Annotated in this window: 104 protein-coding genes and 3 pseudogenes; 47 read left to right on the top strand and 60 right to left on the bottom strand. The window is 66.6% G+C overall.

Translation table 11 applies throughout. From position 1 onward, the window contains the following. Positions 1-72 precede the first annotated feature (72 nt). Positions 73-1,308 (bottom strand): sugar ABC transporter substrate-binding protein, encoded by a 1,236-nt coding sequence (locus ACQVDU_RS10700; protein ID WP_363495376.1) that lies wholly within the window; start codon positions 1,306-1,308, stop codon positions 73-75. Between the two features lie 206 nt (positions 1,309-1,514). On the opposite strand from ACQVDU_RS10700, the gene ACQVDU_RS10695 reads away from it, so the two are divergent. Next, entirely contained in the window at positions 1,515-2,003 is a 489-nt protein-coding gene (locus ACQVDU_RS10695; RefSeq protein ID WP_300595006.1) for a YajQ family cyclic di-GMP-binding protein, read from the top strand. A 27-nt stretch (positions 2,004-2,030) separates the two neighbouring features. Here the strand turns inward: ACQVDU_RS10695 and ACQVDU_RS10690 are convergent, their stop codons facing one another. Both ACQVDU_RS10690 and ACQVDU_RS10685 read right to left on the bottom strand, forming a co-directional pair. Beyond that, complete coding sequence (locus ACQVDU_RS10690; RefSeq protein ID WP_443477088.1) at positions 2,031-5,420, bottom strand: DEAD/DEAH box helicase family protein; 3,390 nt, start codon at positions 5,418-5,420, stop codon at positions 2,031-2,033. A gap of 60 nt (positions 5,421-5,480) precedes the next feature. Continuing rightward, the gene (locus tag ACQVDU_RS10685) at positions 5,481-6,833 is read right to left on the bottom strand and encodes a DUF222 domain-containing protein (RefSeq protein ID WP_443477087.1); all 1,353 of its coding nucleotides are present in this window, start codon (positions 6,831-6,833) and stop codon (positions 5,481-5,483) included. A 148-nt stretch (positions 6,834-6,981) separates the two neighbouring features. Between ACQVDU_RS10685 and ACQVDU_RS10680 the strand changes: the two genes are divergently transcribed. Together ACQVDU_RS10680 and ACQVDU_RS10675 are read left to right on the top strand one after the other, a co-directional pair. Beyond that, positions 6,982-7,860 carry an Ltp family lipoprotein gene (locus ACQVDU_RS10680; RefSeq protein ID WP_443477086.1) on the top strand — a complete coding sequence of 293 codons (879 nt, stop codon included), beginning with the start codon at positions 6,982-6,984 and terminating at the stop codon, positions 7,858-7,860. A gap of 41 nt (positions 7,861-7,901) precedes the next feature. After that, positions 7,902-8,711 (top strand): NYN domain-containing protein, encoded by an 810-nt coding sequence (locus ACQVDU_RS10675; RefSeq protein ID WP_228177898.1) that lies wholly within the window; start codon positions 7,902-7,904, stop codon positions 8,709-8,711. Between the two features lie 147 nt (positions 8,712-8,858). On the opposite strand, the gene ACQVDU_RS10670 is transcribed toward ACQVDU_RS10675, so the two are convergent. The 3 genes from ACQVDU_RS10670 to ACQVDU_RS10660 all read right to left on the bottom strand — a co-directional run bounded on the left by ACQVDU_RS10670 (position 8,859) and on the right by ACQVDU_RS10660 (position 11,154). After that, positions 8,859-9,008 (bottom strand): hypothetical protein, encoded by a 150-nt coding sequence (locus ACQVDU_RS10670; RefSeq protein WP_443477085.1) that lies wholly within the window; start codon positions 9,006-9,008, stop codon positions 8,859-8,861. Between the two features lie 92 nt (positions 9,009-9,100). Next, complete coding sequence (locus tag ACQVDU_RS10665) at positions 9,101-10,240, bottom strand: restriction endonuclease subunit S (RefSeq protein WP_443477158.1); 1,140 nt, start codon at positions 10,238-10,240, stop codon at positions 9,101-9,103. A gap of 11 nt (positions 10,241-10,251) precedes the next feature. Beyond that, positions 10,252-11,154, bottom strand: a complete 903-nt coding sequence (locus ACQVDU_RS10660) for an HsdM family class I SAM-dependent methyltransferase (RefSeq protein WP_443477157.1) — start codon at positions 11,152-11,154, stop codon at positions 10,252-10,254. A gap of 51 nt (positions 11,155-11,205) precedes the next feature. Between ACQVDU_RS10660 and ACQVDU_RS10655 the strand changes: the two genes are divergently transcribed. The 4 genes from ACQVDU_RS10655 to ACQVDU_RS10640 are packed head-to-tail and all read left to right on the top strand — an operon-like array spanning position 11,206 to position 16,943. Beyond that, positions 11,206-12,621 (top strand): tyrosine-type recombinase/integrase, encoded by a 1,416-nt coding sequence (locus ACQVDU_RS10655; protein WP_195692253.1) that lies wholly within the window; start codon positions 11,206-11,208, stop codon positions 12,619-12,621. Further along, complete coding sequence (locus ACQVDU_RS10650) at positions 12,618-14,432, top strand: hypothetical protein (protein ID WP_195692254.1); 1,815 nt, start codon at positions 12,618-12,620, stop codon at positions 14,430-14,432. The genes ACQVDU_RS10655 and ACQVDU_RS10650 overlap by 4 nt, the downstream gene beginning before the upstream one ends. Next, positions 14,429-16,534, top strand: a complete 2,106-nt coding sequence (locus ACQVDU_RS10645) for a hypothetical protein (RefSeq protein ID WP_195692255.1) — start codon at positions 14,429-14,431, stop codon at positions 16,532-16,534. The genes ACQVDU_RS10650 and ACQVDU_RS10645 overlap by 4 nt, the downstream gene beginning before the upstream one ends. Continuing rightward, a complete protein-coding gene (locus ACQVDU_RS10640) occupies positions 16,527-16,943 on the top strand; it encodes a hypothetical protein (protein WP_195692256.1) in 417 nt (138 codons plus the stop codon). The genes ACQVDU_RS10645 and ACQVDU_RS10640 overlap by 8 nt, the downstream gene beginning before the upstream one ends. A gap of 21 nt (positions 16,944-16,964) precedes the next feature. Here the strand turns inward: ACQVDU_RS10640 and ACQVDU_RS10635 are convergent, their stop codons facing one another. Continuing rightward, entirely contained in the window at positions 16,965-17,606 is a 642-nt protein-coding gene (locus tag ACQVDU_RS10635) for an NYN domain-containing protein (RefSeq protein ID WP_036295197.1), read from the bottom strand. A gap of 213 nt (positions 17,607-17,819) precedes the next feature. Between ACQVDU_RS10635 and ACQVDU_RS10630 the strand changes: the two genes are divergently transcribed. The 6 genes and pseudogenes from ACQVDU_RS10630 to ACQVDU_RS10605 form a co-directional block, all read left to right on the top strand. Next, positions 17,820-18,101: a helix-turn-helix domain-containing protein gene (locus ACQVDU_RS10630; RefSeq protein WP_036295200.1), complete on the top strand. Its 282-nt coding sequence runs from the start codon at positions 17,820-17,822 to the stop codon at positions 18,099-18,101. A gap of 72 nt (positions 18,102-18,173) precedes the next feature. Next, a complete protein-coding gene (locus tag ACQVDU_RS10625; protein WP_195692257.1) occupies positions 18,174-18,554 on the top strand; it encodes a hypothetical protein in 381 nt (126 codons plus the stop codon). A gap of 47 nt (positions 18,555-18,601) precedes the next feature. Then, a complete protein-coding gene (locus tag ACQVDU_RS10620; protein WP_195692258.1) occupies positions 18,602-19,009 on the top strand; it encodes a hypothetical protein in 408 nt (135 codons plus the stop codon). Beyond that, a complete protein-coding gene (locus tag ACQVDU_RS10615; protein WP_195692259.1) occupies positions 19,002-19,811 on the top strand; it encodes a hypothetical protein in 810 nt (269 codons plus the stop codon). Before ACQVDU_RS10620 ends, ACQVDU_RS10615 begins: the two co-directional genes overlap by 8 nt. Before the next feature lie 48 nt (positions 19,812-19,859). After that, positions 19,860-20,042, top strand: coding sequence for a helix-turn-helix domain-containing protein (locus tag ACQVDU_RS10610; protein ID WP_036294314.1), 183 nt, complete (start codon positions 19,860-19,862; stop codon positions 20,040-20,042). Positions 20,043-20,409: 367 nt separating this feature from the next. After that, positions 20,410-20,997, top strand: a pseudogene (locus ACQVDU_RS10605) (DEAD/DEAH box helicase); the annotation flags it as partial. 767 nt (positions 20,998-21,764) lie between these two features. On the opposite strand, the gene ACQVDU_RS10600 reads toward ACQVDU_RS10605, so the two are convergent. Further along, positions 21,765-22,772: a zinc-binding alcohol dehydrogenase family protein gene (locus ACQVDU_RS10600; RefSeq protein WP_024476678.1), complete on the bottom strand. Its 1,008-nt coding sequence runs from the start codon at positions 22,770-22,772 to the stop codon at positions 21,765-21,767. 71 nt (positions 22,773-22,843) lie between these two features. Here ACQVDU_RS10600 and ACQVDU_RS10595 point away from each other — a divergent pair, with 71 nt between their 5' ends. Further along, positions 22,844-23,194, top strand: coding sequence for a winged helix-turn-helix transcriptional regulator (locus ACQVDU_RS10595; RefSeq protein ID WP_024476679.1), 351 nt, complete (start codon positions 22,844-22,846; stop codon positions 23,192-23,194). Between the two features lie 14 nt (positions 23,195-23,208). On the opposite strand, the gene ACQVDU_RS10590 is transcribed toward ACQVDU_RS10595, so the two are convergent. The 3 genes from ACQVDU_RS10590 to ACQVDU_RS10580 form a co-directional block, all read right to left on the bottom strand. Next, positions 23,209-23,331, bottom strand: coding sequence for a hypothetical protein (locus ACQVDU_RS10590; protein WP_267189609.1), 123 nt, complete (start codon positions 23,329-23,331; stop codon positions 23,209-23,211). Between the two features lie 900 nt (positions 23,332-24,231). Then, positions 24,232-25,146, bottom strand: coding sequence for an alpha/beta fold hydrolase (locus ACQVDU_RS10585; protein ID WP_443477084.1), 915 nt, complete (start codon positions 25,144-25,146; stop codon positions 24,232-24,234). Between the two features lie 258 nt (positions 25,147-25,404). Beyond that, on the bottom strand, positions 25,405-25,758 hold the full coding sequence (locus ACQVDU_RS10580; RefSeq protein ID WP_229382131.1) for an IclR family transcriptional regulator: 354 nt from the start codon (positions 25,756-25,758) through the stop codon (positions 25,405-25,407). On the opposite strand from ACQVDU_RS10580, the gene ACQVDU_RS10575 reads away from it, so the two are divergent. Both ACQVDU_RS10575 and ACQVDU_RS10570 read left to right on the top strand, forming a co-directional pair. Next, positions 25,736-26,185, top strand: a complete 450-nt coding sequence (locus ACQVDU_RS10575) for an aldo/keto reductase (RefSeq protein ID WP_024476682.1) — start codon at positions 25,736-25,738, stop codon at positions 26,183-26,185. The genes ACQVDU_RS10580 and ACQVDU_RS10575 overlap by 23 nt on opposite strands. 37 nt (positions 26,186-26,222) lie before the next feature. Then, positions 26,223-26,417, top strand: coding sequence for a hypothetical protein (locus tag ACQVDU_RS10570; RefSeq protein ID WP_120298671.1), 195 nt, complete (start codon positions 26,223-26,225; stop codon positions 26,415-26,417). 154 nt (positions 26,418-26,571) lie between these two features. Here ACQVDU_RS10570 and ACQVDU_RS10565 read toward each other — a convergent pair whose 3' ends face one another. From ACQVDU_RS10565 to ACQVDU_RS10545, 5 genes are all read right to left on the bottom strand, one after another. Next, complete coding sequence (locus tag ACQVDU_RS10565; RefSeq protein ID WP_231734932.1) at positions 26,572-26,997, bottom strand: hypothetical protein; 426 nt, start codon at positions 26,995-26,997, stop codon at positions 26,572-26,574. A 44-nt stretch (positions 26,998-27,041) separates the two neighbouring features. After that, on the bottom strand, positions 27,042-27,359 hold the full coding sequence (locus ACQVDU_RS10560) for a type II toxin-antitoxin system RelE/ParE family toxin (protein ID WP_024476684.1): 318 nt from the start codon (positions 27,357-27,359) through the stop codon (positions 27,042-27,044). After that, positions 27,356-27,592, bottom strand: coding sequence for an addiction module protein (locus ACQVDU_RS10555; protein ID WP_024476685.1), 237 nt, complete (start codon positions 27,590-27,592; stop codon positions 27,356-27,358). Before ACQVDU_RS10555 ends, ACQVDU_RS10560 begins: the two co-directional genes overlap by 4 nt. A 103-nt stretch (positions 27,593-27,695) precedes the next feature. After that, complete coding sequence (gene mobF, locus ACQVDU_RS10550; RefSeq protein WP_024476686.1) at positions 27,696-31,151, bottom strand: MobF family relaxase; 3,456 nt, start codon at positions 31,149-31,151, stop codon at positions 27,696-27,698. 227 nt (positions 31,152-31,378) lie between these two features. Beyond that, positions 31,379-31,963: a TetR family transcriptional regulator gene (locus tag ACQVDU_RS10545; protein WP_024476687.1), complete on the bottom strand. Its 585-nt coding sequence runs from the start codon at positions 31,961-31,963 to the stop codon at positions 31,379-31,381. Positions 31,964-32,068: 105 nt separating this feature from the next. Here ACQVDU_RS10545 and ACQVDU_RS10540 point away from each other — a divergent pair, with 105 nt between their 5' ends. The 6 genes from ACQVDU_RS10540 (at position 32,069) to ACQVDU_RS10515 (ending at position 37,762) form a co-directional block, all read left to right on the top strand. After that, entirely contained in the window at positions 32,069-33,028 is a 960-nt protein-coding gene (locus ACQVDU_RS10540) for an MFS transporter (protein ID WP_199732620.1), read from the top strand. Between the two features lie 30 nt (positions 33,029-33,058). Beyond that, complete coding sequence (locus tag ACQVDU_RS10535) at positions 33,059-33,286, top strand: hypothetical protein (RefSeq protein ID WP_197425747.1); 228 nt, start codon at positions 33,059-33,061, stop codon at positions 33,284-33,286. Beyond that, complete coding sequence (locus ACQVDU_RS10530; RefSeq protein ID WP_024476688.1) at positions 33,283-33,972, top strand: NAD(P)-dependent oxidoreductase; 690 nt, start codon at positions 33,283-33,285, stop codon at positions 33,970-33,972. Before ACQVDU_RS10535 ends, ACQVDU_RS10530 begins: the two co-directional genes overlap by 4 nt. A gap of 49 nt (positions 33,973-34,021) precedes the next feature. Continuing rightward, positions 34,022-34,876 (top strand): helix-turn-helix transcriptional regulator, encoded by an 855-nt coding sequence (locus ACQVDU_RS10525; protein ID WP_024476689.1) that lies wholly within the window; start codon positions 34,022-34,024, stop codon positions 34,874-34,876. Positions 34,877-35,400: 524 nt separating this feature from the next. Beyond that, on the top strand, positions 35,401-36,111 hold the full coding sequence (locus ACQVDU_RS10520; RefSeq protein WP_157553712.1) for a helix-turn-helix transcriptional regulator: 711 nt from the start codon (positions 35,401-35,403) through the stop codon (positions 36,109-36,111). A gap of 682 nt (positions 36,112-36,793) precedes the next feature. Next, positions 36,794-37,762, top strand: a complete 969-nt coding sequence (locus tag ACQVDU_RS10515; protein ID WP_101852925.1) for an IS481 family transposase — start codon at positions 36,794-36,796, stop codon at positions 37,760-37,762. Positions 37,763-37,992: 230 nt separating this feature from the next. Here ACQVDU_RS10515 and ACQVDU_RS10510 read toward each other — a convergent pair whose 3' ends face one another. Then, positions 37,993-39,600: a recombinase family protein gene (locus tag ACQVDU_RS10510; protein ID WP_024476692.1), complete on the bottom strand. Its 1,608-nt coding sequence runs from the start codon at positions 39,598-39,600 to the stop codon at positions 37,993-37,995. Between the two features lie 63 nt (positions 39,601-39,663). Here ACQVDU_RS10510 and ACQVDU_RS10505 point away from each other — a divergent pair, with 63 nt between their 5' ends. The 6 genes and pseudogenes from ACQVDU_RS10505 to ACQVDU_RS10480 all read left to right on the top strand — a co-directional run bounded on the left by ACQVDU_RS10505 (position 39,664) and on the right by ACQVDU_RS10480 (position 49,762). Beyond that, positions 39,664-40,845, top strand: coding sequence for a helicase-related protein (locus ACQVDU_RS10505; protein WP_443477083.1), 1,182 nt, complete (start codon positions 39,664-39,666; stop codon positions 40,843-40,845). Positions 40,846-40,945: 100 nt separating this feature from the next. Continuing rightward, positions 40,946-41,665 (top strand): DUF3883 domain-containing protein, encoded by a 720-nt coding sequence (locus tag ACQVDU_RS10500; RefSeq protein ID WP_443477082.1) that lies wholly within the window; start codon positions 40,946-40,948, stop codon positions 41,663-41,665. Then, positions 41,626-41,949, top strand: a pseudogene (locus ACQVDU_RS10495) (DUF1156 domain-containing protein); the annotation flags it as partial. The gene ACQVDU_RS10500 and the pseudogene ACQVDU_RS10495, both read left to right, overlap by 40 nt. Positions 41,950-42,297: 348 nt before the next feature. Further along, on the top strand, positions 42,298-44,496 hold the full coding sequence (locus tag ACQVDU_RS10490) for a DUF1156 domain-containing protein (protein WP_443477159.1): 2,199 nt from the start codon (positions 42,298-42,300) through the stop codon (positions 44,494-44,496). Between the two features lie 5 nt (positions 44,497-44,501). After that, entirely contained in the window at positions 44,502-47,891 is a 3,390-nt protein-coding gene (locus ACQVDU_RS10485) for a DUF499 domain-containing protein (RefSeq protein ID WP_195692263.1), read from the top strand. 20 nt (positions 47,892-47,911) lie between these two features. Continuing rightward, positions 47,912-49,762: an ATP-dependent nuclease gene (locus tag ACQVDU_RS10480; protein ID WP_443477081.1), complete on the top strand. Its 1,851-nt coding sequence runs from the start codon at positions 47,912-47,914 to the stop codon at positions 49,760-49,762. Between the two features lie 52 nt (positions 49,763-49,814). Here ACQVDU_RS10480 and ACQVDU_RS10475 read toward each other — a convergent pair. Next, positions 49,815-50,396 (bottom strand): annotated as a pseudogene (locus tag ACQVDU_RS10475) (type I restriction-modification system subunit M N-terminal domain-containing protein); the annotation flags it as partial. Positions 50,397-50,592: 196 nt separating this feature from the next. On the opposite strand from ACQVDU_RS10475, the gene ACQVDU_RS10470 reads away from it, so the two are divergent. Together ACQVDU_RS10470 and ACQVDU_RS10465 are read left to right on the top strand one after the other, a co-directional pair. Further along, positions 50,593-50,832 carry a helix-turn-helix domain-containing protein gene (locus ACQVDU_RS10470; protein ID WP_443477080.1) on the top strand — a complete coding sequence of 80 codons (240 nt, stop codon included), beginning with the start codon at positions 50,593-50,595 and terminating at the stop codon, positions 50,830-50,832. After that, positions 50,829-52,073: a type II toxin-antitoxin system HipA family toxin gene (locus ACQVDU_RS10465; RefSeq protein WP_443477079.1), complete on the top strand. Its 1,245-nt coding sequence runs from the start codon at positions 50,829-50,831 to the stop codon at positions 52,071-52,073. The genes ACQVDU_RS10470 and ACQVDU_RS10465 overlap by 4 nt, the downstream gene beginning before the upstream one ends. Here the strand turns inward: ACQVDU_RS10465 and ACQVDU_RS10460 are convergent. The 7 genes from ACQVDU_RS10460 to ACQVDU_RS10430 all read right to left on the bottom strand — a co-directional run bounded on the left by ACQVDU_RS10460 (position 52,070) and on the right by ACQVDU_RS10430 (position 58,822). Beyond that, positions 52,070-53,044: an alpha/beta hydrolase gene (locus tag ACQVDU_RS10460; RefSeq protein ID WP_443477078.1), complete on the bottom strand. Its 975-nt coding sequence runs from the start codon at positions 53,042-53,044 to the stop codon at positions 52,070-52,072. The genes ACQVDU_RS10465 and ACQVDU_RS10460 overlap by 4 nt on opposite strands. Positions 53,045-53,073: 29 nt before the next feature. Further along, positions 53,074-53,655 (bottom strand): hypothetical protein, encoded by a 582-nt coding sequence (locus ACQVDU_RS10455; RefSeq protein ID WP_443477077.1) that lies wholly within the window; start codon positions 53,653-53,655, stop codon positions 53,074-53,076. A 96-nt stretch (positions 53,656-53,751) separates the two neighbouring features. Further along, positions 53,752-54,954 carry a multidrug effflux MFS transporter gene (locus ACQVDU_RS10450; RefSeq protein ID WP_331792261.1) on the bottom strand — a complete coding sequence of 401 codons (1,203 nt, stop codon included), beginning with the start codon at positions 54,952-54,954 and terminating at the stop codon, positions 53,752-53,754. Then, positions 54,951-56,324: an FAD-dependent oxidoreductase gene (locus ACQVDU_RS10445; protein WP_292710698.1), complete on the bottom strand. Its 1,374-nt coding sequence runs from the start codon at positions 56,322-56,324 to the stop codon at positions 54,951-54,953. Before ACQVDU_RS10445 ends, ACQVDU_RS10450 begins: the two co-directional genes overlap by 4 nt. Positions 56,325-56,381: 57 nt before the next feature. Then, entirely contained in the window at positions 56,382-57,437 is a 1,056-nt protein-coding gene (locus ACQVDU_RS10440; RefSeq protein ID WP_300593685.1) for a polyprenyl synthetase family protein, read from the bottom strand. A 9-nt stretch (positions 57,438-57,446) separates the two neighbouring features. After that, positions 57,447-58,184 (bottom strand): demethylmenaquinone methyltransferase, encoded by a 738-nt coding sequence (locus ACQVDU_RS10435; RefSeq protein WP_443477076.1) that lies wholly within the window; start codon positions 58,182-58,184, stop codon positions 57,447-57,449. Between the two features lie 62 nt (positions 58,185-58,246). Next, positions 58,247-58,822 carry a DUF402 domain-containing protein gene (locus ACQVDU_RS10430; RefSeq protein ID WP_331792259.1) on the bottom strand — a complete coding sequence of 192 codons (576 nt, stop codon included), beginning with the start codon at positions 58,820-58,822 and terminating at the stop codon, positions 58,247-58,249. Positions 58,823-58,844: 22 nt separating this feature from the next. On the opposite strand from ACQVDU_RS10430, the gene ACQVDU_RS10425 reads away from it, so the two are divergent. Continuing rightward, positions 58,845-60,125 carry an isochorismate synthase gene (locus ACQVDU_RS10425; protein ID WP_443477075.1) on the top strand — a complete coding sequence of 427 codons (1,281 nt, stop codon included), beginning with the start codon at positions 58,845-58,847 and terminating at the stop codon, positions 60,123-60,125. Positions 60,126-60,141: 16 nt separating this feature from the next. On the opposite strand, the gene mgtE is transcribed toward ACQVDU_RS10425, so the two are convergent. From mgtE to ACQVDU_RS10405, 4 genes are read right to left on the bottom strand one after another with little or no spacing between them, the layout of a single operon-like run. Beyond that, positions 60,142-61,491, bottom strand: coding sequence for a magnesium transporter (gene mgtE, locus ACQVDU_RS10420; RefSeq protein ID WP_292710710.1), 1,350 nt, complete (start codon positions 61,489-61,491; stop codon positions 60,142-60,144). A gap of 42 nt (positions 61,492-61,533) precedes the next feature. Next, the gene (locus ACQVDU_RS10415) at positions 61,534-62,397 is read right to left on the bottom strand and encodes a PPK2 family polyphosphate kinase (protein ID WP_443477074.1); all 864 of its coding nucleotides are present in this window, start codon (positions 62,395-62,397) and stop codon (positions 61,534-61,536) included. 27 nt (positions 62,398-62,424) lie between these two features. After that, positions 62,425-64,287: a 2-succinyl-5-enolpyruvyl-6-hydroxy-3-cyclohexene-1-carboxylic-acid synthase gene (gene menD / locus ACQVDU_RS10410; protein ID WP_443477073.1), complete on the bottom strand. Its 1,863-nt coding sequence runs from the start codon at positions 64,285-64,287 to the stop codon at positions 62,425-62,427. Continuing rightward, positions 64,247-64,666, bottom strand: a complete 420-nt coding sequence (locus ACQVDU_RS10405; protein WP_331792254.1) for a PLD nuclease N-terminal domain-containing protein — start codon at positions 64,664-64,666, stop codon at positions 64,247-64,249. Before ACQVDU_RS10405 ends, menD begins: the two co-directional genes overlap by 41 nt. Before the next feature lie 93 nt (positions 64,667-64,759). On the opposite strand from ACQVDU_RS10405, the gene ACQVDU_RS10400 reads away from it, so the two are divergent. Then, complete coding sequence (locus ACQVDU_RS10400; RefSeq protein WP_292710720.1) at positions 64,760-65,101, top strand: DUF4229 domain-containing protein; 342 nt, start codon at positions 64,760-64,762, stop codon at positions 65,099-65,101. Here the strand turns inward: ACQVDU_RS10400 and ACQVDU_RS10395 are convergent. The 3 genes from ACQVDU_RS10395 to ACQVDU_RS10385 form a co-directional block, all read right to left on the bottom strand. Next, positions 65,048-66,028 (bottom strand): 1,4-dihydroxy-2-naphthoate polyprenyltransferase, encoded by a 981-nt coding sequence (locus ACQVDU_RS10395; protein ID WP_443477072.1) that lies wholly within the window; start codon positions 66,026-66,028, stop codon positions 65,048-65,050. The two genes, ACQVDU_RS10400 and ACQVDU_RS10395, sit on opposite strands and share 54 nt — an antisense overlap. A gap of 11 nt (positions 66,029-66,039) precedes the next feature. Continuing rightward, a complete protein-coding gene (locus ACQVDU_RS10390; protein ID WP_443477071.1) occupies positions 66,040-67,083 on the bottom strand; it encodes an AMP-binding protein in 1,044 nt (347 codons plus the stop codon). 114 nt (positions 67,084-67,197) lie between these two features. Further along, positions 67,198-68,100, bottom strand: a complete 903-nt coding sequence (locus ACQVDU_RS10385; RefSeq protein ID WP_363493714.1) for a 1,4-dihydroxy-2-naphthoyl-CoA synthase — start codon at positions 68,098-68,100, stop codon at positions 67,198-67,200. A gap of 125 nt (positions 68,101-68,225) precedes the next feature. Between ACQVDU_RS10385 and ACQVDU_RS10380 the strand changes: the two genes are divergently transcribed. Continuing rightward, the gene (locus tag ACQVDU_RS10380; protein ID WP_292710729.1) at positions 68,226-68,630 is read left to right on the top strand and encodes a glucose-6-phosphate dehydrogenase; all 405 of its coding nucleotides are present in this window, start codon (positions 68,226-68,228) and stop codon (positions 68,628-68,630) included. A gap of 12 nt (positions 68,631-68,642) precedes the next feature. On the opposite strand, the gene ACQVDU_RS10375 is transcribed toward ACQVDU_RS10380, so the two are convergent. Next, positions 68,643-69,446 (bottom strand): LLM class F420-dependent oxidoreductase, encoded by an 804-nt coding sequence (locus ACQVDU_RS10375; RefSeq protein WP_292710732.1) that lies wholly within the window; start codon positions 69,444-69,446, stop codon positions 68,643-68,645. Positions 69,447-69,527: 81 nt separating this feature from the next. Between ACQVDU_RS10375 and ACQVDU_RS10370 the strand changes: the two genes are divergently transcribed. Then, positions 69,528-70,541: an o-succinylbenzoate synthase gene (locus tag ACQVDU_RS10370; RefSeq protein ID WP_443477070.1), complete on the top strand. Its 1,014-nt coding sequence runs from the start codon at positions 69,528-69,530 to the stop codon at positions 70,539-70,541. 27 nt (positions 70,542-70,568) lie between these two features. On the opposite strand, the gene ACQVDU_RS10365 is transcribed toward ACQVDU_RS10370, so the two are convergent. Then, complete coding sequence (locus ACQVDU_RS10365) at positions 70,569-71,243, bottom strand: TetR/AcrR family transcriptional regulator (protein ID WP_292710739.1); 675 nt, start codon at positions 71,241-71,243, stop codon at positions 70,569-70,571. A gap of 131 nt (positions 71,244-71,374) precedes the next feature. On the opposite strand from ACQVDU_RS10365, the gene ACQVDU_RS10360 reads away from it, so the two are divergent. Both ACQVDU_RS10360 and ACQVDU_RS10355 read left to right on the top strand, forming a co-directional pair. Beyond that, on the top strand, positions 71,375-74,296 hold the full coding sequence (locus ACQVDU_RS10360; protein WP_443477069.1) for an MMPL family transporter: 2,922 nt from the start codon (positions 71,375-71,377) through the stop codon (positions 74,294-74,296). Continuing rightward, positions 74,293-76,233: a YhgE/Pip domain-containing protein gene (locus tag ACQVDU_RS10355; protein ID WP_443477068.1), complete on the top strand. Its 1,941-nt coding sequence runs from the start codon at positions 74,293-74,295 to the stop codon at positions 76,231-76,233. The genes ACQVDU_RS10360 and ACQVDU_RS10355 overlap by 4 nt, the downstream gene beginning before the upstream one ends. A 446-nt stretch (positions 76,234-76,679) precedes the next feature. On the opposite strand, the gene ccsB is transcribed toward ACQVDU_RS10355, so the two are convergent. The 7 genes from ccsB to ACQVDU_RS10320 form a co-directional block, all read right to left on the bottom strand. Beyond that, the gene (gene ccsB / locus ACQVDU_RS10350) at positions 76,680-77,744 is read right to left on the bottom strand and encodes a c-type cytochrome biogenesis protein CcsB (protein WP_300591556.1); all 1,065 of its coding nucleotides are present in this window, start codon (positions 77,742-77,744) and stop codon (positions 76,680-76,682) included. A gap of 9 nt (positions 77,745-77,753) precedes the next feature. Beyond that, positions 77,754-79,463, bottom strand: a complete 1,710-nt coding sequence (gene resB, locus ACQVDU_RS10345) for a cytochrome c biogenesis protein ResB (RefSeq protein ID WP_443477067.1) — start codon at positions 79,461-79,463, stop codon at positions 77,754-77,756. Positions 79,464-79,467: 4 nt separating this feature from the next. Next, the gene (locus ACQVDU_RS10340; RefSeq protein WP_331792247.1) at positions 79,468-80,223 is read right to left on the bottom strand and encodes a cytochrome c biogenesis CcdA family protein; all 756 of its coding nucleotides are present in this window, start codon (positions 80,221-80,223) and stop codon (positions 79,468-79,470) included. Further along, the gene (locus ACQVDU_RS10335; RefSeq protein WP_300591319.1) at positions 80,220-80,840 is read right to left on the bottom strand and encodes a TlpA family protein disulfide reductase; all 621 of its coding nucleotides are present in this window, start codon (positions 80,838-80,840) and stop codon (positions 80,220-80,222) included. Before ACQVDU_RS10335 ends, ACQVDU_RS10340 begins: the two co-directional genes overlap by 4 nt. Position 80,841: 1 nt before the next feature. After that, positions 80,842-81,471 (bottom strand): histidine phosphatase family protein, encoded by a 630-nt coding sequence (locus ACQVDU_RS10330; protein WP_228177865.1) that lies wholly within the window; start codon positions 81,469-81,471, stop codon positions 80,842-80,844. A gap of 67 nt (positions 81,472-81,538) precedes the next feature. Beyond that, entirely contained in the window at positions 81,539-82,180 is a 642-nt protein-coding gene (locus tag ACQVDU_RS10325; RefSeq protein ID WP_300591330.1) for a DedA family protein, read from the bottom strand. A 93-nt stretch (positions 82,181-82,273) separates the two neighbouring features. After that, positions 82,274-82,774 carry a DUF6264 family protein gene (locus ACQVDU_RS10320; protein ID WP_300591320.1) on the bottom strand — a complete coding sequence of 167 codons (501 nt, stop codon included), beginning with the start codon at positions 82,772-82,774 and terminating at the stop codon, positions 82,274-82,276. A gap of 57 nt (positions 82,775-82,831) precedes the next feature. Between ACQVDU_RS10320 and aspS the strand changes: the two genes are divergently transcribed. Together aspS and ACQVDU_RS10310 are read left to right on the top strand one after the other, a co-directional pair. Next, on the top strand, positions 82,832-84,175 hold the full coding sequence (gene aspS / locus ACQVDU_RS10315) for an aspartate--tRNA(Asn) ligase (protein WP_300591321.1): 1,344 nt from the start codon (positions 82,832-82,834) through the stop codon (positions 84,173-84,175). A 31-nt stretch (positions 84,176-84,206) separates the two neighbouring features. After that, entirely contained in the window at positions 84,207-85,025 is an 819-nt protein-coding gene (locus ACQVDU_RS10310) for a tyrosine-protein phosphatase (protein ID WP_363493735.1), read from the top strand. On the opposite strand, the gene ACQVDU_RS10305 is transcribed toward ACQVDU_RS10310, so the two are convergent. Together ACQVDU_RS10305 and ACQVDU_RS10300 are read right to left on the bottom strand one after the other, a co-directional pair. Then, a complete protein-coding gene (locus ACQVDU_RS10305) occupies positions 85,022-85,345 on the bottom strand; it encodes a Dabb family protein (RefSeq protein WP_363493737.1) in 324 nt (107 codons plus the stop codon). The genes ACQVDU_RS10310 and ACQVDU_RS10305 overlap by 4 nt on opposite strands. Further along, positions 85,342-85,632, bottom strand: a complete 291-nt coding sequence (locus ACQVDU_RS10300; RefSeq protein ID WP_363493739.1) for a glutaredoxin family protein — start codon at positions 85,630-85,632, stop codon at positions 85,342-85,344. The genes ACQVDU_RS10305 and ACQVDU_RS10300 overlap by 4 nt, the downstream gene beginning before the upstream one ends. A 115-nt stretch (positions 85,633-85,747) precedes the next feature. On the opposite strand from ACQVDU_RS10300, the gene ACQVDU_RS10295 reads away from it, so the two are divergent. After that, entirely contained in the window at positions 85,748-87,043 is a 1,296-nt protein-coding gene (locus ACQVDU_RS10295; RefSeq protein WP_443477066.1) for a mechanosensitive ion channel family protein, read from the top strand. A 164-nt stretch (positions 87,044-87,207) separates the two neighbouring features. Here the strand turns inward: ACQVDU_RS10295 and ACQVDU_RS10290 are convergent, their stop codons facing one another. The 3 genes from ACQVDU_RS10290 to ACQVDU_RS10280 form a co-directional block, all read right to left on the bottom strand. After that, positions 87,208-87,306 (bottom strand): 30S ribosomal protein bS22, encoded by a 99-nt coding sequence (locus tag ACQVDU_RS10290; protein WP_003792170.1) that lies wholly within the window; start codon positions 87,304-87,306, stop codon positions 87,208-87,210. Positions 87,307-87,398: 92 nt separating this feature from the next. Continuing rightward, positions 87,399-87,590, bottom strand: a complete 192-nt coding sequence (locus tag ACQVDU_RS10285) for a helix-turn-helix domain-containing protein (protein ID WP_195692293.1) — start codon at positions 87,588-87,590, stop codon at positions 87,399-87,401. A gap of 111 nt (positions 87,591-87,701) precedes the next feature. Then, complete coding sequence (locus ACQVDU_RS10280; RefSeq protein ID WP_443477065.1) at positions 87,702-88,109, bottom strand: ArsR/SmtB family transcription factor; 408 nt, start codon at positions 88,107-88,109, stop codon at positions 87,702-87,704. A 104-nt stretch (positions 88,110-88,213) separates the two neighbouring features. Between ACQVDU_RS10280 and ACQVDU_RS10275 the strand changes: the two genes are divergently transcribed. Together ACQVDU_RS10275 and ACQVDU_RS10270 are read left to right on the top strand one after the other, a co-directional pair. Continuing rightward, positions 88,214-89,650 carry a TrkH family potassium uptake protein gene (locus ACQVDU_RS10275; protein ID WP_443477064.1) on the top strand — a complete coding sequence of 479 codons (1,437 nt, stop codon included), beginning with the start codon at positions 88,214-88,216 and terminating at the stop codon, positions 89,648-89,650. Continuing rightward, entirely contained in the window at positions 89,643-90,314 is a 672-nt protein-coding gene (locus ACQVDU_RS10270; protein WP_292710799.1) for a potassium channel family protein, read from the top strand. The genes ACQVDU_RS10275 and ACQVDU_RS10270 overlap by 8 nt, the downstream gene beginning before the upstream one ends. 36 nt (positions 90,315-90,350) lie before the next feature. Here the strand turns inward: ACQVDU_RS10270 and ACQVDU_RS10265 are convergent, their stop codons facing one another. The 3 genes from ACQVDU_RS10265 to proC form a co-directional block, all read right to left on the bottom strand. Then, positions 90,351-91,046 (bottom strand): potassium channel family protein, encoded by a 696-nt coding sequence (locus tag ACQVDU_RS10265; RefSeq protein ID WP_331792242.1) that lies wholly within the window; start codon positions 91,044-91,046, stop codon positions 90,351-90,353. After that, entirely contained in the window at positions 91,039-92,406 is a 1,368-nt protein-coding gene (locus tag ACQVDU_RS10260) for a TrkH family potassium uptake protein (protein WP_443477063.1), read from the bottom strand. The genes ACQVDU_RS10265 and ACQVDU_RS10260 overlap by 8 nt, the downstream gene beginning before the upstream one ends. Positions 92,407-92,467: 61 nt before the next feature. Further along, the gene (proC, locus tag ACQVDU_RS10255; RefSeq protein WP_443477062.1) at positions 92,468-93,304 is read right to left on the bottom strand and encodes a pyrroline-5-carboxylate reductase; all 837 of its coding nucleotides are present in this window, start codon (positions 93,302-93,304) and stop codon (positions 92,468-92,470) included. Positions 93,305-93,454: 150 nt separating this feature from the next. On the opposite strand from proC, the gene ACQVDU_RS10250 reads away from it, so the two are divergent. The 3 genes from ACQVDU_RS10250 to ACQVDU_RS10240 are packed head-to-tail and all read left to right on the top strand — an operon-like array spanning position 93,455 to position 96,532. Next, positions 93,455-94,567 carry an alpha/beta fold hydrolase gene (locus ACQVDU_RS10250; RefSeq protein WP_443477061.1) on the top strand — a complete coding sequence of 371 codons (1,113 nt, stop codon included), beginning with the start codon at positions 93,455-93,457 and terminating at the stop codon, positions 94,565-94,567. Positions 94,568-94,608: 41 nt separating this feature from the next. Then, entirely contained in the window at positions 94,609-95,592 is a 984-nt protein-coding gene (locus tag ACQVDU_RS10245) for a cation diffusion facilitator family transporter (protein ID WP_443477060.1), read from the top strand. A 10-nt stretch (positions 95,593-95,602) separates the two neighbouring features. Next, positions 95,603-96,532 (top strand): LLM class F420-dependent oxidoreductase, encoded by a 930-nt coding sequence (locus ACQVDU_RS10240; RefSeq protein WP_443477059.1) that lies wholly within the window; start codon positions 95,603-95,605, stop codon positions 96,530-96,532. A gap of 12 nt (positions 96,533-96,544) precedes the next feature. Here ACQVDU_RS10240 and ACQVDU_RS10235 read toward each other — a convergent pair whose 3' ends face one another. Beyond that, the gene (locus tag ACQVDU_RS10235; protein ID WP_443477058.1) at positions 96,545-97,012 is read right to left on the bottom strand and encodes a nucleoside deaminase; all 468 of its coding nucleotides are present in this window, start codon (positions 97,010-97,012) and stop codon (positions 96,545-96,547) included. 29 nt (positions 97,013-97,041) lie between these two features. Here ACQVDU_RS10235 and upp point away from each other — a divergent pair, with 29 nt between their 5' ends. Beyond that, positions 97,042-97,674, top strand: coding sequence for a uracil phosphoribosyltransferase (gene upp, locus ACQVDU_RS10230; RefSeq protein WP_292710820.1), 633 nt, complete (start codon positions 97,042-97,044; stop codon positions 97,672-97,674). Positions 97,675-97,717: 43 nt separating this feature from the next. On the opposite strand, the gene ACQVDU_RS10225 is transcribed toward upp, so the two are convergent. Both ACQVDU_RS10225 and ACQVDU_RS10220 read right to left on the bottom strand, forming a co-directional pair. Continuing rightward, positions 97,718-98,719, bottom strand: a complete 1,002-nt coding sequence (locus tag ACQVDU_RS10225; RefSeq protein ID WP_443477057.1) for a magnesium and cobalt transport protein CorA — start codon at positions 98,717-98,719, stop codon at positions 97,718-97,720. Between the two features lie 45 nt (positions 98,720-98,764). Continuing rightward, the gene (locus ACQVDU_RS10220; RefSeq protein WP_443477056.1) at positions 98,765-102,409 is read right to left on the bottom strand and encodes a TM0106 family RecB-like putative nuclease; all 3,645 of its coding nucleotides are present in this window, start codon (positions 102,407-102,409) and stop codon (positions 98,765-98,767) included. Between the two features lie 118 nt (positions 102,410-102,527). Between ACQVDU_RS10220 and ACQVDU_RS10215 the strand changes: the two genes are divergently transcribed. Beyond that, positions 102,528-104,606, top strand: coding sequence for an NAD(+) synthase (locus ACQVDU_RS10215; RefSeq protein WP_443477055.1), 2,079 nt, complete (start codon positions 102,528-102,530; stop codon positions 104,604-104,606). Between the two features lie 17 nt (positions 104,607-104,623). Here ACQVDU_RS10215 and ACQVDU_RS10210 read toward each other — a convergent pair whose 3' ends face one another. After that, positions 104,624-105,217 (bottom strand): hypothetical protein, encoded by a 594-nt coding sequence (locus tag ACQVDU_RS10210; RefSeq protein ID WP_443477054.1) that lies wholly within the window; start codon positions 105,215-105,217, stop codon positions 104,624-104,626. 81 nt (positions 105,218-105,298) lie between these two features. Between ACQVDU_RS10210 and ACQVDU_RS10205 the strand changes: the two genes are divergently transcribed. Further along, positions 105,299-105,856 (top strand): phosphorylase family protein, encoded by a 558-nt coding sequence (locus tag ACQVDU_RS10205; protein ID WP_443477053.1) that lies wholly within the window; start codon positions 105,299-105,301, stop codon positions 105,854-105,856. A gap of 17 nt (positions 105,857-105,873) precedes the next feature. Here the strand turns inward: ACQVDU_RS10205 and ACQVDU_RS10200 are convergent, their stop codons facing one another. The 7 genes from ACQVDU_RS10200 to ACQVDU_RS10170 form a co-directional block, all read right to left on the bottom strand. Continuing rightward, the gene (locus ACQVDU_RS10200) at positions 105,874-107,400 is read right to left on the bottom strand and encodes an MFS transporter (protein WP_443477052.1); all 1,527 of its coding nucleotides are present in this window, start codon (positions 107,398-107,400) and stop codon (positions 105,874-105,876) included. Between the two features lie 56 nt (positions 107,401-107,456). Beyond that, on the bottom strand, positions 107,457-110,420 hold the full coding sequence (locus ACQVDU_RS10195; RefSeq protein ID WP_443477051.1) for an AAA family ATPase: 2,964 nt from the start codon (positions 110,418-110,420) through the stop codon (positions 107,457-107,459). Positions 110,421-110,431: 11 nt separating this feature from the next. Beyond that, a complete protein-coding gene (locus tag ACQVDU_RS10190; RefSeq protein WP_228177842.1) occupies positions 110,432-111,586 on the bottom strand; it encodes an exonuclease SbcCD subunit D in 1,155 nt (384 codons plus the stop codon). Between the two features lie 41 nt (positions 111,587-111,627). Further along, complete coding sequence (locus tag ACQVDU_RS10185; RefSeq protein WP_363493761.1) at positions 111,628-112,737, bottom strand: LacI family DNA-binding transcriptional regulator; 1,110 nt, start codon at positions 112,735-112,737, stop codon at positions 111,628-111,630. A gap of 187 nt (positions 112,738-112,924) precedes the next feature. Further along, a complete protein-coding gene (locus tag ACQVDU_RS10180; protein WP_300590504.1) occupies positions 112,925-113,218 on the bottom strand; it encodes a GNAT family N-acetyltransferase in 294 nt (97 codons plus the stop codon). A gap of 65 nt (positions 113,219-113,283) precedes the next feature. Next, positions 113,284-114,711, bottom strand: a complete 1,428-nt coding sequence (locus tag ACQVDU_RS10175; protein WP_443477050.1) for a GH1 family beta-glucosidase — start codon at positions 114,709-114,711, stop codon at positions 113,284-113,286. 93 nt (positions 114,712-114,804) lie between these two features. Continuing rightward, positions 114,805-115,131 carry a TIM-barrel domain-containing protein gene (locus ACQVDU_RS10170; protein WP_300590502.1) on the bottom strand — a complete coding sequence of 109 codons (327 nt, stop codon included), beginning with the start codon at positions 115,129-115,131 and terminating at the stop codon, positions 114,805-114,807. Positions 115,132-115,343 lie beyond the last annotated feature (212 nt).

Here is a 115,343-nt window from a genome sequence, read left to right as displayed (position 1 = left end):
CCTCATCCCTCTTCCTGGGCAGGGTATGAGGTGGGGTGGCGCCTGGGCACCACCCCACCTGCGCGGATCGGATTACTCGATCGCTGCCTGAACGTCGGCCGCCATCTGCGTCCACAGCGCCGGCGCGTCGCCGCCGTTGATGATCGCAGCTTCGGTCACGCCCCAGTACTGCCAGACCGAGCCCATCTCGGGGATGCTCGGCATCGGCACGGCGTTGGCGCCAACCTGACCGAATCCGGCGACGACGGGGTCGCTCGCTTCGACCTGGTCGAAGGCGGCGCTCAGCGCGGGTGCACGGCCACCGACCTCGTAGAGGGCCAGCTGAACGTCTTCGCTACCGATGTAGTTGACGAGGAACTCGTTCGCGGCGAGGGTGTTCTCGCTCTCCGAGCTCAGGAAGAAGCCCTGCACACCGGCGAACGGCTGTGCGTCCTGGCCACCTGCCGAGGGGATCATGTCGACCGAGAAGTTGATGCCGGCCTCTTCGATCGCCGGGACGTTCCACGGGCCCGTCAGGAAGAACGGCGACTTGCCCGAGGTGAAGTTCTCGAGAGCCAGGTCGCCGGTGATGTTGGTGTTCAGGATTCCAGCAGCACCCTGCTCGCCCAGCCAATTCGCGAACTCGACGCCGCCCTCGTTGCCGATCTGCAGGTCGTCGGCGTTGTAGCTGCCGTCGGCGTTCTGACCGAACACCGGCGCACCGAACGAGGTCTGGAAGGGGTACAGGTGGTACGGGTCCGCGGCTTCGGGGTCAAGGCCCACGAGGAAGGGGTACTCGGTACCGGCGGCCTGACCCTTGGCGATCATGTCGTTGTAGTCAGTTGCAGCCTCGGACACGAGATCCGTGTTGCGGATGAGCGCAATGTTCTCGATCGCGTAGGGCACGGCGTAGGTCTGGCCGTCGTAGGCCCAAGCGTCGATGGCGACATCCTCGAAATCGCCTGCCTTGTCGCCGAGCTCGACCGGTGCCACGACACCGTTGGTCACGAGGGTGCCCAACCAGTCGTGCGCGCCCACCGCGATGTCGGGGCCTTCACCGGTCGGAACCTGCTGGACGAACTGGTCGCGGATCTCGCCGAACTCCTTCTGGACGAGCGTGACCTCGACGCCGGTCTGCTCGGTGAAGTCGGCAGCCGCCGCTTCGAGCACGCCTGCACGGTCGGCGTCGACCCACACGGTGATGGAGCCGGACATGTCCGGTGCCGTGGTCTCGCCACTGTCTGAGCTGCCCGCGCAACCGGCGAGGGTCAGAGATGAAATCGCAGCGATCGCGCCCAGGGCGACGATGCTCCTCATGTTCACCTTCATTGGTGTGTGCCTCTCTTGAGTGCTGATGGGATCGGCCGTCGCGAGTGTTCCGCGTCGAACCAGTGTGCTCGCGGGTTCTGCAAGCGCTTACATTTGTAACATCCCGGAGCGGATGACGCGAGACTTGTCCCCAGTATCGAGACCAGTTTGTGATCGTCATCCGTATGGAAACGCTTCCATAGAGGAGGCGTCGTTAGAATTCCCCCATGGCTGATTCATCGTTCGACATCGTGAGCAAGGTCGACCACCAGGAGGCCGACAACGCCCTCAACCAGGCGCGCAAAGAGGTCGAGCAGCGCTACGACTTCAAGGGCACTGACGCCTCGATCGAGTGGAGCGGTGAGCAGATCCTCATCAAGGCCAACTCCGAAGAGCGCGCGAAGGCTGTGCTGGATGTGTTCCAGTCGAAGCTCATCAAGCGCGGGATCTCCCTGAAGAGCCTCGACTCGGGCGAGCCGACAGCCAGCGGCAAGGAGTACCGCATCGTCTCGAGCCTCAAGGACGGGATCTCGCAGGAGAACGCGAAGAAGATCGGCAAGATCATCCGCGACGAGGGCCCCAAGTCGGTCAAGTCTCAGATCCAGGGCGATGAGCTGCGCGTGCAGTCCAAGAGCCGGGACGACCTGCAGGAAGTCATCCGGATCCTGAAGGCCGCCGACCTCGACGTCGACCTGCAGTTCGTCAACTACCGCTGACCGGCCCAAACGCCTCCGTGGTGGCGGCTAGGCGGATGCCGAGTCTTGGGGCTCGGCCGACTCGTCGAGCTGACGCAGGCGTTCGATGAGGTCGGTGACCTGCGCCTCGGAGAACAGGGCTTCCGGCCCTTCGGGAGCCACTCCCGTGAACGGGTCCGCGTAGAGCCGACGCGGGTCGAGGTATCCCGCGATCGTGAGCTGTTCGACGATGAGATCGACGAAGACATGCTGGCGGTGTGTGAAACCGGATGCCGCCACGAAGTCACCGAGCGCGGCTTCGGCCGCTGAACGATCGAGCCCCACGATCGAACGGATGAGTCGCCCGAGGCCGCGTGCTTCGTCGGCCTGAGCGCGCAGCTGCTCGGCATCCACTCCCCCGACACTGACGAGGATCGCCTCGAGTTCGGCGAGATCGACGGCGGTCAGTTCGCGGCCGGTCCGAAGCTTGCGCAGCGCGAGGTTGTCGCGATGACCCTCGAGGAATCCGAGGACCTTCTCGCGAAAAGCGCGACGGTCCAGTCCCGGCATGACCCGCACGATGTCGATGTCGCGGCGCTCGGCGATCGTGTCGACGAAGTCCGTGTAGATCGGATGCTGACCGCGCGCATCGATGAGTCGCACGAGCCCGCGCAGGCCGACGCGTACAGACTCCAGATGGGTGAGGCTCGCGGCATCCCACCACTCCGGGTCGCTGATGGCGCCAAGCAGCGCAGCCTGCTGATCGACGGCCGGGATGCCGCGGCGCTGAAGCAACGCGGCAGCAACGTCGGCGACACGTGCGACGATCAGCTGCGGCACCGGGTCGCCGCCGGCAACAGCGACCTGCGCCTCGAGCAGCAGCAGGTCGAACCTCTTCGCCGCTTCGTCAGCGTCGGTTTCGGATGCCGTGGGTAGTCCCGCGAGGGCGGCTGCGTCATCCACGTCGGCGGGAGTGAAGTGCTGCCATGCCCGGGCAGGGGTGAACCGGTCGACGGCGCGCAGGTGCTTGCGGACGAGGAAGTTCTGGCGGTTCATACCACCCACCGCGGCGTGAAGGCGCGTCGCGAGCTGGTCACGCAGCGGCGCAGCATCCGTGTCGTCGCGACCTGCGAGCAGTCCGAGCAGTCGCAGGCGCGCGAGGAAGGCGCGCTCCGAGACGGATGCCATTCGATGACCGGATGCCTCGGGAATGTCGGCGTTGAAGTACTCGATGTTGCCGCATACATCGAAGATGATGAAGTCGGTCTTCGGCTTGCCGGGGCCGTACAGGTCGGGACGCAGGCGGGTGCCGCGTCCGACCATCTGCCAGTACTTCGTCTGCGAATGCACCGGCTTGAAGAACACGAGGTTGACGACATCCGGGATGTCGATGCCGGTGTCGAGCATGTCGACGGAGATGGCGATGTGGGGCTTCGCGCCCGGGGTCGCGAACCTGTCGATGAGGTCCTGAACGTAGGGCCCCGAGGCGTGCGTGATGATCGCCGCCGTCTGGCCGCGTTGCTCGGGGAAGTTCGCGTCGAAGCGTTCCTGGATGAACTCGGCGTGCTTCTGGTTCTTCGCGAAGATGATCGTCTTGCCGAGCACGTCGCCGCCCTGGACGTAGTGTCCCTCATCGACGAGGATCTCGAGGACCTTGTCGACGGTGTCTTCGTTGAACAGCCATCGGTTCAGAACCGCGGCATCCACTTCGTCGGGGATGTCGCCGTCCTGCCATTCGAGGGCGTCCCACTGCTCGCGTTCCTCGTCGCTGAGGTCGGCGTAGCGGATGCCGCGACTCATGAACCCGAGGTCGATGACGCGAGCTCTCGGCGGCACGAGGAAACCCCCGGCTATCGCGTCGTCGAGTTCGAAAGCGTCAGTGGGCACTCCGTCGTCGAGCTCGAAGAGTCGATACGTGTTGTGGTCGATGTCGGCACGGGGCGTGGCGGTGAGACCGACGACGAGCGCGTCGAAGTAGTCGAAAATCTCGCCGTACCGGTTGTAGATCGATCGGTGCGCCTCGTCGACCACGATGAGATCGAAGTAGCCGGGGCCGAAGCGGCGTAGGTTGTCGTCTGCGGCGTCGATGAGGTTCATCACCGTCGCGTAGGTGGAGACGAAGACACGACCCTCGCTATCGCGGTCGGTAAGCAGATTCACCGGTGCACTGTCGGGCAGGTGCGTCTTGAACGCGGCGACTGCCTGATTCACGAGCGCGGTGCGATCGGCGAGGAACAGTACGCGCTTGACCCAGTTCGCGCGCTGCAACACGTCGACCAGCGCGATCACGGTGCGGGTCTTGCCGGTACCGGTGGCCATGACCAGCAGCGCTCGGCGCCGCTTGTGCTCGAATGCATCGCTCACTGCCCGAATGGTACGCAGCTGGTACGACCGCTCGACGATTTCCCGGTCGACCGCGACGGTCTCGAGTGGTCTGAGCGTCGTGCGGCGTTGCACGGCCAGCAACAGTTCGTCTTTCGTGAGGAATCCTGCGACCTTGCGCGGCGGGTAGCGCCGGTCATCCCAATACCAGGTGTCGTACCCGTTTGTGTAGAAGATGAGCGGGCGCTGGCCAGTATCGCGTTCGAGGGCATCCGCGTAGATCGCGGCTTGCTCACGCCCCTCTTTCGCGCTCTTCGAGGTGCGCTTCGCTTCGACGACGGCGAGCGGCTTTCCGTCATCACCCCACAGCACGTAGTCGACCTTGCCGGTGCCCGACGGGCTCGGGATGCCGGTGACCGGCCACTCGCGGTCGCGGGCATCATCGAGCGGCCAGCCCGCTTCGTGGAGCAGCAGGTCGATGAGCTGTTCGCGGGTCTGGGCCTCGGTCGCGTCGGTCGGATCCGCGATCTTGTGCGTGGTGTTGCGTTGGGCGTTCTCGGCCTTGAGCCGCGCGATGTCTGCGCGTAACTCCTCAATTTCGGCCTGCGCTTTGGCGCCGAGCGCCGCCGCTTCGCTCAATTGCGCGCGGGCGTTGTCGAACTCGGCTTGGATTGTGAGGAGTTCGCTACGTGCTTGGCGCACGACTGACTCGGGTGCCGGCGGCACGCGGTCGAACGCGAATGGCGCCGGGTGCGGTGCTGCCGGGTCGCCGTAGCAGTGCTGAAGCCAGAGGCATACGCGGTGAAGCTGCTCGAGGGAGCTGCGCGCCCGCGCAAGCGGCATCTCGTCATCCTTGTGGACGGCGTCATTGCCGACGAGACGGATGATCCTGAGGCTGCCGCAGATCGATTCGCCGACGGTGTCGCGGAACGACCTCTGCGCGGTCAGGTTGGCGAAGGTGTCGTCGTAGGGGCGGTCGAGGTTCTCAGCAGAGTAGATCCAGGCGGTGAAGAGTTCGGCAGCACGTCGAGCGTACGTGGCGGATGCCCGCGGGTCGGCGCGCAGATACGCTTCGGCACGCGCAGCGGCGTCACCGACCTGCGGCCACGCCTGCGCGACGAAGTCGAAGTTCCCCACCGAACGGCTCCTCTGTCAGGAGTCGCCGACCGACCCCTTGAGCCGATGCTACTGGGGCCGTCAAGCGGCGTTGGGGTAGAAGGTGGGGAGGTGTCGTTCGGGTTTCACGACATACCGGCGGCCGTGCGGGGATACCCACTCCAACGACCCGTCCCCGAGGTGGGTGATCACCCACCCGCCGTGGTGTCTGACGGTGTGGTGCCCTTGGCATAGCGGTGCCGTGTTCGTCACACTCGTTTCGCCGCCGTCGGCCCACGCGACCGAGTGATCGATCTGGCACTGCGAGGCGGGTTTCCCGCATCCGGGGCCCATGCACCGGTCAGCCCGCCATTTCACGAGCTTCGCCAGCTCCGGCGGTGGCCGATACTTCGTGCGCCCGACGCTGATAACGGCGCCGGTTTCGGGGTGGGTGAGCACCCGCATCCACCCCGAGGCGTTACCGGCCAGCTCCCGAGCCCGTTCGATGGGGATCGGACCGACCCCCTCCACCTCCGCAGGATCCGTCACCCCCGCAACACCGAGCAGCGCGAGGGCGGGGACGGTGACCACCACGGTCGCGCGGATCCCCCGCGCCTGCTCCGGGTGCTGTTTCACAGTTCCGTCGATGAGGAGGTCGCAGAACACGTCAGCCCGAATCTCATCCAGACTCCGCTCCGACCCATCCCCCGGTTCCCCACCGCGGATGGTCCCGCGGTGGTGGTCACGGATCACCACCGCCTGCTGGGTCACCCGCCCGTAGATCGCGTGGGCCTCGACCGACGGAACCAACGCGTGAACCCACGACATCGAATCCCCCGCCGGCTCCACCACGACCCGACGACCCCGCACCGCCACCTGGTGACGTTCCGTCAGGCTCGGCGCGGTTTCCCGGTCAATCAACCGGCGTAGCGCCCGCCGGAATGACCCCACCGGCAGAGACTGCGCGAGCTCCAACGCCCGCCCCACCAACCGTCCCGCGACCACCGGGTCGAGGACGTCGAGGTCATCGACGAGGATCTCCGCATGCCGGACCGTCACCCCCGCATGGGACAGGGACTCCAACACCGCCGGGTAGGAGTGGACCAGGGATTCGGCGCGGGCAAGCATCATCCCCGCCGCGTTCTCCGTGATCCGCAACGCCGACGCAAGCTCCAGCCGGAGGGACCGCATCACCAACTCCCGCGACCCACCCCCATACCGGGTGACATCATCGAGGGCTTCCAGGCGGAGGTCATCGACTCTGGCGAACCGTTGCGCGGCGAACACCGCCTCCAGGTCGGCAGCCTCCAGCACCAGAGCCACAGCGTCCGGACGCGGCGGAACCCACCCCGCCACCTCGGCATCCCACTCACGCACATCGCTCTCATACAGGAACGCGTCAGCATCCGGAACCCCGGGCCACTGACCCGAATCACCCGCACCGACCGCTTCCATACCCCGACACTACGAGGGGGTTCCGACATTGATCCGGCCGGTGTCGCTGCGCGTAATGTCGGAGGGGTGGTATGTCCTGTTCCACTGGCCAACGGCTGGTGACGTGCGCCGGGGGGTGCGCGCCTAATCCGACCCGAAGGGCGTTCTCATGGATGAGAACAGCAACACCACACCATCGTCCACTCCGGCAGGCTGGTACCCGCATCCGGGCGCCGAGGCCGCGCCCGGCTCCGAAATGTACTGGGATGGAACCGCCTGGCGCACCGACCTCGTTCGCCAGCCCAGCGCAACGGATGCCGCCGTCCCCGTGGATGCCACGGTCCCCGCTCCCTCGAAGCGGCCGTGGTACACGCGCAAGGCGGTCATCATCCCGGCCGCAGTCGTCGTCGGCCTGATCGTCATCGGCGGGATCGGCAGCGCGCTGGGAGGCGGGCGGTCGACCTCGGATGCCGCACCCGCCGCACAGGTGCGCACGACCGAGCAGGCGGCCGCCACCGCCGAGGCCGAGGCCGAGCCAGTGCTGATCATCGTGCCGAACGTCGTCGGCATGGATGGCGCGACAGCCCGCACGGTTCTCGAGACCCTCGGCATCCGTGTCTCTGCCGACGGCGACGAGTCGATGCCGGTGATCGCGCAGGATGTCGCCGAGGGCGCCGAGATCGAGGAGGGCGCGACCGTCATCCTGACCCTGGAGGAAAAGCCGCAGCTGACGCTCGGTCAGCAGAATGCGATCAGGTCTGCGCAGTCGTATCTGGACTTCACCGCCTTCTCACGCGCGGGCCTGTTCGAGCAGCTCACGAGTGAATACGGTGAGGGATTCGAGGCCGCGGATGCCGAGTTCGCCATCGCCCATCTCGAGCAGAACGGACTCGTGGACTGGAACGCCGAGGCTGCCGAGTCCGCGCAGTCATACCTGGACTTCACCTCGTTCTCGCGGCAGGGCCTGTACGACCAGCTGACGAGTGAGTACGGCGAGCAATTCACTCCCGAGCAGGCCGAGTACGCCCTGACGGCCGTCGGCTACTGAGCAGGAGCTGACCAGGCGACGAACGGGGCTGTGGATGCTTGGTGACGGTATCCACAGCCCCCGAGGTCTGCGACCATGGCGCAATGGCGTTCTGGTTCAAGAGGAAGACCCGCGTCGGTGTGTATGTCGATGCCTTCAACGTGTACTACGGCGCGCGCGACCATTGCGGTCGCGGGAAACCAGGATGGCGGTGGCTAGACCTCGTCGGCCTCGGCGAAAGCATCGCGCGCGACCGGATGGGGCAGCGCACTCGGGTGGTGTCTCTCGACTACTGCACAGCCCTCAGAGTCAAAGAGGGCGACAGTTCGTCTGCGCGCGACCAGACGCTCTACATGAATGCGTTGCAGATCGATCCGAGGGTGAGAGTCGAACTCGGACAGTACAACGTCAAGAACGGCAAGGGTGTCCTCATCGGTCCCCCGGATCGGAAGCGCGCGCCCAAGCGCGTGGTCTCTCCCGGTGTCGATCACATCCCCAGCTGGCTTCCTGCCGATGAAGTCGTTGGGCCCGAGGGAGACATGAACCTTCTGGTGCGCTTCTCATCTTTCGAGGAGAAGGGGTCGGATGTGAATGTCGCGACCCGATTGCTCGTCGACGTTCTCTCTCGGCGTGTCGACTGCGCGCTCGTACTCTCCAATGACGGCGATCTGAGCCTGCCGCTAAGGATTGCTCGACAGCATGTTCCCGTCGGGCTCATCAACCCCACAAAGCGGCCGCTGTCTCAGATGCTCAAGGGCGAGGCGACGGAAGGTGTAGGCAGGCACTGGTGGCAACGGCTCACGGCCGATGACTACCGTCGGCACCAGCTGCCGCCTGTGACAGGTGGCTTCGCAAAACCTGAGGACTGGTGACCCACAGGGGGTGCTCCGTGTGTCATTATTGCTACACACCACCCAGTTCTCTCCCTCCGGGGAGGGGCTGGGTCTTTTCGTGCAGGACACCGTAACCGCTCCGACCTGGGTGTCGGTCAGCTGAGCACCTCGCGCCGAGGAGCGCCGTCACTGCGGGTCCGCGAGGGGCTCAGCGTCACGCTCAGCCGCGAGTTCATGACGCTCCTCATCGGTGCCTACCTGATCGACGATCGCATTGAGTGCGCGCAGCCGCTCGATGATGGGTGCTCGCGGCTCGTTCAGTTCGGAATGCAGCATCTCAGTACACCTTCTGCAGGAGAGAGCAGTTTTGCAAGCCTCGCTCACAGGGGTCAAGAGCCCAGGCGACCCTGATCGTCCCGGGGAGCAGATCAGAGCTCACCGCGGAACGCGCGGTGCTGGAGGGATGCGAAGAGTTCGTCGAGTTGAGCAGAGCTACGCTCAGCAGCGCGGATCGAATTGCTCACGCCGTCGACTTCCCGCACGACCTCGTCCTGGATGGCGGGTGGCGCGAGGCGCATTCTCAGCGAGCGGACGCTCGTGGCGTTGAGGGTGTTCAGACCTGACGTCGTGTTGGCGACGCGACGAAAGTACTCGCGGGAATCAGATGAGTTGAGGACCAGTTCCAGAAAACGACCGAGAACTCGCTCTGCGTTTGGCCGCAGGCGGAACAGGTGATTCTGATGCGTGAGATCCGCCGAGGGGAGCTCGGTGACCAACGCGGCTCTGCCGACTTCATCGAGGTTTCCGTGACCTTCAACCACTAACAAGTCACCGAGCCGGATGCGCGTGCGTTCGAGTTCGGCTTGCGTCACGCCGAGATCCTTGATTTCGGTCAGATCGATAGCGCCTCGGAACACGTTTGCAACTCGCAGGTATCCTGCCCTCCGCGGAAGCGTCGCTCGGCGGGCGCTCACTGTCAGACCGCCCTGAAGCGAGGCAACGTCTCCCAGCGAAACCGACTTCCACCCGCGTGAATCGCGTGCGGCGAGGACCTCGCCGGGAACGGCGCGTAGCAGCCGAAGCGACGCATGTCTCGCCGAGCGGCGGGCATCGGCCTCGTCGAGGATTGCGGCGATGCGGCGCTGCTCGGGGAGAGGCGGCAGGTGCACCCCAAGCCGACCCAACGCTTCGAGCGAAATCGACTTGCGTCGCTCGGCCGTACCTCGCCCGAGTCGCGAATACTGAGCCACCGCTGTGGGGGACTTCATCAGTCGAATCAGATAACCGGCATCCACTCGGCTCTGATCCACAGAGAAGACGGTGTACATCGGGCTGATGACACAAGCTTCCGGCGCAACGCCAATCGACCCCTCGTCGAGGTGAATCGTGGCGTACGCGAACTGTCCCTTCTCTACGACTTTGTAGGTCGATAGGTCCTGCGAGAACACCTGCTTCTTGAAGTAGTCAGTTGACGGTACGAACCCGCTGTGCTTTGTCACTGAGTAGACGGGTAGCTCCCGCGCCCCGGCTCGGCCGGACACAGGTGAGACAACTTCCCCCAGCGGCACGGTCTCCCACCTCACGCGAGCATCTCCCGCAGGCGCTTGAGGCCGTCCTGAATCTCGACTTCGAGGGCATCCAGCTCGTCGAGAATCTCCACCGGGGAGCGGTGCTGGACCTCCTCGATCTCGATCTCCTTGTAGCGGTTGAGGCTCAGGTCGTAGCCGTTGTCGACGATCTCTTGCTTCGGCACGAAGAAGCTCTGGTCGGTGCGGAGCCGGGCAGTCTCGGCATCCAGGTTCTGCCACCGGGCAAGCACGTCGGGAAGGTCGTTCGCCTCGATGGGGGTGCGCTTGTCGTCGAGGGTCATGCCGTCGGCGCGCACGTCGTAGAACCACACGCGGTCGGTGCCGCCCGACGAGGTCTTCGTGAAGAGCAGGATCGCGGTCGAGACCCCGGTGTAGGGCTTGAACGTTCCCGAGGGGAGCTTGATGACGGCATCCAGTTTGTGGTCATCGATCAGCAGCTTGCGCACCGCCTTGTGCGCGTTGCTCGACCCAAACAGCACGCCCTCGGGCACGATGACCGCGGCACGTCCGCCGTTGCGCAGCATCCGGATCATGAGCACGAGGAAGAGCAGCTCGGTTTTGCGGGTCTTGACGAGCTTCTGCAGATCCTTCGAGACGGTCTCTTGGTCGAGCGATCCGGCAAACGGCGGATTGGCGAGCACGAGCGTGTAGCGGTCATCGCCCGGATGCCCCTCAGAGAGCGCATCGGCACGCTCGATCGTCGGGTTCTCGACGCCGTGCAGCAGCATGTTCATGCTGGCGATGCGGGCCATGGCGGCATCGGAGTCGTACCCCGTGAACATAGGTCCGTTGAAGTGGGCGCGACTGGCGGCATCCGCCCACAGCTCGGGGTGATGTTCGCGCAGGTACTCCTCGGCGGCCACGAGGAACCCGGCGGTGCCGACGGCCGTTATGTGTACGTTCGGTCAGTGTCTCAACGACCCACCCGACTGCACCCCCGGAGCATGATGTATCTGCGTTTCGTCGACCACCAACTCGCCCCCTCAACCGACTTCGACGCGCGCGCCAGCGACATCTACTCGCGCACCCGTTCGCTCCCCGAGGGGATGCCGATCCTTCTTGACGATCGGTGGCGGCCGGTTGAGCCGTGGTTGACGTACTTCCGGATCGTCGCAGCGTCGACAGACCCGGCGACGCTGCGCGCGTACGCATACGACGCCAGGCGGTTTGCGTCGTTCCTCGCCACGCGACAGACCGACGTGATCCATGCGTCGAGCGACGACATCGTCGCGTTCCGCGAATGGCGGCTGAGCGGCTCCGAGCGCCCGGTGTCGCCGGCGACGTGGCGACGCGACGTGGTCGTGATACGCGGGATCTATCAGCTGCTCACTCAGACCGGGCAGATCCAGCGCGAACCGTGGATCACCATCGGAAGGTCGTCGCCGCTCCGGATGCGTTGGAGGAGCGAGCCCGACATTCGGCCGCTGACGCAGGCGCAGTGGCGCACGTTCCTCGACGTCGGTCTCGGCGGACGAACCGCCGCGGGCGATCTGGACGAGAGTTGGCGGGGCACAACGAGCCTGCGTTCAAAGGCGGGCGCGCAGCTGGCCGTGACGACGGGGATGCGCCTCGGTGAGTTCTCCACACTGCTCGACGCTGAAGTCCCGCCGCCGACGGGCACCGGCATCTCCGTCTTGCTCGAGGCGTGCGCGAAGTACCAGAAGCGTCGACGCGTCCACGTCCCCCTCACGACGCTTCGGGCGGTCGATCTCTACCGGCAGACGGAGCGCCGAGCGGTCGTCCGCGCGTCAGCTGCCTCCCTCTGGCGACGCCGCTCCGAGCTGTTCGTCGTCGACGAGATCGACGTGTCGGCAGGCATCCTGCGAGGCCGGGTGAATGGGCGGCGATCGAGATGGCGGCTGCACCAGCTGCCTCCGCACCTGCGACGAATTGCCGTCATCGAGCGGGACCACGGGATGGAGGCGCTGGGGCTGTTCGTCGGTCGAGGCGGTTTGCCGATCAGCCGCAGGCAATGGCACGCGACGTTCGAGGCTGCAAGCGGGCGTGCTCTGAGGCTCGCTCAGGACGAGATGGGCGGTCGCCGTGCACGGATCACTCCGCACGATCTGCGCCACACTTTCGCTGTCGTGCTCCTGAAATCGCTGACCGATGTGGCGCTGGCCCGCGAGGCGGAGCGACGGGCAGGCAACGTGGGACCAGCCACGATCTCCGAGCACATCGCCATCAACCCGCGACTTACAGTGCAGCGGCTGCTGGGGCACTCGAACCCGGCGACGACCATGGTCTACCTGCGCTACATCGAGGACACCGATGCGCTCATCCAGGACGTATTCGAGAGCTGGAGCGACGAGGGCATGACATACGCGGACGCAGTCCTCGCTGATCGGAACGTCGCGTGACGAACATCGACCTCACCCCGCGGCAGATGCTGTTCGTTCTTCCGACCGCGAACGTCGATGGAACACTCGCCCCGCTCGACTTCGCACACCCCGTCCTTGCGGCTGAGCTCGCGGACGCGCTGATCGACATGCGTCGAGCCATGGGTCACACCGACGGCACCGCGTATCAGTACCGCCGGGCGCTGATGAGCCTTCTGCGCGGTCTACCTGACGCTTGCCCGCGAACTGTGAGTCTCGCAACGCCGGGACTCGCCCTCATCGACGCGTTGCACGCGTGGGAATCCGCGTTGGCCGGCAACTACCCGCCAGAGAGCGCGATCCCGTACAAGTACGGCAGACAGATCCGCGCTCTCGTCCGCGTCCACGCAGCGAACGGTCGTGACGTCAGCGACGCCACGCTCCGTTGGGCGCAGGCGCACGTGCTGCACCAGGGCGGCGACTCCACGCCGCTCGATGAGTTCTCGAACGCGGAGCGACTCGCGATTCGCAACGCCTGCCGCGCCCGAATCCGCGAATTGGAGGCTCGTCTGGCAGTCGGACGTCGGCTGCTCGCCAGCGCAGACGATCCCCGAAGCACAGGGTGGGAACGAAGCGCCGATGTCCTGTGGGGCATTCGCCATCTCGGACGACGTCCCGGAGCATCGATCGAGGCTGATGTCCTCCGCGCGTGCGCATCGGGTGTGCTCGACGACCTCCACGACGACTTCGCGCTCGAACAGTCACCGGTCCGCGCCAATGCCGGCCGGATCACGCGACGACTACTGACCCACCTCTATCCGTCCAGCGAGGACCTCGTTGCGTTTCGCACACTCCTGCAGTTGGAGAGTGGTGCGGCGCCGGAAGAGTGGTCGGACGTTCGACTCACAGACATCGAGCACACGACAGACTCGGTCCGCGTACGGCTCCACAAGGCGCGAGCCCACCGAACTCGAACCGTGCGATGCGCGATCACCGGGTCTCGCGATGGCACCGGGTGGAGAGCAGGGGATCTCATACTTCGCCTGATCGCTGTCACCGAGGCAGCTCGGGAGGAGGCAAAGGAGGTGGGCGGCTCCGACGCGGACGCCTTGTTCATCACCGTGCAGCGCACCGCGTCCAGGCATCTCGTCGCGCGCCAGGAGTCATTCTCGCGCCGCCCCTTCACGTCGCTTCTGATGGCGATCTCGCCCGAGATATCAAAGCCATACGATTCCCGCCGGCTACGCAAGACAGTGAAGAGTGTTCGTGCAGCAGTGCTCCGCAGCGCTGACGCCGCGGCGGGAGACGACCACAGCATCGCTGTCTACCAACGCCATTACGCGCAGTCGACAACCGTGCATGTTCTGGCCGGCAACGCAGTCAACGCGGCGCAGAGTCAGGTGTTCGATCGAGTACGAGGGCCGGTCTTCGTTCGTGCTGCGGCCAGCACCGTCGACGACGCAGCAGGCGACCTGGGTGCTGCCGCAGCCGCCGAGTTGGCCTCGAGCGCCACTGACCAGGGAATCAACGTGACTCAGTGCACGTCACCGTACGAATCGCCCTTCACGCCGGCGGGGCGGCTCTGCGAGCATCGGCCATCGATGTGCTTCGCGTGCCCGAACGCGATCGTGTTCGCAGATCACCTGCCGCGAGTCCTCGCGTACCGAGAGATTCTCCGCGGTCACGAGAACGAGATGCCCCCGGCCCAGTTCGCGGCGGTACACGGTCAGCAGTTGGTCAACGTCGAACGCATCCTCCACGAGTTCTCCCCGACGGAGATCGAGAACGCGCGGACGGCGTGCGAGACCGCCTCTGTCCATGTGCCGCTCACCCAGAGAGGAGTCCACCTGTGAGCGTCGATCGCGAGTACTCTGCCGAGCCGGTGTCGCTGTTCGCGAGCGACTACTGGGCGAGCGACACGGCGGTCATCTCAGATCGACACCTCGAACATGACTTCCCCATCCCCTTCTTCGGAGATGAGGATCGCTGGGACCTCAGCGCCCTGGGGTGGAACCCTGCTGCGGGCCGCCATTCCGCGGTGCTGTTGTTCGACTCGTTCATCGGTGAGTGGAACCTTCGTGCTCGCGAACTCGCAATGGCACTTCTCAACCCTGTGCATCCCGTGCTGCGCGGGCAGATGATCTATCTGCGAGCAACGCCCGCCCATGTGAAGACGATCCGTTCCAAGCTCGAGGGCCTGAAGCGGTTCGCCGCGTGGTACGCCGACAACCTCCCTGACACTCCACTCCGTGATCTCCATCAGTCGCACCTCGACGGCTTCCTCACTGAGGTCAAGACGATGGGGATCCCCTCCAGAACGCGACAAGCAGTCGATGCTGTTCGCGAACTGCACACCTACGCGGCAGTCCTCTCTGGCGGAGGCATCCCATTCCGTCCATGGGGAGATCTCCACACGATCGCGCTCAGCGGGCAGAAGTCCAGCGCCGAGCTGAGCACGCCGGTGATTCCACCGCAGGTGTGGTGGCCGCTCCTGCGGGCGTGTTGGCAGTACATCAACGTGTTCTCGCACGACATCTTTGCGGCCGCCGCGGAATGGTCGGCGCTCGACCGCCCCAAAGCCGAGCGCGTGAAGGTACGACACCCCGAGGACACGCTCGCGCGATGGATCGTAACGCCCGGAAATCGGGTGCCCCTGCATCGGATGACGTACGGCAGATTCCGCGAGGGCGAGATCCACTGGACACTTCTTTCCTTGCTCGTCTCCGATGGGCACAGCAAGCAGATGTTCTCCGAGTTGGACCGTCCTGACGTCCTCCGCCGACGTCAGGACATCGTCGACGCGATCGGCTCCGGCACGCTCGCGACCGCGCGCGGTGGGCTCGCCACAAAAGCGACGGCGATCGAACGCGCCGATGGATCCGTCGGTCCGTGGATCGACGGATTCGACCCGGCGACGATCCGAGTCCAACTGAAGCTCCTCCGCAACGCGTGCTACGTCTTCTGCGCGGCTCTCACGATGATGCGCGACTCGGAACTGCTGAGCATCAAGAAGGGAGCGCTCACCACTTCGTACGGGGCGCCCGCCGTCACCTCCCAGCTCCGGAAGGGTCGGCGTGGGACCCAGCGACGCAACTGGTGGATCATCGAACCCGTTGCGCAAGCAATCGCCGTCGCGGAACGACTTGCTCTCGGCGACGACGTCTTCAGCTCTGTTCGACGTGAACATCGAGCGCACGACGGAGCAGGTCGGTTCGATCGTCACAGCGAGCTGAAGCAGTTCATCTCTCAGCTCAATGGTCAATCCGCGGATGCCGGTCTCGAACCGATCCCCGCGTTCCAGCTTGCACCGCACATGTTCCGGCGGACGATGGCCGTGATCACCGCGCAACAGCCAGACGGCGAGATCGCCCTCGGCATCCAGCTCAAGCACGCAGCGCGACGCGCCGTCGCGAACGGCACGACCTCCGGGTACGCGAGCGAGACGCCGGAGTGGGCCGCGGAGTTCGAGCATGAGCTTCAGGAAGCTGTCGCGTCACGGTTGGTCGGCGCCTGGTCTTCTCACCAAGACCACGAGATGAGGCTCGCAGGCGCAGGCGCACAGCGCTTCCGAGACGAGCTCGAGAAGGTCGAGGCCGTCGCAAGCAACGAGGTCAAAGTCGGCGACGAGCGCACACTGCGCGCACTCCTGCGCGATCGCTTCAGCACGCTCCGATGGGGAACCGTCAACCACTGCCTCGGCATCCCTGAGCAGGCGGCGTGCTTGAAGGGGCTGCCCGCCGAAGCGGCCGCAGGAGGCGTCATGCCTAATCGCTGCCAACCCACCGCCTGCGGCAATTCCGTCGTCACCGAGGAGCACGCGCCGATCTGGATCGCGGAGGAACGCGACCTCGTCGCGAAGCTGCGCGACCGAAAGATGGCACCACACAATCGCGAACAACTCGAGACAGAACTTGAAGACGTTCGCCGTATCACGAGGAAGTTCACGGATGCCTGAGATCTCTGCCGCGACCGAACGCCGACTGCGCGACGCGATGGAGCGCCTGCTCACCGGCGCGGCGATCCGCACCGACGGACGCCTCATCAAGGAGAACCTCTATCGCGAAGCTGGCGTCAGCCGCGCCACCATGAACCGTGCGACTGCGGTCATGGATGAGTGGGCACGTCGCGTCGACGGGTCCCAGCCGCGAGATCGTGAGATCGAGTCGTTGCGAAGCTCGCTGGCCGATCGTGCAGCCCAGATCAAACAGCTCCGCGAGCGAGTGAGCAGCCTCGAAGCACAGCTGACGATCGCCGCGACCGCCATCGCCGAGCTGCACGTCGAGAACCAGTTGCTGCGTGGCGATGACCCGAGCCACAACGTCACTCCGATGAAGCGCCCGAACGCGGACTCACGCCGGGGATGACGGGCGCTGCTGCTGCTCGTGTCATCGCCACTTCGGAGGTCGGGTGTACGTGGTCGCGCCGACGGTGAAGCTCTCGGGCAGAAGAGCCTGGCGGATCTTGTCGCGACCGATCTGCGACGACGCGGGCATCAGCTGCTTGAGTTCGCTCGAGAACCGCTTGGGTGGGAAGGCGGCGCCGATGAACATGTGCGGGCGGAATTGTTTGGCCGCCCTGACCGCGGGCGCAAGATCGCTGTCGGCGCTGATGATCAGTGCCGAGTCCATCGCGTTCGCAGCGGCGTCGCCCACAAGAGCAACGGCGATGTTGACGTCGGTCTCCTTCTCCTCGTGCACCGTACGCGTTGCGCGACAGTTGAAGCACGTCACGGTCTTCGCTTGATATCGGCCCTGCGTGACGCTGAAGACGTTGGTGTGACGCGCAGCGACGGCTGCCTGATGGTAGGCCTGACGACTGGCCGCGCCCGCATCGCCCAGCACAGGTGCGGTGAAGTACTTCACCGCGACGATGTGGCTGCGTGGGCGCAGGCTCTGCGCGAGTGCGACGAAGTCGATCCAGAGCGTCGAGCGTCCGAACTTGTCGTGCATGCCGTGATAGAAGTTGAAGCCGTCGATGTAGACGATGAGGCGCTCGTGCGGCGGTCCAGGAACGGGTGAGGCTGACAACAGACGACTCCAAATCGGTGCACGAGGTGATCACCTTCCTACCAGCGATCGTGTGTATAGTGTGGATACACCCCGCCCGGTTGTTCATCCCAACCGTGGCCCGACGCCCTCCCTCGTGGAGGGCGTCTTTGTGTCCGAGCCGGGTTGTCGAGCCATCGAGATTGCCATACAGATTAGGCCTTACTGCAGAGGCCTACTCGTGACGCTTGATGGGTGCCTTCCCCCGCGACCTCGCCTGATGCGTGGGACCACTACGCTCGCGAGCTCGGCCAGAACATCCAGCGGGAACGAGCGCGTGTCGGATACAGCCAGGACCGTGTGGCGTACGAGTCCAACCTGAGCCGCTACACGTACCAGAAGCTCGAGAAGGGTGAGTCGAAGCCCGGAACTCCCGCGAATCCGACCGTCAAGACTCTGCTGGCGGTAGCTCAGGTGCTCGACGTTCAGCTCACCGACCTCTTGCCCAGCGTGACGCCCGACCTCACGATCCGCTGAGGCACTTCGGCGTTGCGGGTGACAGCCCGCGACTACCAGGAGAGGCCTAATCTGTATGGCATTCTGCACTGTATGGGCGCTGCGGAACTCAACCAGGAGTCGTTCGTCATGGCGGTGGAAGATCCCTACCTCACCGCCCTGATCGGAACGATCGAGGAGCCCGCCGGATCCAGCACCGCAGCCCAAGCCGGCAGGCTGACGATCGCATGGTGGGACACACATGGCACTGGGCCGTCGTGCGCCGAACTCTTGAACGCGATGTTCACGAGCATCGCGTGGGACGACGTCATCGAAGACCCGGGACGGACACTCCTCGAACGCCGTGAACAGACCGAGCTCATCCAGCGCTGGCTGATCAGCTACTGGACCCGACTGGGCGCGATCGCCTTCATCCCCGGACACGACGACGTCGTACGGCCGGGACGAATCTATCCCGAGCCGGAGACTGACTGATCCATCACCGCCTGATAGGTTGGCCGGTTCTACGTCGAGGAGGAAGCATGCGCGAGATCTCAATCGCAGGCCGTACGGTCACGGTCTCGCTCGTCGCGACCACGCACGGCGAGGATGGCGATATCCAGCGCTACCTCGTCGAGGTGTCGGGCTCGGACGCCGCGACCCACCTCTCGATTCTCCGCATGACCAGCGCAGTCGATGCACGCGCAATGGCGTCGGCGATCGAGACCGAGCTCCTGCTCGACTATCCGGGCAGTCGTGACGACGGAGTCCTCCGCGATCCGAGCGTTCGCGCCTGGCGCGACGAGCATCGGACCGCAATCGAGGCCGCTCTCGGTCAGCTGCGTGACGAGATCGCTGGGATGCCGCCGGAGCCGGTCAGCGACCTCGAACGAACGCTGCTTCGCGCCTTCGAGATGGATCCCGACGCCCCGGATCCTGGCGATGCGTGAGTACCCCTGGTTCGACTTCGACCAAGTCGACTTCGTGACCTCTGACACCCACTTCAGTCATGCCCGCATCAGCGAGCTCGCCGACCGTCCCTTCTCAACCGTCGCGGAGATGGATGCCGCGCTGATTGGCCGGTGGAACGACGTTGTCGCTCCTGACTCCGTCGTGCTGCACCTGGGAGATCTCGCGCTCGGAGCGATCGCTGAATCCCTTCCGCTCACCGCACACCTGCACGGACGCCGACTCCTCGTCCCCGGCAACCACGATCGTGTCTCGCCCGCGACGCAGTCGAAACGGGCGATCGAGCGATTCCTGCCCATGTACGAAGCGGCGGGCTGGGAGATCCTCCCAGAGGTCGTCGAGGGCACCCGCCGCGGGTACCGGATCATCGCTTCGCACTACCCCTACGCCGGCGACAGCCAGGAACAGGATCGACACACTTCGCATCGCCCGCGCTGGGACGACGGCATCCCGCTCATCCACGGGCACACCCACGCACGGGACCATGGCCCGAATGGGCATCAGTTCCACGTCGGCGTCGACGCCCACGACTTCTCACCAGTCCCGTTCAGCGTGATCGACGGCTGGATCCTGAGCCTGCCGGGAATCGAGACTCGGCTGCAGACAGCGGTCCGCGAGGCTCGAGAGGTCCTCGCCGACCTGGACGATACGCCCCCACTCAACATGGACTTGATGTTCTTCATGCAGGCGTACGACGAAATTCACATGCACCTCGAAGAGCTGCTGGCGGCCGTTGACGAAGTCGGGCACCTTAATGGCGACGAGGGCAAGGGGTCCCGATAGGATCGGCCATACCCGGATAAATCCGGTTCAATCCGCATGGGGGCGTGAATGTCCGAGCCGTGGCTCTCTGCCGACGACATCGCTGAGCACTTGGGCGTGACCAAGGACACGATCTACGCCTGGATCTCCGACAAGGGGATGCCGGCGCACAAGGTCGGGCGTCTGTGGAAGTTCCAGGCGAGCGAGGTCGACGACTGGGTACGCAGAGGGGACGCAGGATCTCCGGACTGACCCAGTCGGCCGCGATGTCGGCGGCACGACGTATCCTGATCGACTTGCCATTTTCCAGGGGAGGAACCACGTGGACGCACCTGCGGTGACGCTGGCATCGCTGCGCGCCGGGCAACGCCTGCGCGGTGTCCTGCCCGGGCAGCCGGTGACACTCGTCGGCGTGACACCGCTGGACGACGCGCTCGTCGAGATCTTCTTCCGCGATGACTCGGGTCGGACCGGCGAACGCACCATCACCGAGCTCGATGCCGGCAAGCTCGAACTAGTCACGGAGCTGGGTAACGCGCCCGCGTTCGACGGCGACCCTGATGAGTTCCGCCTCGCGGCCGAGGCGCTCCGCATCAAGTACGCCGCGCTCTACGACCCGATGGCGGCGGTGAATAGCTCGGACGTCGATCCGTTGCCGCATCAGATCCGCGCAGTGTACGAGGAACTCCTCCCGCGAATCCCGCTGCGGTTCCTCCTCGCTGATGACCCCGGCGCGGGCAAGACGATCATGGCCGGCCTCTACCTCAAGGAGCTCATCCTCCGCGCCGACTGCGAACGAGCGCTCATCGTCGCGCCCGGCGGCCTCGTGGAGCAGTGGCGGGAAGAGCTGTCGCAGAAATTCGACCTCTCGTTCGAGATCTTCAACCGTCAGATGGTCGACGACGCGCAGGGCCGCAATGTGTTCGACGAGCACCCGTTCCTCATCGCACGGATGGACCAACTCTCCCGCAGCGATGACCTGATCGAGCAGCTCTCCGACGTCACCTGGGACGCTGTCGTCGTCGATGAGGCGCATCGCATGTCCGCGCACTACTCGTCATGGGCGGGTCAAGTCGACGAGACGAAGCGGTTCCGGCTGGGGCGGCTGCTCGCCGAGACCGCGCACAACTTCCTCCTCATGACCGCGACCCCGCACGCAGGCAAGGAAGAAGACTTCCAGCTGTTCATGTCCTTGCTGGACCGCGACCGGTTCGAGGGCCAGTTCCGCGCCGGCGTGCACCGCACTGACACGCGCGGCCTGATGCGGCGCATGGTGAAGGAAGAGCTCCTCACCTTCGAGGGCAAGCCTCTGTTCCCCGAGCGTCGCGCGTACACGGTCGAGTACGAGCTGAGCGACCCCGAGCGTGAGCTATATGAGCTGGTGACCGGCTACGTGCGCACCGAGATGGGTCGTGCGGAACGGCTCGCGCAGGCGGGCGACAAGAAGCGCGGCAACAACGTGGGGTTCGCGCTCACCGTGCTGCAGCGACGCCTCGCCTCAAGTCCGGAGGCGATCCTCCGATCGCTCGAGCGACGCCAAGTGCGACTCGAGACCCGTCTGCGGGAATGGCAGCGCGCGACCGACGAGGCCCGCTACAGCACCTCCATGACTGCGTCTATTGACGAGTGGTCAACCGGCCGCGTCGCACTCGACTTCGAGGACGCCTCCGCTTCGGCGCCAAGCTTCAACCCCGACGAGTTCGATGACCTCGATGAAGAAATCTCCGAAGAAGAACGAGCACAGTTCGAGGCCCGTGTCGACCAGGTGGTCGACCTTGCCACTGCGGCCGAGTCGATCGGTGAACTCCGCGCTGAGATCGCGATCCTCGAAGACCTCATCCGCGTCGCGCGCCGCGTCCGGTTGCTGGATGACGACAAGAAGTGGGTGGAGCTGCGCACGATCCTCGACGACCAGCTAGCCGAGGTTCTGCAAACGCACTCGCCTGTGAACATGCGCGTGCGCGCGGTTTCAGTCTACTCCCATCTGTGGACGGTGACCTTGCCGACTGTGCGGCCGTTCTCGACCAACTCGTGCGCCTCGCGGAGTGTGGTCGGTGAGATCGGCGCGAGTGTCGTTGTGGCCGTGGTGCGGATGCGGCCCTGATCTACAAGGTCAGCGACAGTGTTCAGGAGCTGGTGCTGTTCAATCATGTCCGGGGTCTGCCTGAGCGGGCGGGTGAACATCAGTTCCCAGTGCCAAGCGATGCTCTTGCCCTTGAGCGGGAACACGTCGCGCGGACCGTCGTCAATGGCGACAATATGCCCGAACGCTCGAACGATCCGCGCATAGGTTTCGATCTGCCCCGCGGAATGCGCGGTGAACAGCCAGTCCACGCCATCCTGCGCGACGGCGAGCACCTGCTCAGCCAGGTCGTCGCGGTGGTTCACCACATGCTCCGCGCCCAGGTTGCGCACCCAGGCGGAGCGTTCATCGTCGGAGGCGGTGGCGATCACGGTGACGTTCGGCAGGAGCGCGTCGGCCAGTGCCAGCATGATCGATCCGACTCCGCCGGTCGCGCCGATCACCAGCAGGGTGCCGGTCGAGTCCTCGGTAAGGGCGAGCCGCTCGAACAGGGTCTCCCAGGCGGTGATCGCCGTCAGCGGCAGCGCAGCAGCGTCGGCAAACGACAGCACCTGCGGCTTGCGCCCCGTAATCCGCTCATCCACAACATGCAGGCGCTGGTTCGTACCTGGCCGGTCGATGCTGCCCGCGTAGTACACCTCGTCACCCGGAGCGAACAGCGTCACCGCTGAGCCGACCTCGCGCACCGTACCGGCGGCGTCGAAGCCGAGCACCTTGAACCCGTTCGCAGGAGCGCCTTCCCGCAGTTTCACATCGACCGGGTTCACCGAGACCGCCTCGACCTCGACCAACAAGTCATGCGGTCCAAGTTCGGGCACCTCGACCTCGCGGGCGGTCAGCGCCTCGGGGTCGGTGGCGGGGAGGTTCTTCTCGTATCCGATCGCAGTCGTAGCCGTCATGCCAATTATGGTTCCCCAGACCTACTGGTTACCGTCAAGGCAACCTAGTACCCATCGGATACCATGAACGTATGAGTCAGACCGTGGATGAGTGCGACCGGAACGACGTGTACGCGGCCATGTGTCCGTGCCGCGACATGCTCGACCTGCTCGCCAACAAGTGGAGCGCCCTGGCCATCGGTGCGCTCGAAGACGGGCCGCAACGCAACGGGCAACTCAAACGACGCTTGGAAGGCGTCAGCCCCAAGGTGCTGTCCCAGACCCTCAAGCGTCTCGAAGACCACGGCCTGCTCACTCGCACCGTCTACCCCGAGGTTCCCGCTCGCGTGGAGTACGAACTTACTGACCTCGGACACAGCGCAGCCGCCCCGTTGAAGCATCTGCGCGACTGGGTTGAACACAACGTCGGAACCGACCAGTAGCGACCCCCTCGGCGCTACATCGAGCCAGGAGTCCCGGCCTCCGCGTAATACCGCGTCAACACAGACGAGGCGTCGCGGTCGCCGTCACCGGACACGACAGAGTTCAGCAGGTACCGGTACCCGTCACCGGTCGTCATCACCCTAATTGATAACGTCACACCTAGAAGGTGCGAAGTAACCGACGCGCGAGCACAGGAGCGCTTCTGTCATTTCGAAGGCGAGACTTCGCGCGATTGGGATTCGCCGGGCCATCCTTCTTCTCTTTCGTCGAACGTCACCGCAACACCGTGTCGCTGGGGTTCGTGAAATCTTCTTCCGGAAGCGAAACCCAGGTACTGCGCCATGAGGAACTCGCCGCAGCGATGCACAGGCGTTCGACAGTTCGGTCGCACGAACCGATCGTTTGTTAACGGACGGCACTGTACGTCGATCGAAAGTCGCGCCGACACCCCCTGCGAATTCGCGTCGCGGGATAGTTTGCCAGGATCCGGCGATCAGCGTGGTGCGCATCAAGGAGGTGCGCAGCGGCCTCAGCACGAGGAGCCTGCCCGCGAGGCCGACCACCCCGCCCCTAGGAACGGTAGGAGTGCGACGTCGGGGCGAGCTGGGGGCCACCCCCCGAGACCGAAAGTAGCACCGCAGCGACGATAAGCGCCACGCCAACCAGGGTGGTCGTCAGCTCCCCGACCAACGAACCGATCCATCCGCGTTCCTGGAGGTCTCGGAACATCCTTATGCTCAGCCCGAACGTTCCGTTCGAGCTGCGAACCGATCGTCTCGATGCGTCGTGGCAGACGCCTCAGCTGTCCACCGATGACCTGGAGTTGCACGCGGCCGTCGGCGAACATCTCCCTTGAGTCCATCGCCAGACGTATGAAATGAGGAGTTCGAGCAAGGGCCCGATCGACCAAGTCGTAGTCGGCAACGAGCTGGCACAGCGTTCCCTCGAGTGACACGAAGGAAACGACTGGCGTTCTCCTCCGCTGTTGGGGACGTCGGGTCGGCTGAAATAATGGCCGGGACGATACGGTGGCGAGTCAGAGCGCCGTGATCCACCGCGCGATCTCGTCAGCGAGCTCGTCGCTATTGTCTTCGACCATCAGCATGTGGCCGTTCCCAGCGAGAACAGGCAGTTCGGACGACCAGAAGGTGACGGCGGCGCCCTGATCGGTGAGCCAGGCCACGATGTCCTGATCCAGCTGCGAGGGGTGGTCGGTATCGGCTCCACCCGTGAAGACGAGAATCGGCTTGTTCGTGAACGCGTCGGTCGGCCCGATCCTCATTTGGCTCCCACCGATGTTCTGACGCTGATAAAGCATCCGGGCCGGGATCGGCCGAAGGGTGCGGCGGAACACCTCGATGCACTCGCGGGGGAACCGCCGGCTGGGTCCGATGACCTTGTCGTTCACGAAGGCGCTTGTGGGTTCCCAGAAACCCATCTTCGGGATGGTCCAGTCGATGGCCGCTCCACGGATGGAGACCTCCTGGTCGGACTCCCTCACGATCTCGGGCACCGCCTGTACATTTCCAGGCGGGCCCGGAGCGACGGCTACGAGCCCGTCGATGAGATCGCCATGCGTCTCTAGGAGGCGGAAGCCAATCGGACCTGCCATCGAGTGCACGACCAGCACGACGTTCCGGCCGAGACCAGAGAGGAACACGCCCATCCCTCGGCACACGCTCTCATAGTCCAGCCGCGCAGACGCCGCACGATCATCGACGTGTTGGGCCGCCTCATAGGACAACCCCAGCCAGTCCACCACCAGCACACCGTAGCCAAGCGATACCAATCGTGCCGCCCAGCCCTGTCGGCCGTCGGGCGTCTCGAGATAGTACTCGTTCGAGGCACCACCCCCGTGCACGAGGACGATCCACCGAGCAGGCGCACCCGACGGCGCCAGTTCGGTGTACGAGATCGGCGCGACGTCGTCTGGGCGTGAAATCGAATCCATAGCTTCCCCAGGCCTGTTAGGCAATGACGGCGTCGAGGGCCCGTGCGAGCCTCTCCGGATGCGTGAGCATCACCATATGGCTTCCGTCGATCTGCATTGATCATCCTCTTCGCATATTTATCTGCTGAGCAGAACTTGTTCCTAACTAGAAGACACAATAGCTTGCGCGGCGCCAACAGTCCAGCATGGCTCGAGCTCTCTTCAGAACGCGCCGAACGACCCCTGCACCAGGTCGCAGGGGAAAGAGACGACGAGCCTTCAGGAGGTCAGGTCGGCCAGACGTACGGCTGCCTCATCGAGGAGTGCGACGAGGGTCTTCACCTTGCGGGGAGGCAAGCGGAACACCGGGGCAGATGCGTTGATCGCCAACCGCAGCCCGCTCGCCGAGGGAACGGCCACGGCCACCGAGGCCACGCCCTCCTCGCTCTCCTCCCGGTTCGTTGCATAGCCCTGCTTCGCGACAAGATCCAGTTGTGCGAGGAGCTCGGTCTTGGTACGGATCGACTGCGGAGTCACCTGTGAGAGTTGCTCGTCGGGGTAGAGACGGTCCAATTGTTCTCGCGGGAGCTGCGCCAGGAGAACCTTTCCCGTGGAGGTGCAATGGGCCGGCATCTCCTTGCCCAACCGTGAAGCGACTCGCACCGCCGTCGTCGGTTCCGCGACCGGGGTCGTGCCCGACGTGAACCAGATCCAGCTCAGCCCCGACATCGCCCGTACCGTTCCTCGACGCGCGCACGAGGTGCTCGGTATCGTGACCGAGAGCTGGAGCCCGCTCGGCCGCGGGCCCGAGCTGCGGGAGAACCCGACGATCGTGCAGATCGCGGCGGACGTCGGACGAACGGCGGCACAGGTGGTGCTCCGCTGGCACGTGCAGCAGGGCCTCGTGCCGGTGCCGAGATCGTCAGACCCCAAACGCCTGGTCGAGAACCTCTCGGTCTTCGACTTCCGCCTTAGCACCGACCAGATGGCCACGCTTGCGTCCCTCGACAACGGCGAAGCCGCCGCGCGGGACTCTGACCTGCCCGAGAACGGTCATTAGTCCACCAAGAACACCAAAATCGTCACCGATCTGGTAAATTCAGCGCGCTCTGGAGACGCAGCAGAACGCCTCGCGCGGCTCCTGGACATTCGACTACACGCAGGACCGGCTCTCCGCCATCATGCGCTGCACACACGACCGCTGCCTCGAGACCGCCGACGAATACGGCTCGCCAGGCTTGCCCGGTGGACTTCGGCGACTGCGCGAAGCAACTGACCGGCGGCGAAGGTGATGGCTCGAACGTAGGCGCGATCTGCCTTGCTCGCCTCACCTTCGGCTCGCTCGACAGCCGCGTCCAAACCATCGCGAAGTCGCGTGCACTGCAGATGGCGGCGAGGGAGAGAGTAAGTTCTGCAGTGTGCCCGATCGGGAACAGGGGGTGGGCTTTAGTACCCCTGCCCGAATTCGCGAAGTCTGGGCCACAGATCGCCGCCGACGACGCCGAAGACCCCTACGTCCGCCAGCATGCCGCCGAAGCCCTGCTTGAGATCAACGAAGACCGGAAAGTCAACGGCCGCTACCTCGCCGTCAAGACCCGACAGAACCTCGCCCGCCTCACCGACTTCGCCGAACACACCCGTCGGTTTCCCTGCCTCTTCCGCCTCGATCAACGCCACCTGTGCACCCCTATCAGCGGGAGCGAGGGTCTCGGGAAGCTTCTCAAGCCGACGGGCAACTCGCTCGGCAGTGCTTGCGAATCGGCGGTACGGACGACCCAACTGTTCGCTCGTGTTGGGGTCCTGGCCGTGCCCCATGAGACGGCGGAGCTGCTCCTCGCTGACCTCACCACCGGGTTCGACGGCGCCAGAAATGTACGCGAGACCCGATCCGAGCCATGAGCCCGGCGGCGTGCTGTTCAGTCGTTCAGCCGGTGGAGCCAGTAGCCGGGTTCGCGGCGCTCGTGGGCGTAGGCGAGGATCAGGATCGTGTCCGGCTCCACCGTGTAGACGATGCGGTACGGGTATCCGCGAACGGCCTTGCTGCGGATCACGGTGCCATCGTCAGCGGTCGTGAATGGTGGGGCGGCGTTCGGCCATTGGTCGAGGTCTTTCCGGGCTTGCCTTGCTCGGTCGATGAGCGCAAGGCCGATCCCTGGCTCCTGGTCTTCGTACCAGCGCACGGCGGCGTCGAACTCCGCGACGGCCTCGGGGTGCTCTCGCTGGGCCAAGGTCATGCGGTGAGCAAGGCGCGCAAACGCTCGTAGTGCTCGTCGGCATCCACCAGATCGACCGCACCCTCACGCACCTCGGCCAGTCGCCGGGTAGCCTCGGCACGCCAGGCTGCATCGACCTCGCTCTCGTCGTCTGCATCATGGAGGCTTTCGAGCAGGGCGTTAGCGACGACCGCGCGCTGATCGGCGTCGAGCGCGAGGCCGTCTCGGATCAGAGTTGCGGTGTCGGGTGTCATGTATTCAAGTGTACGTCGAACGGCCGACAATCGCGCTGGGCGTCTGTGGCTCGGGTTGCGGGGCTGCTGTGAACGTCACGCCGACGCGACGTGCTGCTGATGCTCATAGGCCGCGTGCTGGCCCGTCATGTCGCGGGTCGTTGCGCCGCGGGTCGCGTTCGGTCGGCTCGCGGAGTTGCCGTTCGCGTTCGGCGAGTGCTTGCTGCCTTGCTTCGTGCTCGGCGCGGGTGGTTTCGATCCGTGCGGCGGCGTCGCGGATCGGTAGCGCGCGGAGGTAGTCGGCCTCGGCTCGGAGCGCGGTGGCTTGCTGGTGCGCCTGTCCTGCTTGCTGTGCTGGGTTCGGCAGTCGCATCCCGACCCGGTGGCGCATCACCGCCTGCGGCCCGTACTCGCTGACCAGCAACGCCCGGCGTTCCTGCTCGTGCCGCTGCCGCAACTCGTCACGGTCGGCTCGCGCGGCCTCGACGTGCTGGGCGGCGTCGATCACGCGGGGATCGGCCTCGGCGCGACGCTCGGCCTGTCGTGCCGCCCACTCGGGCAGGGTGTCGGTGGTGCGGGGTGGTTCGCCCCATGTTTCGCGCACCCGTGCCCGAACCGTCCGGGTGTGCTCGCTCGTCTGGCGGTGCTCCGCGCGGGCCTTGCGCCTGCCGAGCCTGCCGACGGTGGCGAGTCGGCTGCTTGCGGCGGCCTCGCGCTCGACAGCATCGAGATAGGTGGTGCCGTCTGCCTCGGCCTGCACCGTCAACGGTTCCGCGATTTCGGCACGGATGCGCGCCGCCTCGTCCTCGGCGTGGCGGAGCACGTCGGCGTGCTCGTCGTCCTCGGTCTTGTGTGTTGCGCGCTGGGCGTCGAACCTGGCAGCGGTCTGCTCCCAGCGTTCCGCCGCACGTTCGGCTCGTTCGGCTTCGGCGGTGAGGCGGGCGAGTTCTTCGGTGATGAGCTGCACGGGGCCATCGCTGACGAGGCCTTGCACGGCGTCGATGGCTTGGGCGGTGGCGTGGTCGAGGCCACGGTCTGCCGGGTCGCGTTCCATCGCCTCAACGAACCGCGCCCGCGCATCCGCCATATCAGCGGCGACGACGTGGAGTTGGTTCTGTTGGCGGCCTCTCGTCATGCCGACGTAGACGCCTGCCGCGCTCGTCGCCTCCGACAAGGCCGTGTGGGAGGCATCGACGGTTGCGCCTTGGACGCCGTAGGCGGTCGCGGCATACGACAGGTGCGCCCACTCGCTCACGTACTCGGCGGGGAGGGCGACGGTGCGGCTGTGCTTGCCTCCGCCGCTGACTTCGCGGGCGTAGACGCTGCCCTCGTCGGTCACATGCTGCACGATCCATTGCTGCCGGTTTGCCACGCCGAGGTCGCTGCTGTTCTTCCGGGTCTGGATCAGGTCGCCAGCGCCGATGCTCAGCCCGTCGCTGCCGGTCGTCGTCATAGTGTCGTCGACCTCGCCGCGCTCGACCCGCCCGGCGCGGATGTGCTCGTTCAGCTCGGTGGCCTCGTCGTTGGTGGCGACGGTGATCGCTTCGCCGTCGTGGGCGTGGGCGGTGATGTGCTCGCGGGCCGCTTCCTCGTCGGCATGCAAGGTCACGAGGCCCATCGTGGCGAGTCGGTCGAACACGTCGCCGGGGTGCTCCCGGTCACGCATGACCAACGTCAACGCCGCATACTCGGCATCGGTGAACCTGTGGAGTTCGGTCATGTCGTAGGTACGGCCACGAATCTGGGCGGCCATGTCGAGCACCCCGCCGCGCCCGACCGCCGGGAGCTGCGCCCGGTCGCCCACGAACGCGACCGACGCGCCTGCCTCGGCGGTGACGGTCAGCAGAGCGAGGGCGGTGTCCTGGTCGAGCATCCCCGCTTCGTCCACGATCACCCGCTCACCCCGCGACAGCACGGCGTCGTTTGGTGGGCCGGTGTAGATGTTCCCGGTTGCAGGGTCGGTGTCGCCGGGTGCGAGGCGTGTCCATACGCCGTCCTCGTTCCACCGCCACCCATGCGCATACACGAGCGCCGCGACGGAGGTTGCGGGCACGCCGAGTTCTTCGTGGGCGACCTGCGCCGCACGCAACGTCGGCGCAACCACCCGCGAGGATCGCCCGTGCTCGGCTGCAACCTCGATGGCGACGCCGAGCATGGTGGTCTTGCCTGCGCCCGCCGCGCCCTCGACAATCACGAGCGGGTTGGTCGAGGCGACGGCAGCGGCGGCCACGGTCTGCCCGGTGTCGAGTCCGGCGGCTTGCGCAGCGTCGGTCACGTCGGGGTGCTTCGGCTCCCGTTCCGGCGTCGCGGCGGTGAGTTGGTCGCGGAGTGCGGTCTCGGCGGCGACGACGCCAAGGCTGGTGAGGTGGGCGACGTGCTCGGGTTGCACCATGCCCGGCGGCAGCACCGAGAAACAATCCGAGGCGGCGAGTCCGGTGGCGAGGTCGATGAACTCGCGCAACTCCGCCGGGGTCGCTTGCACGCCTGCCTCGGTGGTGATGCGGGTGACGTGCTCTCGCACGGTGTGCGGTGTCCAGGTCGATGCAGCCGCCGCGCAGCGATCCAGCGCACGACTGGCGACCTGTTGCACGCTGAGGTCATCCAGCGATGCCGGCGCAACGGTGTCGGGGTGCTGCAAGCTCTCGGGGTGGTAGCCGGCGTCTCGGAGTTCCTGCTGCCACCACTGCTCGTTCTTCAAGTCCGCCGGTTTCTTGCCGGGCCGCTGGAACGCCCACGCCGCGTCCTGCATCCGAGCGGTCAACACCGGGCCGGGCGTCTCGCCGGGATGCTTCGCTTGCCACTCGGCCTCCATGCGTTCCAGGTTGCGTCTGATCTGCGCCGACCGCTTCGACATGACGGCGTTGAACGGCTCCAACTCCACAACCTCACCGCTTACGGGGTCGAGGGTCAGGCCATGCTCGGAGAGCGTGGCGGCGAGCTGGGGGTGCGCGGCGATCACCGCCGTACCGAGAGCACGGATCGCGCCCTGCTGCTGGAACAACGCCGCCGTGGTCAGCGCCCGCCACTTCCCGCCCGCCCACACCCTCGTGCCAATCTGGAAATGGATATGCCGGTGCGGATCACCCGCACGACTCGTCTTGTGCGTGATCGCGACGGTCTGCATGTGCTCGACCGGCAGCACCTCCTGCGCGCCGCGCGGCCCCGCCAACGTGACCGAATGCTGACCAAGGAAGTGCTGAATCTCCCGCGCCGCATCCCGCTGCGTCGCGTCCAACGCCTCGGACACGTCCGGGTGGAGTGCGGCGGCGACCGACAGGCTCTTCGGCGCGTTGATCGTCATCTCCGCGAACAACGGCGACCCCCGACGCACCTTGCCCGGCTTGCGCGGGGTACCCATCGACTCCCCGGTGTCCGGGTTCACCCAATCGACCCAGGCTTCGTACTCATCCGCCGACAGCGACCGAGCAGCGGTGACCTCGCCGGTCGCGTCGATCACGGCGTACTCGGCCACGGCCTGGTCTGCGCCGAGGTAGTACTCGTCAGCGCGGGAGCGGTCGGCCTCGACATAGGCGCGCGCGGCAGCACCGCTGCCGTGGAACAGCTTCACTCCACCCTTCACTCTGGCCTCCCTCACGAGTCGTCTCGTGAGAGAGGTGCGCACTACGGCCCCGCCGTAAAATACGTGCCTCACTGAGATAGGGGGCAGATGACTGATGGAGCCGAGCGTCAGCGCGAGAGCGTCGCACAGAGTGTCGCTGGCAAGAGTTGGCGTCACAAAGTTCGAGGGAACTTTCGGAGTTCGGTTCGATGAAGTGACTAGTCTTCTCGGCGAACTTCGTGACCTGATTACTGCCCGATGAGTCTTCGGGCAGCGGTGACGACGGAGGCACGGCGGCGTGCGTGTTCGGCGTCGCTCTCGGCTCCGGTGATCATGCGGGCGACCTGCGGTACCGCTGACCACCATCCGGCGAGTGAGAGCACGAGGAACATCAGGTGGTCGGCGTCGAGGTCGCTCGTTACTGTGCCCTTGGCCTGTCCGTCGGTCATGGCGGCGACTTTGTATCCGTAGTATTCGCGCCGCTCGGCCTCGTCGGGTACTTCGGTGTCGAAGACGAGCCCTTCCCAGCGCATGAGCCTGCCGAGTTCGGGGTGCTCGCGGTGGTAGTCGTAGACGCGCCCGGCGTAGTCGCCCACGTCCTCGGTTGCGAATGATTCGACGGGCACGTCGCGGGCTACCTTCGCCAGTTCCTCGCGCAGTACGGTGGCGAAAAGTCTGTCCTTGCCCCCGAAGTGCGTGTAGACGCGCTCCTTGTTCACCCCGGCGGCCTTGGCGATGCGCTCGATGGTCGTGCCGTGCGGCCCGTGCGCGGCGAACTCGGCCACCGCCGCGTCGAGGATGCGGCGCTTCCTGCCCTCAACATCCCAGCCCATCGTTCCCACCTCCCGTCTCGTGCGGTAAACCCAACGCTCACGTTGCGTCTTCGCGGTTAGCCTACTACAGTCAAATCCAACGGAAACGTTGGATTTGGAGTGGTGGTGTCTGCGAACTCGACGGAACAGATAGCGGGAGCAGGCGAGGCGCGCGAGCACCCGGCAGGGAACGGCGTGGTCGTGCTGCTCGTGGTCACGGCGCTGCTGGTGCTCACGCAGTTGTACGCGGCAATCCCGCTGATCGCCCCGATCGGTGCGGAACTCGGCTCTGATGTGACGTTCGCGCTCTCGACGGTGTTCAGCGTGTGCTATGCGGTCGGGTTCCTGATCTGGGGGCCGTTGGCCGATCAGTACGGGCGGAAGCGGATCATGCTCATCGGCCTGGTGTATCTCACCGTCGCGACCATCGCCTGCGGCTTCGCCTCCACGGTGCCGATGCTTGCTGCGCTGCGCGGGGTGCAGGGGGTGATGGCGTCGAGTTTCGCGCCGGTTGCGCTCGCGTATCTGGCCGAAGCGACCCCGCTGAAGCGTCGGGCAACGGCGATCGGGGCCATGTCGACGGCATTCCTCGTTGCCGGGATCGCAGGCCAAGTACTCGCCTCCGCGCTCAGCCTGACGTTGGGCTGGCAGTGGGTGTTCATCCTCTCCGGCATCATGCTCGGCCTCGGCATGATCGGCGTCGCCGTGCTCGTCACCGAGCCGCACAGTCGCAGAGACGATGCGAGCCTGGTGCGTCGCTTCGCCGTAGTCGGGAGGGTCGCCACACGCCCCTCGGTGCTGCTACTGAGCCTCGCGCACCTAACGCTGCTGTTGTCGTTCGTCGGCATGTACACCGGCCTCGGCCCGCACCTGACCGACCTCTGCCTGGACTCATCGCAGGTGATCTGGCTCCGCCTCGTCGGGCTGCCGGGCATGTTCGCCTCCCTCTTCGCGGGCGCTATTGCGAAGCGTCTCGGCGGCGCGGGGGTTGCACGTGCCGGGTTCGCCCTCGCCGCGATTGGGCTGCTGATCGAAGCCGCACTCTCGGCATCCCTCGCGGGCACGGCGCTGGCGAGTCTCGTGTGAGTCACTGGGGTCGCGCTCGCGGTGCCCGCGATGATCACCCTGTTCGGCGAGACCGCCGCCCCGAACCGGGCCGGTGGGATGGCGCTCAACGGATTCGTGCTGTTCCTCGGTGCCAGCGTCGGCCCACTCACTGCCTACCTGGGCTTGGACTTCCCGATCCTGCTCGTCAGTCTCGCCGCGCTCATGGTGCTCGCCGTCGCCAGCCTCACCGGGTTCGCCCGACTCACCCGCACGCCCGCTTCGGAGGTACCTGTATGACTCGCATCCTGATTCTCGGCGCGACCGGGCGCACCGGAGCCGCCATCCTCGCTCATCTCCCCGCAGGCATCGAGGCGACCGCTGCGCTGCGCGATCCGGCAGACACCACGCGGCTCGCCAAGACTGCTGCATCGCTGACCTCCACGGTCGTGAACATCGCTGAGAACGCCAGTCTCACGCAAGCAATGCACGGCATCGACGTCGTCATGAACGCGATCCGACTGCGTGAGGACATCGCCCCGACCGAACTCGTGGCCGTACATGATCGACTCATCGAGGCAAGCACCAAGGCCAACGGCGCTCCGGCCCGGATCGTCACGGTCGGCGGAGCAGGAGCACTCCGACTCCCTGGAGACAGACGGTTCTGGCAAGACCCCCGGTTCCCAGAACCCACACTGCCGCGCGGGAGAGCACACGCCATGCTGCGCGACCACCTCGAAGCGGGCAACGCAGGATCAGAATGGGCGTATCTGATCCCGCCGCCCGTCTACGAACCGGAGGGGCCGACGACAGCACGCTGGGAACGAGTCTCCCCTTCCACAGACGAGACTGCGTTCACCCGACAAGCGATCAGTTATGCCGACTTCGGAGCGGCAGTCGCGGAGACTTCCACCAAGGACGACACTCGCACGCAACTCATCGCATGGCCCAGTGAACTGACAGAAAAGCACCCGATGAGTGGATAGGCGCATCTCCCCGCCGTTGTCGGCTCGGACACGGACGACGCATCGACCTGTGGGCCTGGCGGCGTACAACGTTGTCCGGCTCGTTGTGATCCGTGACGGCACGGCCATCGTGTTCAGCGAGTTCGGACAGCAACCCGTCAGCTTTGGCGACGCGGTGCTGCTGGGGCCGAGCGTGCTGTTCGGCGTCGAACCCGAGGGGCGGGTCACCTATACGACGGTCTACATCGACACCGACATGGCGCTGGATCAGTTCTTCTGGCAACACTCCGCGATCTTGCACGACCGCCTCGACGCCCACGACTTCGCGGGAAAGGTGTACACCGAACCTGCCCAGGTACTGCACCTGGGCCGGGATCGAGCCGGGCGGTTGTTGCCGTGGCTGGACGAGCTGGTCGCCCTCACCGTCGAGGGCAAGTACCTGGAACGGTTCCATCGGATGCAGGCGCTCTGGTTCCTCATCACCGATGTGATCGCGCCGTGCATCCGCGTCTCGACGGTGCGGCTGACCCGGCTGCAACGTGCCCGCGCTCGCCCGTTCTCCGCTCGAAGTCGGGTGCCTGAACCGTTGCGTCGTGAGGCGATGCTGGTGCGCGACGCGCTGCACAGCCGGATCACGCACCCGTGGACGCTCGCGGAACTGGCAGCCCTGGTGCGGCTCTCTCCGAAGCACCTGGTGCGCGTGTTCACGGACACGTTCGGGAAGACCCCGACCGCCTACCTGGTGATGCTCCGCGTGCAAGAGATGGCGCGGCTCCTACGCGAGACGAACATCACCGTCACCGCCACCGGGCAGCGGGTGGGGTGGCGGAGCCGGTCGCGCGCGGTAGAAGCATCCACAGCGCACACCGGAGTGACACCGAGCCGCTACCGAGACATGCGCCCGCTCATGACCGACCTCCCATGACCGAGCCGGTCGCGCTGCCCGGCAAAGTGCCGGAGTGACCGGGAAACGCCCGGCCTGCTCGTCTCCTGCTTCGCCGCGACCGCCGGTGCTTGGTAGGCCGGTTCTTCCCCCTGGTTGCTCGGGGGTGGTCAGAGAAGGGAGGTCGTCATGTCGCTGCTACTCGAACGCCCGGCGACCACGCCGACCGGTCATGAGCCTACAAGGACGCCGCAGTCGCCGCACCCCGCGATAGTGCAGCCGGTCGAGCCGTGGAGTTGCGTCTATGTCACCAGCATCCGTCACCGTCGCATATTGGCGGCGACCGCCTATGACTGTGTGCGCTTCGTGGTCGTGCGCGACGGCTCGATCATCCTCACCGATGCCGATGCCGATGCCGATGCGGGCGGGTCGGCGTCGGTGGGTGATGTGGTGCTGGTCGCCCCGAACGTCGAGTTCGGGTACGAACCCGAGGGCACCGTCACGGTGAGGACAGTGGCAGTGGATACCGATTACTGGTCGAGCAGTTGTTCTGGCAGCACCTCGACGTGCTCGCGGACGGCGAAGCCGCACGCGACCTCGCAACTCACCTGTATCCCGATCCGGTGCAGGTGCTGCGCGTCGGAGAATCGCAGGCCGAACGGCTCGGGCCGATCCTCGATGAACTCGCCACACTCACCGGCGAAGACCAATCGCCGCGCGGCTACTTCCGTGCGTATGCGCTGCTGTTCACGGTGCTCGCCGCCATCGCGCCGCTGGTTCGTCACGCGCCGGTGGAGGTGCCGCCGCTGACCTCTCGGCAGCGGGCCGTGCGGGTCGCGCCTCCCCGGTGGCGGGAGTTCAAGCCGGTGCGCCGCGAGATTATGCGCACGGCGGCGCTCATGCAGAGCAACATCGCCAGGCAGTGGCCGCTCACCGAACTGGACGCGCACGCCTGCCTGTCGCCGAGTCAGCTCAATCGGGTGTTCAAGGACTCGTTCGGGGTGACGCCGCCGGTGTACCTGTCGATCCTGCGCGTACAGGAGATGGCGCGCCTGATCCGCGAAACCGATCTGCTCATCGGCACGATCACCGAACGGGTCGGCTGGTGCCACCACTGCGGGCAAGCCTCGCGCATCTTCCGCCGCTACATGGGCGTGACCCCCATCGAGTACCGGCGCTACGGCCCACCGTCCGCGAGCCGGGCGGGGCCGGGCGTCGGCATCGCCACCGCACGCGCCGACGACTCCCGTGGGAACGGGTGCGCACCTACCTACTGACACCTGCCCACACGACCGGAGGAACCCGACGATGAGCACCGCCACCACGCGACCGCGATACGCTCCGGCGCGCCTGCATGTCGGGGTGGGGGTGACGGTTCCGGCAAATTGCCGGAACCGTGCGACCAGGGCTTTTACTCCCGGCCGGGGTGGTTCCGTCGAATCGGCGGCACCACACTCGCGGGGCGACGGTCGGGGAAAATTTCCCACACCGTCCAGCCTGCGACCTCGGCCCGCTGTGCTGCTCGTTGTGGTTCTCGTGACGGTGGTGGCAAATTGGCACCACCGTCCGACCAGGAGTTTCGCCGTTGCCCCCGCGAACCAAGCCGCATCCGCTGCGACCTCACCGCGACCGTTCACGGTGGTGTCGAATCGCCACCACCGTCGGACCTGCGCTTTCGCTCCGCTCGGCTGGCCGTCACGGGCGCGAACGGTGCCGCAAAATTTGCGGCACCGTTGAGCCGGTTCACGAGGGTACCGAATCGGCACCCCCGTGACATACCCCGTTTGGGGTCGGTCGCAGGTAGCTCCCTGTGGATAAGTCTGCATATAGTACCTCAACTCGATGCCAGGTACTAGATGTACCCGGCCATGAGGTTGGTGGCGTTTCCGGTCTTGTGAAAGGGGAGAACCTCCGGGCTTAGTGGAGATGTCTGACGTCTTCACGAACTCGGAGGTTCTCGTGTCCCACCGTAATGCCCGCTTGACCGTGCACGGCAGGCTGCTCATCGTCCATCGTGCCGGTGCCGGGTGGAAGCAGGCGCATATCGCCGCGGCAATGGGCGTGTCCCGACGCTGCGTGAAGCGGTGGCTGGACCGCTACCGCGCCGAGGGTGAAGCCGGTCTCTACGATCGCTCCTCGCGGCCTCACCACGTCGCCAACCGCACCCCCGATGCCAGGGCCGCGGCGGTGGTCGCGATCCGGAAGAAGGAACGAGTCGGCCGTGACGAGGTCGCGGCCCGCACCGGGGTGCCGGCGCGGACGGTGTCGCGCATCATCGCCCGGTCCGGGCTGCCTCGTCTGGTCGATCTGGACCCGATGACCGGGGAGCGGATCCGCGCGTCGAAGACCACAGCGGTCCGCTATGAACGCGAGCAGCCCGGCGAGCTGGTGCACATGGACGTGAAGAAGCTCGGTCGCATCCCCGACGGCGGCGGGTGGAAGGCGCACGGCAGAGCGATGGGCTCCACAGCCGCCCGGAAACAGACCGTCGTCGGCTACGACTACGTGCACTCCGTCGTCGACGACCACTCCCGGCTCGCATACTCCGAGGTCCTCCCCGACGAGAAGGGCCCGACCTGCGCCGCGTTCCTCGAACGCGCCATCGGCTACTTCGCCGCGCACGGCATCCCCCGCATCGAGCGGCTGATCACCGACAACGCCTGGGCCTACCGATGGTCGCTGCGCGGCGTCTGCGGCGCGCACGGCATCCGGCAGAAGTTCATCAAACCGCACTGCCCGTGGCAGAACGGCAAGGTGGAGAGGTTCAACCGGACCCTGCAAACCGAATGGGCCTACCGGCAACCGTTCACCTCGAACGACGACCGCACCGCAGCACTTGACCCCTGGCTCGAGCACTACAACACTGGACGACGCCACTCAGCCCTCGGAGGCAACCCCCCGATCAGCCGACTGCAACCAACGTCCTGACCCCGTACAACTAGATGTTGTGGTTTGCCTGTCGTACCTGTCTACATGGATACCTCGACGCAGACCACCACAACCACGCCCGAACCAGCCTCGACCGATGCCCCCGAACCACTCGGCGCACGCCTCGCGCGGGAGAGCCGCGCAGCGCAGGGCCTGCCTCCGGTCATCGCTGACCCACGGGTGCGTGAGCAACTGCAAGCCCTCTGCGGCCTGCCGAAGGCGCGGGGGCGTTAGGCGCGCCAGACGAACTCGACCCGATGTGCGAGAATCCCCGCCCGGTACACCTCACGGCGGGCATGAAACGCTTCGACGGTCTCATTGCGCCGCCTCGCCGGTGTCGCGCCGTTCATCCCCCTGGGCAGGGCGTGAACGAGGACGGCTTCAAGGACGAGACTGGCGGCCTGGTGCTGCCACATCGGGGTACGGTCGGCCCACTCCTGTGCGACGGTCGTCATATCAATCGACGGGCCAGTGTGCTCCGGCACCGTGGCGGCGTACTCGCGGCGGGTGCGTTCGATGCGTTCGGCGATCCGTGAGCGTTGCCGCACCCACATCGACTTGTCGATCAACCCGTCGTAGTAGTCATCATCGAGCCGGGCGAGGCGTTCCCGGTCGGCATCGAGCGTCGCGGCAAGCCCCACTCGTGCGGCCTGATCCGCGCCCGGAGACTGGCGCTTGGCGGGGTTGAGGGTGATCTGCTCGAACGTCGCGAGCACGGCTTCCTCCACGAGTTTGGTGAGGTCGCCGGAACGGATCGAGCGGTTGCACCCGCCCGGCACCTGTTGCACACACTGATACACCTGGCCGCGATGCAGCATGGCGCGTCCGCAGGTCGAGCAGCGGATCAGACCCGAGAACGGATACAGCCGTTTCGCCGCCCCACTGCCGGGCTGATGGAAGTTTCGGGCCTGCTTGCGGGCATCGAGCACATCGGAGACCTGCTGCCAGGTGTCCTCGTCCAAGATCGCGGGCCACGCGGCGGTCGTCTGCATCAGGGAGGTTTTCGACCGGGTGCCGTCCGGCAACAACGGTCGATACTCCCGTACCCCCTTGATCGAGGGGTTGCGCAGCACCAGTTTGAGTGTCCGATCCGACCACCGGCACCCGTGCGTCGTACGGATACCCCGCCGGTTCCAGTCGGTGAGAATCCGGTACAACGTCTCTCCGGCCAGCACCCGCCGCGCGGCTTCCCGCACCAACTCGGCAGCCTCGGGGTCGATCACGAGCGTGTGGTTCTCGGCGCGGTAGCCGAACGGCACCTGCCCACCATGCCAAGTGCCCTCGATGGCCTGCTGCTTCGCCGCCCGAGCGACACGGCGGGCGGTGTCGGCTGAGGACTTGTTCGCCATCGCGACCAGCACCCGCGCCATCGCCACATCAGAATCCGTATCCAACCTCAGCGAGCCGGTCACGGAGCGGACGCTGAAGCCGTTGAGTACCTTGGCGTCGATCAGGTCTTCCAAGTCTCTCGGGTCGCGCACCGCCCGATCCAGGTCGTAGGCGATCATCACCCCGGCGCGCTGCTCGCTGAGGTGCTTCAACATCGCGCGGAACTCCGGGCGCACCACGCGCCGCACCCGCTCACCCGTCGGGAGTGTGATCGTGCGCTGCTTGAACGCCGACGTGTCGTTCTCCCGGTACACCTGGGCGACTTCCCACCCGTGCGCTGCCGCATACGCCCGGCAGTCAGCTTCCTGCCGGTCAACACCGCGCTCGGTGCCCTCGGGATCATCACTGATCCGCACATACACCACCGCCCGCAACGACGGCGACGCCTGCGCCGTCGCCTGGTCGTTCGGCTCATTGCCTGCGGTTCGTTCCTGCTGATCGTGGCTCATCTCAGCCACCGCCTTCCTAGCTCTCATCGAGAGGTAGGTGCGTTTACAGAACCTCGGCTACTCGTGCACGACGACTCGGGCGAACCGCGCAAGATCATCATCTTCACCGAGCACAAGGACACCCTTGACTACCTGCGGCAGAAGATCACGACGCAGCTGGGTCGCCCGGAGTCGGTCATCACGATTCACGGCGGCACGCGCCGCGAAGACCGCAAGGCGGCGCGCGAGCAGTTCACCTACGACCGCAACACCGTCGTGCTCCTGGCGACGGATGCCGCGGGCGAAGGCCTCAACCTGCAGCGGGCGCACCTCATGGTCAATTACGACCTGCCGTGGAACCCGAACCGGATCGAGCAGCGTTTCGGCCGCATCCACCGCATCGGCCAGCGGGAAGTGTGCCACTTGTGGAACATGGTCGCGAAGGACACACGCGAGGGGGACGTGTTCACGCGGTTGCTGTCGAAGATCGACCAGATGTCGATCGCGTACAACGGCAACCTGTTCAACGTTCTCGGCGACGCGGATGCTTTCCAGGAGAAGTCGCTCCGTGAACTGCTGATCGAGGCGATCCGGTACGGCGACGAGCCGGAACGCAAGGCCGAGCTCGACCGAGTCATCGACGCGAGCGTCGCCCACGGGCTCGACACCATGGTCGCTGAACGAGCCTTGCACCCCGAGATGTACTCCTCGCTCAATCTCGAAGAGATCCGTGAGCGGATGGAGAAGGCCCGCGAGCGACGCCTGCAGCCCGGATACATCGCGGCGTTCTTCCTCCCCGCCTTCGAACGCCTCGGTGGCCGTATCCGTCGGCGCGAGAAGGGCCGATACGAGATCACGCGGATACCACAGCGCGTCATCGACACGGCACGCCGACTCAACCGGTGGGCACCTGTGCCGGAGCGGTACGAACGAGCCACGTTCGAGACTGCACACGTTCGCCCCGAGAATCAGACACAGGCGGCACTTCTCGCCCCCGGCCACCCGCTCCTCCAAGCGGTCATCGAACTCACGATCGAAGACCTCGGGCCCGTGCTCAAACGAGGAACCGTGTTCGTCGATCGCCGTGAACAGCAATCCGAGCACACTGCACTGCTGTATGCCGTCGAGCAGCGCATCCAGAACGCCACCACCGATGCCGACACCGTGTCGCACCACTTCGACTACCCCGTCCTCGACACCACCGGGGGCTGTCACGCTCGCTGCTGCGCCGCCCTACCTCGACTACGACGCACCACACGCGGGTGAGGCTGCGGCAATCGCCGAGGTCCTCGCGGACGAGTGGGCAAACAGCGACCATGAACGCTCTATCCGGACGTGGGCGTATCGAGACGGACTCGCACCTCGCATGGACGAACTCGCCGCGCGGATAGCCGTGGATGTCGACCGCACCCGCGTGCAGGTCAAGGAACGCCTCCTGGCCGAGATCAACCATTGGGACCGCGAGCACAATCGCCTCGAAGCGCTCGAACGCTCCGGCACCATAGGCCGCCTCCGCGCCGACGCCGCGCTCCAGCGAGCCCGCCAGCTCGACGAACGACTCGACAAGCGGCTCCGCGCCCTCGACGAGAGCACGCAACTCGTCGCACTTCCCGCCGTTGTCCGCGGGTCAGCACTCGTCGTGCCGAGCAAACGACTGTCGCCTGGCGACGAGGATGCCGCGCCTCAGACCTTCGCGCGCAACACCGAGCTCGTCGAACGCCGAGCCGTCGAAGCCGTTCTCGCTACCGAACGCGCACTCGGCCGCACGCCCCACGAGATGCCCAGGAACAATCCCGGATACGACATCCAGTCCTTCGATCCCGACGGGCGCATTCACTACATCGAGGTGAAGGGGCGGATCGAGGGGTCCGACACCTTCACCATCACGACGAACGAGGTCACGTTCGCGCAGACGCAGGGCGACCGTCACCGACTCGCCCTCGTCCTCGTGTCGCCGGACGGCGAGAAGCGGGACCGACTTCGCTATGTCATGGACGCGTTTACCCACATTGAGCCGTCCGCGACAACACGGTCGTACAACGAGGAATGGCACGACTACTGGGATCGCGGAGGCCCACCGCGATGACAGATTCAGGCGACACGACTAACGGACCCACGAGAGATGCATCAGTGAACGCAGCACCCAAGAAGAAGCTCATCGAGACGTCTCTGCCGCTCGAAGCCATCAACTTCGCCGCCGCTCGTGAGAAAAAGTCGATCCGCAAAGGGCTACCTCTGATGGTGCACCTTTACTGGGCGCGCCGCCCTATTTCGGTCGCACGCGCCGTTCTCTTCGCCCAGCTGGTCGACGACCCTGCGTCTCGTCCGGAAGAGTTCCCCACAGTCGATGCGCAGGACGCGGAGCGTGCACGACTGCATCGACTGCTCGAGCGGCTGATCATCTGGGAGAACAGCAATGATGATGCGCTTCTTGCCCAGGCGAGAGCGGAAATCCGCAAGAGCAACGATGGCAAGCTACCCTCCGTCCTGGACCCGTTCGCCGGCGGTGGGGCCATTCCACTCGAAGCGCAGCGGCTGGGGCTCGAAGCGCACGCGAGCGACCTAAACCCCGTCGCGGTCCTCATCAACAAGGCGCTCATCGAGATTCCGCCGACCTTCGCCGGCCGACCACCTGTCCATCCAGGCGCTGCTGGGACCCGCAATGCGTGGGGCCGCTCCGAGGGATTGGCGGAGGATGTTCGCGCGTACGGCAACTGGATGCGAGACCAAGCCGAGCGGACCATCGGGCATCTTTACCCCAAGGTCACCGGACCAGACGGTACGCAGCACACTGTCATTGCCTGGATCTGGGCCCGCACCGTCAATAGCCCGAATCCGGCAAACCCAATCGAGGTTCCGTTGGTTCGCTCCTGGTGGCTGAACAAGAAGAAGGGTAGCGAGGCGTGGATCGAAGCCCGGGTTGTCGGCAGAAAGATCCACTACGAGGTGCACAATGACGCCAACGGCCCGAAGGGTGATGACGACGGCACCATCAAGCACGGGAAAGGCGCCCGCTCGGTTGCTGATGGCACACCCTTCACGTATGACTACGTCCGCGAAGCGGGGAAGCGGGGCGAGCTTGGAGCACACCTCATAGCCGTAGTGGCGGAGGGCGCGCGCGGCCGACTCTACCTATCGCCCACTGCAGAGCAGGCCGCGGCCGCGGCGGTCGATCGTCCGGATTCATCTATCGATGCCGACGTACCAACGAACCCCCGTTGGTTTTCGCCACCGGCCTATGGATTGACGAAGTTCTCCGACCTCTTCACCAATAGGCAGCTCGTTGCGCTGACCACGCTGAGTGATCTCGTCGCGGACGCCCGCGAGAAGGTCCGCGACGACGCGCTTGCCGCGGGTCTCCCGAAGGGCGACCGACTCGAGAATGGAGGGACTGGCGCGGAGGCTTATGCAGATGCCGTCGCAACGTATCTCGCGCTGGCGGTCAGCCGAGAAACCAACGCCTCGTCATCAAGTTGCGGCTGGGACAGCAGTCTCCAGAAGATCCGAAACGTGTTCTCTCGTCAGGCCATTCCCATGGCGTGGGACTACGCAGAGGCGAATGTGTTTTCGACATGGTCTGGAGGGTTCATAACCCAGATCGATGGAATGGCCGACGCCATCGACCGTCTCCCGGCGGGACGTCGAAGCACCGCACGTCAGGCGGATGCCTCGACACGTGACTACTCGGGCGCCGTCATCTCCACCGACCCGCCCTACTACGACAACATCGGTTACTCGGACCTATCGGACTTCTTTTACGTCTGGCTGCGACGATCTCTTTCAACGATCCACTCGAAGACGGTTGGGACTATGCTCACTCCGAAGTTCGAGGAGCTTGTCGCTAATCCGTACCGACATGATGGCAAAGCAGGAGCGGAGAAGTTCTTCATCGAGGGCTTCAACTCGGTCTTTGCCCGAGTCCGCGAGGGCGCAGACCCGAATGTCCCGCTGACTGTCTATTACGCGTACAAGCAACAGGAGGCCAACGCCGAGGGGACCTCCTCTACCGGCTGGCACACGCTACTGGACGGTCTCATTGACTCTGGGTGGGAGATAACCGCGACGTGGCCCATGCGAACCGAGATGAGCGGAAGGCTAATCGGTTCAAATGCCAACGCCCTGGCCTCTTCGATTGTCCTGGCTTGTCGCCCCCGCCCGAGCGATGCGCCTACGACGACCCGACGAGCGTTCGTGGCCGCACTGAAGGCGGAGCTCCCAGAGGCGCTACGCACGTTGATGCAGGGCGCGATTGCACCCGTCGATCTCGCGCAGGCGGCAATTGGACCCGGCATATCCGTGTTCTCCCGGTACTCGCGGGTGCGGGAGGCGGATGGCTCCGACATGAGTGTGAAGGACGCACTCCTGCTCGTAAACGCCACGCTGGACGAAGTAATCGGCGAGCAAGAGTCGGACTTCGATCCCGACACTCGGTTCGCAGTCAAGTGGTATCGCCAATACGGCTGGACCCAGGAGAACTCCGGCATTGCTGACCAGCTTGCGCGCTCTTCCGATACGTCGATCGGAGCGCTTGAGCGCGGGGGCATCTTCGAGGCAAAGGGCGGGAAGGCGCGACTTCTCTCGCCGACCCAGCTTGAAGGCGCATGGGACGTGAGCGCCGACGAGCGCGTCAGCGTGTGGGAGGCGACGGTTCGCCTTGCGGCGGTGATGGCAAAGCACGGAGCCGATCAGGTCGCTTCCCTGCTTCCTTCAGTTCAGACGCGGGTGAATCTCGACGCGGTGAAGGAGTTGGGATTCCTGCTATTCCACGAGGCCGAGAAGAAGCGCGACACCAAAGACGCGATTCTCTTCAACGGGCTGGTGAGTGCGTGGGGTGACGTGAACGAGCAGGCGCGAAAGCACGCCGGTACGCCGCGGGCCGTTCAGCAGGCGTTCGACTTCGATGAGGATGGGGACTGAGCTCGATGGCGATGAACAACCGTGATCGCGTGGGAAAGGCCTTCGACCTGTTGTCGGAGGGTCTGCTCGATTCCGTCGATGAAGTGATGACCGCAGCCTACGGTACGTCGGATTGGCCTGCCGCGTGGGCACAAGAAGACGCGCAGCGCCGGGGTGGACTAGCCCGAACGCTGACTAAGCATGATGTGCAGGTGCAGCTTCGCGCGATCACCGAGCAGGGCTACCGGTTCAAGGACGTGCTGTCGCGTGCGCAGCAGGGTTTCGGCTCAGAGCTCCGCGAGACGCGAAATCTGTGGGCGCACAACGAGCCGTTCAGTTCTGATGACGCGGCGCGCGCGCTCGACACGATCGAGCGACTGCTTCATGCCGTTGGAGCGGTGGACTCGGCCGAGGACGTCCGTAAGCTCCGGGTCGACCTACAGCGCACGGTCTTCGAGGATCAGACGCGTAAGCAGGTCAAGCGGACGGCAGTGACGCTCGACCCGGGTTCGGGGTTGCGGCCGTGGCGCGAGGTTATCCGCCCGCACGATGATGTGGCACGCGGCGAGTTCACGGCATCCGAGTTCGCTGCCGACCTGCATCTCGTGCGAACCGGTCAGGCGACGAGCCCCGAGTATGGCGACCCGGTCGAGTTCTTTACCCGCACCTACCTCACAGAGGGTCTGCGGGATCTGCTGTCGCGCGCGCTCCGACGCGTGGGCGGCGGGGACGGCAACGCGAGTCCGGTCGTCAACCTGCAGACCAACTTCGGTGGTGGCAAGACGCACTCGATGCTCGCTCTCTACCACCTCTTCAGCGGCACCCCCGCAAAGGACTTCCCGCAGGAGCTGCAGGAGCTCATCGCCGAGACCGGAAACCCGGATCTTGCGGCGCTGGGCGTGAAGCGCGTCGCGCTCGTCGGCACGTACTTGAAGGCGGGATCACCTCTCATTAAGGACGACGGGACCGAGGTGCGCACGCTCTGGGGCGAGCTCGCGTGGCAGCTCGGCGGCCGCGCGGCGTACGACCTCATCGCAGACGATGACCGTGCTGGGACGAACCCCGGTGAAGCGCTGCGGACGCTGATCGCGAAGTACTCGCCGGCGCTGATCCTGATCGACGAGTGGGTCGCGTACGCCCGGCAGCTCGTCACGGACAAGGAGCTTCCGTCAGGCTCGTTCGAGACACAGTTCACGTTCGCGCAGTCGTTGACGGAGGTCGTGCGGTCAGTGCCCGGCGCGATGCTCGTCGTCTCGATCCCGGCATCTGATACCGGTGATGCGGGTAGCGGTAGCGACATCGAGATCGGTGGCGCCAACGGCCAGCTTGCGCTGGAGCGCCTGCAGAACGTGATCCGCCGGGTCGCCGACCAGTGGCGACCGTCGAGCAAGGACGAGTCGTTCGAGATCGTCCGCCGCCGGATCTTCCAGGCGCCGAACGCTGAGGGCTTGACCACGATCTCCGCCGTAGCTCGCAGCTTCGTCACTCTTTATCGGAGCAACACCGCCTTATTCCCCCGGGATGCCGCGGCACCGAGTGACGACTACGAGCAGCGCATTCGCGCGTCGTACCCGCTGCACCCCGAGCTGCTGGATCGCCTCTACGAGGACTGGTCAACGTTGGAACGGTTCCAGCGCACCCGCGGCGTGCTCAAGCTCGTGTCGTCCATCGTGCACGAGCTGTGGGCTTCGAACGACACGTCCCCGCTGATCCTCCCCGGCAACGTGCCGCTGGAAGCGACGACGGTCAACACCGACCTCACTCAGTATCTCGAGGACCAGTGGAAGCCGATCATCGACTCGGACATCGACGGTCCGGGGTCGATGGCGCAACAGATCGACCTCGACCGCCCCAATCTGGGCCAGCGGTTCGTGACGCAGCGGATCGCGCGAACGATCTTCATGGGAGCTGCCCCGAGGATCAAGGCGTCGCGGAAAGGCTTGGATAAGCAGTACGTCTGGCTCGGAACCGCGGCGCCCGGTGACACGCTCGGCAACTTCGGCAGTGCGATCGAGCTGCTCGCGCAGCGGTCGACGTACTTCTACGAGGAACAGGGCCACTATTGGTTCGACACTCAGCCGTCGGTGACGAAGACTGCGAACGACTATGCCGAGCGACTCCGCGAAGACGTCGAGACCGTGTGGAACGAGATCACCGAGCGACTTCGCAGCGAGGAACGTGCGCGCGGTGTCTTCGATCGAGTTCACGTCGCGCCGGCATCCAGCGCCGACATCCCCGACCTCGAAGACGCGCGCCTGGTGATCGTCCACCCGCGCCACTCGCGGCGGAAGTCCGACGGTGCCAACTCCTCAGCCCACCAGTGGGTGCGCGAGGCGATCGAGACCAAGGGCGCCAGCCAGCGCGTGCACCGCAACACTCTCGTGTTCCTGGTGGCCGATAAGAGCGAGCTGGAGAGCCTGGAGGCCGCTGCTCGCAGCTATCTCGCGTGGAAGCGCGTGCAGGCGACCAGCGAGAGCCTCAACCTGTCGGTACAGCAGCGCAAGCAGACCGACGACTGGGTCACGCGCCTGGATCGGACCGTCTCGGATCGAATCCGCGACACCTTCGTGTGGGCGGTCTACCCCGAGCAGTTCGACGCCACCAAGCCGTTCGAGCTGATCACCGACAAGGTGCCGGACTCGAGCGGCCGCTCGCTTGCCGAGCGCGTCGCCGCAAAGCTGTCCCGCGACGATCAGCTTGTGACCGAGCTGGGTGCGCCGATCCTCGGAGCGACCCTCCATCAGGAGCTTGGGCAGCTGTGGCGCGACAAGGGCGAGATCAGCGTTGGCGAGTTGTGGGGCTACTTCACGCGCTACGTCTACCTGCCGCGCCTCGTCAAGAGGGAGACGCTCGACTCCGCGATCGAACGCTCGCTCAACTCGGTCCTCGTCGACGGCGAGAAGTTCGCGATCGCGTCAGCGAAGGACACTGAGGCCAGTCGCTACCGCGGACTGATCGTGCCGCCTGCGCAGAACGCCGCGCTCCAGGTGACCGACAGCACGCTCCTCGTGGACTGGAACAAGGCCGACGAACAGGCCTCTGCAGATCGTGCCGCCGCCGCTCGAGAAGCCGCCCGGCGCGCAGCAGAGGACGGCGCCGCCGAGGTCGGCCCGGTGGACGTCGTCTTGATCGATGACGAAGCAGACGAGGAGGGATCGAACGAAGAGAGCTCCGCGCCGCGACGCCCGAGCCGCTACTTCGGCTCCGTGAAGGTCGACCCCGACCGGTACTCGCGCGACATCGGAAACGTGACTCGCGAAATCATCGACCGCCTCGCCGGCGCCGGCGCCAAGCTCGAGATCACCATCGACATCCAGGCCAGCAAGAGCGACGGATTCGACGAAGGCGAAGTGCGCACGATCTCCGAGAACGCGCGCGTTCTCAAGTTCGACCCGAGCTCCGGTTTCGAGAACTGACCAGAGTCTGGACACGATCAATGACCCGATTCCTCGTGTCGGCGGTAGCGCCGAATGGTGGCAGTATCGACCGTCAGCAGGTTGACGCGGGCAGTGAGCGGGAAGCTGCAGATCAGTTCCTCGCCATCCACACCTGGGACCCTCCGCTCAAGGTGACGTCCATCAGTCGAATGCCGACTGATGGTGACAAGTTCCCCGACTCGGTCACCATCAGACGAGCTGGCGTCTTTGGGATCGACTCGGTTGGCTCTGAGCACGAATTCATCGAGATCTCGGACTGGTCGCACCCAGTCCAGTACTTCGTCGGGCGAAATGGCAGCGGAAAGTCAAAGGCCGCTCGCGCGATCGCCTTGGCCACAGGCGAGCGGATCCTGACAACCGATCGCCTGGTCGGGTTGATGAACGTTGTTAACCACGGCTGGGGTTCAACACCCACCGAGTACCGCGGCGTCCCAATCGGCGAGGAAGAACGCCGACAGATCCTCGAGATGGCAAGGCTCGCTGGTCTCGCGACCACTGAGCTCTATGCGCTTCGTGAGGAGCCAGAGGTCCTGCTACGCGTTGCAGCTTTCATCCGTCGCGCTCTCGGGCGATCCATCGAACTGCGCGAAACAGCCGGATTCCTAGACCCGTACGTGCGCATGGGATCAGTCGAGTACTCGTTGCTTCGAGACGAGGGTCACGGTCTTCGCGAGCTGGTGGTCCTCCTCGCCGCGGTCTATCGAGATGACTGGCGGTTGCTTGTTGTCGATGAGGCGGAACTCCACCTGCACCCCTCCATGGCCAGGCTGTGGCTCGCCGAGCTGAACAGAGAATGCGAGCAGTCGGGACGATCCGCGATCGTAGTCACACACGAGCCGAGCTTCTTGCGGCCACGACTCGCCAGCGACTTGGCGTCGATTTGGGTCTTCGGCGCCGGATCGCCGCCGCGCCGGATGAGCGAGAGCGTCTTGGATGTGCAAGCGGACCGCGTGGAGGCTTCGCTCGCACAGAATCCACAACTGGTAAGCGACATCGTGTTCTCGCCCCGACCTGTTCTGCTCGAGGGTGTGACGGATGTCGCCGCGATGTCTACAACTCTTACACGCGTCGCGTCGGCGGAAGTGGTCGCGCAGACAGATCTCGTCGACTGCGGCGGGAGCGGCGGTGTGGCGTTATGGCTGGAGATCTGCACGAAGCTGGGCTTGGACGTACGCGCGGTGTGTGATCTTGACGCGCTGTTCGACCCCGAGATGCAGCGCACCCTCGACTCACTGCCGGGGCTCTCAAGTGCAATCACGGAGACGTTCGCCGAGAGCCCCGGTCGGATCTCAACGGTGCTGCGTCCCCTAATCCGCAAAGCGGATGAGGCTAAGGTTCCGAGCGATCCCGCATCGAGGGGAGCTTGGTTGGCCGGTCTCGATGACGAGTCGACTGCGGAGGGCATCCGAAAGGCGCGGCTCCTCACTTTGCTTGCGGACCACGGGGTGTGGGCGCATCCGCAAGGCACGTTGGAGCAGGTTCTAGCTATCGATCGCAAGGGCGTCGCTGAGGCACGTGCCGCAGCCTCGGTGACCTGTGACCTCGACCCCGCCGCGGTGTGGTCCGCCTACGAGCTTGACCTCCATGGCGACGTTGAAACGCTTCTCGCAGTGGCCGTGGAAAGAGTCGCGCACTCGATCATGGAAGCCCTCAGAGAGGACCCATCGGCCCAGTTTGGTTCGCCGGTCGGAACATCCGCGCAGGCTGACGCGCGCCTCGTCAAGGTCCTTCCGGTTGGCGAAGGCGTGCACAGGCTGGAAGTGATTGCGCCGGCTGCCTTCGCAGGGTGGTGGCTCGAGTTCTCACGGGAGAGCAGAGCGACCGACTTGAACCTCCAAGCACCAGCCTGACCGGCGCTTGGATGTCTCTTGAGACATCCGACTTGCGCATAAACGCCGGGTCGATGATGAGGTCGTCGGGGCGCGGACGCTGCAGGTCGACCATGAGCTTGATGATGTGCCGGGCCGTGCGGAACTGCCCGTTCGTGCCGCTGGTCGCGAGCTTCGAGAGCATGTACTCGTAGATGTCACCCTTGGTATCGCGATCCTCCATCGGGATCTCATGCAGCAGGTCGACGACCTTCGTCAACAGCGCCGGGGTCGGGATCGTGAACCGGGCATCGCGCATGTTCCGCGCGTAGCTCGACCCCTCGGCACCCAGTCGGCGCAGCCACGGGAACACATGCTCGGAGACGACCTCGAACATCTCGGCTGGCGCGAAGTTCGTGAACACGCTCCACCGCAGATCGCGATACGGCCGGCGGCTCGGCAGATCACTGTCGTACCCCTCGGGAAAGACTGGGTTCTCGACCTCCTCGCCGAAGCGGGCTGCCTTCTTCTCAGCGAGCAACTGCAGGTCGTCGAGCCGCCGGATGAACAGCAGATACGTGATCTGCTCGATCACCTCGACGGGATTGGCGATGCCGCCCGACCAGAAGGCATCCCAGACCTTGTCGACCTGGCGTCTGAGCTCACCCGTGACCACGCTGTGTCCCCTCGATCCGTGCAACCCCTCCACGCTAATGGAGGGCGGCGACAACAGACCCGACGACAACAGACGGCTTCGTCGAGCACCCGTGGGATCCCGCGACAACTTGCCGTATCCGGATTTCGTAATGACCTATCCTCATACGGATTTCGTAATAGACTCGGCCTATCCGGATTTCGTAGTAGGGACGGCCATGGCATCGTACGAAGCAAAGCTGCGCTCCCCAGCCGACATCGGGCTTGCGATCCAACAGGCGAGGCTCGCAAGAGGCCTGACACAGGTGGAGCTAGCCGACCAGCTCGGCATCTCGCAGCGGTCTGTCAGTGAGCTCGAATCCGGAAAGCCCACGATCTGGGCTCGTCGAATGTTCGACCTCATGCGGGCGACCGGGGTCGAGCTATCGGCGATGTGGGATGGCGAAGCCCGGCCATGAGGCTCGCCGTCGAGCTCTATGGCACGATCATCGGACACATCCACGGCCCTGATGCACGCTCGTTCGACGTCGAGATCACCGATGAGGCACGGGAGACATTCGGGGTAAACAGCCGGGTGATGTCGGTTGCGATTCCATTGCTGGCTTCGATGCCAAGGCAACATGCGGGGCGTCGCCGAAATTGGTTCGCGGAGCTCGTGCCCGAAGGCGACCAACTCGACTACATGCTCACGCAGGGTGGTGTGCGGCGCGGCGACATACCCGCGTTTCTGGCGCGGTACGGCCGTGACGTCGCGGGTGCGTTGCAGATCTGGGATGTCGACGACCCGTCGGAACCACGAACTCCCGAGGTGATCCCGATCGACGCTGAGGGGATCCGACGCCTCCTGGAGGATCCGATCGGCGCTCCGCTCGGGAACGCGACGGACTCTGGGCGGACCTCACTCGGCGGCGTCCAGCCGAAGATCGTCTTGGCGCGAACCGGAGCCAGGTGGAACCAAGCACTCGGCGGCTTCCCGTCGACGCACATCCTGAAGCCTCAACTGCCCACACGACCAACTGTCATCTTCGATGAGGAGTACGGCGCGCGCCTCGCACGTCGCCTCGGACTCGCGGCTTTCGATACCCGAGTCGAGGAGTTCGACGGACTGCCGACGCTCGTGATCGAACGTTTTGATCGAGCCGGTGGCGCGCGCATCCACCAGGAGGATTTCAACCAGGTGCTGGGCGCGAGCGGCAATCAGAAGTACCAGGAGCTCGGAGGCGTGGTCTCGCTCGCCCGCATCGCCGGTGCACTGTTGCAGTATGCCGGGTCCGAAGATGTGCTCCGCCTCGCGCGGATGACCGTTCTCGCCGTCGGTATCGGCAATCTCGACATGCACACGAAGAACCTCGGGTTGGTGCATCCCGCCAACGACGTGCCGACACTCGCTCCGGCATATGACCAGGTGCCCCTCGCCCACCCTTCCGGAGGAGATGGTCGACTGGCGCTCGCCGTGAACCGGAAGTACCGGCATGCCGAGATCACGCGCGACGACCTCGTCAGCGAGTTCGAGTCGTGGCGGCTCCGTCGCGCAGCAGCGGCGGTCTCGGATGTGCTCGATGAGTTGTCCGCTGCTGTAGCCGAAGAGGTTCCGCTTGACTCGGCTCATCCCGAATTGCACGATTCGATTAGCAGCTTCGTCCGCAATCTGCGAGAGGGGCAGGCCGTCGGAGACGGTCGAGCACCCTCCGCAGGCTAGCGAAGCGCCTGCGACTGCATCCACTCCCCCAGCACGCGGTAGGCCTCTTTCCGCACGGCTGCGCGGGAGAGGAACACGTCGTGGAGCGCGCCCTCGATCCGCGCGATGGTCACGAGGCGGCCTAGGCGCGTCGCAGCCTTGGCGATGTCGTCGACGACCAGAACGGAGTCTGTCTCGAGCATGTCGGGGCGCCACATCAGCGGCGAACTCGACCGCTGCGACAGCATGACGAGCGCAGGGCATCCCACCTCGATGCCGTCCGCAACCGTCTCGTGGCCGTCGAGCACCGCCTTGAGCCAGCCCGGAGTGGTCGGAAACCCACGCTCAGGTCGCCATCCGTCCGGCGCCTCCGGCAGAGTTCCGACCTCGCGCTGCGCGCGAGTATAGAAGCCGAGATCGACAACCGGATGCATGCCCAACGGATCCCACCGAGCACGGGCCGCCACCAACGGCGAGAGCGCCTCCCTGCCCCGGGCCCCTGTCTGAAACTCCAGCCACGGACTGTTGAGCACGAGGGCCGATGCAAGCCCCGGATGCCGTGCCGCCCACAGCGACAGCGTGAGCCCTCCCGTGGAGTGGCCGAGCAGCACGAGACGCCGCCCCGGCCTCTCGTCCCGTCCCATCGCGGACAGCGCCGCAGCAATGTCTGCGTCGTACGCGGACAGCGAGGAGACGTAACCCGGAGTCTGACCCGGGCGCAGGCTCCGTCCGTACTTGCGCAGATCGAGCGCATAGAACCGGGCGCCCCGGTCAGCCCACCACTGCGCGAGGCTGGTCTGGAAGAAGTAGTCCGACCATCCGTGCACGTAGAGAACATCGACGTCGCGAAGACGTCCTGTCCACGTGGCAGGCCACGACGGCAGCAGTCGCACGAGCGTGGCGACGATTTCGCCCTCGGCGTCGCTGCCCAGACTCAGCGCGCGCTGCCGGAAGCGACCGCCGAGCAGGTCAGGAAGCCACACCTCTTCCATGTGCCGAGACTATCGGCACCCCCTCTCGCTCAGTTGCCCCAGATCTGCAGATTCAGATCGCTCAGCAGCATCTCGGCATCCACGTTCGTCACTGACGAGTAGATCCAGATGTCCTCGCGGCTCGTGATCGTCTCGACAGTGTCGACGGGGTACTGGGAGTTCGGCGTGACCATCTGGCACACCGGGTTTCCGGCATCCCCCGTGACGCAGGTGTAACCCTGATCGGGAAGAGTCGCGACGTAAGCCTCGGCAGCCGCGGGGTCAACCTCGCTGATCAGCAGGAGGACACCCGACGTGTCACCCGCGAACCAGTCGCACCCAAGAATCAGCGTGGCACCCTCCGGCGCCGGACGGACGAAGCCGACGCCGTCGCCCTGCAGATTCAGCTGGTCGACCGAGTCGGCGCGGCTCTCAGCCGTACCGACGGCGGCGCAGTCCGCGGGGACGTTGCCGACGAACGACTGCGGTTCTTGCGTCGGCTCAGAGCTGGGCGTGTCGTTCTGCGTTACCTCAGAGCTCGGCGTGGTCGAGGGCTCGGGCGTCGGCGCACAGCCCACGAGCACCAGAATGCCGACGACGGCAACGGCAGGAAGAAAACGGGACCGGAACATAGGTACTCCTTCGTACGGTGCGCGGGCGACCACCTCACCCACACAAACTCTGGACACCCTCAATGTAGAACACGAGGGAAGCGCGCACCCTTCTGCTCAGCGGCGGCCGCGACGGGTCGTCCGAAGCGCGAGGATGCCGAGCAGCAGCGACAACGCCATCATCGCCGCAATGACCACGGCCATCGGCACCGCCGTGTCCGCTCCCGCCAACCCCACGAGCGGTGATGCGACAGCGCCGACCACGAACTGCGATGTCCCCAGGATTGCTGAGCCTGCACCGCGGGCTCGATCGGCGCGGGCAAGGCCCAGCGCACTGGCATTGGACATCGTGAACCCGAGCCCGAGGGTGAGCAGAAACGCGCCGGCTATGAAGCCCGGGATCGTGAGCGTGCCGGTCAGCGTCAGCACGAGCAGAAGCGCTGCGGCGCAGGCCGTGGCGCCGAGGCCGACACCCAGCATCCGTCTCGGTCCGAACCGCACGGCGACCCGGGCGTTCACGATGTTCGAGAGGATGACGCCGCTGGCTGCAACAGCGAACGAGACCGAGTACACCGTCGGCGACATCCCGAGCACCACCTGACCGACGAACGGCGATGCCGACACGTACGCCATGATCGCCCCGAACGTGAGCGCGTAGGCACCCGCGTAGAGGGGAAAGGCCCGGTCGGCGAGCAGCGCGCGAAAAGCACCGAGCGTCTGCGACATCCCGGCGGTGTGGCGATGCTCGACGGGAAGGGATTCCGGAACAAGAGCCAGCGACACGACCAGCATTACCACCGCAACGATCGCAAGCGCAGCCATCACTCCGCGCCAGCCAACGAACTCGCTGAGCAGACCGCCGATCGGCGGTGCGACCAGCGGCGCAACCCCGACGACCACCACGATGAGGCTCAGTGCGCGCACCGCCGTGTCCTTGGGGCTGAGATCGACAGCCACGGCGCGCCCGAGGACCATGCCTGCCGACCCCGCGAATCCCTGCACGAAACGCAGGATGACGAACACCGCGATCGTCGGGGCGAACACCAGCGCGATGCTCGACAGAGCGAAGACAACCCCGCCCACGATGAGGACCGGCCGACGCCCAACGCGATCGGACCAGGGTCCGAGCACGAGCTGCCCGACCGCAACGCCCACGAGGAAGGAGGTCAGCGTGAGCTGCACGGCGGCGGCATCAACGCCGAGGTCGCCCGCGATGTCGGTGAAGGACGCGAGATACATGTCGGTCGCGAACGGACCGACAGCGGAGACGAAGCCGAGAGCTGCGATCAGCCCCGGCGACAGCCTCCGCGGGGGACTCACTCGCCTCGAGAGATGGTGACCATCTCGTCGCGAGGCACCACCTTGATGCGGGCACGCCCCTGGGGTTCGCCGAGGCCGATCTCGTGCTGATCGAGGCGATGCCAACCTTCAAGGTCCGTCCACCGCACGCCTCGCTCGGCAAGGAGCGCGGGGATAGCGGCTTCCGACGGGTCTTCGGGCTGCCACCACGAACCCTGATCGTTGATGAGGTGACGGACGGTCTCCATCGCGTCCGACTTGGTGTGACCGATCAGGCCGACCGGGCCGCGCTTGATCCATCCGGTCGCGTACAGTCCCGGCGCCCGCTCATTGGAGTCGGCGCGAAGAACCTGCCCCTCGTGGTTGGGAATGACACCGTGCCGCTCATCGAAGGGCACCTCGGGAAGAGGTGACCCGAAGTAGCCGACGGCGCGGTAGATGGCTTGGATGGGAACCTCGCGGAACTCACCGGTTCCGGCGACACCGCCCTGCCCGTCGGGACGCGTGCGCTCGTAGACGAAGCCCGACACATGACCCGTCTCGTCCACCTTCACCTCGACGGGTCGCGCCCAGAAGTGCAGGTGAAGGCGACGGGACGCCGTCCCCCCGGCGTTGTTCACGCCCGGGCGAGTCCGCCACTCCTGCAGAACGCGGTCGATGACCTTGACCTGCTTGTTGCTCTCGATCGCGGTACGGGATGCCTCGTCGTAGTCGAAGTCCTCGTCGTAGACGACCATGTCGACATCCCGCAGCTCGCCGAGCTCGCGCAACTCGAGAGGGGTGAACTTGACCTGCGCGGGGCCGCGACGGCCGAAGACGTGAACGTCGGTCACCGGCGAGGCCTTGAGACCCTCGTAGACGTTCGCCGGAATCTCGGTGGGAAGCAGATCATCGGCGTGCTTGGCGAGGATCCGGGTGATGTCGAGGGCGACGTTGCCGTTGCCGACGACAGCGACCGACTGCGCGGTGAGCGGCCAGGTGCGAGGCACGTCGGGATGCCCGTCGAACCAGCTCACGAAGTCGGCAGCGCCATACGACCCTTCGGCGTCGATCCCCGGGATGTCGAGGGTCGCATCCCGAACGGCACCGGTAGCGAAGATGACGGCGTTGTAGTGGCGCTTCAGATCGTCGAGCGTGATGTCGCGACCGAACTCGACGTTGCCGAAGATGCGGATGTCGCCCCTGTCGAGCACTTCGCGCAGGGCCGTGATGACGCCCTTGATGCGCGGGTGATCGGGAGCCACGCCATACCGAACGAGGCCGTACGGGGCAGGCAGCTGCTCGAACAGGTCGATCGACACGTCGAACGCGCGCTCCGCCTTCAGCAGGATGTCAGCAGCGTAGATGCCCGCCGGGCCTGCGCCGACGATGGCCAACCTCAGAGTGGTCATGTGTTCCTTTCGGGACGCGAGAGCACGGTGAATCGGCGCGAGAGCGCCGGGACGGCCTCAGCTCGAGCGGTCGGCGACGGCCTGCGCAAACCTCGTGAGGGCTTCGCGGACCGGGCCGTCGGGGATGGGATCGAGTGCCGCGATCGCATCGCGCGACCAAGCATTGGCCAGTTCCACCGTCTCGCGCGTTGATCTGTCGGTGCGCAGCATCGCGAGGGGCTCGTCCAGCAGCGCGGGGTCCTCACCGTCGGCGATCCGGGCGACACCCTCGTCGATCCTGTCGCGAAGAGCGCGGGCCTCGGGGTCGTCGCGGCGCGCGAGAAGCAGATACGGCATCGTCGGCACACCGGCACGCAGGTCGGTTCCGGGCACCTTGCCGGTCTCATCGGGATCAGCCGAGAGGTCGATGACGTCATCCAGAAGCTGGAAGGCAACGCCGGCTGCCTCACCGAAGGTGCGCACCGGCTCTTCGTACTCGCCGGGGGCGTTGCTGAAGATGATGCCCGACTGCGCGGCTGCTGCTATCAGCGATCCGGTCTTGTCTGCCAGCACCTGCAGGTAGAACCCGACGCGGTCATCGGCATCCGTCGGCCCGACGGTCTCATGCATCTGACCGAGCACGAGTCGCTCGAACGTGTTCGCCTGCAGCCGGATGGCCCCCTCCCCGAGGCGCGCCATGATCTGGCTCGCACGGGCGAACAGGAGGTCGCCGGTGAGGATGGCGATGTTATTGCCCCACACCGAGTGAGCACTCGGCACGCCCCGACGCTTGTCTGCGTCATCCATGACGTCATCGTGATAGAGCGAACCGAGGTGGGTGAGTTCGAGCGCCGTGGCGGCCTCGACGACGTCCTCTGTGACGCCGTCGCCGAGGTGTGCGGTCAGCAGAGCGAGCATCGGACGCACGCGCTTGCCGCCGGCATCGAACAGGTACCGACTTGTCGCGTCGGCGAGGGCATCCGAAACGTGAAGCTCACGCTCGAGGTTCGCATCGACCCGATCCAGCCCTGCTTCGACACCGTCGATGAGACGGCGCGCACGAGGGCCCGCGAAGATCCGTTCCGCGAGACCCAGCTGGCTCGCGATTCGGGAACTTGACGCAGAGGGGGTCACGGGACAAGCCTACCGGGGCTCGGAGCCACCATCCCCGACGGGCTTACGAGCGCGGTGCAGCGCGACGACACCGAACGTCAGGTTGCGCCACGCCACATCTGCCCATCCCGCGGCCCGGATGCGGCCTGCCAGCGCCGGTTGGTCAGACCACGCCCGGATGGATTCATTGAGGTAGTCGTAGGCGTCGCCGTTGGAACTGACCAGCCGCGCGATCGGAGGGAGGATGCGGTCGTTGTAGAACCGATACAGAGCGGAGATCGCGGGAGAGGTCGGGTGTGAGAACTCGCAGATCACGAGGCGCCCGCCCGGCTTGGTGACCCGCAGCATCTCGCGCAGGCCCGCGTCGGCATCCTGGACGTTCCGAAGTCCGAACGAGATCGTGACAGCGTCGAACTCTTCGTCTTCGAACGGCAGGTTGGTGGCATCGGCCTCGACGAAGCTGACGCCAGGCACCCCCGCATGGCGACGGCGCCCCTCGGCGATCATGCCGGGCGAGAAGTCAGCGGCGACGACCTCGGCGCCCGTCCGCGCGATCGCGACGCTCGAGGTGCCGGTCCCTGCCGCGAGGTCGAGGATCCGTTGACCCGGACGCGGCGACAGCGCGCGGGTCGTCGCGATCCGCCACAGACGGTCGTTTCCGACACTCAAGATCGTGTTGGTGCGGTCGTAGCCTGCCGCGACCTCGTCGAACATCCCGCTGACGCGGGCCGGGTCCTTCTGGAGATCTGCGCGATGGGACTGGGTCACGCGTCGAGTCTAGGACGCAGCGTGCGGGGTGAGTCCGAGGCGTTTCGACTCGCTGCACTCGCTCAACGACCGAGATCTTGAGGCGGCAGGCCGAGGGCGGCGAGGCGCTCGAGCCAGGCATCCGCCGTCCTGTCATCGAAGGGTGCTTCGGCCACAGTCACCCGCCGCTCGAGGTCGACCGCGAGCGCCTCGAGCCGCTCGACCACGTGAGTCGGGTAGCCGTAGTGGACGCGGTGCTCGTCCCACTCATCGCGATCGTCGATCCAGATCCCACGCTCGTCGAGGGCCCGCACGACATCCAGATCCATGTCGATACCTTCCGGGGCGCCGGGAGCGGTCTGTGACCAGCCGATGTCCCAGCCGAGGTCGATGTAGATGCGGGTGCGCGACGGCGCCGCGTTGACCGTCATCGCGTACTCACCGCTCGGCGGCATGAGGGTCACGTTCGGCCCGGCGGTCACGACATCCCGCCCGGGACGGATGCTGCGCCAGCCCGCCGGCTGCCCGAACCACTCCCCCCAGCTGTCGTGGCCGAGATAGACGCAGTCGTGCACCCAATGGACGCCGCCGTCCCACTTGCGCCACCGAAACTGGGTCACCGTGCCAGGCGCCGGGCGCCCGCGTCGATCCGCATCCACGCCGGAAGTCTAGGCTGGTGAGGTGACCCGCACTCCCCGTCTCCCACCGCTGGTGGTCGAGACCAGGGAGATCGAGCCGGTCGCCGATCTGCTGTCACTGACCGACCCGCACAATCCGCTGGCGTGGCTGCGTCGGGGCGAAGGCCTCGTCGGCTCCGGCGCGGCGGTCGTCACGATCGGCGCGCCGGGTTCGCCGCCGCTGTCTCGCCCGATTGCCGAGATCTGGCGCGAGCTGGTCAGCCACGCCCGCATCAGCGATCCCGTGCAGCTACCCGGCACCGGTCTGGTCGGCTTCGGCGCGCTCGGGTTCGACCCTGCCTCGCCCGCACCCCCGTTCCTTGTCGTTCCCCAGGCGATCACCGGCGTGCACGGCGGTCGGGCGTGGGTGACGACGATCCGTGAGGACAGCGACCCCGAGCCGAGGCTGCCGGCATCCGGTCCCTACGGCCCCCACTGGTCAGCGACCCTCGGCCCGGGTCTTCTCGAGCCTGACGACTACCAGTGGGCGGTGCGCTCGGGAATCGAGGCGATCACGGCGGGCGAGGTCGAGAAGGTCGTCTTGGCTCGCGACCTCGTCGGTACGATCCCAGCCGGCGCTGATCTGCGCCGGCTCGTGCGCGCGCTTGCCACGAGTTACCCCGACACCTGGACCTTCGCGGTCGACGGCCTCATCGGCGCGAGCCCCGAGACTCTCATCACCGTCGACCGGGGCGCCGTGACGGCGCGCGTGCTCGCCGGCACCACGGCGCGCGGCGCGGATGCCGCCGAGGATGCCGCGGCTGCGCACGCGCTGGAGGCCAGCCGCAAAGACCTCGACGAGCACCGGTTCGCGGTCACGAGCGTCGTCGAGGCGCTGGCACCCCTCACTCGCGATCTCGTCGCTCCCGACGAACCACATCTGCTCGAGCTGCCGAACCTGTGGCACCTGGCCACCGATATCTCGGGGCGACTGTCGAACGGAGCCTCCGCGCTCGACCTGGTTCGCGTGCTGCATCCGACCGCCGCTGTCGCCGGCACCCCGACGGATGCCGCCCTGGCCGTCATCCGTCGCCTCGAACCGTTCGACCGCGGACGGTATGCAGGACCGGTGGGCTGGATCGACGCCCGAGGGGACGGCGAGTGGGCGATCGCCCTGCGCTGCGCACAGATCGGTGTCCAGGCGCAGCACGATGCCGCCGCCGACAGCGACACGATCCCGGTTGTCGCTCACGCCGGCGCGGGCATCGTGGCAGCGAGCGACCCCGAAACGGAACTCCTCGAAACGCGCGTGAAGTTCCGGCCCATCGTCGACGCCCTCGCCTGAGCGTTCCTTCCCGCGGTCAGCCCAGCTGCAGGATCCAGGTCGCGACGAGGAAGTAGATGATGAGGCTCGTCGCGTCACAGAACGTCGAGATGAACGGCGTGCTGAACACCGCCGGGTCGGCGCGCACCGCCATCGCGAGGATCGGCATGAGCCCACCCACTGTCGCTGCCAGCGTGCAGATGAACAGCAGCGTGAGTCCGATCACCGCTCCGAGCGCCGGGTCGAACACGAGACTTGCAAGCGCGAAGCCGAGGATGCCGAGAAGACCCCCGAGGAATGCTCCGACGCGCACCTCCCGCCACATCACGGTGAGCGCGTCGCGTTTTCGCACCTCTCCCATCGCGAGGGCACGGGTGACGGTCGTCGCGGCCTGTGAACCGGTGTTCCCCGCTGTGCCGGTCAGCAGTGGAATGAACAGGGCGAGGGTCACGACCTGCTCCAGCGTCGCTTCGAAGATCCCGAGCACCTGCACCGTGAGCAGCGCCGAGACCGCGAGCACCAGGAGCCACACGACGCGCGCACGGACGATCCGTAGCACGGGTGTCGTGAGGTAGGGGCGGCCGAGCGGCTCGGAGGCACCTTGGCGCGCGGCATCCGTGTCTTCAGCCTCCTCGAGGATGCGGGCTGCATCGTCCACGGTGAGGATGCCGAGAAGGCGGTCTTCGCTGTCGACGATCGGCATCGCGAGAAGACCGGAGTCGACGAGAGACCGCGCAGCAGCTTCTGCAGCATCCGTGGCGTGGGCCGTTCTCGCTTCACCCATCAACTCTTCGACGAGCAGGTCAGATCGTCCCATGACGAGTTCCCGCAAGCCCACGACGCCGAGGACCCGGCGGTGCGGCGACGTCACCGGGAGCATGTAGACGGTCTCGGCATCCGTGCCGCGATGACGCACGTGGCTCAGCGCATCGCCGACCGTCAGCTGCGGGGCAAGGCGCACATACTCGGTGCTCATGAACCGGCCGACGCTGTTCTTCGGATAGCCGAGCATGGGGGCTGTCAGCTCGCGCTCGGCTGGTGAGAGTCCCCGCATCAGCTGGCGCGCGACACCGGCCGGAAGCTCGTCGATCAGCTGCGCACGATCGTCGGGGTCGAGTTCCTCGAAGACCTTCGCCACGTCCTCTTCGCGGAGCCCACCGATGAGCTCTGCACGCATGCCCGGATCGAGCAGCTCGAACGCCTCCAGCGCCTGATCGCGCCGCAGCAGCCGGTAGAGCACGGCACGGTCGCGGGCATCCTCTCGCTCCAGCAGCCCTGCGATGGCTGCGGCATCCTGCCCTGCGAGCAACGTACGCAGCTCGTCGAGTCGGCGGTCGCGCAGGAGCGGCGTCACCGTCTCAAGGAATCCCTCGAACTCGTCATCCATGGGGCGCATCCTTGCAGACGGTCGGGGCGGGTCGGTGAACGCTCAGGTGGCGGCGAGGCGCTCGCGTTCGAGCGCGACGTCGTAGCCGGCACTCGGCCACTGCGGATCGATGTTCTCGAGCGCCTCCAGCAGCAGATGCTGGATGGCCAGTCGGGCGTACCACTTGCGATTGGCGGGCACCACGTACCACGGCGCGTGCTCGGTGGAGGTCCGCTCGAACACCGTCTGATACGCGGCCATGTAGTGCGGCCAGCGGGTGCGCTCGTCGACGTCACTGGGGGTGAACTTCCAGTGCTTCTCGGGTCGATCCAGGCGCTCCATCAGACGCGCCTTCTGTGCGGCGTATGAGATGTGCAGCATGATTTTGATGATCCGCGTTCCGGATGCCGCGACCTGCCGCTCGAACTCGTTGATCGCCTCATACCGGCGCTCGATCTCGTCGGGATCGGCGAGCTCCCGAACCCGCCCGATGAGGACGTCCTCGTAGTGCGAGCGGTCGAACACGCCGATGCGGCCAGCGGGCGGGAGCTTGCGCTGAACGCGCCACAGGAAGTCGTGGGCACGTTCCTCCTCGGTCGGCGCGCCGAAGGATGCGAGCGACACGCCCTGCGGGTCGACGGAGCCGACGACGTGGCGCACGATCCCGCCCTTGCCCGACGAGTCCATCCCCTGCAGGACGAGCAGCACCGACGCATCCGTGGCACCGACCCGGCTCTGGGCGAACAGTTTCTCTTGCAGGAGGTCGAGTTCCGCGACCCCCGCCGCAAGGTCCGCTGCTGCTTGCTGCTTGTTGCTTCCGTAGCCGGGGGTCGAGTCGGGGTCCACGCCCGAGAGGACGAAGCCCTCACTCACTCGCAGGAGTTCGGCAACGTCACCGGTCCAGTAGGTCTGACTTCTCGCGGTCACCCGACCATCATGGACCCGGAGCAGGCCTCAGCGCGGGAGCGGCACTTCGATCAGTTGTGGACCCGTGACCGGTGCTGTCAGCGCCTGATCCAGCGCGGCTCGGGTATCGATGCGCGCGTAGGTCCAGCCGTAGGCAGCGGCGAGCGCCTGGAGGTCGGCATCCTGGGGCGTGTAGAGCACGCGGTCGCGCTGAGCCTTCGAACCGAGGGCCGCCACTTCAAGGCCGTCGAAGATCGTGCCGCCGGCATCGTTGCCGACGATGACCTGGATGCGCGGCGCGGTCTCGCCGGGCGCAAGCAGCAGGGATCCGACGTCGTGCAGCAGCGCCAGGTCGCCGAGCACGACCCGGGTCACGCCCGCCGCTCCGTCGGCCTGACTCGCGATCGCGACGCCGATGCCGGTCGCCACGGTCCCGTCGATCCCCGCAAGGCCCCGGTTGGCGTGCACTGTCACCTTCTTGCCCGGCAGCACGGTATCGGCCACCCGGACGAGGCGCGAGGAGCCGAACACGAGTCGGTCGTGCGGCCACGTCGCCCGCCACACCGCATCGACGAGCGACACCCTGTCGAGGCGCTCTCGCAGCACCGCCAGTTCGGCCGAAATCGCCCCGAGACGCGTCTGGGGGTCGGTCGACGCGAGCGCCGCACCGTCGGGCGCCGGTACCGACAGGTCGACGGATGCCGCACGCGATGCCCGCATCCAGGCTCCGAGCCAGGCACGGTCGACCTCGAGCGCCTCTGTCGTCGACTCGGCGGCCGGTGCCACGGCGACCTCCGCCACGGCCAGTGTCGCACCGTTGAGGTTGACCGTTTCGCCCGGGCCCCGCAGCGCAATCACTTCGACGTCGTCGCGGGTCAGGAGCGCGGTGGTCTCGCGCGCGAGGGTGGGATGCCCGAGGACGATGACGCGCTCGATCGGCTCGCTGAGCTCGGGTCGGTGCAACAGCTCACGGTAGGCGTGCACGAGGTGACGCCCGAAGCGCGCACCGCTGACGATCTCGGCTACAAGCGGCCATCCGCCGTCCCACGCAAGGGCCTCCGCACGAGAGCCGGCACCCTCTCCGGCGACCACGAGCGTGCGAACACCGCGCACCAGGACATGCGCCGATTCGTCGACCGATACCGCGTCCACTGCGTCGCCGACGCCGCCACCACCCTGGTACAGGGCTCCCGATTGGTCGTCGTCGATCGGCGCATCCGGCAGTTCCGCGCCGATGCCGGCATCCGCTGTCCACCACGGCGGAAGGGAACCGGCAAGCGGCTCGCGAAACGGCAGGTTCAGGTGGACGGGACCGGCCGGTCGGCCGCTGTCGCCGATGGCAGCTGCGACAGCCTGGTCGGCGATATCGCGCAGCATCGCTGATTGATCGCCCGTGCCGGTGTCATCGGTCTCGGTCGGGGCCGGTACATCGAGCTCGAACCGCGTATTGGGCGTGAAGATGCCCGGCTGCCGGGTCGTCTGGTTCGCTCCCACCCCTCGCAGTTCGGGGGGCCGATCAGCTGTGAGCAGCAGCAGGGGAACCGCGGAGTGATGAGCTTCGAGGACCGCGGGCGCGAGGTTTGCGACGGCAGTTCCTGAGGTGCACACGACCGCAGCCGGCATCCGCGTCTCTCGTCCGATGCCGAGCGCCGTGAAGCCCGCGACCCGCTCGTCGATGCGCACGTGCAGGCGCACCCGGCCGCGCTCTTCTGCATCGGCTGCGGCGAGCGCGAGGGCCTGCGAGCGCGATCCGGGGCTGAGCACCACATCGCGGACACCGAGCGAGATCAGTTGATCGAGAAGCGCCGCAGCAGCATCGGTCGCGGGCGAACGGGAGCCGCTACCGGCACGGTCGCTCACCGGATGCCCGTCACGCGGCGCCGCGGGATCCGCGGGGCTCGTCGTCGTCATCTCGCGGAGTGGATGCGGCCTCGGGGTCGGCAGCAGTGTCAGCAGCCGAGGGGCCCTCGAACGCGTCCTCGGCGTCCAACATGGCCAGCTCTTCCTCGAGTCGACGGATGCGCTCATCCTGGTCCGAAATGGTGCCGATCCGCCCCAGGAACTCCGGGTCGTCATCCGGTGCGCGCGTCGCGTGGACTGCCGAGCGCCGCGCGCGACCGATCACCAACCACAGCAGCCCACCGATGACGGGAAGCACGAGGACGATGACGATCCACAGCGGCTTGCTCACGCCACGGTGCCGCGTCGGCGGCTGCACAGCGCAATCGACGATGGTGTAGACCCAGAACGCGGTCGCCACCAACGCCAGAATCAAAAGCACGCGGGGCACATCCCCATCCTAGGTCGGTTCGACACGCCAGGGCTGGGCAGACGCTGACCGGTCCCGCGCGGCGACACGGCGCCCGACGCCTACGATGGAGGGGTGAACGCGCGCTCCTTCTGGGTCTACACCGTGCTGCGCATCCTGTTCTTCCTCGTCCCGTTCGGCATCCTCATGCTGCTGCCGATCGGCCGCGAGTTCTACTGGCTGTCAGCGATCTTCGCGGCGCTCATCGGGCTGAGTCTCTCGGTGATCTTCCTGCGCCGCCCTCTCGATGAAGTGTCGGCATCGCTCGCCGAGCGCCGGGCGCGCCGCACCGACCCCACCGACGAGCAGATCGAAGATGCCGCGCTCGCAGACGCGCCGGGTGCCGATGAGGCACCCGCGCCGTCAGCCGGCGAAAGCCCAGAAGAGGAAAGCGCCGAAGGCGAGCGACGTCCCTGACGTCAGCGCGAGAGCGATGACGAGCTCGCGCGGCTGACGATAGGTCCACACGATGAGGATCGCCGGCAGCGCCAGCAACAAGGCCATGGCGGTCAACCACGCGATCGGGTAGAAGACCGCGAGGTACCCGGCGATGCCGAACGGGACCAGCACGAAAACCGTGAACAGCACCTGCGTCGCGCGGCGTCCGATCAGCACCGTCAGCGTGTGCTTGCCGGCGACGCGGTCCTGATCGATGTCGCGCAGGTTGTTCGCCAGGAGCACCGCGCACGCCAGCAGCCCCGCCCCGACCGCCCCGAACCAGGCCTCCTGCGGCAGCGCGAACACCTGCACCCAGGTCGTCCCGAGCGTTGCGACCAGGCCGAAGAAGACGAACACGAACAATTCGCCGAGACCCGCATAACCGTACGGACGCTTGCCGCCGGTGTAGAACCACGCGGCAAGGATGCAGGCAGCACCGACGGCGAGGAACCACCACTGTTCGGTGCGAATCGTGATCGCCAGGCCCGCGAGACCGGCGATCGCAAAGAAGACGAGTGCGACGATCAGCACCGTCCGCGGCTTCGCTTTGCCTGCTCCGGTCAGTCGAGCCGGCCCCACCCGGTAGGCGTCGGTACCACGGACGCCGTCGCTGTAGTCGTTCGCGTAGTTGACGCCGATCTGCAGGCTCACCGAGACCACGAGGCACGCCAGCGCGATGACCCAGTGCAACGGGCGCTCGATCAGAACCGCTGCTCCTGTGCCGATGAGGATCGGTGTGACAGCCAGCGGGAGGGTGCGCAGCCGCGCGGCGCCGATCCAGTCACGCAGGGTCGCGGGACGGGGGGCCGTCACCGGCGAACGGTGGTCGCGGCGCGCGTGGTTCGCGGAGCCGGGGTGCGGCTTCGTGCGAGACCGCGAACGCTTCTTCTTCGAGGGTGCTGCCACGGGGAGCAATCCTAGAGCGTCGTGATCTGCGCGGGGAGCCTGATGCGGTCAGGCTTGCCCGAGGGTAAGAGAGGCATCCGTTCGACTCTGACGATGTCGCGGGGCCGCGCGGGGGCACCGATCTCGCGCTCGACGCGTCGACGGGCCTCGACGAGCGCGTCATCCCTCGTTGCGGCCGCGAGGTTCCCTTCGACGACGATCACTGATGCCTCACCCCAATGGGCATCCGCCACGGGCACCACCACCGCGGCTTCGAGTCCCGGGACTGTGCGGACGACCCGCTCGACGCGATCGAGCGACACGTTGACGCCACCGCTGACGATGACGTTGTCGCGGCGCCCGGTCACCCGGAGCACGCCGTCGAACTCGCCGACGTCGCCCGTGCGGTACCAGCGGGTGCCGTCGGCATCCGTCACGAAAGCCTGCGCGGTGCGCTCGTCATCGTCGAGGTAGCCGGCAGCGAGGACCGGGCCCGAGATCTGCACCTCGCCCTCCTCGACACGGACACTCACTCCGGCCAGCGGCACGCCGTCGTACACGCATCCGCCGCTGGTCTCGCTCGACCCGTAGGTTCGCACGATCCGAATGCCGAGAGCTGCCGCACGATCTGCCTCGGCTGCCGGCAACGCCTGCCCGCCGACGAGGATCGCCGCGAACCCCCGCAGGCAGTCGGCGACATCAGGGTCGCCGACTGCGGCATCCAGAAGCCGGGTGAGCTGAGCCGGCACGAGAGAGGTGTACCGGGGAGCATCCGTTGTGCCGGCAGCGTCGACGAATTGGTCGGGGGTGAACGAAGCGGGAATGACGGTGGGCGTCGCCCCGGCCAGGATGCTGCGGACGAGCACCTGGAGCCCCGCAACGTACGTCGGCTCGAGCGCGAGCACCCACGACCCGGAGCCGATCCGTTCCGCGGTCGCCTCGGCGCTGGCGCGCAGCGCGCTGATCGGAAGCACGACCGACTTCGGGTAGCCGGACGAGCCCGACGTCTCGACGATCACTGCGGGCTCGGAACCTGTCCCCGGCGCCTCGGCGAGCGCGTCTCGCAGCGTGGCCACCAGCTCGGCTGCGTCCCGATTGCAGGAGGAACTCAGCCGAATGGGCCGCCACGACCTTGGCTGCGGCGGGTCATCCTGCACTCGGTTCGTCACGATCGGCGTCCGCGCGCGGGTTCAGTAGTGCCAGGGATACGGTGACCAGTCGGGGTCGCGCTTCTGCAGGAACGCATCCTTGCCCTCGACGGCCTCGTCAGTGCCGTACGCGAGCCGCGTGGCCTCCCCCGCGAAAACCTGCTGGCCCACGAGGCCGTCATCGACCGCGTTGAAGGCGAACTTCAGCATCCGGATCGCCGTCGGCGACTTCGTGAGGATCGTGCGCGCCATCGCGATCGCCTCCCGCTCGAGGTCGGCATGGTCAACGACACGGTTGACCGCACCCATCTCATACGCGCGCTGCGCCGAATACTCCTCGGCGAGGAAGAAGACCTCGCGCGCGAACTTCTGGCCGATCTGCCGCGCGAAATACGCCGAGCCGTAGCCCGCGTCGAACGAGCCGACGTCCGCATCCGTCTGCTTGAATCTGCCATGCTCGCGACTGGCGATCGACAGGTCGCACACGACGTGCAACGAGTGCCCGCCGCCGGCAGCCCAGCCCGGGATCACCGCGATCACGACTTTCGGCATGAACCGGATGAGCCGCTGCACCTCGAGGATGTGCAGCCGCCCCGCGCGGCCCGGGTCGGGCGCGGTGGCGTCGTCGGCGGCGTAGGTGTAGCCGTCGCGACCACGAATGCGCTGGTCGCCACCCGAGCAGAAGGCCCAGCCGCCGTCCTTCGGGCTCGGACCGTTGCCCGTCAGCAGCACGACGCCGATCCGCGAATCCTGCCGAGCGATATCGAGCGCACGGTAGAGCTCGTCGACCGTGTGGGGGCGAAACGCATTGCGCACCTCGGGCCGGGCGAACGCGATTCGGGCGATCCTGCCATCCGGTGAGACGTGGGAGGTGATGTCGGTATACCCCTCGGCACCGGGGGCGAGAACCCAGGCATCCGGGTCGAACAGCTCGGAAACGCTCACGCGACCAGCCTACGCGGGCGGCCACGGATGCCGTCAGCCGCCGTTTGCTCGCCGGTCACTCCCCGTCCCGTCGACCCGCCGATTCCCCGGGTAGCCTGGAAGGGCGACCGCGAGGAGAGATACGGATGCAGATCAGGACATCGTCCGACTGGCGGGATGCCCTCCCGTTCGAGACCCCGGTCCTGGCCTCCGAGGCGATGCCCGGCGAGGCGAGCCGCTGCGCGCGATGCCCCGCTGACGAACCGCCGAAGGAGCGCACCGAGCTGTGGGCGGTCAAACACAGGCATCCCAACAACCACGCCGGGTTCGTGCGGCTCTACTGCCTCCAGCATCGCCCCGCCGTCGCGCCACCGCCGGCCGTCTCGGCTCCGCCGGCCGCACGCGCCCGAAAGAGCACGACGCCGCGAGCACCCCGCTCCACCCGAGCGACACCGTCGGTGCCCGAGAGGGTTGCAGCCGTGTGCACGAACTGTTTCGTTGAGGTGCCACCGAGCGGCATCTGCGGCGTCTGCGGAGAGCCGGTCAGCTGACGGATCCGCCGATCACGCCGCGTTCTTGGCGTCCCGCCACGCGACCCACTGCTTGACGGCGTCGAAGTTCCAGTCGGGGCCGTCGAGTCCCAGCGTGAAGAGCCTCACCCCGGCGTCATAGAGCGCGTCGACCTCGGCGACGCCGCGCGCGCCGATCTCGTTCGAGACCGTGAGGTTCGACAGGTCGCGCTCTTCCTTCTCTGCCCACTGCTCGAGAATCTCGAGCTTGCTGGTGACGGCATCCGGCTTCACGAAGCTGTGCCAGATGTCGGCGTGGCGGGCAACCAGACGAAGGGTCTTCTGTTCGCCGGCACCGCCGATCATGACCGGGATCTTGCGGGTCGGCGCCGGGTTGAGCACCTGCCACCGCGCCTCGACCCGGCGGAGCCCCTCGGCGAGATCGTCGAGGCGTGAACCCGCGGTCCCAAACTCGTAGCCGTACTCCAGGTAATCCTTCTCGAACCACCCCGAGCCGGTGCCGAAGATGAACCGACCGGTAGCGCCGCCCTTGGCGCTGATGTGATCGACCGTCCGCGCCATATCGGCCTGCAGATCGGCGTTGCGGTAGCTGTTGCAGTTGACAAGCGCTCCGAACTCGATGCGCTCGGTCTGCTCAGCCCATGCGCCGAGCATCGTCCACGACTCGAAGTGCGCCCCATCCGGGTCACCGCTGAGCGGGTAGAAGTGATCCCAGTTGAAGGCAATGTCGACGCCGAAGTCCTCGAGCCAGAGGACTGCATCGCGGATCTGGGGATAGGTCACGTGCTGGGGGCGCACCTGAACGCCGAGCCGGACCGGAGTGTCAAGAAGAACCATGCCTTCAGCCTACGGAGACGTAGGCGCTCGGGGTCCGCGCGGCGGGATGCCATGAGGCCGTGTGGCGGGCAGGATGAGATCATGGTCGCCGCTTCGCACCTGCCATCGATTCCGCCGCTGGATGAACTGCTCGAGAGCGCACACGTGGTCTCCCTCCCGCTGACGACACGGTTCCGCGGCATCGAGCACCGCGAAGCGATGCTGCTGCGCGGTCCCGCCGGCTGGACCGAGTTCTCACCGTTCGTTGAGTACGAGGATGCCGAGGCCAGCGCCTGGCTTGCCGCAGCCATCGACTTCGGCTGGCACAGCACCCCGGTACCGCGACGAAGCGAGATCCGCGTGAACGCGACGGTTCCCGCCGTTGCGCCGGATGCCGTACCCGCGATTCTGGCGCGGTTCGACGGATGCCGCACCGTGAAGGTCAAGGTGGCCGAGCCCGGCGGAACTCTTGCCGATGATGTGGCCCGGGTGAGGGCGGTGCGCGAGACGATGGGGGCGCTTGGCCGCATCCGCGTCGACGCGAACGGAGCGTGGAATCTCGACGAGGCAGAACACGCCGTCCACGCGCTGGCCGAGTTCGACCTCGAGTATGTCGAGCAGCCCTGCGCGAGCATCGATGAGCTGCGGGAGCTGCGGCGCCGTATCCGGTACATGGGAGTGCCCGTCGCCGCCGACGAGAGTGTGCGCAAGGCGGATGACCCGCTCGCTGTAGCGCGGGCGGGCGCCGCGGACTTGCTCGTGATCAAGGCGCAACCGCTGGGCGGGGTGCACCGCGCACTCGCGATCGTCGCCGAGGCGGGGCTCCCGGTCGTCGTCTCGAGCGCGCTTGACACCTCGGTGGGGCTGGCGATGGGGGCAGCGCTCGCCGCTGCCCTTCCCGACCTCGACTACGACTGCGGCCTGGGCACCGCGTCACTCCTGGCAGCCGACGTCACGACGCAGCCGCTACGCCCGGAACAGGGGACCATTCCCGTCCGCCGGCCCGAGCTCGACGAGTCAGCGGTGACGGAACACGCCGCGCCCGCCGACCGCCGACAGTGGTGGGAGGATCGGCTCACCCGATGCCACGCGCAGCTGGCGGCATCCGGGGCCTGAGCAGATCGCTCTGTCTTCAGCGGCCAGTCACGGTGCGGTGTCGACGAGCGCGAGTGCCAGCTGTTGCGTCCGCAACTCCGCCCGGCGGCGGAGCCCCTCGTCGTCGATCCGCTCGATCGCTGCAGTGATGAGCGCATCCTCCCAGACCGTCAGGACGAGGCGAGCGATGTCACGGGCTGGCAGACGAAGCCGCAGATCGTAGGACGTAGCGAGTGATTCGATCATCCCCTCGACGCGGTCGATGAGGCTCGAGGCCCACGCGAGATACGCCCGCGCAGTCTCGTCATCACGCATCGCACGCAATCGGATCTCGCTCATCAGCACAACGTCCAAGAGACCTTCTACGGTGCCATCGAGCACGCTCTGAACGAGCTCATTCGGGGTCAGCGCGGCATCCTGGGCGCGCAAGCCATCCACCCGCTGGGAGACCGCTTCGAGCTTGCGATCGGTCACCGCACGCACCAGCTCAAAGAACAACTCCTCCTTCGTGGAGAAGTTGGAGTAGAACGCACCGCGCGTGAATCCGGCGCGTTCGCAGATCGCCTCGACCGAGGCTCCGTCCAGGCCGACTTCGGCGAACACTTCGTAGGCGGCGCGCATGAGGCGCGCTTTGGTGCGCTCACGGCCGCGCACGCCGTCGGGCGCGATCCCATCGATCGCCTGCAGAACATGCTGAGCGGCGGCGGTGCCGTCTGCGGACATCCCACTCTCCTCTCGCCGGCGTTCACATCGAGCCTTCAGCTTGCGGGTCTCGTCAATCGTCTACGATACACTTGCGTATCGGATACACCGGTGTATCGAGACTCCCCTTGACGAATCCCGGAGGCAGACCCGTGTCCACCGCTCTCTATGCCCTCGGACGGTGGGCGTATCGTCACCCGTGGCGGGTGTTGGCGTCTTGGCTCCTGGTGCTGATTCTCGCGGGCGGGGGAGCTGTGCTCTTCCAACAGGGAACCGACAACACCTTCTCGATCCCTGGAACGGAGTCGCAGGAGGGACTCGAGGAGCTCCAGCGAACCTTCCCGGAGGTCTCGGGAACCAGCGCGCAGTTCATCGTCGTCGCCCCGGAAGGCATGACCGTCGAGGACGCCCCCTTCCCCGATGACATTGCGCAGACGATCGATGACATCGAGAACATCGACGGAGTTCTCGCCGTCAGCGATCCGTATGACGAGTCGATCTCGGGCCTCATCTCCGATGACGGATCGGCAGCGCTGGTGCGCTTCCAGTTCGAGGGACAAGCCTCGTCGGTCTCCGCAGAGACGAAGGATCAGCTCTTCGAGATCACCGACGCCCTGCAGGCTGAACTTCCGGCAGGCAGCACCGTGGCGCTCGGCGGCGACCTCTTCTCTCAGTCGCTGCCGACACTCTCGATCGTCGAGCTGTTCGGCGTGATCCTGGCCCTGGTCGTGCTGATCGTCACCTTCCGATCCTTCGTCGTCGCCGGGCTCCCCCTCATCACTGCACTGCTCGGTGTCGGACTGTCGATGGCGCTCATCTTCATTTCCACGGCCTTCGCCACGATCTCGTCGACAACGCCGATGCTCGCCCTCATGCTGGGGCTTGCGGTCGGGATCGACTATGCCCTGTTCATCATTTCCCGCCAGCAGGATGCCGTCCGCGAAGGGGTGGACCCGGAAGAGGCTGCAGCTCGCGCCACCGGAACCGCGGGCTCCGCAGTCGTCTTCGCCGGCGCAACGGTACTCATCGCCCTGATCGGCCTCTCGTTCGCGAACATCCCGTTCCTGACCACCATGGGAATCGCGGCATCCGTCGCCGTGGCGATAGCCGTTGCCATCGCCGTGACCCTCACTCCCGCCTTCCTCGGATTCGTCAAGGGCCGAGTTGCCGGATGGCCTCGGCGCGCACCGCGCACCTCGCAGCGCCGACGCGGAACATCAGCCCGCGAGGATGCCGCGGCAGTTGCCACTGCCACTGCCACTGCCACTGCCACTGCCGAGGCAGCGTCAGCAGCGGATGCCGAACCCGCACCCACCATCACGCACGGAAAGAAGACGAATCGGTGGGTGAAGCTCGTGACCCGGCATCCGATCGTCACGACCGTCTCGGTGGTCGCGCTCCTCGGAGCGCTCGCGATACCGGCCGGCAGCCTCGCGCTCGCCCTTCCCAACGCCGGGATGCTGCCCGAAGACAACGAGGCGCGGCAGAGCTACGACCTCGTGGCCGAGCACTTCGGCGCCGGCGCCAACGGGCCGCTCATCATGACCGGCACGATCGTCACCTCGACCGACCCGTTGACCCTCATGCAGGACCTCGGCGACGACATCGCGACGATCCCCGGCGTGAAGGAGGTCGCGCTCGCGACCCCGAACCGCACCGCCGACACCGGGATCGTGCAGATCGTTCCCGAGACCGCGCCCGATGACCCCGCCACGGCAGAACTCGTGCGAGAGCTGCGCGCACAGCACGATCGCCTCCTTGACGAATACGGCGTGGACCTGAAGGTCACGGGCTTCACCGCGATCGCCATCGACATCTCCGACCGGCTCGGCGGCGCGCTCCTGCCCTTCGGTATCTTCGTCGTGGGTCTCTCGCTCGTGCTGCTCACGATCGTCTTCCGATCGATCTGGGTTCCCCTCAAGGCAGCCGCGGGGTACCTCCTCTCGGTAGCTGCCGCGTTCGGGATCGTCGCCCTGGTCTTCGAATGGGGAGTCTTCGCCGACGCCCTCCACGTGTCCAAGACCGGCCCCGTGATCAGCTTCATGCCGATCATCCTCATGGGGGTCCTTTTCGGTCTCGCAATGGATTACGAGGTCTTCCTCGTGTCGCGGATGCGCGAGGACTATGTCCACCTGCGGCGCGCCCGCGGCGGGAGGGCCGACCGCGCGACGGCGATCAGCGCCGTCCGGTCGGGATTCACGGCATCCGCCCGCGTGGTCACAGCCGCCGCGATCATCATGTTCGCGGTGTTCGCCGCGTTCGTCCCCGAAGGCGACATCAACATCAAACCCATCGCGCTGGGCCTTGCCGCGGGTATCGCGATCGACGCGTTCCTCGTGCGCATGACCCTGGTTCCCGCGGTCATGGCGCTCCTCGGCGAAAAGGCGTGGTGGATGCCGCGATGGATGCATCGGGTGCTCCCCCACTTCGACATCGAAGGCGAAGCAGTGGAGCGGGAGCTCTCGCTGCGGGATTGGCCCGAACCGAGGACGACGGCGGCTGTCGTTGCCGAGGACCTGGCCGTGCACGCCTTCGGTTCACGACACGGAACCGACACCGATCTGTTCACCGGGGTCGGCATCCGTGTCGAATACGGCGACACCGTCGTCGTCACCGGTGACCCCCGCGCTGCCCGGGCATTCCTGATGACGATCGCGGGAAGGCTCGCGCCGACGGACGGGCGACTGCGAGTTGCCGGGCACCTGCTCCCCGAGCGCGCCGCCTGGGTGCGCTCGCACGTGGGTGTCGCGCTCCTCGCCGACACTGACGAACCCCTCACCGAACTCACACAGGCCCTGCGCGGATCGGCGCGGATCATCGTGATCGACGGCCTCGACCGACTGGAGGGAGAAGCCGTCCGAGACCAGGCGGCAGCTCTCCTGCGAGATGCGGCGCTTGTTCGCCGCGAGCGCGCCGGCGACGCGGACTCTCCCCTCACGATCCTGGCTTCGGCCCAGCACGAGGGACCGGCCCTGGGCCTGATGGCTGACGCCCACCGGCCCGACCTGCGCTCGATCACCGTGTCGACTCGATCCGATATGACAGTTTCCGCATCCGCGGAGGAGCACTCATGAGCATTCCCCTCGAACGCGCCCGCACCCGGCGGCCGATCACCTGGTTGACGATCCTCGGCGTCATCCTGCTTCCTGCCCTCATCGGCGGCATCCTTGTCGTTGCGCTCTACAACCCGACCACGCGCCTGGATGCCATGAACGCGGCGATCGTGAACGACGACGAGCCCGTCACGATCAACGGACAGACCGTGCCGCTCGGGCGGCAGCTCACGGCGGGCCTCGTCGAAGGCTCCGACGACACCGACAGCAACCTCACGTGGACGATCTCCAACGCCGAGGATGCCGCGGCGGGCCTTGCCGACGGCACCTACGCCGCGGTCGTGACGATCCCCGAGAACTTCTCGGCCGCCGCGACATCCACTCAACCTGGCGAGACGCCGGAGAAGGCAACGATCGAGGTCACCACACCCCCCGACAGCCGCATCGTGGATGACGCCATCACCGCACAGATCACCTCGACAGCGGCATCCTTGACCGGCGAGCAGATCTCGACCGCCTACCTCGAGAACGTCTTCCTCGGTTTCACGACCCTCGGTGAGCAGCTCGGTGAGGCCGCGGATGGCGCCGATCAGCTGGCTTCCGGCATCGGGCAGTCGGCCGACGGATCCGCCGAACTCGCGAGCGGCATCGACCAACTCGCTTCCGGCGCGGGTGCGCTGAGCTCTGGGCTCGGGACCATCGCGAGCTCGACGTCGCAGGCGGCTGGGGGCGCAGCGCAGCTGGCTGCCGCGCAGAACCAGATCGCCGACGGGCTGGATGCGGCGCCGCTCCCTGCGGCCGCGAACACGATGTACGGCTACATGCAGTCGGCTGCCACAGGAACGGTCACTGTCGCGCAGGGCGCCGGCGCCCTCGCGCAAACACTCGGAACACTCGCCGCGACCTGTGACGGGTCGCCCTCCTACTGCCAGAGCGTTGCCACTGCTGCCGACGCGGCCGCGACGGTCGCGCAGAATGCTGGATCCGCGGCCACCGCGGCAGGAACCGCAGCCGGCTACGGCGGGCAGGTCGTTCCGGGCATCTCGACCCTGATTTCGCAGACGAGCGGCGGCCTTCGTCAGGTCGCCGCGCAGACGCAGAGTCTCTCCGACGGTCTTACACAGCTCGCCCAGGGAACAACGCAGTCGCAGTCCGGTGCGCAGAGCCTGCAGAGCGGCGCCTCCCAGGCCGCAACCGGCGCGACAAGCCTCACCGACGGCCTGACCCAACTCGCGAGCGGAACGACCGACCTCGCGGACGGGCTGCACACGGCTGTCGACCAGCTTCCGTCGTACACGGATGCCGAGGCCGCAAGCCTCGCGGAGGTCGTCGCCGATCCGGTGCAGGCCGAGGGCGTCGGATCCGACCTGTTCGGCGCCTCCGCGATTCCGCTGCTGACCGCGCTCGCGCTGTGGTTCGGCGCGCTCGGTACGTTCATCGCGCTGCGCGCGTTCCCCGCACGCACTCTCGCCTCCCGGTCGCCGTCGGCGCTTCTCGCCCTTCGCTCCTTGGCGCCGGCAGCAGCGATCGGGGCCATCCAAGGTCTGCTCGTGGCAGGGATCGTGCAGATCTCTGCGGGCTACGACTGGGGTGACTGGTCGATCTTCGCGGGTGTCAGCATCCTGGCCTGTGTCGCCTTCGCCGCCGTGAACCAGGCACTGGTTGCCGTATTCGGCGGCGCGGGCCGCTGGATCGCGGCGCTTATCGGTGTGCTCGCGGTCGCGGCCGGAATCGTGTCCACGGTGCCGGGGGTCCTCCTGGCGATCGACGGATTGATGCCGACCTCACCCGCGTATACCGCGATGCTCGGCGCGCTCACCGATTCCGGTGGTGTGGGTGCCGGGATCGCGGGCCTTGCGATCTGGGGAGGCCTCGGCCTGGTGGCGACCATCCTCGCGATAGCCAGGAAGCGAACGACATCAGCCCGCGCCATCCTCGCCTCCCCGGTCGTGAGCTAGCTAACCCACCCGCCATCACCGTTCGGTCGCGCCCTCGCGAGGGTCCCATGGCCCCGCATCCACACGAAGCCGCTACTGAAGGAAGACAAGCAGCCGTTGCGGAGTCTGCGCCACCGGCGTCGGTCGCGCCGTAAAGCGGGTCCCTCCCACCCAAACCCACACGAAGCCGCGTCCGAAGGATGGGGAGCCTCGCGTCACCGCTGAGATCAGTTCGGTCGCGCCGTGATGCGGGTCTTGCCCGCGCATACCCACACGACGGCGCGACCGAAATCCCTTGCCCGCCCCTGAGGGCCGCGGACTATCAGCTCAGTCGCGCCTTGGTGCGGGTCTCACGTCTCGACACCCGGGTCAAGGCGCGACTGAAATGTCTGGCCAGCCCAGAACGAGCCAGCGCGGACTCAGCCACGGATGTCGGACCTAGCCCGGAGATCGGGCGAGCCAAAGCCTCAGCTGAGGCCGCTGTAGGCGTGGAGACCCTTGAAGAACATGTTCACGATCGTGAAGTTGAAGATCACGGCGGTGAACCCGACGATCGACAGCCACGCCGAGCGTGAGCCGCGCCAGCCGCGCGTCGCGCGGGCGTGGATGTAGCCGGCGTAGAGGACCCAGATCACGAAGGTCCAGACTTCCTTCGTGTCAAAGCCCCAGTAGCGGCCCCAGGCGTCGTTGGCCCAGATCGATCCCGCGATAAGGGTGAAGGTCCAGAAGACGAAGCCCATGATCGCAAAGCGGTAGGCCAGCGATTCGAGTGCTTCCGAGCCGGGAAGGGTCCGTAGGAAGCCGGGGCCCCTGCGCACCGTCGCGCCGGTGCCGACGGCGGCGATCGCTCGCTGCTCGCGGCGCGCCTGCATGAGCTGCAGCACCGACAGGCCGAACGCGATCGCGAACAGTGCGGTTGCCAGCGACGCGACGAACACGTGGATGACGAGCCACACGCTCTTGAGCGGATCGGCCAGCGGCACGACCTCGACATAGAACGTGAACGGCAGCGATGCGCCGCCGAGCATGAGCACGACCATGCCCGTGATGAGCGATCCGAGGAAACGGAGGTCGTAGCGGAAGAGCACCCCGAGGTAGACGGCGACGATCAGCATCGTTCCCGTGAGCGCGAACTCATACATGTTCGACCACGGCACGTGGCCGGCGACGATGCCGCGGGTGATGACGCCGCCGAGGTGGAACAGGAAGGCGAGCCACGTCAGGCTCGTTCCGATGCGCGCCCACAGCAGGCGCGTGCGGCGCCCGGGCGCGGCGTTGAGGTTCTCCTCGGCCGCCCGCCCTTCGGCGCGAAGCTCCTCGACAGCGGATGCCGCATCCGCTGCGCCGTCCACGGATGCCGCGCCGGCACCCACCGAGACGAGCTCGCGCTGGCCGGAGCGCTCGACGGCTACCGCCGAACGGCGGGACAGGTCAACGACGTACGCGATGAACGCGAGCGCATAGATCGAGATGGCGGTCCACACGAGGAGGAATGAGACCGACTCGAGAGACAGCGCTGAATCGACGGGCATGGTGCCAGTTTACGTGCGCTCGTCCGGGCTACGCCCCGCGAGCGCTGCACCGTGGTCCCGGGCGAATCGCTCGACCGTGGCATCCAACGTCGGGTCCTCGCCGCGCGCGAGCCCCGCGTACTCGAGGCGCACGTTAGAACCCTGCACAGTCGCCTTCACCCACACGCGGCGGCGGGGCACGAACAGGGCGGCGAGCAGCCCGGCGACGGCAATCGAGGCGAACAGAAGAACCCAGGTCGCGGCAGCATCGCGGTGGATCGAGAGCGAAACGAACCGCTTGACCGGCTCGCCGGCGGGAGTCACGGCCGAATCATCCTCGAAGGTGACCGTTCCCCGGCCGCCGGGAATCTCGGCGGTCTCCCCGGGCAGAAGCCGGATCGAGTCGACCCCGGTGGTTCCGCCGGTGAGCTGGGTCATGTCGGTGGTGTCGAGGGCGTACACCGAGCGCGGGATGCCCCCGTCGATCCCGAGGTCGCCCTCGAAAACGTTGAACGTGAGTTCCGGGTAGACCAGTGCCGGCCACCCCGACGTGAGGGCGCCGCTCTCGAGCTCCGCGACTGTCGGGTAGAAGAAGCCGACGAGTCCGAGCTGCTCGGGCAGCCCGTCGGGAATCTTGACGACACCGAGCGAGGTGAGGTTGCGGTCCTGTGGCAGGAACGGAACGGATGCCGAGTACACGACCTCGCCGTCGGGACCTCGAACCGTGATGGTCGGCGCGTATCCGTTGCCCATGAGGAAGATCCGATCGCCGGCGACATCCAACGGATGATTCACCCGCACCTCACCGGCAGTCGGCTCCTCGCCCGCGCGTTGGGTGGTGAGGCGCGCGACGAAGTCTCCGGCCTGACCCGCCCCGCTCTCATCGGGCGCGACGTAACTGACGCTGAACTCGTCGAGCGTCATCGCGTAGGGGACGAGAGAGTTCTCGTCGACGAAGCGCCCCGGATTGAACGAGGAGTAGTCCACGAGAGCGTTCGTGAAAGTGTCGCCCTGGATGATGACGGTCTGTCCGGTGTACGTGAATCCCCCGCCGACGCCCACGGCGATGAGCACACCCACGAGCGCCCCATGGAAGATGAGGTTCCCGGTCTCTTTCAGGTAGCCGCGCTCTGCCGAGACGCTGAAGCTCGGGGCGCCCCGACGCGCGGTGTCGTAGCGCTCGGTTCGGTAGCCGCCGCGGCGCAGTTGCTGCTCGGCGACGGCAACAGCATCGGCTGCGAAGGCTGCGGGATCGACATCCGCCGTTTCGACCAGCGTTTCGCGGTGAGTCGAGAGCCGCTCGAGCCTGGCGGGAGTGCGCGGGGGCCTGGCTCGCAGCGCCTTCCAGTGGTGTTGCGTGCGCGGGATGACGCAGCCGATGAGCGAGATGAACAGCAGGATGTAGATCGCCGAGAACCAGGCCGACGTGTACACGTCGAACAGCTGGAGTCCGTCGAGGATCGGTGCGAGGTCCGGATTGTCGGTGAAGTACTGACTCACGCCGTTCGGGTCAGCGCTGCGCTGGGGCACCAACGACCCGGGGATTGCCGCGATGGCCAAGAGCAGGAGCAGCAGCAGCGCCGTGCGCATGCTCGTGAGCTGGCGCCATCCCCACCGCGCCCATCCCACAACGCCCAGCGCGGGCGAGTTGACGGTGTCGTCGGAGGACGAACCACCGGCATCCGCGCTGTCTGCTGCGGATTCGGCGTAGTCAGCTGGTCTGAGCGGATCGACAGTCACGTCGTCAGAGCGGGAGGGGGACACTGGCGAGCACCCCCTGGAGCGAAATCATGAGCGTCGTCCAGACGCCGGTGAGCATGAGGACCCCGAGCAGCACCAGAAGGATGCCGCCGGTGATGTTGATGACGCGAATGTGGCGTCGCAGGAACGTGACGGCGGTGGTCGCCCAGCCGAGGCCGAGCGCGAGCAGCACGAACGGGATGCCGAGTCCGAGCGAGTACGTGAGACCGAGGATTGCCGCCCGCCCGGGGTCGCCGAAATTCCAGGACAGCGCGGTGATCGCGGCCAGGGTCGGGCCGATGCACGGAGCCCAGCCGAGGCCGAGCGCGAGACCCAGCAGGGGGGCGCCGATGAGGCCGATATTGCCGCGTACCTGCGGTTTGATCGTGCGCTGCGCGAAGCCGAACAGCCCGATGAAGACGAGGCCGAGCAGGATGATGACACCACCGAGGATGCGGGTGATGAGGTCGCCATACCGGAGGAAGAACTGGCCGAGCGCACCACCGAGGATCGTGATCGCCATGAACACGACGGTGAATCCGGCGATGAACAGCGAAACCCCGCCGAGGAGACGCGCCCGGCTCGGGACCGCGATCCCCTGGTCGTTGCGGGTCGAGGTGACTGAGCCACCGATGAACCCGAGATAGCCGGGCACCAGAGGCAGCACGCACGGCGAGAGAAAGGATAGGACGCCCGCCGCCAACGCGATCGGGACGGCAACCCAGAGGGCTCCCCCTCCGATCAGGTCGGTGACGTTCATCCGTTCTCCGCGAGCGTTTCCTTCACGAGAGTCGTGAGGATGGACGAGCTCGAGAGCGCGCCGATGACCCGAGCAGCGACGCGGCCTTCGGGGTCGATGACAAGCGTGACGGGGGTCGCGTTCAAGGGGGTCGCGTCCGCGAACGCGAGCTTGAGTTCGCGGTCGCCGACCGAGATGAGGCTCGGATAGCTGACGCCGTTGTCTTCGGCGAACGATCGCGCCGTCGGCGCCTCGTCGGCGGTGTTCAGGCCGAGGAACGCGACATCCGGCCCGCCGACCTCCTCGTAGGCGGCCTCGAGTTCGGGCGCCTCGACGATGCACGGCGCGCATGCGGCGTACCAGAAGTTCACCACGAGCACCTGACCGCGGTAGTCCTCGCTGGTCACCGTCTCGCCGGTATCGGTGACGCCCGAGAAGTTCAGCGGCGCGGAGCGTTGGTCGATGGGAATCGCGACGGCTTCCATTCCGTTCTGCGCGATGAAGCCCTTGTTGTCACCCGCCCGGTACTGGTCGGCGAGCGGATCGGCGGTGCACCCGGCGAGCACTCCGCCCACCGCGAGGGCGCCAACCAGCGCGAGAGCGACGGATGCCGACCCGCGGCCACGGCGAATCGTCACGTCACACCGCCCCGACGTCGATGGCGCCCGATGTCGCTGCGGGCTCGACATAGTCGACCTCGACCCACCCGTCGGCTGACCGCTCGAAACTCGTCACGCTCGACAGCGCGCACCGGCGGTGCCGCGGATCGTGCTGCGTCGGAAGCCCGGCAACTGCAAGGTGGGTCACCCAGATAGGGAGCTGATGGGAGACCACGACCACGTCGCCGTCGTCTGCCTCACCCCAGGCATCCGTCATCGCGGCATCCATGCGGGCGACGACCTGCGCGTAGGGCTCACCCCAGCTGGGCACCGCGGGGCGAGCGAGGTACCGCCAGTTCAGCGGGTTCATCAGGGCGCGCTTCATGCGCTTTCCCTCGAAGACGTTGGTCGGCTCGATGACGCGCTCGTCGGTGGTGGCCCGCAGACCGAAACGGTCGATGAAGGGCTGGGCCGACTCCTGCGCCCGCTGCAGCGGGGACACGATGAGGGATGCCAGCGGGCGCTCGAGCCCGCCGATCCAGGCCGCCGCTTGTTGCGCCATACGCCGTCCGTCTTCGCTCAGCCCGTAGCCGGGGAGCCGTCCGTACAGGACCCGATTCGGGTTGAAGACCTCCCCGTGACGCACGAGATGGACACGGTCAGCGGGCACATCCTCAGTCTACGTGGGGGTTCGCTTTGCGCGGGCTGAGAGCGCTCGCTGCTCTGCGACCGAGGGCTCAGTCCGCGGAGGGCTTGGGATCCCCTGCGCGCCGGTCGGCCACAAGCGTACGGATGCGAACGACGAGGAACCACGCAATCCCGACCACCACCGCGGCGATCACGACGTACTGCAGGATGTCGGCGTACCGCTCGATCACGGGCCAGGCCTCACCGAGGAAGAACCCGGCCAGTACGAAGATCGTGTTCCACAAGGCACTGCCTGCGACGGTCAACAGGCCGAACTTCCACAGCGGCATGCGGGTCACGCCCGCCGGGATCGAGATCAGACTGCGGAAGATCGGCACCATCCGCCCGAAGAAGACCGCCTTGCCACCGTGACGGTGAAACCACGCGACAGTGCGATCAATGTCATCCGGACGCAGTAGCGGGACCTTGGCCGCGATCGTGCGCAGTCTGTCCACGCCGAGCCAGGCGCCGATCCCGTAGAGCAGGAAGGCACCCACGACCGAGCCGAGGGTCGTCCAGATCAGGGCCTCCGCAAGAGAGAACGACCCGCGGCTGGCCGAGAGACCCGCCATCGGCAGGATCACCTCGCTCGGCAGCGGCGGGAAGATGTTCTCGAGCGCGATCGCAAGACCTGCACCTGCGGGCCCGATGATCTCCATGAGCGAGACCGACCAGTCGATGAGGTGCGTCATCCAGGAGCCGTCTGCTGTCGCGGTGTGCACCCCACCACGGTACGGCCGCGAGGTTACAGCGGGCTGGACGCTGCCTGTGTAGGACGGCTCGGGTCAGGTACCAGCCCAGACCAGGACGGCACCGATCAGCCAGAGCGCGACCATCAGAACGAAGGCGGTGATCGGGATCCAGAACGAGATCCGACGCAGCACGATCATGACGATCGAGCCGGCGAGTGCGACGAGGTATACGACCCATGGGGAAAGCACTGCAACCCAGATGCCGATGGTCATCACGTTGAAGTTGCACCCGGTCGGCGAGCACGAGTCCGATGCGAAGGTCAGGAACGCCCCGAAAACGGATGCCGTCACTGCTGCTGCCGCCAAGAGCAGAAGCAGCACGATCGAGACGATGAGATCGGCCCACCGTAGGGGTCGGCGGGGCTTGCGGGGGCGAGGGGCGACCGGCGTCGCGGATTCGGCGGAATCGCCCGCGGCGCCCTCGTCTGCGGCATCCGTCTCGCTCGGCACGTCGGCGTGCTCGGCCCGCTCGGGCTCCTGCACGCGGAACGAGCTCGGATCCATGCGGAAGACGGGGTCTTTCGGGTCGCTCACGGGCCCATCCTAGGGCGCAGGCGGTTCGCGGCGCACCGGCCCGTAGACTGGGCGCTCGTGAGTGAACGCGTCCTGGTCAACCAGCTCAAGCAACTGCCCGCGGGCACCGTCTCCGTTTCCGGATGGGTCGAGACAGTGCGCGATCAGAAGAAGGTGCAGTTCGTCGTCCTGCGCGATGAGACCGGCGCCGTTCAGCTGGTGAACCCCGCTACTCGGGAGCTGTCGGAGGATGCCGACGACGCGGCTCGCGCAGCCCTTGCCCTCACCGAGACCATCTCGGCGCTGTCGACGGGCACCTTCCTGACCGTGACGGGGGAGCTCAAGCACGACGAGCGCGTCAAGCTCGGGGGCGTCGAGATCAAGATCCACACTCTCGAGATCGCCGCGGCATCCGACCCCGAGACCCCGATCGCCGCAGACAGCGGGCTCGACAAGCGCATGGACTGGCGCTTCATCGACCTGCGTCAGGCCCGCAACAACCTGATCTTCCGCGTGCAGACCACGCTTGAGCACGCGATGCGCAGCTACTGGATCGAGCGCGACTACATCGAGATCCACTCCCCCAAGCTCATGTCGAGCCCCGCCGAGTCGCGGGCTGAGCTGTTCCAGCTCGAATACTTCGGCGACCAGACCGCGTATCTGGCGCAGAGCCCCCAGCACTTCAAGCAGATGGCGCAGGCCGCGGGCTTTGGCAAGGTGTTCGAGATCGCTGATGCCTTCCGTGCCGACCCGAGCTTCACGAGCCGTCACGCCACCGAGTTCACCTCCATCGACGCCGAGATCAGCTGGGTCGACTCGCACGAAGACGTCGCGCGGATGCAGGAAGAGTTGCTGCAGACGGCTATCGCGGCTGTGAAGGAAAAGCACGGGGCTGAAATCGAAGAGCTGTTCGGGCTCGAGGTCACGGTTCCGACGCTGCCGTTCCCCCGCATTCCCCTTGCCGAGGCCCGGTCGATCGTCGCCTCCCGCGGGTACGAGATCCCCCGCGCTGACGGCGACCTCGACCCCGAAGGCGAACGTCAGCTGTCGGCATACGTGAAAGAGACGTACGACCACGACTTCGTGTTCGTCACCGACTACCACCCCGAGATCCGGCCGTTCTACCACATGCGTGACCCCGAGACCGGGATGACCAAGAGCTACGACCTGCTCTACCGCGGCACCGAGATCACGACGGGCGCGCAGCGCGAGCACCGCGTCGAGGTTCTTGAGGCGCAGGCCACCGAGAAGGGTCTGGATGTCGCAGGCCTCGAGCACTACCTCGACTTCTTCCGCTACGGCGTCCCGCCGCACGGCGGTTTCGGGATGGGCCTCGCGCGCCTTCTGATGCTGCTACTCGGCGAATCCTCCATCCGCGAGGTGACGTTCCTCTTCCGCGGCCCCACGCGCCTCGCGCCCTGAGCCGGGTGCCGGTCACGCCTACGCTGGGAGGATGACCGCAGCTCCGGCATCCGATCTCTCACCCGTGCGCCCCGAGGGGACACACAACTTTCGCGACATCGGCGGCTTGCCCCTGGGGTCGGGTGATCGCACGCGGGCCGGGGTCTTGTACCGGTCGGACGCCCTCAGCGGCCTGACACCTCGGGGTCTGGAGCAACTCGCCGCGAGCGACATCGAGGTCGTCATCGACTTCCGGACCGACATGGAGCGTCAGATGGGGCCCGACATCCTGCCTGCGACGCGGCCCCCGCGCGTCGTTCAGCTCGGCGTGCTTGAGGGAGCGATGGCCGGGCTGGCTCAGGAGGTGCTGCGCTCCGCATCGCAGCAGAGTGATCCCGAGGCCGTATCCCGCGCGATCGAGGCAGCCCTGGCCCAGATCCCCTCACTGCCCGATCTGTATGTCTCGATGCTGCAGCACGGCGCGAGCGCCTTCGCCGAGACGGCGCGCACGGTAGCCGAATCCGACGGCGCCGTGCTCGTGCACTGCACGGCCGGCAAGGATCGCACAGGCGTCGCGATTGCGCTCATCCTTGACGCCGTCGGCGTGGAACGAGCCGCGATCGTCGATGACTACGCCTCCTCGGAGCGAAACCTCGCTGGCCCCTGGACCGAGCGCATGTTCGGCATGCTGCAGGCCATGGGACTCCCCCGCACACCCGCGCTGGATGATCTCGTCGCCGCGACGCCGCCGGTCGCGATCCTCACCGCGTTGGAGTGGGTGGATGCAAACTACGACGGCGCTGCCGGCTACCTGCGCTCAGGTGGACTGACAGATGCCGAACTCGACGCCCTGCGGCGACGCCTCGTCTAGGACCGTGAGCGCCGCGACGAGATGACGAAGTCGACGGCGTGACGGGATGCCACGACGCTGCGGATGTAGGCGGCGACGTCTTCGTGGGCTGGATGCACCTGGTAGGCCTCGAGGGCATCGAGATCGTCGACATCCATGATGAGGACGACATCCGCATTGACGTCCGGATACTCGCTGTTGGCACCGGCCGACAACGCGCGGATCTCGGGAACAACGCCGACCAGGGCGTTCAGCCGCCGCGCGACCTCGGCCGCGTGCTCCGCGCGCGTGGCGGCATCGCTTGCAGCCATCGTCCACATCACGACATGACGCAGCGTCATCGCGACACCTCCTGGGCCCGGGGCGTGGCATCCGCTTTCTCCAACGCCGCACGCAACCGCGCAGCGTCGAGGCGCCAGTGCGCGTGGAAGTCGCCGTCGATGAGCACGACCGGGATCTTCTCCCACCACAGCTCCGACAACGCCGGGTCATCATCGATGGAAAGCTCCGTGACCGTCACCGCATCGGCCTGCTCGTCGGGGAGATCTGCGAGAACATGGTCGATCACGCCCCGCGCGACATCGCACAGGTGGCATCCGTCCCGGCCGATGAGAGTCACTGTCGTCACGGTGCCATCGTACGGGGGCGGCGATCCTCCGAGCCTCCTGTGTTCCTGGCGCACGGTTTGCGGGTGCCCCCGGTGCGCCCCGTAGCGTGGACGAAGGCCCCGGAGGGAGAAACGGATGCTCAACCTGCGCCAGCACCACTGGCAGAGCGCGACAGACGTCGTCGATGCGACGACAGCGACCCTCGGACCCTGGCTGACATTCGCAATCGCCGTGGTCGTCGCCGTCGTATCGGCACTCGTGCTGACCGTGATCGTCTCGGGGATCGTGAAACTCGCGCTCCGGCGACGGCCATGGGGCCAGAGCTTCGTGCGCTACGTACGGCGGCCGTTTCGCACGATCATCCTGATCATTGCCCTGTGGATCGCCATCGACCGCTCCTTCCCGCTGGGGCTTGCAGGCGGCAATGCCGCCGAGAATGCGGCGTGGGATGCCGTCATCGACCGCGCTGCGGCGATTGCCTCAATCGCGGCGGCGGCGTGGCTGCTGATCGAGCTGGTGCGCTTCGCCACCGAGATGGCACTCGGCCACTACCGGATCGACGTGCCCGACAATCGCGTCGCTCGACGCATCCGTACCCAGGTGCTGATTCTCCGCCGCGTCGCCGTGGTCATCATCGTCATCCTCGCCATCGGTGCGGCGCTGCTCACCTTCCCGTCGATCCAGGCATTCGGCGCCAGCGTTCTGGCATCGGCCGGTATCGCTTCGATCGTCGCGGGACTTGCGGCACAGTCCGTGCTCGCCAACATGTTCGCCGGTATCCAGTTGGTCTTCAGCGAAGCCCTGCGCGTGGATGATGTCGTCGTTGCGGACGGCCAGTGGGGCCGCGTCGGCGAGATCACCCTCAGCTACGTCGTCCTCGACCTCTGGGATGACCGCCGTCTGGTGCTGCCCTGCACGTACTTCACCACGACGCCGTTCGAGAACTGGACACGCAGGGGCAGCGAGCTGCTGGGAGCTGTCGAGCTCGACGTGGATTGGCGCATCTCCACCGCCCGTATGCGCGAGCACCTGCAGCGCGTGGTCAGCGAGACCGAGTTGTGGGACGGGCGCACGGCAGTGCTCCAGGTGACCGAAGCCACCGGCGGACTGGTACGGGTACGCATCCTGGTCACCGCCGCGAACGCGGGGACGCTCTTCGACCTACGGTGCCTGGTGCGCGAAGAGATGGTCGCCTGGGTGCGCAGCACCAATCCGGACGCACTTCCGGTGCAGCGGATCCTAGTCACGCAGCCGGCCGAAGCCACCGAGGCCGAAAGCACGAACACCGGCGCCGTGGAGGGGCTGTTCTCGGGCAGCGCGCAAGGAGAGGCGCGTGCCGCTCAATACACCAACGCGATCCCGATTCAGGATGACGCGCCAGATGACGCCGATGGCGACACGGAAGACGCCCGGCGCGAATCGCCGACGTAGGAGAAATCAGCAAGGTAGGACGGATTCTGCCCAGGCCCGCCTACCTCGGCGAGATTGCCGACCTCCGTGCGGCGGGCGCGCGGCAGACAGGATGCCGTCAGCGCCGTGTCCACAAACACGAAGCGCCCGTCCCTCGGACAGGCGCTTGGTGTGGTGGCCGCAACTTACTTCTTGTTGCGGCGCTGGTGGCGAGTCTTGCGAAGCAGCTTGCGGTGCTTCTTCTTCGCCATGCGCTTGCGGCGCTTCTTGATGACAGAACCCACGGAAAACCTCACAATGTCGGGGTCTGGGCGTCGAACGCGGCGTGCGTTCTCGCCCGGGAACGGGCATGAATGGAAAAATGCCTCGGATCAGTCTAGCCGACGTCGGCGATGGGCCGCTGAAGGGCTGCTGTCACCGCAGACTCCGGTACACGATAGCTTCGTCCGAAGCGCACTGCCGGCAGCTCGCCGCTGTGCACCAGACGGTAGACGGTCATCTTCGACACCCGCATCAGGTCAGCGACCTCCGCGACCGTCAGGAAGCGCACATCCGGCAGCTCTGCCATGGCCTCCCCTTTCCACGCCCAGCGCGCCGGAACGACGCACCGGCGGTAGCGAACACTCTAGAGCCTGCGCGAGACGCGTGTAAACCGGTGTGACTCGTGTGACGTGAGTGGTTACCGGCCGGGGAGCTTTCGCCAGGCGTTGGCGACGGCGTACTTAGCGGATGCCGCGGCACGGCCTACCGCCTCGGCTGCGTGCGCTGCAGAGTCAGACAGTGCGACGGGCAGCTCGAACTCAAGGTCGTCTTCGGTGGTCAGGAACGGGACGAGCCAATCGTCGACCTCGTCGAGGGGTTCCGGCGAAAGGCTGTAGTAGCGATGCTGCCCTTCCTCCCGAACGGAGACGAGATGGGCATCGCGCAGCACCTTCAGGTGTTTGGAGACCGTGGGTTGGCTGACACCAAGCTCACTCACGATCTGGGACACACTCGTACCCGAGTCGGACGCGGACTCGCGGTCGAGCAAGAGCCGCAGGATGTCGCGCCGGGTGCCGTCTGCGATCACGTCGAAGATGTCCGCCATGTGTTCAGGGTAGTCGCGTGCGCGCCCGGCAGTAGCATGAGTGAGCGATCCGGCCGACAGCGCCGCCGCGTGAGCCACCGAGCGAGTCACCAGGGAGGGTGGGGATGTCCGAAGGCGTGCGTGCGACGCCGCATCCTCTGCGCACCCTGGGGCACCGCCTCTTCGAGTTGTTCCGCACCGTCGCTCAGAACTCACCGTCGCGGTTCGCGATCTTCGTGTTCGTCGGTCTGATCCTGATCTTCACGGGGCTCTTCTCCCTGCCGATAGCGTCGGCGAACGGTCAGGTGACAGCTTTTGCCGACGCGCTGTTCACAGCGGTATCGACGATCTGTGTGACGGGCTTGGCAACCGTGAACATGGCCACCCACTGGTCACCGTTCGGGCACGTCCTGATCTTCATCGGCGTGCAGATCGGCGCGATGGGCGTCCTCACGCTCGCCTCCATCCTCGGCCTTGTGATCTCGCGGCGACTGGGCCTGCGGGCAAAGCTCATCGCCGCGAGCGACACCAATCCCCTGCGCAGCCACGGCGGACCGGTCAATGAGAGCCAGACCGTGCGGCTGGGCGATATCGGCGCGCTGCTGCGGGTGGTAGCCCTCTCGACCCTCGTGATCGAGTTCGTCGTCGCCGTCCTGCTGTATCCCGGGATGCTGGCCTCGGGCATCGAATGGAACGTCGCGCTCTGGGAGGCGCCGTTCTACGCCGCGATGGCGTTCACGAACACCGGCTTCACCCCCAATGTCGAGGGGGTCGGTGCGTTCGCCGACAACTACTGGGTCCTCCTCGTCCTGATGGGCGGGGTCTTCCTCGGGTCGATCGGGTTTCCCGTCATCTTCGCGCTGCGGCGGGAGCTGTGGCACATCCGTCGGTGGCCCCTCCACACCAAGCTCACCCTGATCACGACGACCACCCTGTTCGTCGTGGGCGGGCTCGTCTTCCTGGGGTTGGAATTCAACAACCCGGCGACCCTCGGCAGTTTGGATGCCGCCGATACGACGATGCAGTCGTTCTTTCTCTCGGCGATGACCCGATCCGGCGGATTCGCCGTCCTCAACATGTCGGAGCTGAACGGTTCGAGCCAGATCGTCGCGATGATGCTCATGTTCGTCGGCGGCGGATCGGCCTCCACGGCCGGCGGCATCAAGGTGACCACACTGGCTGTCATCGCCCTCGCTGTCTGGTCAGAGGCGAAGGGACGCAACTCGACGCAGGTTTTCCGCCGCCGCATCCCGAGCGATGTCCTGCGGGTGGCGCTCTCGGTGCTCGCCTGGGGATCGACGATCGTCGCCGTCTCGACGGTCATCATTCTGCAGATCACGAAGGCGGATGTAGCCTCGGTGCTGTTCGATGTCATCTCGGGTTTTGCCACGGTGGGCCTGTCGACCGGGTTGACCGAGACCCTGCCGGACTCGGCGAAATACGTCCTCGCCGTGACGATCGTCATGGGACGCGTTGGTACAGTGACACTCGCCGCGGCCGTGGCCGCGACATCCCGTTCGCAGCTGTATTCGCTGCCCGTGGAAAGGCCCATCGTTGGTTGAGCGCATCCGAAGCGACTCCCCTGTCCTCGTCATCGGACTCGGACGATTCGGCGCCGCCTGCGCCGGTGAACTCGACCGCCTCGAGCGCGAGGTCCTCGCGATCGACGAGAGCCTCGAGCTCGTCCAGAAGTGGTCGGAGCGTGTCACGCACACGGTGCAAGCAGACGCCCGCAACATCGATGCCCTCAAGCAGATCGGTGCCCAGGACTTCCAGGTAGCCGTCGTTGCCGTCGGGTCCTCGATCGAGGCGTCAGTGCTCATCACCGCCAACCTCGTGGACCTCAAGGTGCCGCAGATCTGGGCGAAGGCGGTGTCGCAGTCGCACGGGAAAATCCTCGCCCGCGTCGGCGCCAACCACGTCATCTACCCTGAGCGCGAAGCCGGCGAGCGCGTCGCACACCTCGTGAGCGGGCGGATGCTGGACTTCATCCGTTTCGACGACGACTTCGTGCTCGCCAAGATGTACCCGCCGAAGTTCATCCGCGGCGTGGGACTGAACGAATCGGGCGTGCGCTCGAAGTACAACGTCACGGTCGTGGGCGTCAAGAGCCCGGGCAAGCCGTTCCGCTACGCGGAGGCGAACACGGTGGTGACCAACCACGACCTCATCATCGTGTCAGGCACCAACAGCGACATCGAGCGCTTCGCCGCCCTCGACCGCTAACCAGCCGGCTCCGCACCAGAACTCCTCCGCGAGGGGTCAGCGAAGCTGGGCGAAGGCCTCGACCCGATCCGTGGGGCCGACGATCAGGATGCTGTCGCCGTGAGCGAGGACGGTCTCGTTGTCGGCGTTCATCCACGTCTCTTCGGCGTGCTTGAAAGCGGTCACCGTGACGCCGTGCTTGCGACGAAGCGTGGTTTGGCCCAGGGGCGTCCCGACGATCAGGTCGGGAGTCGTGATCTTGGCCAGCGAGTACCCCGGCTCGATCTCGAGATAGTCCTTGGCCGCGCCTCGAACGAGGTGGGCGACCCGTCGACCCATGTCCTTTTCGGGGTAGATCACGCGATGCACGCCGAGCTGCTCGAGGATGCGGCCGTGCTGATCGTCAACGGCCTTGGCCCAGATCACGGGAACCTTCATTTGGATGAGCAGGGATGCCGTGAGGATGGAGGCCTTGAGGTCCTGGCCGATCGCAATGACGACGCGGTCGAACTCATCGACGGCGAGCTGACGCAGTACTTCCTCTTTGGTCGCGTCGGCGCGCACGACCTGCGTGAGTTCACCGTTGTGCGACTGGACGAGGTCTTCGTCGGTGTCAATGCCCAGGACCTCCGTGCCCGCTGCCATCAGCTCCAGAGCCAGGGCACTGCCGAAGCGCCCGAGCCCGATCACGGCAACGGAATCTGCCTCGGCGATACGCCGGGAGGAGTCGGCGAAGAGGGCGAACCTAACCAATGGCGGGCCTTTCCTTGGGAAGTTCATACAGGATGCGGCGCTCGCGCAGTGCGAGAGCCGATCCGAGGGTGAGTGGACCGAGGCGGCCGAGGAACATAAGAACAACGAGGACGATATCGCCGCCCGCTGGCAGGTCAGCTGTGATGCCGGTGCTCAAGCCGACGGTAGCGAACGCGGAAATCACCTCGAAGAGAATCTCGTCGAGACCGCGCCCGGTCATGATCATGAGCGTGATGGTGGCTACCATCACGGCGCCGAGCGCGACGAGAACGACGGTGATCGCCTGCCGGTGCACCGCGCGAGACAGTCGCTTGCCGAAGACGTTGACCGCTGCCTCGCCACGCAGCTCCGTCCACATGATGAAGAACAGCACGGCGAAGGTCGTGACCTTGATTCCACCCGCCGTGCCGGCGGGTCCTCCCCCGATGAACATCAGAACGTCCATGCCGAGCCAGGTCTCGTCGTGCATCTGACCGATATCGACAGAGTTGAAACCGGCGGTGCGCGTCTGAACCGAGTGGAAGAAACCCATCAACACCCGATCGGCGGGCGGGTAGCTACCGAATGTGCCCTCGTTCGACCATTCGAGAACCGTGATGTACACCGTTCCGGCGACCAGCAGCACGGCAGTGCCCCACAGCATGATGCGGGTGTTCATACTCCAGTGCAGGGGCTTGCGAAACTCCTTGCGCAGTTGGAGCAGGACCGGGAATCCGATCCCGCCGAGGATGACCGCGCCGCAGATCGGCAGCACGATGAACGGGTCAGCGGCGAAGGGAATGAGGTTGTCGGTGTAGAGAGCGAACCCCGCGTTGTTGAACGACGACACCGAGTGGAACAGGGCGTGCCACGCTGCCTCGCCGACGCCGTAGCCATAGTGAAAGAAGAACCGCGGAAAAAGGAAGACGAAGACGACAGCCTCGATCACCAGCGACATGAGCACGATGCCACGGACGAGACCCTTCACATCGCGGGTTGACAGTGCTCCCGCCTCGGCGGCTGCCGTCATGCGGGCCCGTACGCTGAACCGTCGGGCGATCAGCAGACCGACGAGCGACGCGAAGATCATGATCCCGAGGCCACCCAGCTGAATCAGCAGCATGATGACGACGAGCCCGAAACCGCTCCAGTGCGTCGCCGTGTCCAGAACCGTGAGGCCCGTGACGCACACCGCCGAGGTCGCCGTGAACAGCGCATCTACGACGCTGGTGCTGCGGTCGTCGGCCGCTGAGATCGGGAGAAGAAGCAGTACAGTACCGGCGAGAACAGCGCCGGCGAAGCCGAACACGATCACCTGGGCCGGGTGGGGTCGCCACCAGCCTCGTCGCGTCGACGACGTCAACGCCGCGCGGGAAGTCACGAACGAGAAGCATACGCCGGTGCCCCGTGGCGTGTCGCGGCCCCTCGCGCGGAAGGTTCGGTCAGGAGCCTGCGGCGAGCTCGCGCGAGCGGGCGAGCGCGGCATCCGTCGCCCGTCCGAAGAGGGCGCCCAGATCGGCATCCTGAAGCACCGCGATCGCCCGCTCGGTCGTGCCCTTCGGGCTGGTCACCTGCCGGCGCAACTCTCTCGGGTCCTCTCCGGATGCCTCTAGCAGCGCGCCCGCGCCGATGAAGGTCTGCTCGACGAGCAGCCTTGCCTGCTCGGGTGTGAAGCCCTTGCCCTCGGCTGCCCGGGCCAACTCCTCGATGAGGAGGTAGACGTAGGCAGGTCCCGACCCCGAGATCGTGCCCAGGGCATCGATCTGCTCCTCGTCGACCTCGACGACGACCCCGACTGTCTCGAACAGGCCGCGCACTCTCGCGCGGTCAGCCTCGCTCGCGCGTGAGCCTGCCGCAAGTCCCGTGACGGCCCGGCTGACCAGGGCTGGTGTGTTCGGCATGGATCGCAGCACGGCGACGCTCTCGGGAAGCAACGCTTCATATGTCGCCGTCGTCACGCCGGCGGCCAGACTCACCACGATTGCCCCGGGCCGCAGCGACGGAGCGATCTCGCGCAACAGCTCCGGGACCATCGCGGGCTTGACGCCGACGAGAATCACGTCGGCTTCGGCAGCCGAGATCCGGTTGCGCTCCGGGTACTCCTCGAGCGCATAGCTGCGGATACCCGGGAGGTCGGCGAGGAGGGCGGCTTTCTGCCCCGAGCGGTTGGTTGCGATGACATCGGCTGCGCCGGATGCGGCGACCCCGCGCGCGATCGCACCCCCCATCGAACCTGCTCCGAGGACGGCGACGACGAAGGACGGTGCAGAGGATGCCATGGCGTCATCCTAGGCGCGGACGTTCTGCCAATTTTCACGCTCGGCGTCTCCCTTCCCACAGCAAGGGCGGGCTATCGTCGGAGGAGTCGGCGCAACGCACGCGTCCCCGGCCTGGGTCACTCCAGAACACTCGAGAACCAAGGATCCGCTATGACCCTTTTCGACGGCATTGTCTCCCGCACGATCGAGACCCCTCGGCTCGCCGTGAACATCCTGGAACGCGCCGAGGATGACCCGACGACACCCGCCGACCGCACTGTCGTGTTCGTGCACGGGAACGTCTCGTCTGCGCTGTTCTGGCAGGAGATCATGCAGGATCTGCCGTCCGATCTTCGCGTCATCGCGATCGATCTGCGGGGCTTCGGGGGAACCGAGAACCTGCCAGTGGACGCAACCCGGGGAGTGCGCGACTTCAGTGACGACGTGTTCGCGACGATGGAGGCTCTCGGCATCCCCACCGCACACTTCGTGGGTTGGTCGATGGGCGGCGGCGTCGTCATGCAGTACGCGATCGATCACCCCGTCCTCAGTCTGACGCTGCAGGCCCCGGTCTCGCCGTACGGCTTCGGCGGCACGCGCCGCGACGGAAGCCGCCTGACCGACGACGATGCCGGCACCGGCGGCGGCGGCGGCAACCCCGACTTCGTCGAGCGACTCACCGCCGGCGACACGAGCGACGAGGCTCAGACCTCACCCCGCAGCGTCTTCCGCTCCGGCTACGTGGCCCCCGGCTACAGCAGCGAGAACGAAGACATCTGGGTGGCCTCGATGCTCACGACATCCACGGCATCCGGCAACTACCCCGGCGACGGCGTGCCGAGCGAGAACTGGCCTGGTTTTGCTGCCGGGACCGTGGGCGTTCTCAACACGATGGCGCCGAAGTACTTCAACACCGCGTCGATCGTCGACCTCGAGCCGAAACCGCCAATCCTCTGGGTGCACGGTACGGCTGACGCGATCGTGTCTGACGCATCGTTCTATGACCTCAACCACCTCGGCGCTCTCGGCATCATCCCCGGGTGGCCCGGAGAGGATGTCGCACCCGCCCAGCAGATGGTGTCGCAGACCCGTGATGTGCTTGAGGCTTACGCTGCGGCCGGCGGGCACGTCGAAGAGTTGAGCCTGGAGGGTGTTGGCCACTCACCCCACCTCGAGCGCCCGGTCGAGTTCCGCCACGCTCTGCTGCAGGTCATCGGCTACATCGGGCAACCGCCGACCTCGCTCCCCGCAACCGAGACGATCATCCTGCGCTCGGCCGACTGAGCGGCACGAGCCCGACACGCGACGGGCCTAGACTCCCGCTCATGAGTGCATCGGGCGGTAATCGCGCCATCATTGCTGCGTTCCTCGCGAACCTGGGGATCGCGCTGTCGAAGTTCGTCGCGTGGTTCGTTTCCGGATCTGCGTCGATGCTCGCCGAGGCCATCCACTCGGTGGCCGATTCCGGGAATCAGCTGCTGCTCCTGCTGGGCGGGCGCAAGTCACGGCGTGCAGCCGACGCGGAGCATCCATTCGGGTACGGCCGCGAGCGCTACGTGTATGCGTTCGTCGTCTCGATCATCCTGTTCTCGGTCGGTGGGCTCTTCTCGATCTACGAGGGCATCGACAAGCTCACGCATCCGCACGAGCTCGAAAACGTGTGGGTACCCATCATCGTCCTGCTCATCGCCATCGGGCTCGAGTCGTTCTCACTGCGCACGGCTATTCACGAGAGCAACCTCGTGCGTCCGAAGAACCAGTCCTGGGTAGCGTTCGTCCGCCATGCGAAAGCGCCGGAGCTGCCGGTCGTGCTGCTCGAGGATGTCGCGGCGCTGACAGGCCTCGTCTTCGCCCTGTTCGGCGTCGGGATGTCGTGGCTGACGGGTGACCCGGTCTACGACGCGATCGGCACCCTCCTGATCGGCTCACTGCTGATCCTGGTTGCCGTCACGCTCGGCATCGAGACCAAGAGCCTGCTCGTGGGCGAGGGTGCAACCCGCGCCGATCGAGACAGCATCGTGGCCGCGATCGAGAGCGGCGACGAGATTGAGCGCGTCATCCATCTGAAGACGCTGTATCTCGGACCCGACGAACTCATGGTCGCCGGCAAGCTCGGGTTCACCTCCGACAAGACCCTCGGCGAGGTCGCCACCGACATCGACGCCATCGAGGCACGGATCCGCGAGGTCGTCCCGATCGCCCGGGTGATCTATCTCGAGCCAGACATCTACCATGCCCCGACCGAACCGGTTGCCGATACCGGAACGGCCGGCGCTTCGGCAGCCGACGGCACCGACACTCGGCCCTAGAAAGGCAGCCATGGAGTATTGCGTCTTCACCGAGCCACAGCAGGGGTTCTCGTACGCGCAGCAGCTGGTGAGCGCCCAGGCAACGGAGCGCCTCGGGTTCGATGGCTGGTTCCGCTCGGACCACTACCTCGCCATGGGCACCGGTGACCCGCTCCCCGGCCCGACGGATGCATGGACGACCCTTGCCGGCCTCGCCCGGGAAACCGAGCGGGTTCGCCTGGGCACACTCGTCTCGCCGGTGACCTTCCGTCACCCCGGCGTCCTCGCCATTCAGGTGGCGCAGGTCGACGAGATGTCAGGCGGCCGCGCTGAACTCGGCCTCGGGACGGGGTGGTTCGAGCAAGAGCACGAGGCCTACGGCATCCCGTTCCCCGCGAGGCGATTCGACCTGTTCGAAGAGCAGCTCGAGGTGATCACCGGCCTCTGGGCAACACCCGAAGGTCAGACCTTCGACCACGAAGGCAGTGTCTACCGACTGACCCAGTCACCGGCGCTGCCCAAACCCGTGCAACCGCAGGTTCCCGTCATCATCGGCGGCGGCGGGCTCACACGCACCCCCGCGCTGGCGGCACGGTTCGCCACAGAGTTCAACATCGGCTTCCAACCCGAGGACAAGGTCGCCGACGCTTTCGAACGCGTGCGGCAGGCATGCGTCGACGCCGGGCGGGACCCGGGTTCACTCAAGCTCTCGGTCGCGCTACCCACCGTGGCCGGCCGCGACGACGCCACTCTCGACCGGCGTCTGGCCGCAATCGGCCGGGAGCGCACCGGCGACGAGGGTGAGGCGATGTTCTTCGGCGGTGCCGACGAGATCATCCCGAAGGTCGAGCGCCTGGCTGCGCTGGGAGCGACCCGGATCTACTTCCAGCAGGTTGATCTGACCGATCTCGACCAGCTCGAGGAGCTCGGGTCCGACATCCTCCCCCGCCTGCCCCGCTAGCGGCTTCCGCGATCAGGCATCGCGTCGGGCGGCGAAGAAGTCGCGCAGCACGGATGCCGCGGCATCCGCCTCCACGCCCGCGATCACTTCCGCGCGAACCGGGAGCCGACGATCCCGCACGACGTCGTAGAGCGATCCGGCAGCTCCCGCCTTGTCGTCCCACGCACCGTAGACCAGCCGAGAAACGTGCGCCTGGAGCAGGGCGCCGGCACACATGAGACATGGCTCGAGCGTGACGACCAGGGTGCATCCCTCCAGGTTCCAGGAGCCCCGGGTCTGGGCTGCCGCCCGCATCGCGACGACCTCGGCATGCGCTGTCGGATCGGTCGTCGCCTCGCGTCTGTTGCGGCCCTCGCCGATGATCGCCCCGGTCTCATCGAGAACGACAGCGCCGACCGGAACCTCGCCGGTCGCCGCCGCATCACGTGCCAGCTCGAGCGCGCGGCTCATCGCCGTGCTGTCGGTGTCGGCGCGAGTCACGCCACGAGCCTAGGACTACTCTGAGGCGTATGCGCTTGCACGTCGCCGATCACCCGCTCATCACGCACAAGCTCACCGTCCTTCGGGACGAGCGCACACCCTCGCCGGTCTTCCGACAACTGACCGAGGAGCTCGTGACCCTTCTGGCCTACGAGGCGACCCGCAACGTTCGGGTGTCGGAGATCACGATCCGCACGCCCGTGACCGAGACGACCGGTGTGAAGATCAGCGAGCCTCGCCCGATCGTCGTTCCGATCCTGCGCGCGGGCCTCGGGATGCTCGACGGGATGGTGAAGCTCCTCCCCACCGCCGAGGTCGGGTTCCTCGGCATGGTGCGCAACGAAGAGACCCTCGAGCCCACGACCTACGCCGAGCGACTGCCGGCCGACCTGAGCGACCGGCAGTGCTTCGTGCTCGATCCGATGCTTGCAACCGGCGGCTCACTCGGAATGGCAATCGACTTCCTCTTCGACCGCGGCGCCCAGGACGTGACAGCGATCTGCCTGCTCGGCGCCCCGGAGGGAGTGGCCGCGATCGAGAAGCAGGTCGACGGTCGCGATGTGACGCTGGTGCTCGGCGCCATCGACGAGCGCCTCAACGAGCGCGGCTACATCGTGCCGGGCCTCGGCGACGCCGGCGATCGCCTGTACGGCACGGTCTGACGGCTCGCGCACTGACGGTGCCCGGCTGCGCGCCGGGTCGCCGCTAGAGCCATTTGCGCGAGCGGAAGATCGCGTAGAGCCCGCCTGCGAACGCCAGCATCATTCCGATCGCCATGGGGTAGCCCCACGGCCAATGAAGCTCGGGCATGTAGTCGAAGTTCATCCCGTAGACCCCGGCGATAAGGCTCGGCGCGAAGATGATCGCCGCCCATCCCGAGATCTTCTTGACCTGCTCGTCTTGACGCATCGACACTTCGGTGTGGTGACGAGCGACAAGGGCCGAGTGAACGGTCAGCGCCTTGTCGAGCAGAGCTTGCGATGACTGGACCCGCTCGCTCACGCGGGTGACGTTATCGAGGACGTCCCGCATATGGCGGCGCAGTTCCAGATCGACGTCGAACTTCTCGTACCCGCGTCGAAGGCGCTCGATCATTCCGATCAGCGGGTGGACCGCCCGGCCAAACGCAGCGGCCTCACCATACAGCTCGTAAATCCGCCGCGAGAGGAACTCGTCGTTGGCGTCGCCGAAGAGCTGATCTTCGATCTCGTCGATGTCATTCTCGATGCCCCCGATGACCGGCTCATAGTCGTCTACCACCCGGTCGAGTACCGCATAGAGAACCGCCTCGGAACCGAGCCGCAACAGCTCGGGTGTGCTCTCGAGCCGCTGTCGCACCGCCGCGAGATCGGGAGACTCCGCGAGACGGATGCTGATCACGAAGCCGTGTCCCACGAAGAGGTGTACCTCACCGAACTCCACGCGCTCTCGAGCGTCGTCGTAGCGGGCCGGGCGCAACACGACGAACAGCGTGCGGTCGTACCGCTCCACCTTCGCGCGTTGGTGACCCGTCGAACCATCCTCGACCGCGAGCGGATGGAGGTCGAACTCCCGCGAGACCGAGTCCCATTCCTCTGCCGTGGGACGGTACAGCCCGATCCACGCGAACCCATGGAGCTCTTGTCGAAGCCGGTACGCCTCCTCGAGCGACGTCGGGCTCTCGACCCGCACCCCGTCGACATAGATGGCACTATCGATGACCGGCATGATGTACTCCCGAGATCCGAGGCGCGAGCGAGCCTCGGCCGGATCCTAGCCGACGGGGGTATCGCCTCCGGGAACCACCGCACTCATCGCTGGAACCGCCGAAGCAGCATCCATCGCCCTGCCCGTCTCGGTGGGTACGGCGCCGACCAACCGCGCAAATCCGCTGAGGCGAGCCACTCCCTCGGGCGTGCGTGGAAGATCGTCCAGCAGCCCCGGCGAGTAGACGATGTAGGCGGTGTGCATCGCCCGCGAGATGGCGACGTTCAGGCGGTTGCGCAGCAGCAGGAATTCGAGTCCTCGGGGTGCGTCTCGACCCGAGGATGCCGCGAGCGACACGATCGCGACGGCAGCCTCCTGCCCCTGAAAGCGGTCGACCGTCCCGACCGGCACGTCCGGAAACCCGGCGGCCGAGAGCGCTGACTCCACGAGCACCTGCTGCGCGTTGTACGGCGTCACGACGATGATGTCGGAAGCCCGCAGAGGCCGGGATGGCGCGCTGGTCGCCGAGCTGTCACCGTCGTCCACGACGACATCCGTCCACGAGCGCCCGACGAGATCGCGCACGATCTCGACGACCGTCTCGGACTCCTCCGGCGACTGGGTAGCCCGGCCGCGATGACGAACCGGCACCGGAACGACGCCGGCCCTCACACCCTCGAGGCGCCGCAGCGCTGTGCTGGGGTGAGCGCGCAGCGCACCGCGGTACGACAGGTCGGAGACCGGGGCGGTGACGGCGGGATGCATCCGCCGCGAGGCAGCGAGGAAGCGCCCAAAGCTCGGCGGGATGACGTCCTCGCCGTCCATGATCCACCCGAGCGCCGACGTATCGACCGGCTCCGGATGGGTCCCCTGGCTCACCTGCGGAAGCTGCTGAGGATCTCCGATGAGCAGCAGCCGCGGGGCTGCGAGCGAGACGGCGATCGTGGATGCGAGTGAGAATTGGCCGGCCTCGTCGATCACGAGCAGGTCGAGGCTTCCGCGCGGCACACGACCTTCGTGGCTGAAATCCCATGCCGTCCCACCGACGACGAAGCCGGTTGCCGCGTTCTCGGCCGCGAACGCCGGCACGCCGTTCTTCGGGATCACGGTGAAGGGCACATCGGCGTCAGCATCCTTTGGCGCCTTGCCGACTTGAGAAGCGGGCACCCCCGCCGCGATGACGCGGCCGAGCATGTGCTCGACCACCGCATGTGATTGGGCGACGACTCCCACGCGGAACCCGTGCTCGGCGACGAGCCGCTCGATCACGTGCGAACCGACGTAGGTCTTGCCGGTACCGGGCGGCCCCTGCACCGACAGGGCGCTGTGGTCGAGGCGAAGCACTGCTTCGACGAGCGCGTCGACGTCATCCGCGTCCGCAGCGACCGTCGCCGGATCACCCGCGAGCAACCGGGCAGGCAGTCGCCGCAGGATGTCGGATGCCGGGTCTTTCGGGAATCTCGGGTGGGCGTCGATGACGGCAGCCGCCCACGCGTCGATGGCGGTCTGCTGACTTGCCGCGCGAGGTGGGGCAGCGGGCGTCAGCGCGATCGGCAGGTCCTGCCAGGTGAAACCCTCGACGGCGCGCTCTTCGATGACCACACCGTCCTCGAGCTCCTCGATGACGCTGACCCGATGGTCGGCGTGAATCCACCGCGCTGAGGCGTCGAACGGGAAGGGCGCGGGCAGCTCGTAGATCGCGAAGGGGTCGGCTCCGGGGCGGAGACGTGTGCCAGGCGCGAGCTCGCCGCGCACCTCGATCACGCGCCGGTCTGCTCGTGAGCCCTCGGGCCTGTGCCAGTCCTCACGGATGCGGGAACGCGCCGGGTCCACGGCAACGACGTCTCGCGTGTCTTCCCACAGCGACATCGGTTCGCGAAGCCGCAGGTAGTGGGTGGCCCAGAACGACTTCGCCTCACGCGGGTAGTAGTCGATCGCTGCGGCGGCGAGGCGCAGTGCCTGCGCGTCGGCTTCATCGGAGGTCTCACCCGCCAGGCGCAGCAGCGTCGTCGCCTGCGGCGAAGGTTCGTAGCCGGTCTCGCTCGGTTCCGGATTCGCTGCCGGGCGCCGACCCGTCTCCCGAGCGCGGTCGACGAGCCAATCGCGCAGGCGCCGGGTCGAGACACAGTCGTAGCGGTTGTAGTCGGCGATGTCATCGAGGATGAGCTGCGCGGCATCCGCGTCCCCGTCTTCGGCGAGCGACCGTGCCTCGACGTATCTCACGATCGAGTCATCGCCGCGCTGCACATCGCTCGTGCGGACCTCGTCGCCCATGTACAGGGGCTCGAGCTTCTTGATCGAGTAGGAACGCGACCCCACTCGCAGCGCGCGCCTGACCACGGGATAGAGGTCGACGAAGACACCGTCGCGCAAAAGACGGTCGACCTCCGCCTCGCGCACCCCGTAGCGCGCCGCCATCTGCAAGAGGTGCGTGGGCTCGTAAGGCGCGTAGTGGTAGATGTGCATGGCGGGATGGGCGTGCCTGCGCACCGCGACCATGTCGAGAAACGTCTCGAGGGCAGCGCGCTCGTCGGCAAAGGAGTGGGCCCACAGCGCGCTGTACTGTTCGCGATCGTCAACCCAGCCGAACAGGTAGTCCAGACCCCACGAGATCGTCTGCTCACGCCCGGGCGCATCATCGTCGGACGCTTCGGTGTAGAGCGGGTCACCCTCGAAGTCGAAGAACAGGTCGCCGTGGTCGGGCCGCGGCAGCGCCGCGAGGGCAGCCGGTACGACGACCTCGAACGGCGGTGGCGCGGGTGCCGCGGGCGCACCGGATGCCGCGTCCACGGCTGCTACCGAGTCGAACGCGCCCACACCGGCTGCCGTTCGCAACTGCAGTCTCGCCTGGGTCTGCAGCATCGCGAAGGTGTCGGGGTTCATCCCCGCCGGCGTCGCGTTCGCATCGACCAGATCATCGATCGTGCGGATGCCCGCTGCCTGCATCCGTTCGCGCTGGACGGGACGGATGCCTGCCACCAGCAGCAGATCCCGGCTCGCGACGACCTCGAGCTCGCACGTCGGGCACCTGCCGCACGCGACGATCCCCAAGTCGCCGCGCGGGTCATCCCACGCGACCGGGGCGGATGCCGAGAGCCGGTCTGCCAGGAGCGCACGGAGACGCTGGCGGCGCAGGGCATAGACCGGAAGGAGGTCGTCGACGCGGTGGGTGCTGGTCGATCCGTCGCCGAGCAACAACTGGACCTCGCTGGACCGGGGCACCCCCAGCTGGTCGAGTCGGTCGACGTATGCCGCGAGCTGCATGAGCGCGGTGACGCGCGCATGGCGGGCCAGCTTGGTGTCCTGTACGATCCAGCGCCCGTCCGAATCCCGCAGGAGGAAATCCGCGAAACCCACGAACTCGTCGTCGGCGAAGCTCGCCTGATAGATCACGGCCGCGTCGTCGGACCGCAGCGCGTCGTTGGTGAGCGCGACGGCGTGAGCCAGGGCTTCGGCATCCGAGGAGGCGGTCTCGGGAATCTCCACGACGGCGCCGTCGAAGCGTTCGCGGTACGCCTCGAGCGTTCGTCGTTCGTGGACGCCGCCCAGTCGTCCAGCGCGTTCGAGGGTGAGATCAACCGGATCCTCCACCGGATCGACCCGACCGAGCTTCGCGTCGATGGCCCGCACCCAGGCGAACTCGCACTCGGCGGCGGCCTTGAGGTCGCTCGCACTCCAGACGAACCGACGCTCGCTCTCGATGTATCGCATGATGCCTTTCCGCTCCCGACGATAGCCGGGCCCTCCGACACGACCCAGCCAGGATGCCGGGCACGGTGCAGTCGCGGGCTTCTCGGCGCGGCAGGACGCGAAGTGCGAGACTGGAGGCGTGAGCACGAGCCTGCCGTTCGAAAGCGCGTACCGCCACGGCTTCGCGCGCGTCGCGGCGTGCACGATTCCGGTCGCGGTAGCCGACCCCGTAACCAACGCCGAAGCGGTTCTCGCGGCAGCACGCGAGTGCGACGCGGATGCCGTTGCCGTCGCCGTGTTCCCCGAGCTCTGCCTGTCGGGCTACGCCATCGATGACCTCGTCATGCAGGACGCACTTCTGGACGGCGTCACCCGCGCCATCGAGCGGATCGTGGCTGCATCCGTCGATCTCTTCCCGGTGCTGGTGGTCGGCGCCCCCCTGCACCACCGCAACCGCCTCTACAACTGTGCGGTCGTCATCCATCGCGGCGAGGTGCTCGGCGTCGTGCCGAAGACGTACCTGCCCACGTACCGCGAGTTCTACGAGCGGCGCTGGTACGCACCGGGCGAGGCGTGGTCGGGCGAGGCGATCCGGATCGGCGATCTCGAGACCGTCTTCGGCACGAACCTGCTCTTCGAGGCCCGCGACATCGAGGGCCTCGTCCTTCATGTCGAGGTGTGCGAAGACATGTGGGTGCCCGTTCCGCCGTCATCCCGGGCAGCACTGGCGGGAGCGAGCGTGATCGCCAACCTCTCGGGAAGCCCGATCACGATCGCCAGGGCCGAGGATCGCCGCATCCTCGTGCAGTCGCAGTCGCTACGGTGCCTGAGCGCCTACGTCTACGCCGCAGCGGGCCTGGGCGAATCGACGAACGACCTGTCGTGGGACGGCCAGACGATGGTCTACGAGGCCGGCGCGCTGCTCGCCGAAACCGAGCGCTTCCCCGACGGCCCGCGCCGCAGCGTCGCCGACATCGATCTCGACAAGCTCCGTCAAGATCGCATCCGCCAGGGCACGTTCGATGACAACCGCAGTGCGCTCGGCGCCGACGACTTCGTCAGGGTCGAGTTCGTCCTCGACCCGCCTGCCACGGATGTCGGGCTGCGCCGTCACCTCGACCGGTTCCCGTTCGTCCCCGACGACCCCGCCCGCCTCGCGCAGGACTGCTACGAGGCCTTCAACATCCAGGTCGAGGGCCTCGTGCAGCGGATGCGGGCGATCGGCGACCCGAAGCCGGTGATCGGCGTCAGCGGTGGGCTGGACTCAACCCACGCGCTGCTCGTCATCGCCCGGGCGATGGACCGGATGGGGCGGCCACGCTCCGATATCCTCGCCTACACGCTCCCCGGTTTCGCGACCAGCGACCACACGAAGTCCAATGCGGTGGCCCTGGCGACAGCCATCGGCGCGTCGATCGAGACGATCGACATCCGTCCCACGGCATCCGAGATCCTCCACAGCATCGGACACGCGTTCAGCCAGGGAGAGCCGGTCTACGACGTCACATTCGAGAACGTGCAGGCCGGCGTCCGCACTGATCTGCTGTTCCGCCTGGCAAACCAGAACGGCGGCATCGTCATCGGCACCTCCGACATGTCGGAGCTGGCGCTCGGCTGGGCTACCTATGGCGTCGGCGACCACATGAGCCATTACGCGGTGAACACGGGGGTCCCGAAGACCCTCATCCAACACCTCATCCGGTGGGTCATCGCGCACGGTGAAGACCAGGGAGCCGCCGCCCTCACCCGCGAGGCGACCACCGTGCTGCAGTCGGTGCTCGACACCGAAATCAGCCCGGAACTCGTGCCCGCGGACGAGGATGGCAAGATCCAGTCGACGCAGGATCGTATCGGCCCCTACGCCCTGCACGACTTCACCCTCTTCCACGTCCTCCGGTACGGCATCCGCCCCTCGAAGATCGCCTTCCTCGCTGAACGGGCGTGGCGGGATGCGGATGCGGGCGCCTGGCCCCCCGGATTCCCGCTCGACGAGCGATATGCGTACGACCGGGACACCGTGGTGCGCTGGCTGCGGGTGTTCCTGCAGCGCTTCTTCGGGTTCGCGCAGTTCAAGCGCTCAGCAATCCCCAATGGCCCCAAGGTGTCACCGGCCGGGTCCCTGTCGCCGCGCGGCGACTGGCGCGCCCCCTCTGACGGCAACGCCCGGGTGTGGCTTGCCGAACTGGATGCCGCGCTAGAGCCGGCATCCGACGCCTGATCCCTTTCGGCTCGACCTCACACGGGGGTGCGGGCGTCCTCCGCGTCGGCGAAAGCGAGCGTCACGACGAAGCCATCGCGGGAGAGATCGAGGATCGTGTACTGCGCCCTGCGGTCGGGGACCCACCCCCGCTGCCGGGTCGCGTCGAGCTTGACGACATCAGGCACAACGCGCGCACCGCGGCCGTCGGCTTCGCGCACGGCCTGCACGCGCGTCCAGTGGTCGATGAGGTTCAAGATGTTGGACTCGTCGAACAGACGTGAATGCCGCTGCATCTCGTGGATCGTCGCCTCGTCGGGATGCAGGTCGCGGATGTCGAGGCCGATCGTGTACGGCTGATCGGTGAGAGCGACCACGGTTGCTGCGCGGAAGCTTGCATTGCGGATCTGCAGGGGCAGTTCCTTGCCCTCAACGCTCGCGAACAACTGCGTGTGGAACCCGAACTGAGCCGGGGCTTCCCGCTCGACCCTGACGTCTTTCGGGTCGAGCTTAAGCTTGGCGGCGACGAGTTCCTTGGCCAGGACGCGCTTGCGATCGTGTTCGCTCATCGACGGGTCCCACCCGAGCCGCACATCGATCCCGTCGGGAGTTTCCAACACCACAGACTTCACTTGCGTCCTCCTGTCGTCGCCTCCCATCTTGGCCGCTGAGCGTGAACCCGTACACCTCGAAACGCCAGGCAAAATGAAGGCATGAGACTTCTCGTTGCGGCTCTCGACCGCGAGCTGGTTGCGTTTCCCGACGAGCTTCCCGGCTTCGACCGCCTTGTCACGGGCCCAGGAAAGCTCCAGGCAACGCACGCGCTGACACGCGCCCTGGAACGCGGCGACTACGACGAGATCGTCGTCGTCGGCACCGCCGGCGCCATCCACGATGATGTCGAGGCCACTGTGCACGAGGTCACTGCCGCGATCCAGCACGATGTGACCGACCTCGACAATGTCGTTGGGCAGCACGTGTCACTCCCGGCGATGCTCTCGTTCGGCGGGACTGGCCATACGATCGCGACCGGCGACCACTTCGTGGATGACGCCGATGCCGCTGCAGGCATCCGCGATCTGGGAGCGACCCTCGTCGATATGGAGGTCTACGCGTACGTGTGGGTCGCTCAGCAGTACGACGTGCCGATCCGGGTACTGAAGGCCGTGTCGGATCGTGCCCAGGACGGCGCCCGGTGGGACTGGGGCGAAGCGACGGATGCCTGCAGCGTGCTGCTCCTGGAGCGGATGCGCCGAGACTACGATCTCTGAGCCCGCAGCCTCCCGGCTCAGGTCGGGCCCGCGCGACGCTCTTCCGCTTCGTCGGCTTCGGCGTCCCGTGCCGCAGCTCGGCGCCGGGACAGGTCGACGATCGAGACGACGAACGCCAGCGCGATGAAGAGGGCGACTGACGACATCCCGATGAGGTAGGCGTCGTGGTAGACCGCCAGCGAGTCCCGGTTGCCGGTCTCGCGATAGATCGTGGCGTAGAACAGGGCGAGAGCGACGGCAGTGCCGACGGCAGTACCGATGCGCTGACCGAGTTGGCCCACTGAGCCGGCAAGGCCTCCCTCAGATACCGGCACGTCCGCGAGTGCGAGGGTCTGGTTCGGTGAGATGACGAGCCCACCCCCGAGGCCTCCGACGATCATCACGGCGCCCATCAGCCACGGAGTCAGCGCGGGCGTCGCGAAGACGGCGACGAGCACGAGACCGACCGCCGAAACCAAGACCAGGATGAGTCCGCCAACGACCAAGGGGCGACCGATGCGGGTCACGAGGTTGCCGCCCACCCAGGAGGCCACGGCGCTCGGTAGCGCGAAGCCGATGGTGACCATTCCGGCGAAAACTGGCTCGAGCTCGAGCCCCGTCTGCAGGTACAGGGTGGTCAGCAGGAACAGGGCCGGGAGGGCCGCGAAGTACGAGGTAGCGAGCAGGGTGCCGTTGCGATAGGACGCGATGCGAAAGAGCGAGAACGGGATCAGTGGCGCGTGCCCGCGGGCAGCGTAGCGCCGTTCCCAGGCGACGAAGAGGACCGCGAACAGGACGAAGACGGTCAGCAACCACCACCGCCGTGGGTCGTCGTCGGGTGAGCCCGTGGTGAACAGGAACGGCCACATCAGGGCGAGCACCGTCACGCCGAACAGAACCACACCGATCGGGTCGAGAGCGATGCGGCGGCCGGTGTGGATCCGAGTGGTCGGAAGCACCCAGACCGCCGCGGCGATCGCGGCGATTCCCAGCGGAACGTTCATCCAGAAGATCCAGCGCCAGCCGTCATCCGGACCGCCGAGGGCGATCATGAGCCCACCGAGCGTCGGTCCGAATGCCGTGGCGAGCCCGATCGTTGCTCCGAACAGACCGAACGCGCGCCCCCGCTCCGCCCCCCGAAAGATCTGCTGAATCAAGCCGAGGACCTGCGGCATCTGGATGCCGGCAGCAACACCCTGTAGCAACCGGAAGACCATGAGAACCACGATGTTCGGAGCCAGCGCGCACCCAAGGCTTGCGAGAGTGAACAGGATCAGGCCCACCAGAAACAGCGCGCGGCGGGAACGCTGGTCGCCCAGGCGCCCCATGGGAACCAGGAACAGACCGAAGGTCAGGACGTAGCCCGAGACGATCAGCTGGAGTTCTGTGGAACCAGCGCCCAGCGCATGCTCGATCGAGGGCAGCGCAACATTGACCTTCGACAGGTCGAGGATCGTGATCGCCGCGACGGATGCCGCGACGGCAAACGCTCGCCACCGCGCGGCGTTGGTGAGCGGGATCGTGGTGGTTCGTGGCTGCGACGACGCTCCCGAATCCGAACTCACCCTGCCAGCGTATGCCCCTGCCGATCGGGCAAGGCCCGTGACGGTGTCACTCGCGATCAGAGCCGGCTGGGCGCGGCCTCGGTGATGACGCTCGACCCGTAGGGCGTCGCTTCGACAAGGATGCCGATCGGAAGCTGCTCCTTCATCGCCTCGACGTGACTGATCACGCCGATCGTGCGGCCGCCCGAGCGCAGGTCATCGAGGGTGCGAAGCGCCAGCTCGAGAGTCTCAGCATCCAGCGACCCGAACCCTTCGTCGATGAAGAGCGTGTCGAGCCGGATGCCGCCGGCACGGCTCGTGACGACCTCTGCGAGGCCCAGGGCGAGAGCGAGGGAGGCAAGGAAGGTCTCGCCGCCGGACAGCGACTGGGGAGGACGGGTACGGCCCGTATACGCATCGTGGACATGGAGCCCGAGGCCCGACGCGGCGCCTCGCCGCGCCAGAGTGTCGGTGTGTTCCAGACGGTAGCGCCCGTCGGACATGTCGGCGAGACGCAGGTTCGCGGCAGCGACGATCTCTTCGAGTTCGGCGGCCAAGACGAAGGTCTCGAGCGTCATGCGCATGGTGTTCGGGGCGCGCCCGGCGAGTGTGTCGGCCAGACGCACGATGGTCTGGTGTTGCTCGCGCCGCTCATGTCCGTCGCGATCGAGCTTCTCGATTGCCTGTCGCAGGTCACCGAAACGCGCGACGCGCTCACGCACCGCTGCCAGTTCGGCGACGGCATGCTGCCAGGTGTCGCGAGCGAGCGTCGCCTCGCCAAGCGAGGCGTCTGTGTCGACGAGGTCATCGGGCGCGTCGGCGAGCTGCAGCTCGAGTTCGAGCAGCCGCTCCTTCGCGATGCGTCTCGCGGCGTCGTGATCGCTCAGCCGCGACGACAGGTCTTCGAGCTGGGTGGGTGTGAGCAGCGCGGCGCGCGCTGACGGGGCATCGGGGAACGAGGATGCCGCGACTTCCGCGTCGAGCTTGCGATCGGCATCCTGCCGCCGTTCGAGCGCGACCTCATGAGCGCGGCGAGCCTCGGCGAGCCGCTGCGCGGTTCGCCGCCGAGCCTCGGCGTCGACGATCCGCGCGTGGACGCTCGGGAAAGCACCGCACGCGGTTGCGACAGCTTCCTCAGCCTCGGCAATCCGACCGCTCAGGACAGTGCTGGCGGTGTCGAGTTCTGCCAGGCGAGCGGCAGCAACGTCCAGCTCTCCCCGCAGTTCGTGCTCACGGGCCTCGAGATCACCGCGCAGACGGCGGGCGTGATCGAGTGCCTCGGTTGCGCGCTCAGCGACGTCCAGCCGGGACTGACTTTCACCCTGACGCGCCTGAAGTTCTTCGACCGAGCCTTGCGCCCGAGCGCGGGCGGCATCGACGCGCGCGGTGATCGCGGTTAGGCGCGCGGCGCTCTCGCGATCCACCGCCAGGGCACGGTCGCGATCTTCTTCGGCGGCCGCGAGGACAGCATCAGTGACGGGATCATGGTTGCTCGGAGCGGGCTGGGGGTGATCGAGCGAACCGCACACGGGGCAAGGGTCATCATCGGTCAGCCCGTCGGCAAGCTCAGCGGCAAACCCGGCCAGGCGCCGACGCACAAGCTGTCCCCACCCGGCCACAGCCTCTTCGACGGCGCGCGACGCCTCGAGCCGGTCGGCGCTCGCCTGGGCAAGCTCGACAGCCGCCGCTTCGGCCTCTCGCGCGGCGATCAGGCGTGCGACAAGGTCCTCGCTCTCGGCGCGGGCTGCATCGAGTCCCGCCGCAGCGATGGACAGTTTCTCGATCTCATCCCCGAGCCGCCCGCGCTCCTGTTCGGCCAGGGTGAGCGCGGCGCGGGTCACGGCGAGAACCGCCCGAACCGCATCCACTTGCGTTGCCACTCGGGTCAGGTCGGCGCGGTCTGCGGCGAGTTGCTGCTCAGCTTTCTCGGCATCCTGCCATCGCGCGATGTCCCCCGTGAGCGCCTGGGCCACGGCAAGCAGATCGTCGACATCGAGGGCGGCGTCTACCCCCGCCGCAGCGTCAGCGAGCACCGCCGCCTCGACTGCGCCCGCCGCCTCGACATCGGCACGGGCGCGGGCCGCCTCGTCGATCGCGGCGCGCAGCGGCTCGGCAGAGCGAGCGCCCTCGAGGAGCGCTCGATCCAGCGCGAGCGACGCAGACTCGATCTCGATCGCCGCCATACGCTCGCGCGCGGCGTTGCGCTGCTGTTGCTGCTCGCGCAGCTGGCGCACGCGGGTGTGCGCGGCTTCTGCGGCAGCCAGGGCCGCGTCGGCCCGCTCGACGGCGTCAGCGCGGGTCTGCAGATCGTATCCCGCGCGGGCAGCCACGCGTTCCAGGTCGATTGTCTCGTCCGAGACGTGCCATCCGGCCTCTCGTGCGAGCGCTTCGACGTCACTCTGCAGGCGCTGCAGGTGCCCCGCATCGCGCTCCTGTTCACGCTCGGACTCGCGTCGGCGTTCGTCGAGGCGCTTCTCGTAGTCCTCGTAGATCTGGGTGCCGAACAGCGTTCGCAGCACCCGCTGCCGATCGGTGTTTCCTGCCAGCAGGAACTGCGAGAACCGGTTCTGGGCGAGCAGGATCACCTGCAGGAACTGCTGGTGGGAGAGCCCGACGACCTGGTGGATCGCGTGGCCCACGTCCCGCGGCCCGGCGGCGTACCCCACCCAGTGCTCGCTGCCGTCCGCAGCCGGTTCCAGCCGCTCGAGCAGAGCGTCGGCCGCGACGATTGTCATGCCGGTGCCGCGACGCTTGGGGCGTTCGTAGTCCGGCGAGCGCGAGATGCGCCACCGATCGCTTCCGGTGCTGAACTCCAGGGTGACCTGCGTCGGATCGTCGGGGCCGCAATGATCGCTGCGCAGGCGCCGATCGACTCCGTCATAGCGGGGGACCGTGCCGTAGAGGGCGAAGCAGATGGCATCGAGGATGCTGGACTTGCCCGCTCCGGTGCGGCCGGCGATCACGAACACCCCCGAGGGGGCGAGAGCGTCGAGGTCGACATCCTGCCGTTCTCGGAAGGGGCCGAACCCTTCGATCTGCACCCGGTGGATCCTCACGCGACGGCCTCCGCTACCGTACGACCCTCGATCACCTCGGAGATCAGCTCCGCCTCCGCCGGGCTGGCACCCTCACCCTCGCGGACGTGAGCAAGGAAGGCGCCGATGAGTTCGACGTCGGTCCGAGCCGTCCGCACGCGGCCGGCGTAGGTCTGATCGTCGCGCTCGTGCTGACGCTCAGGGGCGTGGACCACTGCCGCGCAGAAGGGGAAGCGCTCTTGCAGTCGGCGCAGCGGATCGCGCTGCGGTGTGGCATCCGTGTATTCGGCTCGCACCCACGCTGCCGCGGCGTGCTCGTGGTCAGCAGCGGAGCACAGGTCATCGAGCGTCCCGCGAATCGTGACGAGGCGGCGCGGGATCGGCAGGTCGAGCCAGGTGACAGAGGCTTCGCCGGTAGCCGAGAGATCGACAAGCCATGAGCCGCGCGGCTTGTCGGCCTCGCCGAAGCTGTAGTGCAGCGGCGCGCCCGCGTACCGCACGGTGGGCGCGAGCTGCTGACGACCGTGGATGTGCCCGAGAGCGACATAATCGATGCCCGCGAACTCGGCGAGCGGGACGACGTCGAGTCCGCCCTGTTGGATGTCTCTCTCGAGGCCGGGAGTGGGATCGACGCCCGCGGTGAAACAGTGGGAGACGACGATCGAGCGACCACCGCGCGCGGCATGGTCTGCGCGGATGAGTCCCATGGCGTGCGCGATCGCGTCGTGCTGGGTGCGCAGCTTCTCGCCGGGCCAGGTCCGTCGCAGCAGCGCGGGCTCGAGGTAGGGGATGCCGTAGACGTGCACGGGCCCGTGTTCGTCGGTCAGCGTGATCGGCGCGTCCAGCGTCGCCGGATCGGTCAGGACGTGGATTCCCGCCCGCAGAAGGCCGGACTGGAATCCCAGGCGGGCAGCCGAATCGTGGTTGCCGCTGGTCACGACCACGGCGGCACCGGCATCAGCGAGCCCCGAGAGCATGTCGGTGAGCAGCGTGTAGCACTCCGCCGGCGGCGTCGATGAGTCGAAGACGTCTCCCGCGACGATCACCACATCGACGGAGTTCTCCCGAACCTGCTCGATCAGCGCGTCGAGCACCTCCCGGAGCGCAGGCAGCGTCGAGTGCCCGTGGAAGGACCTCCCGATGTGCCAGTCGGAGGTGTGGAGGATGCGCATGCCCTCACGCTACGGCGGGCTCCCGACATCCGCCCCGAGGCTCACGGGGATACGGCGGCCTCGCGTGGAGCGGATGCCGCCGCGGGAGCTCCAGCACCTGCCCGCCCCGAGCCTGGAGGCGCCACCGACTCGCGCATCCGCAATGGCATCGGAACCCGCCGGATTCTGCCCCCGTCGGAGGCATCATCTTCCAGCAGCACCTGAAGCGCCAGCGCCCCCAGTTCGTAGTGGGGCAGCGCGAAGGTCGTCAGTCGCGGACGTAACCAACTCGCGAGCTGATGGTCGTCGAACGAAACGATCGAGAAGTCGCCGGGAATCGACAGTCCCGCCTCTTGAATCGCCTGGTAGGCGCCGAAGGCCAGGCGGTCGTTGAAGGTGATGATGGCCTCACCGCGCACGCCGGTGTCCAACAGTGAACGCGTGGCAGCCCATCCGTCCTCAGGCAGCCACACGGAGCACAGCCGCGCACTGGCGGGCTGCAGCCCGTCTTCGGCGAGGGCATCGAGAATGCCGCGCAACCGCTCGGACCCCGCGACGGTCTGCACCGGAACGTCATCGGGTCCCGGGCCCGCGCCCAGGAGGTGGATGCGGGAGTGCCCTGCCGCCCGGAGAACCTCGACTGCCGCGCGTCCGGCGGCGTACTCGTCGGGGACGATCGAGGGGACGGTTCCGACGGCGCTGTCTTCGGGAAGAGCGTTCAGCAGCACGACGCTTCGAGGATCGATTCCCGCGGGCACCGCACGCACTCGCGTGAACATCGACGCGATGATGAGGCCGTCGACCTGGCGGTCGATCATGCCCTGCACGAGGCGCCGCTCTTCGTCGGGGGCGCCTTCGGTCTCACCGATGAAGAGCATGTAACCGCTTCGGTGGGCGTATTCCAGAGCGCCCTTGATGAGGTCGCCGGCCAGCTGTGAGGTAGCGACAGTATCGGAGACGAAACCGATCGTGCGGCTCGATCCTTGGCGAAGCGCTGACGAGAGGATGTTCGGGCGATACGCGAGCTCTGATGCCACGCGGCGCACTCGCTGCTGCGCCGCCTCGGAGATCCGCAGCTCATCTCCGCGATCCGAGAGCACAAGCGAAGCGGTCGTCCGCGAGACACCGGCAGCAGCAGCGACATCGGCGAGGGTCACGCGCTTGGACTTCACGGTGTTCCTCCTTCGTTCGCAGCATCCTAGAGCGACCCGGGAGTGAGCGCTTCGCCGCGGCGTAAGCCAACAAACTGGCCGATATTGCCCCACTCGTCGCGAAAAGTTGGCGCGTACGGTCGCCTCTTCCCGGCAAGACGACCATATGCGCCGATAATCCGCGCCAGCGTCCCGCTGACGAGAATGCTCAGGCGCGAGCTTTGAGGATGCCGGCGTGCTCGGGGTGGCGCTCGAACCATTCGGCGACGTACCAGCACACCGGGATGACCTCGCGGTCGCCGCGCTCCTCCAGCTCGGCGACGGCGCGCGCAACGATCTCGGCCGCGTAGCCCTTGCCCCGGAAGGGTGGCGGCGTGAATGCCCGGGTGAGGGCGACGGAGCGACCGTCGTCGTTGTAATCGAGCGCGCTGACCAGATCGTCACCCACGTGCAGGGTGTACCGGGAGGCATCCTTCTGGTCGGTGAACCGCGTCTCGCTCATTCCTCCAGGGTACGCTCGCGCCGCCGGGCCGGCGCCGGTGTGACTCGGGATGACGCTCCGATGATCTATGCGGGAATCTCGTGGGTCGCGACCAGTTGCTGGTACCACCTGCCGCTGTCTTTCACGGTGCGCTCGAGGGTGTCGAAGTCGACGCGCACGATGCCGAACCGCTTGGCGTACCCGTAGCCCCACTCGAAGTTGTCGAGCAGCGACCACACGAAGTAGCCGCGCAGATCCACGCCACGGGCCATCGCGCGGTGAGCCGCGGTGAAGTGGCGCCGCAGGTAGTCGAGCCGCTCCGGGTCAGGCACCGATCCGTCGGCCGCCACGACGTCGTCGAACGCCGCGCCGTTCTCGGTGACCATGAGCGCTTGTCGCGGGAACTGCTCGCGCAACGAAACGAGAAGTTCCTCGAGCCCCTCCGGAGCGATGTTCCAGCCCATGGCCGTGTACGGGCCGGGCTGCTCCACGAACTCGACGAGCTGGTCGCTGCCGGGCCACGCCGTCCCACCCTCCGCGCCCTTGTGTCCGTCGTTCTGCTGTTTCGGTGAGACGCCGTCCCACATGCGCACTGTCGCGGTCGAGTAGTAGTTGACACCCAACACATCGATCGGCTGATGGATGTCGGCAAGATCCCCCTCGCGCACGAACGACCAGTCGGTCACGGACGCCGTGTCTTCCAGCAGGTCGGCCGGGTACTCCCCGCGCAGCATGGGCCCCGTGAAGGCGCGGTTCGCGAGGGCATCGATGCGGCGCATGGCTTCGGCGGCCCCGTCGCCCTGACCGCGCAGCACGTGGAAGTTCAGCGTGACCGAGTACTGCGGGTTGCCGGTCGAGGTCGCCCGCAGCGCCTGCACGGCTCGCCCATGCGCGAGGTTGAGGTGATGCACTGCCGCGAGCGCAGCTGCCGGCTCATGGCGACCCGGGGCGTGGCCGCCCTGGCCGTAACCGAGGTAGGCCGAGCACCACGGCTCGTTCAGCGTCGTCCAGGTGTGGACTCGATCACCGAATGCCGCGCCCACGATCCGCGCGTAGTCCTCGAACGCATCGACTGTTGCGCGGTTCGTCCAGCCCCCGGCATCCTCGAGCGGCTGCGGCAGATCCCAGTGATAGAGCGTCGCCACCGGCTTGATCCCTCGGGCGAGCAGACCGTCGATCAGTCGCGAATAGAAGTCGAGGCCTGCCTGGTTCACCGCGCCCCGGCCCGCCGGCACGATGCGGGGCCACGCGATCGAGAACCGGTACGCATCCAGCCCCAGCTCAGCCATCAGGTCGAGGTCACTCTCCCACCGGTGGTAGTGGTCACACGCCACATCCCCGGTGTCACCGTTCCACACCTTGCCCGGCGTCTTGCTGAACGTGTCCCAGATGGATGGGCCACGTCCGTCCTCGTCGAACGCACCCTCCACCTGGTAGGACGCGGTGGCCGAGCCGAAGGTGAAGCCCTCGGGAAAGACCAGGCCGGAATCGCGGTAGTCAGGAGATCCGGTCATTGCTCGCTCACTCTCGATCATTCTCCTTCGGTGACCGCAGCGCGGTCGACCTCGAACGTCTCGACCCGCCCGTCGGGGGTGGTCACCGTGACGCTAGCAATCCCCTCTCCCCCCCGGGAAGACACGCAGCGCGAGTCCGTCGAGATAGTCGTAGTCGGGCCTGTCATCGCGCGCACCCCAGGGCACGACTGCGCCGGGGCGCACGTACAGCGGCACGCTGTCGAACCCGTGGACCTCGGTGCGCCATCCGCCGCCCTCGACGCGCTCACCCGTCAACAGGTGGGTCCAGGCGCCGGGCGGGAGATAGAAGGTCACCTCGCCGGAAGCCGTGAACACCGGAGCAACCAGGATGTCTGGGCCCAGCATGTACTGGCGGTCGAGGTACTCGACGGCGGGATCGCCGGGGAAGGCCAGCGCCATGGGCCGCATGACCGGCGTTCCGGTGGACCTGGTCGCGACCTATACCGCTCGGCTGACGAAGTGTCACCATCGACCCCCTCCCCGTGAGCAGATTGCTCGCGGAATACCGGGGGAACAGGGCGCGATGCCCGCGATCGAGGTGCCTCACTGAAAAGTGAGCGCGAGGGGTGAGCTGGTGCCTCACGAATTGTGAGCGCGAGGCTTGCGGTCAT

Source organism: Microbacterium sp. F2 (assembly GCF_052274505.1).
GTDB lineage: Bacteria > Actinomycetota > Actinomycetes > Actinomycetales > Microbacteriaceae > Microbacterium.
This window is presented reverse-complemented; position numbering and strand designations above follow the sequence as displayed.

Bases quoted from the DNA above. Each gene is read 5' to 3' on its own strand.
- ACQVDU_RS10445 (WP_292710698.1), bottom strand. From the start codon at position 56,324: ATGACCACTCTGAGGTTGGCCATCGTCGGCGCAGGCCCGGCGGGCATC.
- ACQVDU_RS10655 (WP_195692253.1), top strand. From the start codon at position 11,206: ATGATGTATCTGCGTTTCGTCGACCACCAACTCGCCCCCTCAACCGAC.
- ACQVDU_RS10370 (WP_443477070.1), top strand. From the start codon at position 69,528: ATGGTCGCCGCTTCGCACCTGCCATCGATTCCGCCGCTGGATGAACTG.
- ACQVDU_RS10275 (WP_443477064.1), top strand. From the start codon at position 88,214: ATGTCCGAAGGCGTGCGTGCGACGCCGCATCCTCTGCGCACCCTGGGG.
- ACQVDU_RS10480 (WP_443477081.1), top strand. From the start codon at position 47,912: ATGACCCGATTCCTCGTGTCGGCGGTAGCGCCGAATGGTGGCAGTATC.
- ACQVDU_RS10460 (WP_443477078.1), bottom strand. From the start codon at position 53,044: ATGGAAGAGGTGTGGCTTCCTGACCTGCTCGGCGGTCGCTTCCGGCAG.
- ACQVDU_RS10510 (WP_024476692.1), bottom strand. From the start codon at position 39,600: ATGAGCCACGATCAGCAGGAACGAACCGCAGGCAATGAGCCGAACGAC.
- ACQVDU_RS10225 (WP_443477057.1), bottom strand. From the start codon at position 98,719: ATGCCGGTCATCGATAGTGCCATCTATGTCGACGGGGTGCGGGTCGAG.
- ACQVDU_RS10640 (WP_195692256.1), top strand. From the start codon at position 16,527: ATGCCTGAGATCTCTGCCGCGACCGAACGCCGACTGCGCGACGCGATG.
- ACQVDU_RS10355 (WP_443477068.1), top strand. From the start codon at position 74,293: ATGAGCATTCCCCTCGAACGCGCCCGCACCCGGCGGCCGATCACCTGG.
- menD (WP_443477073.1), bottom strand. From the start codon at position 64,287: ATGACGACGACGAGCCCCGCGGATCCCGCGGCGCCGCGTGACGGGCAT.
- ACQVDU_RS10365 (WP_292710739.1), bottom strand. From the start codon at position 71,243: ATGTCCGCAGACGGCACCGCCGCCGCTCAGCATGTTCTGCAGGCGATC.
- proC (WP_443477062.1), bottom strand. From the start codon at position 93,304: ATGGCATCCTCTGCACCGTCCTTCGTCGTCGCCGTCCTCGGAGCAGGT.
- ACQVDU_RS10240 (WP_443477059.1), top strand. From the start codon at position 95,603: ATGGAGTATTGCGTCTTCACCGAGCCACAGCAGGGGTTCTCGTACGCG.
- ACQVDU_RS10175 (WP_443477050.1), bottom strand. From the start codon at position 114,711: ATGACCGGATCTCCTGACTACCGCGATTCCGGCCTGGTCTTTCCCGAG.
- ACQVDU_RS10590 (WP_267189609.1), bottom strand. From the start codon at position 23,331: ATGACGACCGGTGACGGGTACCGGTACCTGCTGAACTCTGTCGTGTCC.
- upp (WP_292710820.1), top strand. From the start codon at position 97,042: ATGCGCTTGCACGTCGCCGATCACCCGCTCATCACGCACAAGCTCACC.
- ACQVDU_RS10325 (WP_300591330.1), bottom strand. From the start codon at position 82,180: ATGACGCACCTCATCGACTGGTCGGTCTCGCTCATGGAGATCATCGGG.
- ACQVDU_RS10455 (WP_443477077.1), bottom strand. From the start codon at position 53,655: ATGTTCCGGTCCCGTTTTCTTCCTGCCGTTGCCGTCGTCGGCATTCTG.
- ACQVDU_RS10285 (WP_195692293.1), bottom strand. From the start codon at position 87,590: ATGGCAGAGCTGCCGGATGTGCGCTTCCTGACGGTCGCGGAGGTCGCT.
- ACQVDU_RS10670 (WP_443477085.1), bottom strand. From the start codon at position 9,008: ATGCTGCATTCCGAACTGAACGAGCCGCGAGCACCCATCATCGAGCGG.
- ACQVDU_RS10535 (WP_197425747.1), top strand. From the start codon at position 33,059: ATGATCACCCTGTTCGGCGAGACCGCCGCCCCGAACCGGGCCGGTGGG.
- ACQVDU_RS10245 (WP_443477060.1), top strand. From the start codon at position 94,609: ATGAGTGCATCGGGCGGTAATCGCGCCATCATTGCTGCGTTCCTCGCG.
- ACQVDU_RS10560 (WP_024476684.1), bottom strand. From the start codon at position 27,359: ATGACCTTGGCCCAGCGAGAGCACCCCGAGGCCGTCGCGGAGTTCGAC.
- ACQVDU_RS10700 (WP_363495376.1), bottom strand. From the start codon at position 1,308: ATGAAGGTGAACATGAGGAGCATCGTCGCCCTGGGCGCGATCGCTGCG.
- ACQVDU_RS10190 (WP_228177842.1), bottom strand. From the start codon at position 111,586: ATGCGCATCCTCCACACCTCCGACTGGCACATCGGGAGGTCCTTCCAC.
- ACQVDU_RS10600 (WP_024476678.1), bottom strand. From the start codon at position 22,772: ATGACGGCTACGACTGCGATCGGATACGAGAAGAACCTCCCCGCCACC.
- ACQVDU_RS10205 (WP_443477053.1), top strand. From the start codon at position 105,299: ATGAGACTTCTCGTTGCGGCTCTCGACCGCGAGCTGGTTGCGTTTCCC.
- ACQVDU_RS10685 (WP_443477087.1), bottom strand. From the start codon at position 6,833: ATGGAAGCGGTCGGTGCGGGTGATTCGGGTCAGTGGCCCGGGGTTCCG.
- ACQVDU_RS10530 (WP_024476688.1), top strand. From the start codon at position 33,283: ATGACTCGCATCCTGATTCTCGGCGCGACCGGGCGCACCGGAGCCGCC.
- ACQVDU_RS10490 (WP_443477159.1), top strand. From the start codon at position 42,298: ATGCGAGACCAAGCCGAGCGGACCATCGGGCATCTTTACCCCAAGGTC.
- ACQVDU_RS10280 (WP_443477065.1), bottom strand. From the start codon at position 88,109: ATGGCGGACATCTTCGACGTGATCGCAGACGGCACCCGGCGCGACATC.
- ACQVDU_RS10220 (WP_443477056.1), bottom strand. From the start codon at position 102,409: ATGCGATACATCGAGAGCGAGCGTCGGTTCGTCTGGAGTGCGAGCGAC.
- ACQVDU_RS10250 (WP_443477061.1), top strand. From the start codon at position 93,455: ATGACCCTTTTCGACGGCATTGTCTCCCGCACGATCGAGACCCCTCGG.
- ACQVDU_RS10615 (WP_195692259.1), top strand. From the start codon at position 19,002: ATGCGTGAGTACCCCTGGTTCGACTTCGACCAAGTCGACTTCGTGACC.
- ACQVDU_RS10310 (WP_363493735.1), top strand. From the start codon at position 84,207: ATGACCGCAGCTCCGGCATCCGATCTCTCACCCGTGCGCCCCGAGGGG.
- ACQVDU_RS10305 (WP_363493737.1), bottom strand. From the start codon at position 85,345: ATGACGCTGCGTCATGTCGTGATGTGGACGATGGCTGCAAGCGATGCC.
- ACQVDU_RS10555 (WP_024476685.1), bottom strand. From the start codon at position 27,592: ATGACACCCGACACCGCAACTCTGATCCGAGACGGCCTCGCGCTCGAC.
- ACQVDU_RS10545 (WP_024476687.1), bottom strand. From the start codon at position 31,963: ATGGGCTGGGATGTTGAGGGCAGGAAGCGCCGCATCCTCGACGCGGCG.
- ACQVDU_RS10680 (WP_443477086.1), top strand. From the start codon at position 6,982: ATGGATGAGAACAGCAACACCACACCATCGTCCACTCCGGCAGGCTGG.
- ccsB (WP_300591556.1), bottom strand. From the start codon at position 77,744: ATGCCCGTCGATTCAGCGCTGTCTCTCGAGTCGGTCTCATTCCTCCTC.
- ACQVDU_RS10500 (WP_443477082.1), top strand. From the start codon at position 40,946: ATGGACGAACTCGCCGCGCGGATAGCCGTGGATGTCGACCGCACCCGC.
- ACQVDU_RS10620 (WP_195692258.1), top strand. From the start codon at position 18,602: ATGCGCGAGATCTCAATCGCAGGCCGTACGGTCACGGTCTCGCTCGTC.
- ACQVDU_RS10695 (WP_300595006.1), top strand. From the start codon at position 1,515: ATGGCTGATTCATCGTTCGACATCGTGAGCAAGGTCGACCACCAGGAG.
- ACQVDU_RS10295 (WP_443477066.1), top strand. From the start codon at position 85,748: ATGCTCAACCTGCGCCAGCACCACTGGCAGAGCGCGACAGACGTCGTC.
- ACQVDU_RS10380 (WP_292710729.1), top strand. From the start codon at position 68,226: ATGCAGATCAGGACATCGTCCGACTGGCGGGATGCCCTCCCGTTCGAG.
- ACQVDU_RS10375 (WP_292710732.1), bottom strand. From the start codon at position 69,446: ATGGTTCTTCTTGACACTCCGGTCCGGCTCGGCGTTCAGGTGCGCCCC.
- mgtE (WP_292710710.1), bottom strand. From the start codon at position 61,491: ATGGATGACGAGTTCGAGGGATTCCTTGAGACGGTGACGCCGCTCCTG.
- ACQVDU_RS10340 (WP_331792247.1), bottom strand. From the start codon at position 80,223: ATGAACGTCACCGACCTGATCGGAGGGGGAGCCCTCTGGGTTGCCGTC.
- ACQVDU_RS10180 (WP_300590504.1), bottom strand. From the start codon at position 113,218: ATGAGCGAGACGCGGTTCACCGACCAGAAGGATGCCTCCCGGTACACC.
- ACQVDU_RS10625 (WP_195692257.1), top strand. From the start codon at position 18,174: ATGGGCGCTGCGGAACTCAACCAGGAGTCGTTCGTCATGGCGGTGGAA.
- ACQVDU_RS10470 (WP_443477080.1), top strand. From the start codon at position 50,593: ATGGCATCGTACGAAGCAAAGCTGCGCTCCCCAGCCGACATCGGGCTT.
- ACQVDU_RS10580 (WP_229382131.1), bottom strand. From the start codon at position 25,758: ATGCCGGCCCATTGCACCTCCACGGGAAAGGTTCTCCTGGCGCAGCTC.
- ACQVDU_RS10610 (WP_036294314.1), top strand. From the start codon at position 19,860: ATGTCCGAGCCGTGGCTCTCTGCCGACGACATCGCTGAGCACTTGGGC.
- ACQVDU_RS10485 (WP_195692263.1), top strand. From the start codon at position 44,502: ATGGCGATGAACAACCGTGATCGCGTGGGAAAGGCCTTCGACCTGTTG.
- ACQVDU_RS10585 (WP_443477084.1), bottom strand. From the start codon at position 25,146: ATGGATTCGATTTCACGCCCAGACGACGTCGCGCCGATCTCGTACACC.
- ACQVDU_RS10170 (WP_300590502.1), bottom strand. From the start codon at position 115,131: ATGGCGCTGGCCTTCCCCGGCGATCCCGCCGTCGAGTACCTCGACCGC.
- ACQVDU_RS10465 (WP_443477079.1), top strand. From the start codon at position 50,829: ATGAGGCTCGCCGTCGAGCTCTATGGCACGATCATCGGACACATCCAC.
- ACQVDU_RS10595 (WP_024476679.1), top strand. From the start codon at position 22,844: ATGAGTCAGACCGTGGATGAGTGCGACCGGAACGACGTGTACGCGGCC.